The following is a 115343-nucleotide window of genomic DNA, read 5'->3' on the forward strand; positions in this document are numbered from 1 at the left end:
GCCGATGGTGCTGTGGTGGCTCAGACGCCCTGCTGTGGCTGGCCGACCGGGTCACGGGCTGGGGCCGGGTATATGTCGTGGAGTCCCTGTGCAAGATGGGCAGTTCGAGGGCCCGGCCCTGGCTGCTCCGGCGGGCATGTGATGGCGACTGTCTCAACCGCTACTTTGCGGGAGAGGTCGCCACCGCCGCACATCTGCACGAGGCGATCACTGCAGTAGATCCGGACAGCGAGTTGGTCGATCACACCGGCCTGCTGTTGACCATCATGGCTGACAGCGCTGGCATGGGCATGACACTCGATCACTATCCGCCCGCTCCCGTCGTCATCGCGGCCCATGCTGAACACGCGGGTCGCTTGGAGCCGACGGTGGGGCGCTTCGTCATGGCCGCGCAACTGGCTGGGTATCTGCGCCAGCCAACGGTGCGGCTGTCGTGGTCCAACGGTCGACGGGAACAGGTCCTGGACAACTACCTTTCCCTACTTGATCGGGAGGACTGGTGTGCGGTCGCCCGCGCTGGGCTGGCCGCCGGTGACCAGCGGATCACCTGGCTCGCCGAGGCGCTGGCACCGGAACTCGGGCTGCGAGCATTCACCGAAGGCAGCACAGGCTAAATAGCGTCCCGGAGACCGACAGGGGCCACTCAGGGCGTGATAGCGAGAGCGCCCGAGGTGAGTCCATCGCTGATGTCACGGGCCAGGGCGTTCCCCGCTGCAGCGACCCGACCGAGTCCGGTACGGAACTCGGCAAGCCGCTGGAAGGCCTCCCCGTACGCTCGCTGCTGCTCCAGCGGCACCACGGGGATGGCGAGTCGTCGGATGTCGATGCGCAGCGCTCCGCTGCCGCTGCTGGAGGCCCGGCCGGCGACCCTGACGTTGTCGGTGCGGGAGAGGACCCCGGCGACGAACCACGGGTCGAACAGATTCTTGTCCACGCGCAGCAGTTGCACACCCGGCGCGAGTTCGGCACCGACCTGCTCCGGGGTAGCCACCTGAGCGACGATCTCACGACCGATGACCGGGATGAGGATGTCGCTGTCCTCCACCCGTGGACCGGCATCCTCGGTCGCGGCGTGGGTGGCCGTACCGGTCGCCGGCCGGCCGGCCAGGACATCGCTGGAAGTGAGAACGGGACGGTCGGTGCCCGTGCTACTAGCCCGGCTTCGGGTCACCGCCCGGTGCACGGCGACGCTGCCCGCCCGGATCAGGTCGGCGACTTCGGCGTGGGATGCGGCGCGGAGGGCTTCGGCTGTTGACTCCCGCACCGGCGGGAGGCTGCGGCGGACGTCGTCGATGAGCCGGCCGAAGTCGTCGATCGTGGCGAGGATAAGGGCCGGGTCAAGGGAGTCCTCGGCGGCGTGCGGCAGGTAGCGCTGCGGTGTCAGGTCCACCTGGTCGTTGAGCACGTCGATGGCGTCCACGGCGCGATGCACCCCGGGTGCTTCGGTGAGGTCGCCGGACAGGTGGCTGCGCCACGCCGTGCCGATGGTTTCGGCGAGGGTGTGGTCCTTCGGCATGGCGGTGGCATCGACGACCAGCAGCTCCGGGGTGGCGGGTGCCTGTCGTTGGTCGGGTTGGCGCAGAACCCAGACGTGCAGGCCGATGCCGGTCGGTGGCATGAGGCCGACGGGCAGGGCGATGACCGCGCGCAGGGCGCCCCGGCGGACGAGTTCAGCACGGATACGCCGGCCGGCGGGACGCAGGGCGGTGGCCGGGGGCATGAGGACGACGGCGGTGCCCCCGGGAGAGAGATGGGCCAGGGCGTGCTGCACCCAGGCGAGTTCGGGTTCGGTACGCGGGGGTAGGCCGAAGGCCCAGCGCGGGTCGTAGGTGAGGCGGTCGTGTCCCCAGTCGTGGATACCGAACGGGAAGTTCGCCACGACGACGTCGGCCCGCAGGTCGGGCAGGGCGTCGGCGAGGAGGCTGTCGCCCACGTGCACGACCGGCGGAGCCGCCTCCTGCCCGGCGCGTCGGGCCCGCAGGTGCACGAACCACAGGCGCAGCAGGGTGATCAGTGCGTACTTGGGGTTGATCTCCTGGGCGTAGCAGTGCGTCAGGGTGCCCCGCTGCAGTGCCTGGTCGGCTGCCATCCGCAGGATCGAGCCGGTGCCGCTGGTGAAGTCGAACGTGCACGCGCCGGAGCCGGCGAGCGCCAGCATCACCTCAGCGACGGTGTCTGGGGTGCCGGCGAGGCCGGACATCGAGTGCGCCGACGTGACGTACTGGTGGTGCAGGTATTCGAAGGCGGTCTCCGCGTTCTGCTCGCGACCGAGTTCGTCGACGGTACGCAGCACGGCGGTGAGCTGCGGGGTCCACTGCTTCGGCAGCATCCGGCCGACCATGTCGGCCAGCCGGGCGTCGAGGGCACTCAGGCGGGTGACGAGCTGCTTCGGGGTCAACAGGCCCTCGCTGGCGGCAGGAGTCTGATCCACACCAGCGAGCAGGTAGGCGCCGGCGATGCCAAGCGCTTCGGTCATCTGCGCCGCTGGCTGGTAGCTCTCGATGTGCCGCCAGGCCCACTGCTCGGTGGCCGCCTGATGCAGCTTGCCGTGGCGACGCAGCCACTGCTCGGTCTCGTGTGCGTCGAAGAACGGGCTGGTCGGAGTGCCACCCACCGGCGTGGGGAAGTCGGTGTAACGCCGGCGCCAGTTACTCACTGCGGCTCTGCCGACGTTGGCCAGTCGCGCGATGCCACTGGCAGTCAGGGTCGCCGCTCCGAGGGCCGTGTTCCGCTCCACTGTCACACGTGAACACTAGCATGAGATCGGATGTTGTGTACTCCGTTCACAGGCGCTACTGTTTCGGCGTCCCGTTCCATCGACCTCCGAGGAGGACCTCATGCCACGCCGTGGACACAGCACGACCATCGGCAAGTTCGCCAAGCTCCACCGGGACCGTCGGGTCTCCGAGATCCGCATGTTCGGGGCACTGCTCCGAGCGGAGCAGCGGTCGACGGCCATTCAGGACCTGAACATGCTCGACGTACGTCAGGCCGAGATCACCCGCTGACTGATCCGCACCATCCACCACAACCGAAGGAGGACCATGAACACCCTTGCTCGCAGCCACGCCCACGTCGACCACGACGTTCCCGCCGGTCGGGTACCTGCACGACGGCGCGTTGCGGTACCGGCCCAGCGTCCGCGCCGTCCCGGCGGATGCGTACGCCGCAGTACGCCTTGACCCTGCCCTGGGCGCCGCCATCGCGGCGGCGTACGTGGCAGCGCCGAGCCGGGACGAGCGGGCCTATCCCTCGTACGCCAGGTTCTGCCAGGAGACCGTGCGGCAATACCACTTCCTGATAGGTCGCGTCGAGTTCGGCGGCCTGGGCGTGGCGGCGCGCATCGTCGACGAGGACCCCTACCAGAGCGTCGAGTCCATGGTCGACGATATGCGGGAGCGCCGGCTGAAGGTATGGGCCAGCGCGGCCAGCGGTAACGCGCACCCCTATCTCAGCGACGGCGAGAACGACATGTTCCGCGCGGTGCACGACGCGTTCGGGCATGCCGCCAGTGGCCGTGGTTTCGACCGCCACGGCGAGGAAGCCGCCTGGTGGAAACACAGCCGGATGTACTCACCGCTCGCGCGGCGCGCGCTCACCACGGAGACCCGTGGGCAGAACTGCGCGTTGATCTTCCACTACGGCAGCGGCCGGTTCCCGGAGCAGAAGGCGGTGCTGCTCCCCCGGGCGTTCAGCGACCCACGCTCGGTACGGATCGAGAGCGGGGAGACGACGCCGACGTTTCCTCCAGGGCTTCGATCTCCTGACGTAGCTGCTGCACACTCGGGTGTCCGGCACCGACCAACCGGGTCTGGTCACGCAGTAGGTCGTTGAGCTGGCGTAGTGCCCGCCCGTGCTCACCGAGTAAGTCATGAGCACGGGCGGTCTTCAGGCGGAAGCCGAACACCGCGGGGTGGTCGTCGCCGTGACGTTGCACATGGTGCTCGACGAGGCTCCGCCACAGACGTGCCGCAGCCCGGAACTCGCCGGCGGCGAACAGTTGGTCCGCCTGCCGCGCCACCTGCTCCGGGTCGAGCACCGATGATGGGACCGGACTCGCGACGCGGTGGGCGGGCTGCGGGGTCCCGCCGACGACCGCGGCGTACCCCTGCACAGCACCGACACCGTCGCTGACCACCCCCGGCAGCGCCGGCCGAGCCATGGCCAGCGGTGCCAACGCGGCATACACCTCGCTGGCATCGGCCGGCCGGTCCTCGCGCCGATGGGCGAGCAGCGAGTCGACGAGTTCGCCGAGGACGGCCGGAATCTCGGGACGCAGCTCAGCCGCGCGGGGCGGCGGGTCGTCCAGCTGGTGCCGCAGCGTGGTGGTGGTCGTATCGCCGTCGAACGGCACTTGAGCGGTGAGAAGGTGATACAGCGTGCCGCCCAGGCCGTACAGGTCGGTGCGGTGGTCGGTGGGCTCGCCGAGGATCTGCTCAGGGGCCATGTAGCCGACGGTGCCGAGGCTCTGCCCCGTCTCGGTGATCCGCGAGTAGCGGTCGTCGTCGCGCATGACGGCCAGGCCGAAGTCCAGCACCTTCACGGCACCTCTCGGGTCCAGCATGATGTTGCTGGGCTTGATGTCCCTGTGCACCAGGCCGATCTGTCGGGCGGCGAGCAGGACGCTGCTGATCTGTGCACCGATGGCGGCCACCCAGCCGATCGGCACCGGGTGTTGCTCGTCGACCAGGGTCGACAGCGTGATCCCGTCGATCTTCTCCAGGACGACGTACGGCCGGCCGTCGTGCTCGTCGAGGTCGTAGACGGCGGGCACGCCGGGGTGGTCGAGCCGGGCGGTCAGGAGCGCCTCCCGCCGAAACCGACGGATCAGCTCCACGTCGAGCAGCGCGGGTTGGACGAACTTCACGATGACGTCGCGCTCAAGTCGGGTGTCCCGCGCCACCCAGACCTCACCCATCCCACTGCCCGGCAGGGGATAGCGGCCCAACACATACCGATTCCTGAGACGTTTCCCCGTCAGCACGGCGCTGAGCTTAGCCATGGTGACCGCCCTTGGGACCACGGGAGTGTCGGTGAACCGACAGCACTAAGATAAACGTTGCAAACATGATTCACAAGCTGCTTCACTGTGCGTCGGCGTCAGCGGCCCACCTGACGACCCTTCTTCCGCGTCTCGCGCGGGTCAAGGCCGGCCGCAGCTGCCTTACCTGTATCGCGCCGGGAACTGGCGCCCTGGCCTGTCTCGGGCGATGAACGACGGAGGGACGCATGGCCGAGTTGGCCATCGATCGGGGGTTTCTTCCCGCCTATGCCCGGCTGCAACGCCGGGTGCAACGTGCCGTCGACGCGGCCATCCGGAAATTCGCCGAGCACGCCCATACCGGCCTGCACCTGGAGAAGCTCTCCGGAGCCCGGGACCCCAAGATTCACCTCATCCCCATCGACCAGGCATACCAAGGCGTGGTGTTCGCGCTCGGTGAGCAGAAGTACGTGCTCCTCGACGTCCTCCCCCACGACGACGCCATCGCCTTCGCGGTGAGCCGGCGGTTCACCGTCAACCAGGTCCTCGGCGTGCTGGAGATGCGTGACCAGGCCGGCATCGAAGAGTTCGCCTCGACGACGCCGTCCCGGCCGCCCACCGGCGGACTGTTCGACGGGATCTCCACCGCCGACCTCCTCCGCCTCGGCGTGGACGCCGACCTGCTGCCCCTGCTGCGCCTCATCAGCACGGACCGGCAGCTGGAAAGCCTCGGCCGACGCCTACCCGAGGTCCAACTGGACATCCTCAACGGGCTGGCCAGCGGCATGGCCGTCGAGGAGGTCTGGGCGGAGGTGGCCGACCGTATCGTGTCGGGCGTCGACACCGACGACCTCGTGGCGGCGGCCCGCCGTACCCCGGAACGGATCGCCTTCGTCTCCGGTCCGGTGGAGCTGGCCGCGATCCTCGCCCATCCCTTTGACGTGTGGCGCACCTTCCTGCACCCCACGCAACGCGATGTCGCCTACCGGGAGACCTACAACGGCCCTGCGCTGGTCACCGGCAGCGCCGGCACCGGCAAGACCGTCACCGGACTGCACCGCGCGGTCTTCCTCGCCCAGCGGCTGCCGCAGGACGGGTCCAAGGTGCTGCTGACCACGTTCACCCGTGCGCTCGCCGAGGCACTCGACAGACAGCTCTACCGACTCACGGACGACCCCACGGTGCGGGCCCGCATCGACGTGGTCAGCGTCGACAAGCTGGCGTACGAGATCGTTACTTCCGGCGGTCGGAAGGTGGCGGTCGCCGACGCCGAGGTGCTGGACCAGCTCTGGGACGTGGCGGCGAAGAACGGGCCAACGTATGTCAACCGCGCTGGTCGGGTCACGACCTTCAGCAGTGCGTTCCTTCGGCGGGAATGGGAGCAGGTGGTCCTGGCCCAGCGGCTGACCACGCTGGAGGCGTACCGCGACGCCCCCCGCAGGGGGCGCGGCGAAGGCCTGCGGGCGGCTCAACGCGAGCAGGTGTGCGCGACGATCGTCGCCGCCGAAGGTGACCTGGCGAAACGCCGCCTACGGACGCACACCCAGCTCGCCGACGACGCGGCCGTGATCGCGCGCCAGTCCCCCGCGCGATACCGACACGTCGTCGTCGACGAGGGGCAGGATCTCCACCCGGCGCAGTGGCGGCTGCTTCGCGCGCTCGTCACGCCCGGACCGAACGACATGTTCCTGCTCGCCGATTCCTACCAGCGCATCTACGACAGCCAGGTGTCACTCACCCAACTCGGCATCGAGGTGCGCGGCCGGACCCGGCGGCTCACCGTCAACTACCGCACCACCCACGAGATCCTGGATCTGTCAGTCCGGGTCCTCAACGGCGAAGCCGCCACCGGCCTGGACGATGACGGCGACAGCCTGCGCGGCTACCGGTCCATCACCCGTGGCCATCCGCCCGTCCTGGCACCGCACGGCAGCCGGGACAACGAGTTCGAAGCGCTTATCGAACGGGTCGGAACGTGGCTGGAGCAGAACGTCGAGCCCCACGCGATCGGCGTCGCCGCTCGCACCGGGCAGCTGGTCAAGACCATCAGCAGGACCCTGAGTGAAGCCCACATCCCCGTCGCCGACGACAAGCGGGGCATCGACGGCGTACGGGTCGCCACGATGCACCGGATGAAAGGACTGGAGTTCCAGTGCATCGCGATCGTCGGCCTGGACGCCGGGGTGCTACCCGCCCCCCACGCGATCACCTCGGCGGCGGAGGACCCCCACGCCCACAAACAGGACCTGCAACGTGAACGCTGCCTGCTGTTCGTGGCACTGACCCGGGCCCGCGACATGCTCTACCTGTCGCACAGCGGAACGCCCAGCCCGCTACTGCCGGCGGTCGCGCAGTGAGCACGCAACTCGCCACCGGTGCCCCGCAGCTCGGCGAGGCGGCACGGTCCGTCTGGGGCAAGACCGACCGCAAGGGCACCTCCCCCGTCGGTTGGCTACCGCTGTGGCGACACCTGGCCGACACCGCCGACGTCGCCGGCAGGCTGTGGGACCACTGGCTGAGCCCGGCCGTACGCCGACGCATCGCCGACGAGCTACCCGGGGGTGACCCGGACGCCCGGACCCTCGCGGTGTGGCTGGCCGGAGTGCACGACATCGGCAAGGCCACACCCGCCTTCGCCTGGCAGGCCTCCCACCTGGCCGAGCAGATGCGCCACCAGGGCCTCCGCTACGACCCGGAGTTGATCCGCGCCGACCGCCGGTACGCCCCGCACGCCACCGCCGGGCACATCGTGCTGGCCGACTGGCTGCAGGAGCAGGGCTGGACCGACCCGCACGCCTACGCGATCGTGGTCGGCGGCCACCACGGGGTGCCACCGACCGACGAGAACCTCCGCGACGTGCAGTTCCGTCCCCACCTACTCGGCGACCGTGCCTGGCGGCAGGTGCAACAGGAACTGCTGACCTGGATGACCGACCGGGCGGGGGCCACCGAACGACTCACCGCCTGGAGCGACGCCCCACTGTCCCAACCGGTGCAGGCCGCACTCACCGGCCTCGTCATCGTCGCCGACTGGATCGCCAGCAACGAAGACTTCTTCCCGTACACCCTCGACGACGTCGGGACCGACCGGCTGACCGTCGGCTGGGAGACGCTGGGCCTACCCGCGCCATGGCTGCCGGTCGCACCACCTGCCAGTGTGGACGACCTGTTCGGCGCACGGTTCGAGCTACCCGTCGGTGCCGTGCCGCGACCGGTGCAGCGGACCGTCGCCGACCAGGCCACCACCATGCCGACACCCGGCATGATGATCGTCGAAGCAGCGATGGGCGAAGGCAAGACGGAGGCGGCGCTGGCGGCCGTGGAGATCCTGGCCCGCCGTACCGGAGCCGCCGGCTGCTACCTGGCGCTACCCACGCGCGCCACCAGCGACGCCATGTTCGGCCGCATGCTGTCCTGGCTGCTCCGCCTGCCAGACGCACAGGTCGGCCGAGGCGACCGCGACGTTCGGCTCGCCCACGGCAAGGCAGCCCTCAACCCCGAGTACGACCAGCTGCGCACCACGGCGCTACCGACCGGCATCGCCCAGGACGCCGGAGGCGCCGACATCGGCGTACACGCCTGGCTGGCCGGACCGAAGCGGACCCTGCTGTCCAGCTTCGTCGTCGGCACGATCGACCAACTGCTGTTCGCGGCGCTGCGAGGCAGACACCTGGTGCTGCGCCACCTCGGCCTCGCCGGCAAGATCGTGGTCATCGACGAGGCACACGCCTACGACGTCTATATGAGTCGCTTCCTCGACCGCGCGTTGGAGTGGCTCGCCGCCTACGGCGTGCCGGTGGTGGTGCTCTCCGCGACGCTGCCCGCCCAACGACGCGCCGACCTGATGGCGGCCTACGACCGGGGACGGCTCGGGCCACCACCGCGACCCACCTGGCGCGATCGCGGCAAGCCCGTCGTCGACCACTACGCGGCGGTACGCAGCGACCTGCGCTATCCGCTGGTGACCGCGTCAGTAGCCGAGCGGGGCGGTACGAGCATCAGCTGCGCCGACTCCGGCCGCAGCATCGAGGTGCAGGTCAGACCCCTGGATGACGACCTACCCACCCTGGCCGGGCTGCTCCGCGACCAACTCACGACCGGCGGCTGCGCGCTCGTCGTACGGAACACGGTCGCCCGGGTCCACGACACGGCGGCGGCACTCCGGGCGGCCCTCGGACCGGAATTCCCGGTATCGGTGGCGCACTCCCGGTTCATGGCCGTCGACCGCGCGGCGAAGGACCGCTGGTTGCGCGACACGTTCGGACCGCCTGGCGCAGGCAACCGCCCCCAACGGCACATCGTGGTGGCCAGCCAGGTCGCAGAACAGTCCCTCGACATCGACTTCGACCTGCTCGTCACCGACCTCGCCCCGGTCGACCTGGTGCTTCAGCGCATCGGCCGGCTGCACCGCCACCCCCGCCCACGCCCCGGCAGGCTCACGACGCCACGCTGTTGGATCACCGGTGCCGACTGGACCTGCGAACCGCCGCAACCGGTCAGCGGCTCGCGCCGCGTCTACCAACCAGCGACCCTGCTGCGCAGCGCCGCCGTCCTCCTGCCGCACCTCGACGGCGCGCCACTGCGCCTCCCGGCGGACATTCCAACCCTCACCCAGGACGCCTACGGCGACGCGGCCGTCGGTCCGCAATCGTGGCAGCCCACGATGGTCGAGGCAGAGGCGAAGCAGCGCGACGACGTCGCCGCGAAGGAGTTGCAGGCCGACAGCTACCGGCTGGCTGAGGTCGCCGAACACGGGGTGCCGCTCATCGGGTGGCTCACCGGCGGCGTCGGCAAGGCCGACGACCACACGGCGCTGGGTCACGTCCGCGACAGCGACAGCGAGTCACTCGAGGTCCTACTGCTGGTACGGACAGCGGACGGCCTGGTCACACCGCCATGGATCGACGGCGGTGGGACACCGATACCGACCGGAAGCGTCCCCCACTGGCCACTGCCCCGGCAGATCGCCCGCTGCACCCTGCCCCTGCCACTCGCCATGACCCACGCCGACGTGATCGACGAGGTCATCGCCGACCTTGACCGACGCGTCGACGTCGCCGCCTGGCAGAGCAACCAGTGGCTCGCCGGAGAACGCGTCCTCGACCTCGACACGGACGGGCGGGCCACGGTGGCCGGCTTCGACCTGCACTACTCCCCCACTGACGGGCTCCAGGTAGCCCGCTGAGCCCACTTCGAAGGCAAAGGAGGTGACGCCGATGACCAGCTCACCATCTCCGCCCGGCTTCTCCCTGGTGGACGAGGCATGGATCCCGGTACTGGATGTCGCAGGCCAGCGCCGCGAACTGTCGCTGTCGGACCTGTTCGCGCAGGCCGCTGACGTACGCATGATCGCCTGCGAGTTGCCCTCGCAGACCTTCGCGATCCTGCGGCTGGCGCTGGCGATCCTGCACCGGGCCACCGACGGCCCACCCGGCGAGACCGCCTGGCAGTCGCTCTGGCGGGACCGACAACTACCACTGTCGGACATCGCCGACTACCTCGACGCCTTCCGCGACCGCTTCGACCTCCTGCACCCGGAGCACCCCTTCTACCAGGTCGCCACGCTGCAGGCGGAGAAGGACAACACCTACGGTCTGGAACGCCTCATCGCGGACGTCCCCAACGGCATGCCGTTCCTGACATCCCGGGCGGGCTCCGGCCTGGAGTCGATCACCCCGGCGGAGGCCGCCCGGTGGCTGGTGCACTGCCAGGCGTACGACACCTCGGGCATCAAGACCGGAGCGCTCGGCGATCCTCGGGTCAAGAAGGGCAAGGGCTACCCGATCGGCGCCAGCCTGCTCGGCTGGCTCGGTGGCATCTACGTCGAGGGCGACACCCTGCGGGAGACCCTGCTGCTCAACCTGGTGCCGATCGCCCCCGGCTGGCAGCGGGCCGCTCAGCGAGACCTGCCGGTGTGGGAACGCCACCCGCAGACGGCCGCCGAGGAAGCTGAGGTGACCCGCGGCCCCTGGGGCCTGCTCAGCCTCTACACCTGGCAGTCCCGACGGATCCGACTGTTCGGCGATGCCGACGGCATCACCGGCGCCATGATCGCCAACGGTGACCGTCTCGAATGGCAGGACCGGCACCTGCTGGAACCGATGAGCGTCTGGGGGCGCAGCGGCCCACGCGAACGCGAACAGAAACGGACCCCGATCTACCTCCCCCGCCCCCACGACCACACCCGGGCGTTGTGGCGAGGACTGCAGACCCTGCTGCCGCCCCCGCCACCGCGCGGCGGCGACGCAGCGCAGCGGCTGTCACCGATGGTCATCCAGTGGCTGGCGCGGCTGACCGTCACCGGCGTCATCAGTCACCACATGCAGGTCCGGCCCCGCGCGGTCAGCGTCGCCTACGGCTCGAAACAGTCGGTCATCGACGAGGTGTTCAGCGACGCACTGACCATGAACGTGCTGCTGCTGGTCGAACACTCCGCGCTGCGCGCGACGGTCATCGACGCCAGCGCCGACGCCGAGGCCGCAGTCCAGGTGCTGCGCCGCCTCGCCACCAATCTGGTACGCGCCGCCGGCGGGCGCGACACCGACAGCGGCGAGGCCGACCGTGCGGCAGAGCGCGCCTACGCCGTACTCGACCGCGCCTTCCGCGACTGGGGGGCGACGCTCGGCCCGGACAGTGATCCCGTAGCCGAGCGGGCCTGGTGGCAGCACCAGGTGCGGCGGACGGTGGACCGGCTCGGCCGCGAGCTGGTCGCCGCCGCCGGCCCGGCAGCCTGGGTCGGCCGGCCCGGCGTCGACCGCGCCGGCAAGTCGGTGCACTACTCAAGTTCGCAGGCCGAGGCATGGTTCCGCACCGGCCTGGCCAGGGCGCTGCCCATGGCGGCCGAACGCACGCAGCAGCGGCAGGAGGAGACGGTATGAGTGTGGTCGACCTTCAGCAGGCAGGCACCCCGAGACGTAAGCCATGGGTGCGCTCCTGCGGCGAACTGGGCAAGCACGTCTCCCGGACGGTGGGCGTCCTACAGTCGCGGCTGCTGCGCGACGCGCCCGACCCGGAGGCGGTGAGCACGCTGGCCCGACTCCGCCGCGGCATCGGCCGGGTGCCCGGCTTCGACTACACCCTGGAGCGGTACCTTCAGATTCCCCCGCACCTGTTGGGCCACAGGCCCGCCGACGATGCCGAGGCGGCCGACGCCGAGTACGCCGCCCACGACGCGGTCACCCTGTACGCGCTGCACCAACAGTCGCGCCGGGAACGCATGCACAGCCCCGGACACGGCCTCGGCCAAGCCCTCGCCGCCCTCGTTCGCGCCTCCAGGTCACCAGAGGGGGTACGGCGTCGCTTCGCCGCACTGGGCACCGCCAGCTCCTACCCCGAAAGCGTCTACCACCTCCGCAGCCTGATCGTGATGCTGCGGGAACACCAGATTCCGCTCGACTACGGCCTGCTCGCCGACGACCTGCAGACCCTGCGCCAACCCGGCGGCCGGCCTCGGGTGCAGGCCGTGTGGGGCCGGGAGTTCTTCCGCAGCAACCCGAACGATGCCACCGACACCGACGGTGTCACCCCCGATCCTGAGGAGAACGCGTCATGAGCCGCACCATCATCGACGTCTACGTGCTGCAGTCCGTACCGCCGAGCAACCTCAACCGGGACGACACCGGCTCGCCGAAGACCGCCATCTACGGCGGTGTCCGCCGTGCCCGGGTGTCCAGCCAGGCATGGAAGCGGGCCGTCCGGTTGGCCTTCCCCACCCTGGTCGACCGTTCCCAGCTCGGGGAGCGCACCAAGCGGGTGGGCGAATCCCTCGCGGCCCGACTCAAAACCCTCGACCCGAGCCTGTCCGACGAGGCGGCATCCGCCCTGGCAACCGACGCCTTCGCCGCATCCGGCCTCGCCAAGGCGGAGAAGAAGAAGGGCGACGTCAAGGACGTCGAATCCGGATATCTGCTGTTCCTCAGCCGCCGACAACTGGACAACATCGCCGCTGCCACCCTGGAAGCCCACCGCGCCGGTGAGGCCCTGGACAAGAGCCGGTTCAAGGCGCTGGCCAACGCGGACCACTCGATCGACATCGCCCTGTTCGGGCGGATGGTCGCCGACATGGCCGACATCAACGTCGACGCCGCCTGCCAGGTCGCGCACGCCATCAGCGTGCACGCCGTCGACAACGAGTTCGACTACTTCACCGCCGTCGACGACCGCAAGGCCGACGCCAGTGAGACCGGCGCGGGCATGATCGGCACGGTCGAGTTCAACTCGTCCACCCTGTACCGCTACGCCACCCTCGACGTGGACGCCCTGCACCGCACCCTGGGCGACGGGGACGCCACCCGGGCCGCCGTCGAGGCGTTCCTCACGGCCTTCGTCCGCAGCATGCCCACCGGCAAGCAGAACACCTTCGCCCACCGCACCCTGCCCGACGCGGTGCTGGTGCGGATGCGCGACTCCCAGCCGATCAACCTGGTCGGCGCGTTCGAGACGCCCATCCGGGAAACCCACACCGCCGGCCGGGTGGAACTGGCCGCCGCCGCCCTGGCGAAGCACACCGTCGCGGTCGAGAACGCCTTCGGCGAGCGACCGACCGCCAGCTGGGTCACCCAGGTCGGCGAGAAGACCGCCGTGCTGGCCGACCTCGGCAAGGCGGTCAGCCTCGGCGAACTGGTCAACGGTGTGGGAGAGCACGTCGCCCTGGCCCTCGGGCAGCCCGCATGAGCGTGCTGGTGCTCAGGCTCGCCGGACCGCTGCAGTCGTGGGGCTCGTCCAGCCGCTTCGCCCGGCGCGGCACCGAGATCGCACCCACCAAGAGCGGCGTGATCGGCTTACTCGCCGCCGCAAAGGGCATCCGCCGCACCGAACCGCTCACCGAACTGCTCGGCCTGGAGTTCGGGGTACGCCTGGACCAACCCGGACAACTCCTGCGGGACTTCCAGACCGCCCATTCCCTCGACGGACGCACCAGCGCACCACTGACCTACCGCTACTACCTGACCGACGCCGCCTTCCTCGCCGTCCTCAGCGGTGAACGGGAACTGCTCCACGGCCTGGCCAAAGCCCTGAGCCGCCCACGGTTCCCCCTCTACCTCGGGCGTCGCTCCTGCCCACCCGCCGGTCCAATCAACCTCGGCGTCCACGACCTGACCCTCGACGGCGCACTGACGACATGGCCCTGGCTCGCCGCAGACTGGTACCGCCGCAAAGCTGCCAGCACCATCCGGCTGGAGATCATCCGGGATGCGCGGCCGGACGAACCGGTCACCGAGACCGTGCCCGACGAACCGGTCAGCTTCGACCCCGCCCACCGGCAACACACCTGGCGTTCGGTGCTACGCCGACACGTGGACGTCGCCAACGACCTTGCGGAACGGGCCCACGTCACCGACCACGACCCGTTGAGCCTGCTGGGAGGCTGACCATGTATCTCACCCGGTTCCGAATCAACGTCGCCCGCCGGGGCGCGCGAAAGCTGCTCTCCTCACCCCACGCCATGCACGGCGCCGTCCGCGCGGCCTTCGCCGCACCCGAAGACCACGAGCACGCCGGCAGCCGCACCCTCTGGCGACTCGACACCCCGGCCACCGCGACCGTGCACCTCTACATCGTCAGCCCCGGCCGACCCGACCTCACCCACCTCGTCGAACAGGCCGGCTGGCCCGCCACTGAGGCCTGGGTGACCCGCGACTACGACGGACTGCTCCAGTCCCTCCGCCCCGGCCAGCAGTGGGCCTTCCGACTCACCGCCAACCCGACGCACAGCGGCCGGAAGACCGCCGACGCGAAGGAGACCCAACGCTTCGGCTACCTGCGGGAAGAGGAACAGATCGGCTGGCTGACCAGCCGCACCGACCGGCACGGCTTCGCCATCGCACCGCAACACGACGGCCTACCCAACCTACGGCTGCACCGCCGCCAGGCCCAAACCTTCAGACGGGGTATGGGAACGGTCACGCTCACCACGGTGACGTACGACGGCATTCTCCAGGTCACTGACGCCGACGCCGTCCGCCGCGCCATGACCAGCGGAATCGGGCATGCCAAGGCGTACGGCTGCGGCCTGCTCACCCTCGCCCCGGCCACCTGACCAACACCGCCCAGCCTTGCGATTCGTGTATCGCAGGCTGGCCCGGACGAGATGCACGACCCACTGCTGGTGCACCGCGAGGGGCCAGACCTGCTCGATCGCGGCCGTCATGCCCTTGAGCCGGTCGGAGCGCACCATGAACACGTCCTCCACCCTGCGGTTTCGGAGTTCGGTGGGGTAGCCGGCCCACTGCTTGGCGCCCTCACTGCCGGTGCCGGCCCACCTACCGAGCACGTCGCGTTCCCCCGTCGGGGCTGATCCCGACCACGACGAAGACGGGCCGGTTCGCGACCTGCCCCTGCCGGATCTTCATCACCAGGGCGTCGATGAACACCACTGGATGCACCCGGCCCAGAGGCCGTTACCGCCACGCTCCCACCTCGTTCAGGACGATGTCGGTGACCGCTGATCAACTCCCGAGACACGTCGGCGTCATACACATCCGCCAGATGCGTGGAGATCTCCCCGGTCGTCAACCCTTTGGCATACAGCGACAAGATCGCTCGTTGAACCCGTCCAACCGGCGGACGTGCTTCGGGACGATCTGTGGCGTGAACGAACCCGCCCGGTCCCGAGGAACCTGGATCCGCACCGGCCCGACCTCGGTCTGCACCGTCTCCGCACCGTACCCGTTGCGAACGTTGGCCCGCCAACCCGACTCCTCGTCGATGCCGATCTCCTCGAGGTGCGCATCCAACTCCGCATCAAGCGCTGCTTCCAGTACGGTACGAGTGATCCCGGCCAAGAGCCCACCCGACCCGACCCAACGAGACCCCATCGGCCCTGGCCCGCTCCAACAGGTGCTGAGCGAGCTCCGCCACCGACGGCTGCGGAAGCTGAACAACGTTCTTCTTATCTGCCATGACGTGGTCCTTCCCCGGACAGGAGCAACGTCCTGTCCAAACGGACCACAGCTAGGTCGAACACGAAATCTACGCAGTCCCGGACTCCTCGAATTCGTGGCTGAGTTCGTCGACCTGCGACACATGTGGCTCCACCCACTGTGTCTTCGCTGCCAGGACCACCCGCTGGGCGAGCCGCCACACTACTGCGTCGTACGCGTCCTTTCCGTTGTGGCCTAGTCTGAGTAGACCGTAGATGCCCTCCTGCTGGTATTGCGGGGCGATGTCCGGCGGCAGGTTGGTCGGCGAGAACATCTGCCGCCGCCGGATAGCCTCAGGCAGGTCGCGGGGATGACTTGTTACCGCCCAGTTGACCGGGATGATCGGCAATTGTCCCGGGCCTTTTTGGGCGTCGGGGCGGCGCCGCTGCTGGCGTCGCACGAACGCGTTCCATTCCCAGGTACACAAAGCGCTGCGTGCGTACTGCGGGGATATGAGCGGGACGAAGACCTGGCAGTGTCCGGCCGCGAAGGCCAGCTCAGTGGTCCACATCTGGCCGCTGTCGAGGGCCCGGTCGAGGAAGCCGGCGGTGCGTCCGGGCTGCAGGCTCAGCAGCTCTGTCACCTGGTCGGACAGGTCGACGAAGAACTGGAAGACCTTCTGAGAGGTGTCCCGAAACACTCCACTGCGGATGGACATTGTCCGGGCGTAGCTGAGGAAGAAGACTGGGGCGTGCGGATCCGTCTGGAACTCATCTTCGCTGGCGTCTACAGCCGCCGAGGGCCACGGGATGCTGAGCTGCGTTGCCGCGACAGGTGATCGCTCCGTCTGTTCCGAGGCGGCCAGGGCGTTGTGCTCCTCCACGGGGCGGTGCTCGACGGCAACGATCACGGCTCGGTCCAGCCGGTCGGCCAGCAGGGTGTACCGGGGACCCAGGCGGCGCAGCACCGTGGCGGCGATCCGCGCCACCGGAAGCGTGCCCGCGCTGAGCTCTGGCACGTGAGATTGCGCCGGATCGACCAGCAGCGCGGGGAAGTTTAGCGGCTGTCCCAGGCGGTCACTGACGTATCGGGATACCTCGGCGAGTACCCGCAGTGTCTCGTATCGATCAGTGTTGTCGAGCAACAGGTCCCGGACCCCTGGAACGAAGTCGAACTCGGTCAGCTCGGGATCGCGTGAGTCGGTCGCTCCCTGTAGGAGCAATCCGCTGACGAACACCTCGGCCAAGTGCGCAGGCGTCGAGCTGGGTAGCATCACCTGCTGGACCAGTCGCATGATCGGCAGGGTGAGCGGAACAGCGGCAAGCCAGCCTGCCAGCTGCTGCGCCGTGGGCGAGGCTAGTTGGAAAAAGCGCCGCACTGCTTCGTCCGGCTTCGGTGTAGCGGTGGGACGTGTGCCGAGGGGCGGCAGAAGCACCTGACCGCTGACGCCCTCGGTCCCACCGACAAGGGTGCCCCCGCCGAGGGCGCGGGCCGCGAGCACCGATGCGTGCCGGCCCAACCCCTGCGTCGACAGCTCCATGACCGTGACTGGCACCCGCCCTCTGTGCCCATACAACGGCAGCGGACCATACACAGTGCGCAGAGCAGTGCTGCGCCACAGTCGCCGTGGCAACACATTGATGATCTGGAGAGGATTTGTCGCCGCCCACCGCTGTACCAGGGTGTCCATGCGGCCGTCGTGCCACGCGCTACCGATTCCGTCGGTGACGACATAAATCAGGAGGCGTCCAGTTGGGTCGATGATCGTTGATGGACTGGTCAGGGGGCTAGCCGGCGCGTCGCCGGCCTGCAGTTGAAGCGGTGCAGGTTCAGCCAAGTCGGTGTTGACCGTGTAGCTGGAGATCATGCGGAATACCGCGACCTGTTGCAGCAGGGCTCGGAATTCATGCACCGTGCGGCGCCACACCAGCATGGAGTGTGATGCGTCGACGATCATCGCTAGGTTGAAGCGCGGTTCCGGGCAGGGCCGCTCTACCGGTATCCACAACCCCTCGAAGGCGATGCGGTCGGCGGTAGCAGCTTCGTCGACTGTTCGGACGTGGCGCGACGGCGTACGCCGTCGCAGTGGTCGCATGGCCCGGGCCAGTTCCAGCGAAGCAGGCAGAGCCGGCACCCTGGGCCCGCCTACCCGCAGGGCGTCGACGTCGGCGCCGTCGGCAGTCGGTGTTGCGGGGTAGAGCTCCGCGCTTCGTTCAGCAGTGTCATCCGAGCGGTCGGCCGTGTCGCCGGTGTGGGTAGGTTCGGCAAGTTTCGTACTCGGGTCGCCGTCCGGTGCTGTGGCTGTTGCGGTGGCCGGCGCGGGCGGGGTTGCGCCTTGCACGAACTGTGCCAGCCATAGTGCCTCTGCCAACTCCAGTGACGTGACCTCGGGCAACGCCCGGGTCAACGCTGTGAGTAGCGCGGTCGTCATGTCGCAAGCCCCGATCTCACCCTGGGCCGGACATGCTCAGGTCGCTGAGCACCGCGCGCACGGTCTGCATCATGGCCGCGTCGGAGTCGGTGTCGCTGCGGGAGAATCGCAAGTAGATGGCGCTGAGTATCTGGTCGGTGGCGTACACGCCGGTGCCGTTGCGGTTGGTGACGAACGCTTCGATCATTTCCCTGGCCTTAGCGGCCACGTCGGCGCCCAGGTGGGCCTCGACCATTGCCGCGATTTGGTCCGGCTCCGGCTCGGTGAGCGTCAGCCGCAGGCACCTACGCAGGAACGCGTGCGGAAATTCGCGCTCGCCGTTGCTGGTCAGTACGACGAAGGGGAATGCTCGGCAGCGCACACGCCCTGCGCTGACCGTGGCGGAAACGTCCTCGTCGGCGGTGAGCACGTTGACGCGCGGTGCGGTTTTCGTGAGCCGCCGCAGCTCAGGGATGACGTACTCGCCTTCTTCGAACACGTTGAGGAGGTCATTGGGTAGGTCGATGTCGCTTTTGTCGATCTCATCGATGAGCAGCACACGCGGACGGTCGTACGGCAACAATGCGGTGCCGAGTGGCCCGAGCGTGAGGTAACGGCCGATGCTGGCTTCGTCCGCGTCGGTGCCATTCAGGTCGGGCCGACTCACCCCGCCCGTCGGGGGGCTCGCATCAGCTGCGACAGAGTCCGTACGGGGCTGGCCTTCGCGTAGCTGGCGCAGGTTTTCCTCCCGCAGCCGGCCAATCGGATCATACTGATACAGGCCCTCGGCGAGGGTGGACCGGCTGGAGATCGGCCAAGTTAGAACTGGGCCGAGGCCGAGTTCGTGGGCCACCTCATAGGCAAGGGCGGACTTGCCCACGCCTGGCTTTCCGGTTACCAGGAGTGGGCGCCGCAGGTACAAAGCGGCGTTGACCATGTGAACGGCGTTCGGGTTGGTATGACCGGCAAGAGCCGGACGCCGGCGACCGAGCCGTCGGCCAATGGTGGGGTCGGCGCTGTTTCCGGGCACCGGCATCGGCGGGCCGCCGTCGAAACGCCGCCAGTTCGGCGGCGGTGGCAGGTCGTCGATCCCGTTGTGCGGCTCACCTGAGCCGCGAAAGACGAGCCAGCTACTCATTGCGCCGCACCTCCTGAGGTCGAGGGGCGATCAGGCTCGGTCCGTCGGGAGGCGGTCGGGTCGGGTCGTCCCACATGAGCACTAGGTCGCGTCGTACGTCGTCGTCTGCCGTCCAGCCGTGTCTGCGAAAAGCCCATACTGATTCAGGTAGCTCGTCGATTTGGCGGGCCCGGCAGACGTCGGTCAATACCCGCTGGCGGAGGTCGGCAGCACGGTCACCTCGGATCCAGAGGGCGACCGGGGTACCCGTGTCTACTACGGCTGTCACCGCCGCATCCGTCTGGCCCATCATCGGGCAGGTGATCGCCAACCACGCCCAGTCGTCGCGGTCAAGCCGGGGCCACAAGTCCGTGGAGGACGTAGTCGTCAACCACCCGACCACATCATCAGCGACATGTTCGGTAGCGATGATGCGCGAGGTGATCTTCCAGCGTTGGGTCAACCGCTGTGCTCCTTCTACTGAGCGCGTGTCGGGTCTAACCGCCACCCGGTACCGAGTGCCCAACCGGTGGGTCTCCCCGCCGTACGTCACGCTCCAGCCGTCGACTGGTTCGTTCAGGTGACTCGCCGGCAGGATGAAGTCCACACGGGCACGCCGCTCAGGCGCCAGCACGGTGCTGGCGTAGCAATCGAGGAGCTGCCCCAGCCACTGCGTTATCTCCAAGCGCGTGAGGGTGTTCTCCGGGCCGCAGTTCGCCGCCGTGTCGGGGCCTGCGGCAGACAGCCACGCCAACACGCTGAACCGGTCCTCATCGACGGGTTCCATGCGGATCTCGAGGCTGGGCCGGCCGTCTTGCGTGGCAGGGCCTGTGAGCAGTCGCTGCCGCAACGCTGCCAGCTCCGGCCTGCGACTAGCGGGCACCAAATCAAGATGCCCATCGATCCAATGCTGCAGCGCGGCTGCCGAGTCCGCAGTCGTGGCGCACCCGGCGGTCAGCTCCAGGAACCGAAACAGCGGGACGGGGCTGGTTCGCCGCTCCAGTCGTGCGACTGCGGCGCGCAGCGTGCCGGCCGTGATTGGTGGGGGTGCCGGAGCGGTGGCCTCCGCGAGCAGCGCAGCCACGTCCCGGCTGGGGGCGAGCCCAGCTAGCTCATCGAGGAGTGACATCCGTCCGGTCTCGTCAAGCAGCACCGGCTCCCGCTGGGCGACCTGGCTGCACAGGTCCCGCAGCGCGTTCGTGGCTGGCTGTCCGGGAGCGAGCAAACAGATTGCTCTCGATAGAATCGGCAGAGCACGCGGGCTGTTCAATACCGCCGTGACGATCCCGATGAGGTCCGCCCGTTGGTTCGATGCCCGGTCCGGATTGAGTCGCGACTCGGGATCCTCCACACGAAGCTCACTGTCGATCCACTCTACGAGCCGATTGCGGCTCGTAGAGTCGCTGAGCACGGCGATGTCTTCGAGTGCCAGGACGAGGTTCTCCAAGTCGGTCAGGGTCGCCCAGCCCGGCACGCTCACACAGCCCTCACCGACAACTCGTGATCGCCAACTCCCAGCGTGTAGAGCCTACAGAACACCCAGGAGTGCATAAAGGGCCGAGACGGACAGAGGCCCGAACCGATCGGGCCCACCCAGCTACCATACGGTCCGCTGCCGATCACCTACCTTGCGTATCGACAACGCGCGGCCATGCAGCCACAATGCCGATCATGGAGGGCAACCGGTGAAAGCTGTGCAACCTCGTCGAGTCTTCATCTCCTACGCGCACGAATCAACCGCGCACATCGAAGCGGTCCGGCAACTGTGGACCATCCTGCGAGCGAACGGGGTAGATGCCCGCCTGGACCTACCCGCCACGGCGCAGCGCAACGACTGGCCGCTATGGATGCTGGAGCAGTTCAAACGGGCAGACTTCGTCCTGGTTGTCGCCTCCGCGGCCTACAGCAGGCGCACCGCAGGCGAGGCCGACGCGGGCGAGGGACGCGGCGTCCAGTTCGAGGGCGGGATCCTACGGGAGCTGTACTACTCCGCTCGGCCCACCTGGACAAGACGCATCCTGCCGGTGGTGTTACCCGGCGAGAGCAAAACCGACATACCGCTCTTCCTCGGACCGACCAGCGCCACCAGCTACCAGATCAAGGAGCTGTCGACCGCGGGGATTGAGAAGTTGTTGCGGGTAATCACAGATCAACCAGCGGTAATCGAGCCGCCACTGGGCCCACTGCCGGTGTTGCCGCAAACCACGGCAACGGCCGCAACACCCACGCTGACCTCGTCCGCGGCGGACGACGCCATGACCGATCAGACCGCACCTGCCGCACCCCGCCGGCCAATCGACGAACTCTCCGCGCTCGCGAACGCGTTCGGCAAACTTCCCGAGTTCGCCACCGCACCGGGCCGATACCAAGCGATCCTGCTACTTCCACCCGATATCCGCGGGGCTATTTATGACGCACCCAACGCACACCTGCACATCATCTCCATGATCCAAGCATGTGCGCGTTTCGGTCCTGCCGGCAGAGAGGCGCTGCTCGACCTCCTACGAGCCGTGCTTCCCGCAAGCGACCCGACGGTCCAGCAGACCATCGCGCTCATCAGATCTGCGTCCTTGTTTGAGTAGTCATGAACGATCGCCGAGCTACTGTGGCTGAGGCTGGGCGGAAGGTTCGGCCGACCTCTGCGGCCGGAATCGCCCGGGTACGGTCGGCTGTCCTTACTTTGCAGGGCGGACTGGGCAGCCTCGCCGCGGCGGTCGCAAAGGCGAGCACGGCCGCCGCGAGTGTTCCACGGCAGGCGGCGACGTCGCAGGAGACCAGATCACCCGGCGATACTGAGAAGGGGCAGACATGGCCGTCGAGTTCCGACTGATCCTGGCCAATGATCCTGCCGTCGACGAAATCGCCGTTCTGACCACCGCCGACCCCCACGAGAAGCCGCAGCCAACCTCGAACCCGCGCCTGCTCAGCGCCCGGTTGCACGACCAACACGGCTACGCCGTCACTGTCCGCTCCGGCACGCACGGCTACTACGGGACCGAAACAGACGACTACTCCCGCTGGAACGGGAACCCGAGACATACATCAACATCACCTTCTCCATGCGCTACGACGACCTGCTCGACAAGGGAATCCGGAACGTGATGACAGCAGTCGCCAGGGTATTGGCCAATCGAGACGAAGACGCGGCCTTGATTCAGGACGGCAACCGCCTCCTGCTGACCCGCACCAACGGGGTGACCCGCAGACACCGCACGAGCTGGTGGAACCACTGCCACCTGAGCCACCTCATCACCGACTAATTCCTGTCGAGATCGGCTCCGAGTGCTGACTGGCGAGGGGTAGAAGCTGCGGCGACGCGACAAGCAGACGAAATCGGCTCAGCGGTCCGCTCAGAACCACACCAGCACGGCCTTCCTCCACTCAGCTCAGGCCAGGGGATGCGGCTCGTTCGTCAAAGCCGCCAACGCAGCGGCGACCTCCTGCAGACTCGCCCGGACATACGTGGTGGTCGTACCGGCATCACCTCCACTGTCGGCATGTCCGGCGTAGGCGCGGGCCACCGCGTAGCCGAAGTTCCGCTCCACCCACGTCAACGTCGTGTGCCGCAACCAGTGGGTGCTGATCTGCTGCACGTACACCCACGGCAGATGCTCACCGATACGCACCCACAGATGGTCGTACCGCCGGTAGGTGATCGGCTGCCCGTTGCGGTACCGCAGCAACTGGCCCCGCGCCGGAGCATGACGCTCCTCCGCGTGCCGCTGCAGATGTCGCATCAGCGTCGGTGAGACCGGCTGCCACCGCACCGTGTCGCCCTTCTCCCGCAACAGGATCAGACACTGATCCGGATCCAGATCCACCGGACGCAACGCCAGCGCCCCACCCCGCCGGCACGCCGTCTCGGTGTGCAACCGCAACAACAGGCTGTCCAACACCGGATCATCACCCGTACCCGCCGCGACCGCGTTGATCTCCGCCAACCGGGCATCGGCCACCGCCCGCCTGGTGCTCGCCAACCGGCGCGGCTTGGCCACCTTCACCGCCGGATTGTCCGCCGCCGCGATGAACCCGTCCGCCACCGCCCGCTTGTACAGACACCGCAACGCCGCGATCAGATGCTCCGCCGCGCTCCGCCCACCCCGCGCATTGCGACGGGCCACCACATGCGTCTTGACGTACTCCGCCAGCCACTCGATCTCTGACGGGCTCGGCTCATCCAACCGCCGCCGCCCCCAGTGCTCCTCCACCCGCTTCCAGTACGACCCGTACGCCCGCCGCGTGCCCGCGGTCACCGCCGCCGACACGACCGGCACGTACTCCGCGAACGTCGGCGCCACCGGCCGCACCGCCGCCGCCTCCACCAGATCAGCCGGCGAGATCCCCATCCGCGCCAACAGCAACCGGGCCGCGTCCAGCTCCGCCCGCCCCACCGCACCATCGGTCACGGCCGACCACCACCGAGAACAGCAGCGTGCACCGGGACGACCATCGCGTCCACAGCCGCCGGAGGATGCACCACCAACAACCCCTCCGCAGGACAGGCCGCCAACAGCACCCGATCACCCGCCGCCAACCCACACCACTGCCGCACCGCCGCCGGCAGCCGCAGATGACCCTGACCGGTCACCGTGAACACGCCCTGCCGATCCGCGCGGAGCACCACCAGACCGGCACCCTCATGGATGTGCAGCCGGGCGCCCGGCACCCACCCCAGCGCCCGAACGACCCCACTGTCGGCGATCCGACCACTGGCATCCAGCGCCGCCACCCCATAGACCATGCTGCCGGCACGAGGGGAAGGAAGATCCGGAAGCGGCAACGGCCGACGACGAAGACCCCCACCAGAACGACCACCCGGCTTACCCCGGCCCGCCAACACGACCGGCGGGACAACGGGAGCGACCACAACGTCAGCCACGCCGACCACCCCCGCCCGAAGCGGGACCGGCCGACGTCGACACAGATATCAGATTGGTGTGGTCAAGCATGCTTGACCACCAGTACGTCGTAGACAGCAGGGATGCTGCAAAAGTGTGTCCGAGGGGGGACTTGAACCCCCACGCCCTATACGGGCACTAGCACCTCAAGCTAGCGCGTCTGCCATTCCGCCACCCGGACCTGCCCGTTCAGCCTACCGCGTCGGCCCCGGCGGCTTTCACCCCGGTCAGCCGCCCTGGCGGGCCGCACGGGGCATTACTGTACACGGCCCGTATGGATCATGCACATCACCGCCCGACCCGCCGGCGGGAGCCGGATCATCGCAGCTCAGAACGCGGCTGTGGCGGGTGGGTAGCGTCCGGACCCGCTCAGACGGCAGCATTGCTGGCGTGTCCGCACCCTCACCCCTCGCCGCAGTCCAGCACCGGGCCCTCGCCCTGCGTTCCGCCGGTGACCTGTCGGAGGCCCGCCGGTTACTCACCGACGCGATCGCCTCGGCCCGTCCCGCGTACGGTGAGGACCACCCGGAGATCATGGGCACCGCGCACCTGCTCGCGAGGTTGCACCGGGAGGCCGACGAACCGGCCGCCGCCCGGCGGGTGTTGGAGGAGGCCTACGCGGCCGGCGAGCGGCGGTGGAGTCCAGCCGACCCGTTGATGCTCGCCCTGGCCTTCGATCTGGCCGGGGTCGCCGAGGAGTTGGGCAACCGGCACGAGGCCCGCCGCAACTACACCCGCGTCGCCACCGCCGGGCCCGCCGCGCTCGGCGAGCAGCATCCCGCCGTACGCACCGCCCGTCAGTATCTCGGCATCCCCGGGGGTCAACCGCAGCCGCCCTCCCCCGCGCCACCGGCCGTCCCCCCGGCGGCTCCGCCATCGGCACCTCCCGGGTACGCCCCGGCGGCGGCCCCCCACCAGGGATACCGGCCCACCCCGACGCCCCGGCCCGAGTCTGCGCCACCGTCGCCCCATCCTGTCTCCGCGCCCCCCACCCCCGCCGCCCCGGGCCCACCGGCCCCGGCTGGACCAGCACCCTCCTCGGGCCAGCCCGCCCCTGCCGGCCAGCCGGTACGCCCGACGGCACCACGGCCGGGACCCGCCCCGGACACCGAGCCCCGGGTGCCACTGCCCCGGCAGATGTACGGGGTCCAGCCCACCCACCGGCCCGGCGCACCCCGGCCCCACCCGGCCTCCCCCGCCCCCCGGCCCCACCCGGCCTCCCCCGCACCGCAGTCGGGGCCACCGGCGGCACCGCCGGGCCCGCCACCCGCCGCCCACCCGGGGCCGGACGCCATCGCGGAGGCGGCACCACCGCGACGGCATGCGTCGTCCCCCGATCCGGTCTCCGGTGGTGCGCCGCCGACGTCGCCCTGGGCACCCCCGCGCCTCCAGCAGCCGCCCCACCCGTCGTCACCGGTCCCGCCGGGAGAGCCCACCCAGCCGGCTGCTCCCCTGTCCGTACCGCACCCCGGGCCGCCGGCCACGGTGCCACCCGGTCCACCGGCCCACCACGGGCAGCCGGTCCCCATCCCCGCCGGGCCGCCCACCGACCCCGGCCAGCCGACCGGGGCACCGGCCGGGGCACCCATCCGGCACGGCCAGCCGACCGCGCTTGCACCCGTGCCCACCATCGCCGGGTCGGTACGCCCCCTCCCCGCCGCCGAGCCGCCCACCCGGGCCGAGCCGCCCAGCGGGCCATCGGCCGGCACACCGGAACAGCCGACCGGGCCCGTCGACGTCTCCATGTCCCGTCGCCCCACGGAGCAGCGGCCCGGGCCAGCCCCGACCGGGGAGCGCACCACGTCGGGCTCTGCACCCGCCCACGCACCGGTGGCGAACCCGGCCGCGGCACCCGGCTCCGCCGCGGCAGCCGACCCGGTGGCGGCAGCCAACTCGGTGGCGGCAGCCGACTCGGTGGCGACTCCGGCAGCTCCACCCGCACCGGGCGCCGCCGCGACCCCGCCCGCGCCGGGTTGGGACCGGCCGACGGTACGGGTCCAGCAGATCGGGCCTCTGCTGGCGGAACCGCACAGCGGCCCCGGCCAGGCCCCGGCGGCAACCGCAGCCGACGACACGGCACGCGGGCCTGCCTCCGCCACCCCACCCGACCCGGCACCCACCCCAGCCGTCGACCACACCACAGGTCCGGCGTCCACGGCAGGGTCCGGCTTCGCAGCCCAGCCACCGCCGACAGCGACCGTGCCCTCTCCTGCGGATTTCCCACCGGCGTCCCCACCGTCGTCGGCGCACTCCTCACCACCGGTACCACCACGGACGGCACCAGGTCCCGCGTCGCCCCCACCCGCAGCCGCACCGCCGCCGGCCATGGTCACCCCGCCGGCAGTGGTACCGCCGCCACCGCGGGCCGGGCGGGATGCCGTCCCGGCCGATGCCCCCGATTCGCGGGGCTCCGCCGGGGGCACACCCGTCCCGGCCTCGACCGCCGGGCACCCCGCAGGTCTCGGCGGACCAGACGAGGACGACGATGCCCCCGCCGACGGCCCGACGTGGGGCGACGTGGCATCGGGGCGGTCGATCACCCTACCGCTGGCTCCGATGACCGAGCAGGCTCCCCAGCCGCCACCGACGACGGCACGGACCGCCGTACAGCCACCGGACACGGGACCAACCCCCGGCGCACCGTCGGCACCGGCAACCGGGCGGGGCTTCGAACCGCCACCGCCACCGGCATCACCGCCACCGCCACCAGCGGCACCGCCATCACCGCCAGCGCCACCACCGGCACCGGCATCCCCACCGGCAGCGGACAGTGCGCAGGAACTCAGGCCACCGGCCGCCCCCGAGCCGACGCGGCAGGTGGTCCCGCAGTCCGGGCCGCAGGCACCGGCACAGCCGGGTTCACCGACCGGCTCCGGTTCGTCAGCCGGGTACGACGGTGGACGTGGCACCGGCCGGGGCGTACCGCCGGAGGTGGAGGAGACGGGTTATCCGGAGCTGACGCCGTCGTACCCGACACGGGACGGACGCCCGCGCCGGCGGGGCCGGACGGTGGCCGTGGTGGTCGGGGTGGTGGTGCTCGCCGTCGGAGGCACGATCGGGGCGGTGACCCTGAGCCGGGACGCGGACGGGCCGCAGCGGTCGACCGGCACCGCGCCCCGGGAGACGGCGGGGCCGCCCCCGGCCGACCTGAAGTTGCGCGACGACGCCGCCACCATCACGGTCACCTGGTCCGATCCGAGCAACGGGTCGGTGCCGTTCATGGTCGCGGGTGGACGCACCGGTCGGGCGCTCGGGGTGATGGCCACCGTCGACCCCGGACAGACCAGCTTCACGGTCAACGGGCTGAACGCCGAGGTGAACTACTGCTTCACGGTGCTGGCGGTCTACTCGACGGACGCGTTCGCCACCTCCGGTCAGGTCTGCACCGACCGGGTCCGACCGTCGCCGAGCGGCTGACCGGTCGACGGCGACCGGCACCGCGACGGCACGTCGCCCCGGCATCCCGGAACGCTGGGTGTCCGAATCGGAACGGTACGGGTTTCGTCGTCCCGGAGTGGCCCCTATGATGGCCCACGGTTCAGGCGCGGGCGTCCGGCACCCGGCACGCCGCCCCGGGCCACCGGACGGAGGGCAGCCCGCTGTGGCCAGCATCGACGACGCCCCGAGCGCCGACGCCGGCACGTCCCGCCGACGTTCCCGGTTACGCGGCGGGCTGGTCACGGTCGGTACGGTGACCGCGTTGGTGGCGGCGTTGGGGCTCACCCTGCTCGGCCGGGGTGCCGCCGAGGACGCGTTGGCCAGCTTCGACGCCAGCAGTTGGTTGTGGAGCAGCACCCGCGGCGAGTTGGCCCGGGTCAACGGGATCACCGCCCGGGTGGACACCCGCAAGGAGGTCCCCGGGGCCCGGCAGCATCAGGTGCAGGTCACCCAGACCGACCAGTTGCTGATCCTGCGGGACCTGGAGACCGGTCAGGTCAGCGCGCTCGACCTGGCCACCCTCCAAATCACCGCGACCACCCCCACCACGCCGGGTCTCGGGGTCAACGTGGTGCTGCACGACGACGCCGCGTTCGTGGTGGACGCGGTGCGGGGGGTGGTGCGCCAGCTCGACCCCCGTTCGCTGGTGCCGGTGGGTGAGCCGGTGCTCTTTCCGCCGGGCATCACGGCCGGCGCGTTCGACGGTCGGGGCCGGCTGTGGATCGCGGTGCCGACGGAGGGCACCGTCTCGGCGGTCACCCCCGCCGCGCTGCCGTCCGGCCCGGTGTCGGGGGCGGCCGACGGTCGGGGTCCGCAGCGGGTGGAGACCCGTCCGGTGGCCGAACCGCACCACGAGTTGGCCCTGTCCACGCTGGACGACGGGGTGGCGGTGCTGGATCGGACCACCGGCACGTTGGTGACGGTCCGGGCCGGGCAGACCCGGCGTACCGTGCTCGGGGACGCCGCGGGTGGCGCGGTGCCGGCGCGGACCAGCGGCCCGGTGGTGCCGGTGACGATCGGCGGTGACCGGCGGGTGCTCGCGGTCGGTGACGGCCGGGTGGTCACCCGGTTCGTCGTGCCGGGCAGCGGCGACCGGGTCGGGCCGGCCGTCGCCTGGGCGGGCCGGTTCTACTGCGCCGACGGGGTCACCGGCGCGGTCTACGCCTTCGACGGCGACGGGCGGCTGGTGGAGACCATCCGCCCCGGCCGGGCCGCCGGCCCGTGGGAGCTGGAGGTGCGGGAGAACCACCTGTTCATCAACGCCCCCGGTGCGGCCACCGCCCGGGTGGTCGACGACGCGCACCGGGTGCGCACCGTCGACAAGTACGCCAACGACGTGCTGGGCGGGGACCCGCCGCCGGACCCGCCCCCGCCGCCTCCGCCGCCGAAACCCCGGGTGGGCAAGCCCGGTGCGCCCCGGCAGGTCACCGCCACCGCCGGTGACGCGCGGGCCCGGGTCGCCTGGCGACCGGCCGCCGCGAACGGTGCGGCCGTCCTGCGGTACGTGGTGGAGGGCGCCGGCCAACGTCACGAGGTGGGGGCGAACCAGCGGGCCGTGGAGATCACCGAACTGACCAACGGCGCGACGTACACGTTCTCGGTGCACGCGGTGAACGCGAAGGGCGACGGCCCCGCCCGGCGCAGCAACCCGGTGACCCCGACGTCGGCGGTGCCCGCCCCGCCGGCCGAGGTCACCGCGCAGGCCCGCGCCGACGGGACCGTGCTGGTGCGGTGGCCGGCCGCCGACGGGCAGGGCAACCGCATCGCCCGGTACGTGGTCACCGCGACCTCGGCTGGCGCGAGCGCCCCGGTCGGCGAGTCGCGCCGTACGGAGCTGGTGGTGCCGGCCGGCGAGTTGACGTACGGCACGCAGTACGCGTTCACGGTGACCTCGGTCAACGACCGGGGTGCCGCCTCGGCGGCCTCCCCGATCAGTGCCACTGTGGTGCCGTTCGCCGCTCCGGGGCAGCCGGTGGACCTGCGGGCGGCCACGGTGGCCGACCGGCCGGGCACGATCGCGGTGCGGTGGTCCCCGGCGGCGGCGAACGGCCGGCCGGTGAGCCGCTACCAGGTCGACGTGGGCGGGCGGACCAGCGAGGTGACCGACACCGCCACGACGGTCAGCGGGCTGGACGACGGGCAGAACGTGATGGTCCGGGTGAAGGCGGTCAACGAGGCCGGCCCGGGGCCGGAGGCCACCGCGACCGCGCGGACGGTGGCGGCGCCCCGGGTGACGGTGACCGGGTCCTCGGCGGAGGCGACGTCGGTGACGGTGACGTTCACCGTGGACGCCGGTGGTGGGGAGCCGACCTGCACCGCAGCCACCGGGGGGAAGAGCGCCACGGGCAGCTGCGCCAGCCTGCGGGTGACCGGCCTGACCCCGGGTACGGCGTACACGGTGACGGTCACGGCCAGCAACGCCGCCGGCCGGGGCACGGCTACCCGGGCGCAGGGCACCGACCCGCTCTACGGGGTGGCGACCTGCGTCAATGGGCCGGACGGCGACCAACGCACCTACTGCGACCGCGATGTGGACGGTCGCAACGGCAACGAGGTCTTCTCGGTGCCCCGGCAGGACAACGACGAACAGGTCGGTTGGGCGAAGCCGGGCACCCGGCTGCGGGCGTACTGTCGGCGGCAGGGCGAGAACGTCGACTCCTGGATCTACAACGACCAGAAGCAGTCCACCTGGTGGGTCCGGGTCGACTACCAGGGCCGCAACTACATCCCCTGGGCCTGGCTCAACCTGGCCGGCGGTGACGACATCGCCGTGCTGCCCACCTGTTGACCAGCGTCGCCGCAGCCGAGGAGCATCCCGCCGTCGTGAACGACACCCCCGCACCGCTCAGCCAGCCGGAGGTCCAGGGTTTCGCCGCCCTGGCCGCCCGGCTGGCGGAGAACGTCAACGCGGTCGTGCTGGGCAAGCCGGAGGTGGTGCGGTTGGCGTTGACCGCACTGTTCGCCCAGGGGCACGTGCTGCTGGAGGACGTGCCGGGGGTGGGCAAGACCACCCTGGCGCGGGCGGTGGCGGCGACGGTGCAGGGCCAGTGGCGGCGCATCCAGTTCACCCCGGACCTGCTGCCCTCGGATGTCTCCGGGGTGACGATCTTCAACCAGGCCACCCGGGGGTTCGAGTTCCATCCGGGGCCGGTGTTCGCCAACATCGTCATCGCCGACGAGATCAACCGGGCCTCCCCCAAGACCCAGTCGGCGCTGCTGGAGGTGATGGAGGAGCGGACGGTCACGGTGGACGGGGTCCGGCACCCGGTGCCGCAGCCGTTCCTGGTGGTCGCCACCCAGAACCCGGTGGAGATGGACGGCACGTACCGGCTGCCCGAGGCCCAGCTGGACCGGTTCCTGGTGAAGCTGTCGGTGGGGTACCCCGACGAGGCGGTGGAGGTGGAGGTGCTGCGCGGGGCGACGGTCCGCTCCCCCGACTCGCTGCAACCGGTCACCGACACGGCGACCGTCGGGGAGATGGTCCGGATGGCCCGCCGGGTGCACATCGCCGAACCCCTCTACGGGTACGCCGTCCGGCTGGCCACGGCGACCCGCCAGCACCCGCAGGTACGGGTGGGGGTCAGCCCCCGGGGGGTGATCGCGTTGACCCGGGCGGCATGCGCGTACGCGCTGATCGACGGCCGGGGGTGGATCATGCCGGAGGACCTGAAGGCGCTCGTCGAGCCGGTCTTCGCCCACCGGCTGCTGCTCACCGCCGACGCGCAGGTGCGCGGGGTGACCGCCGCCGACGTGCTGCGTCAGGCGGTGGCGTCGGTGCCGGTGCCGCTGCCGTCGGGCCAGTCGACCCCGACGCACGGCTGAGCGGGCCGGGCGTGGGGCTCACCGCCCGGGGTACCGGGCTGCTCGTCGCCGCGACCGCGTTGCTCGGCGCGGGGTTGCGGTTCGCGTACCCGGAGCTGGCCGTGCTGGGGGCGGCGGGCGCGGTGGCGGTCGGGCAGGCGGTGCTGGTGGCGGCCCGCACCCCCCGGCTGGTGGTGTCCCGCACCGCCGACCCGGACCGGGTGGCGGTGGGTGAGCCGGCGCGGATGGCCCTGACCGTCCGCAACGCCGGGCGGCTGCGGGTGGGCAGCCTGCTGGCCGAGGACCGGTGCGCGGGCCGGCCGGTGCCGGTGCCGGTGGTGCGGCTGCGTCCCGGCCGGGACACCGGCCTCGGGTACGACGTGCCGACCCGTCGACGCGGGGTGCTGCCGGTGGGGCCGCTGCGGGTGACCCGCCGCGACCCGCTGGGCCTGTCCGCCGCGACCCGCGCGTACGGGCCGACGGCGGTGGTCCGGGTGCATCCCCGGGTGCACCCGTTGACGGCGGTGCCGACCGGGGCGGGGCGCAGCCTGGACGGCCGGGTGGACGGGGTGCCACACGGGTCGATCACCTTCGACTCGCTGCGGGAGTACGTGGTCGGCGACGAGTTGCGCCGGGTGCACTGGCGGACCAGCGCCCGGGTGGGTGAGCTGATGGTGCGGGAGAACGTGGACACGTCGCTGCCCCGGATCGTGGTGCTGTTGGACAACCGGTCGGCCGCCCACCCGGACCGGGTCGGCGGGGTGGCCGGGTCGTTCGAGGCGGCCTGCGAGGCGGCGGCGTCGCTGGTGGTGGCCGCGTTCCGCCAGGACCTGCCGGTGGTGCTGCTGCTGGTGGACCCGGCCGACGACCGGACGGCTGACCCGCCGCTGGACCGGCTGGCCGCGGTGACCCTGACCGACCCCTCGGGCCGGGGGCCCGACGGCGCGACGACGGGTGACCGCGACGGTGCGGCGTTGGACGCCACCCTGACCCGGCTGCGCGCCGACCGGCCGGGCGACACGCTGGTCTTCCTCACCGGCCCCGGGGGCCGCGACGACGTCGGCCGGGTGGGCGCGCTGCGCGGGGCGTACCCGTCGGTGCTGGTGGGGGTGTTGGGGGCGGCCGGGCCGACGCCGACGGCGGCCGGGCCGGTGGTGCTCGACGCGGTCGACGGCGCGGCGTTCGCCGCCGCGTGGGACGCGACCGGCCGATGGTGACGGTGACCGAGCGGCCCGACGCCGCCCGACCGGACCGGGCGCGGGCGGGTGGCCCGGCCGGCGGTGGGCCGGGCCGGGCCGTCGCCCGGGTGCTGCGGGCGGCCGTGGTGCCGGTGACGCTCGTCGCCGCCATCGGCCTGGCCGGCGTGGCACTCGACCGGGTGTACGCCGGTGACCTGCTGACCCGGCTGGTGAGCGGCGCGGCCCTGGCGGCGGTGCTGGTCAGCGTGGCCGCCCGCCGGTTGCCGTCCTGGCAGGTGGCGCCGCTGTCGGTGGCCGCCATGCTCGGCGCGACGGCCTGGTCGGTGCGGCTCGCCGCCGCACACGCCGACCTGCCGGGCGGATTCCTCGACGTGACCGCCGACGCCGCCGCCAACGCGGTGCCCCGGCTGCTCACCGCGATGATCCCGGTCGAACCGGCCCCGGACACGGTGCTGGTGCCGGTGGTCGCCGCCTGGTTGGCCGGGCTGGCCGGTGCCGAGGTGGCGCTGCGGGCCGGTCGGGTGCTGCTCGGTTTCCTCCCGGCCACCGCGCTGTACGCCGGGGCCGTCTACGTCGTCGGCCCGAACGCGGAACCGGCGGTCGGGTCGTCGGTGGTCTTCGCCGGGCTGGTCGCGCTCGCCCTGGCCGCCGGCCGCACGCCGGGAGGCGACCCGGCCGCCGGGCTGCCGCCGGCCGTACGCGGCCCGGTGCGGGCCCGGGCGACGGTGGTCGCCGCCGCCGGGGTGGCGGTGGTGGTCGGGTCCGCCGCGCTGCTCGGGCCGGCCCTCGCCGGCCGGATCGACGACCGGCCGGTCGACCCGCGCCGCTACGTGCCACCGCCCCGGGTGGAGTCGTTGGACGAGAACCCGCTGATCCGGATCTCCGGCTGGGCGTTGGAGCCGCAGCAGAAGCTGCTGGACGTGTCGACCCGGGCCCCGGGCGAGGGGCCGACCACGATCCGGCTGGCCGTGCTCAGCGACTACGACGGGGTGACCTGGCGGGTCGGGGCGACCTACCGCACCGCCGGTCGGGTCCTGCCCGGCGGTGACCCGCAGGCGGCGGACACCGTCCGGCAGGAGATCACCGTGGCCGGGTTGACCGGCCGGCTGCTGCCCGCGGTGGCCACCCCCCGCACTGTCGACGGGGCCCGGGTGGCGTACGACCCGCAGAGCGGCACGTTGATCCGGCCGGAGGGGCTGACCCCGGGGTTGAGGTACACGGTCACCTCGGCGCGGGGACGGCTGGACGTGAACCTGCTCGCCACCGCCGACGTACCGGCCGGGGCGCAGGTGGCCCGGGTGCTGCGGGTGCCCGACGGGACGCCGGAACGGTTGCGCCGGCTCGCCACCCACCTGGCCGAGGAGAACGGCGCCCCGTACGCGCGGGCGGCGGCGGTGGAGCAGTTCCTCGCCGAGCACTACCGGCTGGTGGCGGACGCGCCGAGCGGGCACGCGTACCCGAACCTGGAGTTCTTCCTGTTCGGGCCGCGCGGTGGCGGCGGCCAGCGGGGCACCTCCGAGCAGTTCGCCGCCGCCTTCGCGGTGCTGGGCCGGTTGACCGGCCTGCCGACCCGGGTGGTGGTGGGGTTCACCGCCCGGGGTGACGGACCGGTGCGGGCCGCCGACGCGTACGCCTGGCCGGAGGTGCTCTTCGCCGGGGTGGGGTGGGTGCCGTTCGACCCCCGGCCCCGCCCGGACACCGCGCCCCGGCCGGTGGAGGACGACTTCCGGCCGGCCCCGCCGAGCCCGCCGCCGTCGGAGGTGCCCGAGCCGACCGCGACCCCACCGGCCACCCCACCGGCGGCGACCGCGCCGGGCCGGAGCACCGGGGAGCGCGGCGGGCCGACGCCGCTGCTGGTGGGGTTCGGCACCGGTGGGTTGCTGCTGGCGGGGCTGGTCCTCGCCGGGCTGGTCGGGTGCCGCCGGGCGCAGACCCGGGCCCGGTTGGGCCGGGGCGACCCGGGGACCCGGGTGGGCGGCGCGTGGCGGCACACCACCGACGCGCTGCGACTGTCGGGACGGCCGGTCGGCGGGGACCTCTCCGCCACCGAGGTCGCCGACCGGGCCCGCCGCGCCCTCGCCGAGGACACCGGCCGGGCCGAGGGTTCCCGCCCCGCCGGGGGTGCCGGCACCGGTGACCCCGGTGCGGACCCGGTGGGGTTGGCGGAACTCGCCGGGCTGCTCAACCAGGCGGCCTTCGCGCCGGGCACGCTGACCGACGCCCAGGCCGACCGGGCCCGGGACGTCGCCGTGGGGTACGCGGCGGCGCTGCGGGCGGCCCGGCCCCGCTGGCGGCGGTTGCTGTGGTCGGCACATCCCGGTCCCCTGCGCTGGCCCCGCTGACCGGTTCCCTGCCCCGGGAGACCGGGGCACGGTGAGGCCCGCCGGACCGGACGGTGGCGGGACGGGACCACCTCGACCGTGGGCCGGACCCTGGCGACGCGGAACCGGACCCCGGCAGCCCGGACCGGATCGTGGTGGGCCGGGGCCGGCTACGCCGGTGGTGGGCCGGGGCCGGCTACGCCGGTGGTGGGCCGGCGGCCCGCAGCCGGCGGACCAGTTTGCGCAGGCCCGCCTGCCAGCCGTCCGGGTCCTCGGCGCGGCGCAGCGCGTACCCGGCGACCTCGGGGTGGGGCAGGATGAGGAAGCGTTCCTCGGCGAGCCCGGCGACCGCCGCGTCGGCGACCTGGTCGGGGGTGAGCACCGGGCCGGAGGCGGCGATCACCCGGGCGGCCAGGTGGCCGGTGGCCAGCCCGTCGGCGAGCATCGGGGTGTCCACCCCCTGCGGGCACAGGGCGCTGACCCGGATGCCCTGGTCCCGGTAGGTGACCGCCAGCCACTCGGCCAGCCCGACCGCCGCGTGTTTGGTGGCCGTGTACGGGGCGTCGCCGACCGCCGTGAGCACCCCGGCTGCCGAGCAGGTGTGCAGCAGGTGGCCGCCGCCCCGGGCCAGCATGCCGGGCAGCACGGCGCGGGCGGCGTACACGTGGGCGAGCACGTTGACCCGCCAGGCGCGGTCCCAGTCGTCGTCGGGGGCGTCGATGCCGGCGCCGGTGGCCACGCCCGCGTTGGCGCAGAACAGGTCGATCCGGCCGTACCGTCGCTCGGTGTCGGCGACCAGGTCGCGGACCTGGCCCTCGTCGGCGGCGTCGACGGCGACCCCCCGGGCGACCGGGCCGACCGCCTCGGCGACGGCGGCGGTCGCGCGGGCGTCGAGATCGGCCAGGACGACGGCGGCGGCCCCTTCGGCGGCGAAGCGACGGGCCAGCGCCGCGCCGATGCCCCCCGCTCCCCCGGTGATCACCACCACCCGGTCGGTCAGGTTCATCTCAGCCCCGTTCCGTCGGCCGTCCGGCGTCCACCGCCGACGGCGGGCCCAGCCGGCTGATCAGCTCACCCAGGGCGGCGGCCCCACCGGCGGTCACCTCCGGGGTGGGCAGCAGGGCCAGCACCGGCACGTCCACGCCCGCGTCGGCGTAGCGGCGGACCTGGTCGCGGCAGTGCTCGGGCGAGCCGTGCAGGATCAGCGCGTCGACCACCTCGTCGGGCACGGCCGCGGCGGCGGCCCGCCGGTCACCTGCCGCCCAGGCCGCCCAGACCGGGCCGAGCACGTCCTCCCGCCCCAGCCAACGGTGGAACTCCGCGTACGCGGGGACGGTGAGGTAGCTGGTGATCAGCCGCCGGCCGAGGGTACGGGCGTAGCCGGCGTCCTCGGTGGGGCAGACGAAGATCCGGGCGACCACCTCGAAGCCGGGGCCGCGCCCGGTCAGCTCGGCGAGGGCCTGCGCGACGTCGTCGGCGGCCAGCCAGTTGAGGATCACCCCGTCGGCCTCGGCGGCGGCCAGCCGCAGCATCCCCGGGCGCAGGGCGGCCAGCAGCAGCGGCGGTGGGCTGGCCGGCGGGCGTTCCAGGGTGAACCGGCGCACCCGGAACGTGTCGAACGCCCCGTCGACCGTCTCGCCCCGCAGCGCCGGCCGGAGGAACCGCAGCAGGTCGCGGGTGCGCCGGAACGGCTCGGTGTACGGCACGCCGTTCCAGTCCCCCACCACCACCGGGGAGGACGCGCCGATGCCGAGGGCGAACCGGCCCGGGGCGGCCTCGGCCAGCGCCGCCGCGCTCATCGCTAGCAGGCCCGGCCCCCGGGTGAAGGCGGGGGTGATCGCGGTGCCCAGCCGCAGTCCGGGTTGCCAGGCGGCGGCCAGCGCCAGCGGGGTGAACGCGTCGGTGCCGTTGACCTCCGACGACCACAGGTCGGTGAAACCGGCCTCTGCCAGGGCCGCGTAGCCGGCCGCGTGCTCGGCGAGCGGGACACCGGTCAGCGGCACGGTGAAGCCCCATCGGTTCGTCATCCGGTCGATCGTGCCCGCTCGCCCCGGCCGGAACAAGGCCGGCACCGGGGTGGATTCGGCGATGCCCGCCGCCGCAGCCGCCCGGGATGTTACGAACCCCTGGTGGGCCGGGCCGACGGCGACTGCCGACGATCATGACGGGCGGCGAGGAGGCCGCTCCGCTGCGGCGTACCGGATCGGCCCAGCGGGCCACGTTCCTGGAACTCTTCTTCGACCTGGTGTACGTCTTCGCGCTCACCCGGATCTCGTTCCGCGCCTTCGAGGACCTGGCCCTGGAGCCCGGCGGCACCACCGGCTGGTCCCCGGTCACCGGGGGCGTCAAGACGCTGCTGCTGCTGCTGCTCGCGCTCTGGGCGGTCTGGCAGGGCACCGCGTGGACGACCAGCCGGTACGACCCGCACCACGGCTGGCTCCAGTTCGTGGTGATCACCGCCCTGATCGGCAGCATGGTGATGGGGGTGGCGATCCCCCACGCGTTCACCTCCACCGGGCTGGCGTTCGCGGTGGCGTACGTGGTGACGCAGGTGTCCCGCCCGGGTCTGCTGCTGCTGGCCCTCGGCAGCCACGAGTACCGGCGGCTCAAGCTGCGCATGCTCGTCACCTTCGGCGCGACCGGGGTGCTCTGGCTGACCGGGGCGTTCCTGTCGCCCACCCCCCGGGGGCTGCTCTGGGCGCTGGCACTGGTCGTGGAGTACCTGGCCGCCCGGTTCGGGTGGCCGGTGCCGGGGCTGGGCCGGTCGAGGGCGAGCCGCTGGGACGTCGCCGGGGAACACCTGGCCGAGCGGTACCAGCAGTTCTTCCTGGTCGCGTTGGGCGAGACGATCCTGGTGGGCGGGCTGGCGTACAGCACGGGTCCGTTCGACCCGGCCCGGACCGGCGCGTTCGCGGTGGCGTTGGTGACCTCGGTGCTGCTGTGGCGGATCTACGTGCAGCGGGCCGGGCAGGTGCTCGCCGAGGCGGTGGTGCGGTCCCGGCACCCGTCGGACACCGGCCGCTCGGCGGCGGACACCCACCTGGCGATGGTGGTGGGGCTGGTCGGTACGGCGATCGGGTACGAGCTGACCATCGAGCACCCGTTCACCTCCCCGGAGGCGGCGTGGGTGGTGCTGGTGGTGGGCGGCCCGGTGCTCTTCCTGCTCGCCCGCGCCCGCTTCGAGTACGAGGTCTTCGGCCGGGTGTCGCCGTCGCGGTGGCTCGCGGCGGTGCTGCTGGTCGTGCTCTTCCCGCTGCTGCTGCACGTGGTGCCGCTGGTCTCCGCCACGGTGGCCGCGCTGGTGCTCGGCGGGGTCGCGGCGGCCGACGCCCGCCGGGCCCGGGGCCGCCCCCCCGGAACCCCCCGCCCCACCCCTGTAACCACCCCACCCCACCCGCCCCGCCGGGTGGGCCTGACCCCGGTGATCAAGAAGTTTGCGTCACGTTGATGATCAGAACTGACGCGAACCTCTTGATCACCGGGGCACAGTCGCGGGGGCACAGCAGCGGGAGCCAGCAGCGCGGGGCACAGCAGCGCGGGGGTGGGTCAGGTGGGGGCGGTGAGGAACAGGTGGGGCCAGGGTTGCGCCGTGACGATCCGCCGCTCGGCGGCGGTGAGCGGGGCCCGGCCGGTGGTCTTGCGGACCAGGGTGAGACGGTCCCAGCCGAGCCCGTCCGGCACCGGTCGTCCCCCGGTGACCAGGTCGGCGATCACCCGCGCGGCGGCGGGGGTGAGCCACGGCTCGCGGTGCAGCGCCACCGCCAGGTCCAGCCCGTGCACGCCGACCTCCACCACGCGGGTCACCAGGAACTCGTGCACCGTCATCGGGTCACCGTGGCGGGTGCGGACGACCCGGTCGGCGGGCTGCGCCCGCACCGCCGCGTCGGTGGCCCGCCAGGCGGCGGTGAAGGCCGCGGCGGTCGTCACCGCTTCCGTGGACCCGGTCGGGGCGGCGGGATCGCGGGCCGCCCGCCGGGCGCTGGCGATCCGGTCGGCGTCGACCTGGGGGGTGAACTTCGCCGGGCCGAAGTAGCCGGCGGCGTCCACCTCGGCGCGCGGCGGCGCGGGCGCGGCGAGCATGTCGACCAGGCGTCCGGCACCCGCGCGGACGTGGGCGACGAGGTCCCGGACCGCCCAGGGCGGGCACGGGGTGGGCCGGTCCGGGTCCGCGTCGGTCAGCGTGGCCAGGACCACGACCAGCCGGGCACATTCGACTCGGAATGCCGTACCGGCCAGCGACGTCATGGTCGGGAGGTCCTCAACCCTTCCAGCGGGGCACCAGGCGGTGCACGGACAGCAGCACCAGCGCCGCCACCACCCCCATGGTGCCGGCGATCCCGGCGGCGCTGCCGGCGTACCCGATGAACAGGGTGCGGCGGGTCAGCTCGTCCACCGGCGTCTGCTGCTGGTCGAGCAGGCCGGACAGGGCGATGCCGCAGCCGAGGACGGCGAGCAGACCGCCGATGCCGAGCACGCTGGCGGCCACCTTGTGGGCGTCGTCGGGAGCGACCTGCGCCTGCTCGTGCTGGAAGATCAGCAGGAGCAGCCCGGCCAACGCCGCCCAGGCCCCGACCACCAGGAACGCGGCGATCGCGTCGCTGGGCCGGTGCCAGCCGGCGGAGAGGGTGGCGACCCCGGCGACGGCCGCGTACGCGGTGCCGAGGAACGCCCCGAGGACGCGCACCTTGGCCGGCAGCACCAGGATCAGCGCCAGCGCCACCGAGGCGGCGATGGTGGTGTGTCCACTGGGCAGGCTGTTGCCGACCGCGTCGCGTTGCGGGTCGATGCCGAGCGCGGGTCGGTCGATGACGTACTTGAGCACCTGGGTGGTGACGTTCGCCCCGGCGATCAGCAGGGTGGCCGAGATGGCGAGCGCCTTGCGGCCCCGGATCAGGGCGATGAAGAAGATCACCACCATGGCCGCCAGCAGGGAGACCACCGACATGGCGTTGAGGATCCGGTTGACCAGCCCGTCGATGCGGTCCTGGCCGATCCGGTTGCCGGTCAACGCGACCGTGTCGAGCCACTGCCCGGTGCCGGTGTGCACGGCGAACCGCCACACCAGCAGGAAGGCCGCCGTCTGGGCCAACGCCAGCACGACCAACCAGACCGCGGTCCAACCCCTTGCCGTCGCTCGCACCCGCACACCGTAGCGGCATGACCGGCACGTCGCGCGGGGGCCCACCGGCTCGACCCGGATACCTTGACACCCGGACCACGGGAGGTGACGGTGACCGGCACACCGCAGCACGGACGATCGACCCGGCAGCCGCCGTCCGGGGACCCGCCGGCACCGCCGCCGCACGGGCCGTCCCCGCAGCCACCGGCCGGGAACCCGCCGGCCGGACGGTCCGCCGCCGCGCCCACGGCGACCGGCCAGCCGACCGCCGCACCACCGCCGGCCGGGGACCCGGCGGCACCGCACGGGCCGGCACCGCACGGGCCGGCACCCCACGGGCCGGCACCCCACGGGCCGGCACCGCACGGGCCGGCACCGCACGGGCCGGCACCGCAGCCGCCGGAGCAGGGAGATTCGTTGGCCGGTCTGCTCGGTGGGCGCGGTGGCGCGGTCGACGCGACCCTGCCGCCGGTCGCGTTCACCATCGGCTGGCTGGCCACCGGGCGGTCCGTCGTCGGCGGGGTCGCCGTGGCCGTGCTGGCCGGTACGGCGGTGGCGTTGTGGCGGTGGCGGCGCGGGGACCGTCCCCGGGCGGTGCTGATCGGGTTGCTGGCGGTCTGCCTGGCCGCGGTGGTGGCGTTGCGCACCGGCCGGGCCGCCGACTTCTTCGCGGTGCAGGTCTTCTCCAACCTCGCCAGCGCGCTGGTCTGGATGGTGAGCATCGTGGTACGCCGGCCGCTGCTCGGGGTGGTCGTCGGGGCGGCGCTGCGCCAGCGCGGGCGGTGGCGGCGCGACCCGGCGCTGCTGCGGGCGTACGGGCGGGGCAGTTGGGTGTGGGCGGCGACGTACGTCGTGCGGGTGGCGGTGTTCCTGCCGCTGTGGCTGGGCGGGCAGGTGCTCGCGTTGACCGTGGCCCGGGTCGCGCTGACCTGGCCGCTGGTGGCGGCGGCGCTGACGGTGAGCTGGGTGGTGATCCGCCGGTCGCTACCGACCGGTCATCCGGGGCTGCGACACCCGGTGGACCCCGCTGAGGCGCGGCCGGAGGGCTGAGGCGCGGCCGGGCCACGGCCGATGGCCGGGGGCTGAGGTGTGGTCAGGGGTGGAGACGTTAATGGAGAGGCCGCCACGGGGGGAGCGGCCTCTCCGATCAACACGGTACTCCGTCAGGTGGCGTCGCGTTATCCCGCGCGCCCTCTTTTTTCACAGCCCTTTCCCGCCGGAGCGGGAAAGGGGATGGTGGGGTGGGCCGGCCGTTCCGCTGCGTCGGCCGGACGGTCGACCCACCCCCGGCCTGACCGTGGGAATCAGGCCGCCCGCCGACCGGGCGTCCGCTCCCCCGGGCCCGGTCGGCCTCCGGGTGGGCGGCGCCGCGCCACCCACCCGGCAGGGTCAACTCAGCCGTTCGGGAAGAGCATCCCGTAGTCCGCGTACGCCATGGCGATGTCGGACTGGGCCCAGAACCGGTGGTAGTTGAACGTCGGCTCGGGGCCGCCCTTGAGGTACGCGTCGACCTTCGGCCAGTCCGGGTCGTTCTTGTAGAACGACCGGATGTCCAGGAAGCTCTTGCCGGCGGCGATGGTGTCGCCGTTGGGCATCTTCCCGGTCCAGCCCGGCGGCACGTAGAGGCCCTGGCCGTCGGCGGCGTTGTAGACGTCGTCGAAGCGCTTGTAGTCGCCGCGCGTCTCCGTCGTCGACACACCCTTGCTGTCGCTGGCCGCCGAGAGCGCGTCCAGCAGACCCTTCGCGGTGGTCTTGGCCTGCGTGTTGCCGGACTTGGCCGCGTACGCGATCAGGGTCCGGGCGAGGGAGCCGGTGACGCCGACGTCCTGACCCGTGGAGCTGACCTCGACGTGCAGGCCGGTGTTGGACGCCGGGCTGCTCGGGTTCCAGTTGGCGGGCTGGCCCGTCCACTTCAGCTCGGACGGAACCGCCCAGTTGGTGCCCAGCTTGGTGTTGGCGATCGCCCACGGCACCCACTTGTCGAGCAGCGCCTTGGCCTTGGTGTTGCCGGTCTCCAGGTACAGCTCGGCGATGCGCTGCATCGACCAGACCTGCATGCCGAACCACTGGTTCGACGGCGGGTCGTTGTAGACCGGGTCGACGTCGTAGAACATGCCGTAGAAGGTGGCGGTGCCGGCCGGCGGCTGGGCGTAACTACCGTCCCAGCTGTTGGTGGCGCCACCAGCGATGCCGCCCTCGGCGGACTGGAGCCAGGTGTAGAACTCCAGCTGCCGGTCGAAGCTCTTCTGCCAGTCCGCGACCGCGGTCGGGGACTTCGGCTTGAGCTCGCTGATGTTGGTCATCGCCCAGGCCGCGAACGGGTTCTGGTAGCCGAAGTGGTTGTGGCTGGAACCGATCCGCCAGGACCAGCCCGCGCTGGCGTCGTACGCGCCACCCCAGGCGTAGTACCAGGACAGCAGGTAGTGCGCCGAGTCCTTGCCGGTGCCGGCGGCGCAGGTGCTGGCCCCGACGCAGTTGCCGATCTTCTTGAAGTACTTGTCGAACATCGCGTACCGCAGGTAGTCGCCCATCTTGGCGGCCTTGGCCACGGTGGCCGCGACGTCGGCCTGCTTGCCCTGCGCCTTGGCCCAGGTCAGCGCCCAGTACGCGGCCTGCACGGCGCGGGCGTCGGCGTCCGGGGCGTTGGTGTACTTCCACTGCTTGGCCGGGGCACCCGAGTCCTTGACGAACAGGTCGAGGTAGCCGTACTGGCCGCCGTGCTTGAAGGTGTCGCAGGAGGGCTGCGGGATGGTCTCCCACACCGACTCCTGGGTGCCCCGCTGGAAGGTGTTGATGTAGGCCGGCTTGGTGGTGCCGTCACCGCAGCGGCCGAAGCCGTAGGTGTTGTCGACGTCCATCAGCCAGTGCATGCCGTAGATGTCGCCGGTGCCGTAGGTGGACTGCAGCTCCGAGCGCAGCGGGTCCTGGCCGACCGGGACGCTGGCGTTCAGCGCCGACGGGTACTGGCTGGGCAGGTTGTACTCGGAGGCGTACTGCGGGGTGCCGGCGACACCCGCGGTGGGCTGGTCGGCGTGCGACGGGATGATGTACTTCTCCATCACCGTCCAGGCGTTGTTGAACGGGGCCCAGTTCTGGGTGACCCGGCCGTAGTAGGCCTCCAGCCACAGCCAGTAGCTGAACGCCTCGGAGGTGGTCTCGTGGCCGTGGTCGGGCGCCTCGACGATCAGCGTCTCGATCGAGTGGTACGGCACGCCCTCGGGGCTGAAGTAGCCCGAGTTCTTGATCTTGCCGTACTGGTCGAGGAACTTCGCCACGTAGGCGTTGTCCCCGCCGGGGGTGTCGTTGTCGATCTCGGTGGCGGTGACCACCACCGAGGAGACCCCGGTGCCGGCCGCGGTGATGGTGGCGGTGCCACCGGCGGTGTCGGTGTCCTCCGCCGCGGCGACCGTGACGGTGGCCCCGGTGTTCCAGTTGCTCGGGGTCAGCGTGACGCTGGCCGGCGAGACCGTGATGTCGGTGTCACCGGCACGGGTGATGGCGACCGGCACGTTGCCCGAGGGCGCGGCGCTGAGCTTGAGGTTGAAGGTGGTGCTGCCACCCTCGTTGACGCTCACCGTGGACGGCGTGGCGACCAGCGCCGGGCCGGTGGCCGGGTTGACGGTGAACGACTTCTCCGCCACGCCGATGCCGTTGGCGTTGTCGTACGCCTTGGCCTGGACCGTGTAGCTGCCGGACGGCAGCGAGGTCAGCGTGTACGCGTACGGCGCGGAGGTGTCGGTGTTGACCAGCATGCCGTTGCGGTAGAACTCGACCTTGCTGATCGTCCCGTCCGGGTCGCTGGCGGTGGCGGTCAGCGGCACGTCGGCCGGCGCGGTGAACGGGCCGGCGGGCACACCGAGGGAGACCGTCGGCGGCTGGTTGGCCGGGGTGCCGTTGCACGGGGTGCCGTTGAGGGTGAACGACGTCGGCTTCGGGTTGCTGCCCGAGTAGGAGCCGTTGAACCCGATGGTGGTGGAGGCCCCGGTCCCGATGTTGCCGTTGTAGGACTCGTTGGTGGCGGTGACCTCGCTGCCGCTCTGGCTCCACTTCGCCGACCAGCCCTGGGTGACCCGCTGGCTGCTGTTCGGGAAGGTCCACTTGAGCGACCAGCTGCTGAGCGCGTCACCCATGTTCTTGATGGTGACGTTCGCGGTGAAGCCGCTGCCCCAGTCGTTGGTGGCGTAGACCACGTCGCAGGCCGGCGCGGCCTGGGCCGCGCTGGCCGGCAGGCCCACCCCGCCGATGGCGAGTGCGGTGGCGGCGAGCATCGCCGTGCGGCGACGTCTTGCCATGAGTCTCATGTGCGCGGTGTCTCCTCGGACCGGGCCGGGGCTGCGGGCCCCGGCGGAGGCACCTCCACGCGCGGATACAGGGGTGCGCGGGGGGACGGAGGCGCCGGAATGGTGGTCGGTCCGGCCGATGGGCCGGGGCAGGGACGGGGTACGGCCGAGCAGGCCGGCCGTGCCGTTCCTTCGGGTGCCGTCCGGGAGACCCGGATGCCCTCGGCGACCCATCACTCGCGCGTGTTTGGCTCCGCTGCGTTGATTCGACAGTGTGCCATGGAAGCGCTCCCACGACAACTACCAGTATCGAAACGCAGGTCGATGTTTCGATCTCGTTTAGGGGCTTTCACAAAGCCGTGACGGGCGTTACAGTCGCAGCATCGCCGATGGGAGCGCTTCCATCGACGGAGATGCAACAAGTGAAGGTCAGAACCGTGGTCGCCCGACCACGGGGTTCAGCCCGAAAGGCTGACGACGGGCCAGCCCGGACACCGTCGCCAGCCATCATCCCACCATCACGGAGGGAGGTGGAACCAGAGCCACTCGCGTGGCCCGGCTCCCGCGCGACACGCACGGCCGGACGCCAATTCGAGCGTGCGTGTGTGCAACACAGGTGGGGACGGGGGTTGCCCTCCCCCGTCCCCACACTAAACCCCCGTACTCGACGGGAAAAGAGGCCGACGGGTCAGGCGTGCGCGCCGCCCGGCCGGCCTCGATCGCTATCTGCCCCTCGGCAGTTGGGCCGACCGTCCCCACGACGGCGCCCGTCACACTCCCGATTCCCCATCCCGGCCGCCCACGCGCGGCCCTCTAGGCTGGCGGCCCGCCCCGAGGCGGCCGGGCCGTCGCACGCCCGCGCTGGGAGCGCTCCCGGCCGTCGGGGTGGCCCGCACCCTGAGGAGAAACATCCATGTCGATACTCACCCGGCGACGCCTGCTGCGCCGCGCCGCGCTCTCCGCCACCGCCACCGCCGGCGCCGGGCTCACCGCCGCCACCGGTGCCGGTGGCCTGGTCGCGGCCACCGGCACCCTGGCCGCCGGCTGCGACACGCCGAAGGGTGGCGATCCGGCGCCCGACCCCGCCACGGAGCGGCTGCGGTTCCCCCACGACTTCGGCTGGGGTGCCGCCACCTCGGCCTACCAGATCGAGGGCGCCGCCAAGGAGGACGGCCGGGGCGAGTCGGTCTGGGACACCTTCAGTCACACCCCCGGACGCACCCACAACGGCGACACCGGTGACGTGGCCGCCGACCACTACCACCGCTGGGCCGACGACCTGGACCTGATGCGCGACCTCGGGCTGCGCAGCTACCGGTTCTCCGTCTCCTGGCCCCGGATCCAGGCCGACGGCACCGGCAAGCCCAACCAGCGCGGGCTCGACTTCTACAAGCGGCTCGTCGACGGGCTGCACGAACGCGGCATTGCCCCGATGGTCACCCTCTTCCACTGGGACCTGCCGCAGGCGTTGCAGGACGAGGGCGGCTGGGAGAACCGGGACACCGCCCACCGGTTCGCCGACTACGCCGACGCGGTCTTCCGGGGCATCGGCGACCAGGTGCCGGTCTGGTTGACCATCAACGAGCCCAAGACCGTGGTGCAGAACGGCTACCTCTGGGGCCACCACGCCCCCGGCCGACAGGACGCCGACGCCGCCTACCTGGTCGCCCACCACCTCCAGCTCGCCCACGGCCTCGCCGTCCGCGCGCTGCGCGCCACCGGCTACGACACCCGCATCGGCCCGGCGCTCAACCTGCACCCGTGCTACCCCGCCGACGACAGCCCCGCCGCGGCCTCCGCCGCCAAGCTGCACGACGGGTACGAGAACCGCCTCTACCTGGACTCCATCCTCACCGGGGCCTACCCGGCCGACGTGCTGGCCGACCTCGGCCCGGACAGCCGGATGGTCCGGGGCATCCACGACGGCGACCTGGGAATCATCTCCAGCCCGGTGGACCTGCTCGCGGTGCAGTACTACACCCCGCTCTACCTGACCGGCAACGGCAACACCGTCACCCGCTGGCCCACCAGCGAGGCGGACTGGCAGCAGATCTACCCGCAGGGCATGTACGACACCCTGACCCGGGTCACCCGCGACTACGGCCCGATTCCGATCACCGTCACCGAGAACGGACTGCCCTGCCCCGACACCCTCGGCCCGGACGGCACCGTCGACGACGCCGGCCGGATCGCCTTCCTGCGCGACCACTTCACCGCCGCCCACCGGGCCATCGCCGACGGCGTACCGCTGGAGAGCTACCACGTCTGGTCGCTGCTGGACAACTTCGAATGGGCCGAGGGGTACGACCAGCGCTGGGGGCTGGTCTATGTGGACTACCCGACCCAGCGGCGCGTCCTGAAGCGCAGCGCCCACTGGTACCGCCAGGTCATCCGGGACAACGGCCTGTAGGGACGTCGACCGGGAACCCGGCGACGGGGGCACCACCGGCACGGCCGGACCGCGTGGGGGCGGTCCGGCCCGGCACCCGACCGACCGTCAGCGGGGCAGTGCCTGCTGGAGTTCCGCGCGCAGCGCCGGGGTCAGCATCTCGCCGGCCTGCTTGGCCAGCCGGGCCATCTCGTAGCCCACCACGCCGATGTCCGCGTCCGCGCCGGCCAGGGTGGCCAGGATCGAGCCGTCGCGGATCTGCATGACCAGGAAGTAGCCCCGCCCCATCTCGACCACCGTCTGCTTGACGATGTCGCCGTCGAACATCTGGGCGGCACCCGCGGTGATGCTCATCAACCCCGAGGTGACCGCGGCCAACTTGTCCGCGTGGTCCCGGGGCAACTGCGCCGAGATCGCGACCAGCAGACCGTCCGAGGAGACCACCACCGCGTGCGCCACGCCCGGCACCCGCTCCGCGAACGCGTTGACCAACCAGTTCAGGTCACGCGCCTCCTGACTCAGCGTCATCACTGTCGTCCTCCTTCGCTGCGCACACCCGGCGGCAAGATTAACTCGGTGGTCTCCTCGGCCTCGGCACGGCGCACGCCGCTGTAGAGCCGGGACAGCATCCCGCCCACCGCCTCCGGGTCCAGGTCCTCGCGTACCCGGGCCGCCGGCCGGGCCGGCTCCGTCACCGAGGTCAGCTGGGCCATCGGCACCCGCACCGGCAGCCCCCGGTCGTTGGTGCCGCCGGTGACCGGGACGAGCGGCGGCGCCGGCGTGCTCTCCCCCAGCGACACCGGCGACGACGGGGCCGGACCCTGCCGGGACCACCAGCCGCCACCGGTGTCGGCCGGGGGCGCAGCGACCGGCGCCAGCACGTCCGCGGCGCGGACCGGCAACGGGGCCGGCGCGTCGGGCCGCTGCTGCGGCACCCCCGGCCACTGCTGCGGTGGCCGGCCGGCCACCGGCAGGTCGACCGGGTGGACCGCACCGGGCTGGCGCGACGCCCCGACGGGACGGGGCGCGGCGGTGACCGCGGTGGTGAGGGCCCGCTGCCCGACCGGCATGTCCAGCTCCACGGCGGGCGCCGGCGCGAGCAGGCTCGCCGGCAACGCGATCCGCGCCACCAGCCCCTGCCCCGGGGCGGCCAGCTGCACCCCGACGCCGTGCCGTGCGGCCAGGTGGCTGACCACGAAGTGACCCATCCGCTCGATGGCCGCCACGTCCGCCGCCGGTGGTGCCGCCAACACCGCGTTGGCCTGCGCCAACGCCGCCGGGCTCATGCCGAGACCGGCGTCGGCGACCTCCACCACCGCACCGCCGCCCTCGGCCCACGCGCTCACCCGGACCGCGGTGTCCGGCCGGGAGAAGGCAGTCGCGTTCTCCAGCAGCTCCGCCATCAGGTGGACCAGCTCACCGACGGCGTGCCCGACCACGTAGAGGTCGGCCACCGACTCGTGGCGGACCCGCTGGTACTGCTCGATCTCGGCGCTCGCCGCGAGCAGCACCGCACCCAACCGCACCGGCCGGTTCCACCGGCGGGTGGACTCGGTGCCGGCGAGCACCAGCAGGCTCTCGTCGTTACGGCGCATCCGGGCGGCCAGATGGTCCAGTTTGAACAGGTTCTCCAGCTGGTCCGGGTCGGCCTCCTCCCGTTCCAGGTCGTCGAGCAGCTCCAGTTGCCGCTCCACCAGCACCTGGCTGCGCCGGGCCAGGTTCACGAACATCGCATTGACGGTACGGCGGGTCTCCGCCTGCTCCACGGCGACGCTGACCGCGCTGCGGTGCACCGCCACAAACGCCTCGGCCAGCTCGCCGATCTCGTCCAGGGACCGCACCACGGCGGGCGGCACGTCGATCCTCGGCACCCCGCCGTCGACGGCCCGCAGCCGGTCCAGGGCGTGCGGGAGTTCGACCTGGGCGATCCGTAGTGCCTGGTCACGCAGCCGCTGCATCGAGTTCGCGATCGACCGACCGATCAGCACGGCCAGCAGCACCGCCAGGGCGAGCACCACCACGATGCCACCGAGCACCAGCAGGGTGGTGCGCAACTGGGCGCCGCTGACCTCGTCGGCCCGGACCACCGCGTCGTCGAGGACCCGGGTCTCCAGCTGCCGCAGCAGCGCCTGCCGCTGCTCGCTGACCGTCCACCACTGGTTCGCGGGCAACACCGCGGGCAGGGCGGTGCCGCCGGTGGTGATGCTCTTCTCCTCCAACCGGGTGGCGTCGACGAACGCCCCCTGCCGGGAGGTCCGGTCGTACGCCTGGATCTGGCCGGTGGTCGCGGCGACCCGGAACGCGCCCAACGCGGCCAACTGCTGGGCCCGCAGGTCGGTCAGGTTCACCTGGTCCTCCAGGCCGTACCGGCCGGCCCGGCCGGCGGCGTACAGCTGGGCCCGGATCCGCGACGACAGCTCCTTGACCCGGGCCAGCTGCACGTAACGCAGCACCGCGTCGGTCAACTCCGGACGCTCCGGCCCGGGGTTGGGCTCGGCGAGCAGGCCGAGCAGCGCCTCCACCGCCCGGTGGTAGTTGCCCAGGATGGTGTCGCTGCTCAGCACCGCCGGCGGCACCGCCGCCCGGATGTAGACCACCTGGTCGTACGCCTCCAACGCCTCGGCGTAGGCGACCTGCCAGGCGGCGTCGGAGTCGGCCAGCGGGCCGGCCGCCTCGCGCAACGCACCGATGGCCGTGTCGGTGGCGGAGTGCAACGGCCGCAGGGCGAGCTGCGCGGCGTCCCGGTCGGCGGCGTTGCCCGCGCGGCGCAGGGCCGCCAGTTCACCGGCGGTGCGGTCCCGTTCCTGCTGGAGCCGGTCCACCACGGTGGTGATCTGCTGGCCGATGCCGACCTGCCGGGCGAAGTCGTTCAGCGCGGTGGTCCGCCCGACCAGCCCCGCCGTCTGCACCCCGGCCAGCACCAGGAAGGCCACCGACGGGATGACCAGGACGGTGGCGAGCTTGGTCCGCATCCGCCAGTCCCGCAGCCGCAGCGGCGAACGCCGCCGGTGCGGCACGACCCGCTCGTCGAACCGGTTCCGACCCGGCGACTCCGCGCTCGGTGTCGGGTCGGGACCTGCGTCCACGTCTCGCCTCCTCGGTCCCCGTCCCCACGACGGGTGGCCCGGTCCATCCAACCAGGCCAGACACCGGTGTCAACGGGTCGACGGGGCATCCGACCGGGCGGACGTGCCGGACCCGACGGTCGAGGTCGGCGAGGGGTCCTCCTCCGTACGGCCGGTGCCGGCGAGCCGGTCCGCGTCGGGCACCCGACCCAGCGCGACCAGCGCGGCCCCGGTTGCCCCGATCTCCCGCTCGGCGCGGTGCCGGACCGGTCGCGGGGCGAGCGCGGCGGCGAACGCCGTACGCCACCACGCGGAGGCGGTCACCGCTCCCCCGCCGAGCACCACCTCGACGGGTGCGTCGACACCGGACTCCAGCACGGCGAGGTCGTCGGCGACCATCCGGCACAGCCCGGTCATCAGCCCGGCGAGAATGTCCACCCCGGTGCTGGAGAAGCTGAGTCCGTGCAGCTCACCGGAGCCGGCCGGGGCCAGACCGGGCGGCCGGTCCCCACCCAGCCGGGGGTTCGCGGCGAGCACGCCGTCCGGCGCCACCCGGGCCAGCGCCGCGTCGAGTTCGGCCCCCTCGGGCAGCCGCAGTTCCCGGTTCGCCCAGGCGAACAGGTTCCCGCCGGACGAGTAGGCCGCACCGGTCACCACGTGCTCGTGGTCCACCCGATAGCGCCACAGCGACGCGGGCAGGGGCGGCAACGCCGTCCCTGCCGGGACCCGCTGGACCAGCCGTACCGCGGCGGAGGTGCCGACGGTGACCGCCGCCCGGCGGGGGTCCACGCAGCCCGAGCCGACGTTGGAGGCGGCCCCGTCACCGACCGGCGCGGCCCAGTCCGCCGCGGCGAGTTGCGGCCACCGCCGGGCGTGCCCGGCCCGCAGCCGACCGTGCCAGCCCATCGGGGCCAACTCGGGAAGCTCACCCGGGCGGACCCCGGCCAACGCGACGGCCTCGTCGTCCCAGTCGAGGCGGCGCAGGTCGAGCAGGCCGGTGCCGGACGCCATCGACACCGACATCGGCGCGTCGACGAGCAACTGGCCGAGGACGTACTCGACCAGGCCGGCGAACCGGGTCACGCCGGTCGTGCGTTCCCGCAGCCAGGGCAGCCGCACCGACCAGTAACAGCGATGCCACCACGCCCCGGTACGACGGTGGAAGTCCTGCGGATCGGCCGGACCGCTCGCGCCGGGGGCGGCTGCGGGCCGGGTGTCCAGCCAGGTCAGGACCGGGCCGAGCGGGTCACCGGCCCGGTCCAGGGGCAGCACCGAGTGCCACTGCGCGCAGACCGCAACCAGGCCCACGTCGCGCAGGTGGCCGGCGGCGGCCAACTCGTCCAGACACTCGGTCAGGCCGGCCAGGTAGGCGGCGGCGTCCAGGGTGCCGGCGCCGTCCCCGGTGACCGACAGGTGCACCTTGCGGCGGGCCAACGCTTCCGGCAGCGGGTCGGCGTCGGCGTCGAGCACCAGTCCCCGTACCGAGGAGGTGCCCAGGTCGAGGGCGAGAATGTTCATCGCGGATCACGCTACCCGCAGCTGCGGGTGGGAACGCCCTTCCCCGTCGTCCCCGCACCGCCTAGGGTGGGGGCATGCTCGCGCACCTGACCTGCTGGTGGCCCGCCGACCCGGCGGCCATCCCCCGCGCGTAGCTCTCACGCGGCCGCCCCGACGAGGCGGCCGACGGTTATCTCCCCGGCACCGGGGCCGCCCGACGACGAGGCGGCCCGGCCGACGAGGAGAACCCGATGAACCACCCGTACGACCTGCTCGCCGTCCTCGCCGACGGCGGGGACCCCGGCCCGTTCGCGCTGGTCCGCCGCGACGGCGTCGACCACGTCGACCTGTTCACCGGCCCGGTGGGCGTCGCCGACCACCTCGCCGAACTGCCGCTGCCCGAGGGCGGTCCGGGCCCCCGGACGCTGGCGCTGGTGCCCTACCGGCAGATCGCCGAACGGGGCTTCGCGTGTGTGGACGACGGCGTCCCGCTGGAGTACCTGACCGTCGAGTCGCACGTCGCGTTGCCGCTGGCCGACCTGCTCGCCGCCCTGCCGACCGGACCGGTGGTCACCCGCGACGCCGCCTTCGACGTCGACGACGACGAGTACGCCCGGATCGTCGACCGGGTGCTGGCCGAGGAGATCGGCCGGGGCGAGGGGGCGAACTTCGTCATCCACCGCACTCTGCACGCCACCGTACGCGGCACCCCGTTGGGTGCCGCGCTGGTGGCGCTGGGCCGGCTGCTACGCGACGAGCGGGGCGCGTACTGGACGTTCCTGGTGCACACCGGCACCCGGACCCTGGTCGGCGCGAGCCCGGAACGGCACGTCAGCGTCGACGACGGCCTGGTCATGATGAACCCGATCAGCGGCACCTTCCGGCACACCGGGACGGCCGCCGACCGGGACGCGCTGCTGCGGTTCCTGCACGACCCGAAGGAGGTCGAGGAGCTGTACATGGTCCTCGACGAGGAACTGAAGATGATGGCCGGGGTGGCCGAGCACGGCGGGCAGGTGGTCGGGCCGTACCTCAAGGAGATGTCGCACCTGGCGCACACCGAGTACCTGCTGGCCGGTCGGGGCACCCGCGACGTCCGGGAGGTGCTGCGCGAGACGATGTTCGCCCCGACGGTGACCGGCAGCCCGATGCAGAACGCCTGCCGGGTGATCGCCCGGCACGAACCTACCGGCCGGCGGTACTACTCCGGGGTGCTGGCGCTGCTGGGCCGCGACGCCGAGGGCCGGCAGACGTTGGACGCGCCGATCCTGATCCGGACCGCCGAGATCTCCCCCGCCGGGCGGCTGCGGGTGCCGGTCGGGGCGACCCTGGTGCGGCACTCCACCGCCGCCGGTGAGGTCGCCGAGACGCACGCCAAGGCCGCCGGGGTGCTCGCCGCGTTGGGGCTGGGCCCGCAGGCGGCGACGGTCGGTGCGTACCCGCCGGTGCGGTGGGCCGACGATCCGCAGGTACGGGCGGTGCTCGCCGCCCGCAACGACCCGCTGGCCCGGTTCTGGCTCGACCAGCGGGCCCCCGGCGCGGTGGTGCTGCCCGGGGCGGCGGGCCGGCGGGCGCTGGTGGTCGACGGGGAGGACACCTTCACCGGAATGCTCGCCCACCAGTTGCGGGCGCTGGGCCTGACGGTGGACGTGCGGCCCTGGCACACCCCCGGCCGCACCGACGGATACGACCTGGTGGTGGTCGGCCCCGGACCGGGTGACCCGGGCGCGGTCGACGACCCGAAGATGGCGGCCCTGCGCGGGCTGCTGACCCGGCGGCTGGACGCGGACCGGCCCACCCTGGCGGTGTGCCTGGGTCACCAGCTGCTCAGCGGGCTGCTCGGATTGACGCTGCACCGCCGGGCCGCGCCCTACCAGGGCCTGCAACGGCAGGTGTCGCTGTTCGGGGTGCCACGTCGGGTGGGTTTCTACTCGACGTTCACCGCCCGGGCGGCCACCGACCGGATCGGCTCGCCGTACGGCCCGGTGGAGCTGGCCCGGGACCCGGCCGACGGGTCGGTGCACGCGCTGCGTGGGACGACCTTCGCCGGGGTGCAGTTCCATCCGGAGTCGGTGCTCAGCCGGGACGGCCTGGCGGTCCTGGCCGAGCTGCTGGGTCAACTCCTGGCCCGGCCGGCGCTGGCGGCGCACGGCGACCCGGTGGGCGGGTAGTGCGGCGGTGGGCGGTGGATCGGACGGTGCTGGCGACCCGTCCGATCCACCGCCCACCCGCCGGCACTGCCCCACCCGCCGGTCCGGTCCGGCGGGTCGACCTGGTCCGCCGGCTCGGTCTGGTCCGCCGGGGCTCAGCCGGCCAGGCCGCGCTTGACGGCGGCGCCGATGCGGACCGCCCGCTTGGCGGTCAGCGCGGTGGCCGCGAGCGCCACGTGGTCTGGGGCGATCTCCCCGTTGTTGCTGGTGTGCGACGCGCCGTACGGGTTGCCGGCGACGAACTGACTCGGGTCGGTGTAGCCGGGGGTGACCACCACACCACCCCAGTGGTAGAAGATCGTGAACAGCGACAGCAGGGTCGACTCCTGCCCGCCGTGCGAGGTGGCGGTGGAGGTGAAGCCGCTGTAGACCTTGTCGGCCAGCGCACCGTTGGCCCAGAGCGGGCCGGTGGTGTCGATGAACTGCTTGAGCTGGGCGGCGATCATGCCGTACCGGGTGGGGCTACCGAAGATCACCACGTCGGCCCAGGCCAGATCGTCGATCTCGGCCTCCATCACGTCCTGGGTCTCCAGCCGGTGCGCCTGCCAGCCCGCGTTCGAGCGGATCGCCTCGTCGGGCGCCAACTCCCGCACCTTGCGCAGGCGCACCTCGGCTCCCGCCTCACCGGCGGCCTCACAGGCCGCCTGCGCCATCTGGTAGGTGATGCCGGTCGCGCTGTAGTAGATGACCGCTACCTTGACCTGGCCGTCCATTCCTGTGTCCTCCTCGGTTCGGGTCAGCTCCCGCGACTACCCGGTGGTTGCCGGGTCAAACGTTCCCGCGTGGCATGATCCGGACATGCAGCTGCGCGCCGCCACCGCCGGGGACTGGCCCGCGATCTGGTCCTTCCTGCGCGAGATCGTCGCCGCAGGGCAGACGTACACCTGGCCGCGTGACGTGAGTGCGGACGACGCCCGCCGACGGTGGTTGGTCGTCCCACCCGGTCGGACGGTGGTCGCGGTGGACGACGACGGGACGGTCCTGGGGACGGCGAAGCTGGTCGCCAACCAGGAAGGGCCGGGCGACCACGTGGCCAACGCCAGCTTCATGGTCGCGCCGACGGCGGCGGGTCGCGGCGTCGGCCGGGCCCTCGGGGTGTACGTGCTGGAGCTGGCCCGGCGCGACGGCTACCGGGCGATGCAGTTCAACGCGGTCGTGGCCAGCAACACCCGGGCGGTGGCGCTGTGGCAGTCGCTGGGATTCGCCGTGGTCGGCCGGGTCCCGGAGGGTTTCCGCCATCCCGACCTCGGCCTGGTCGACCTGCTGGTGATGCACCGCCGGCTCGACTAGACCGGCCGGCGACACCGGGAGTTTCGGCCGCAGCTCAAGATTTCCGCAAGTTCCGCCCGGGAACGCTCCCACGCACGGACGGGAACGCGATCCTGGGGGCACGGACGCCGGGGTGGGGGCCACCCTCGGGGTTCGGGGGGACCTGCACGGGGGATCGCGCTCCGCCGGTTCGGCAACCGGCGTAGCGCGATCAGGGGTCTCCACCCACATGACCACCGCGCTGCGCGCCCCGCGGTGGCGGTCCGGTCCGGGTGTGCCGGCCGACGTCGGGGGTCGCTCCTATGCTGGCCGCATGGTGGAGCTGACCGGCGGCGAGGCGCTGACGTTGCGGATGACCGCGCTGGGCCTGCGGGAGCACCCGGGTGGCCGGCCGGTGGACGTGGCCGGGGTGGTGGAGTGGTTCGGTGCCATGCAGGCCCAGGACGCGGCGAGCGGCCTGTGGTCGCTGGGCCTGCGGCTGCCCGGTCACACCGAGGCCGACGTACGCGCCGCCCTGGAACGACGCGAGGCGCTGCGCACCTGGCCGATGCGGGGCACCGTGCACCTGGTCCCCTGCCGCGACGCCCGCTGGATGCTGGAGCTGACCGGGGTACGCGCCCTGGCCGGGGCACCGGCCCGCCGGGCCACGATCGGGCTGACCGAGGCAGACGCCGACCGGGCCGCCGACGTGCTCGGCGCGGCGCTGGCCGGCGGCGGCCGGTTGACCCGCGCCCAGTGCCTGGCCACACTCGCCGCCGCCGGCATCGACACCACCGGCCAGCGCGCCTACCACCTGCTCTGGTACGCCAGCCAACGGGGTGTCACCTGCATCGCCCCGCACGTGGGCACCGAGCAGACCTTCGCGCTACTCGACGAGTGGGCCCCCGACCCGCACCGGCCCGAGCGCGACGAGGCGCTGGGCATCCTGGCCCGGCGCTACTTCCGCAGTCACGGGCCGACGACCCGGCGGGACTTCACCGGCTGGACGGGGCTGACCGCCGCCGACGCGAAGCGCGCCATCGCGGTCGCCACCGACGCCGGGCAGTTGGCCGTGGTGCACGTCGACGGCGTGGAGTCGCACCTCGACCCGGCGTTGCTCGACGCGCCCCGCCTGCCGGTGGACGACGTCCACGTGCTCCCCGGCTTCGACGAGTATCTGCTGGGCTTCAAGGACCGCACCCTGATGGTGGACCCGGCGCACGTGCCGGCGGTGATCCCCGGCGGCAACGGCGTCTTCCAGTCCACGGTGGTGCGCGGCGGCCGGGTGGTCGGCACCTGGAAGCGCCGCCTCGCCCGGACCAGGGTCACCGTGACGGTGCAGCCGCTGGTCCCGCTGGACACGGAGATCAGGCAGCGGGTCGGGGTGGCGTTGGAAGGCTACGCCCGCTTCCTCGACCTGCCGTTGCACCTCTCCTGGTAGCCCGCCGCATCCCGCAGCCCCTCGTGCCGGAACTCCCGGCCGCCGCCCGCGCCGCACAGCCCCCACAGGCCGCACAGTCCGCCTGGGCCGGGCAGCCCCATAGGCCGCGCAGCCCTCCTGGGCCGGGTAGTCACCACGGGCCGGGCAGCCGCCACGGGCCCGGTAGCCACCACGGACTGGGTAGTTCCTGCGCGCCGCAGTGATGCGCACACATACCGAACACCTTGCCCCGGTGACAACTCAGCGTAATTCTCGGCAGTATTACTGCCAGTAATCGGCCGCCTCGGCTGCCGAGAAGCCAGAAACCCCACCCTCATGTGCCCTGAACTGGTAATTCACCGAAACACCTCGCCGACCGCCGCCACACCCACCCGCCCCCTTTGCTCTGCTGCCATCCACGCGACAGTTGCGGAAAGTGAGCGTCGCATCGGTGGCAGCAGAGCAAAGGGGCCGAAGGTGGTGGGGCGAGGCGGACGTTTGGGTTACTGTCCGTGCTGGGCGGGTGGCGGCGAGCCCCGAGGTTGGGCTCGGACGGCGCAGGCCGTCACCGGCCTCGTGGGCAGCCGCACCGGGCCGCTGCGTCTGCGGTCCCAGCGGGGCTGCGGTCCCAGCGGGGCCTGCAGCCCCAGCGGGGTGGGCCGCCGCCGCTGGGGCCGGACGTCCGGGCCGGGAGGGGATCAGTTGCCGAGCGTGCCGGCCGACCGGCCCTCGTGCAGGGTGAGATTCCGCCCGTTCGACGGGTCGAACAGGTGGATCTTCTCCAGGTTGAACCAGACCCGCCGGTCCTCGCCCTCCTGCACCGGCGACTCGGCCGACAGCCGGGTCACCAGGTTGCCCCCGCCGCCGCTGAAGTCGGCCCCGGCGTCGGCGGCCAACTCCTCCAGCTCGGCGGCGCTGGCCCGCTGCCCCTCGACGGTGAAGTAGACGTACTTGTCGGAGCCCATCGACTCGACGATGTCGGCGGGGGCGGTGAACTCCATGCCCCGGGCCCGCGCCTCGTCGTCGATCAGTTCGGCGTCCTCGAAGTGCTCGGGGCGGATGCCGAGGATCAGCTCCCTGGGCGCGTCGGCCCCCTCCAGCTCGCGGCGGATCCGGTCGCCGATCGGCACGTCACCCAGGGCGGTCCGCAGCTTCCCGTCCTCCACGGCGGCGTGCAGGAAGTTCATCGACGGGGAGCCGATGAAACCGGCGACGAAGAGGTTGCGGGGGTGGTCGTACAGCTCCTGGGGCGGGCCGACCTGCTGGATCGCGCCACCCCGCATGATGACCACGCGGTCGCCGAGGGTCATCGCCTCGGTCTGGTCGTGGGTCACGTAGACGGTGGTGGTGCCGAGCTTCTTCTGCAACCGGGACACCACGGTACGCATCTGCACCCGCAGCTTGGCATCCAGGTTGGACAGTGGCTCGTCCATCAGGAACGCCTTGGGCTGCCGGACGATCGCCCGGCCCATCGCCACCCGCTGGCGCTGCCCACCGGAGAGGTTCGCCGGCTTGCGGTCGAGCAGCGAGGTCAGCTCCAGCACTTTCGCCGCCTCGTCCACCTTCTGGTCGATGGTCGCCTTGTCCAGCTTGGCCAGCCGCAGCGGGAACGCCATGTTCTCCCGGACGGTCATGTTCGGGTAGAGCGCGTACGACTGGAACACCATTGCGATGTCCCGGTCCCGGGGCGCCTTGTCGTTGACCCGTTGCCCGCCGATGCGCAGCTCACCGGAGCTGATGTCCTCCAGCCCGGCGATCATGTTGAGGGTGGTGGACTTCCCGCAGCCGGACGGCCCGACCAGGATGACGAACTCGCCGTCGGCGATCTCCAGGTCGACGTCCTGCACCGCGACGGTGCCGTCGGGGAAGCTCTTGCTCACCTTGTCCAGCACGATGTCAGCCATTTTGTCACCTATCCCTTGACTGCGCCGGAGGTCAGACCGGAGACGATGCGGCGCTGGAAGAAGAGCACGAACAGGATGATCGGAATGGTGATCACCACGGCGGCGGCGCAGATCGCCCCGGTGGGGTCCTCGAACTGCGACTCGCCGGTGAAGAACGACAGCGCCACCGGCACCGTACGGGCCCGCTCGGTCGAGGTGAGCGTGATGGCGAACAGGAAGTCGTTCCAGCAGAAGATGAAGACCAGGATCGCCGTGGTGAACAGGCCCGGGGCGGCCAGCGGGGCGATGACCCGCCGGAACGCCTGCGCCTGGGTCGCGCCGTCCATCTTCGCGGCCTTCTCCAGGTCCCACGGGATCTGCTTGAAGAACGCCGACAGCGTGTAGATCGCCAGCGGCAGCGCGAAGGTGATGTACGGCAGGATCAGCCCCGGCCAGGTGTCGAAGAGGCCGAGTTGCCGTTCGATCTCGAACAGCGGCGACACCAGCGACACCTGCGGGAACATCGCGATCAGCAGGGACACCCCGACCAGCAGGCGCTTGCCGGGGAAGTCCAGCCGGCTGATCGCGTACGCGGCCATCGCGCCGAGGACCACCGCGATGAGCGTGGCGATCAGGGCGATGCCGATCGAGTTGGCCAGGGCGCGGACGAACTGGTCGGTGTCGAAGATGCTCCGGTAGTTGTCCAGCGTCCACTCCCGGGGCCAGAACTTGCCGTCGGTGAGGGTGGCCGGGGTCTTGAACGACAGGGAGGCGATCCAGAGCACCGGGACCAGGGCGAACACGACGACGATGACGTCGATCAGGCCCCAGCGCAGCTTCGCGCGGGTGGTGGTGTCGGCCATGTCAGCGCCTCTCCCCGTCGTCGCTGCCCGGGGCAGCGGTGCCGAACAGCTTCACGAAGACGAACGCGATGATCGCCACCGTGATGAAGATCAGCACGGACATCGTGGAGCCGATGCCGAGGTTGAGCCCCCGGATCAGGTTGTTGTAGGCGAGCATCGACACCGACGAGGTCTCGTTGCCGCCGTTGGTGAGCACGAAGATGTTGTCGAAGACCCGGAACGCGTCGAGGGTGCGGAACAGCAGGGCGACCAGGATCGCCGGCTTCATCACCGGCAGCATCACCTTGGTGAACCGCTGCCAGGCCGTCGCCCCGTCGGTGGAGGCCGCCTTGAGCAGGTCCTCCGGCACCAGCGCCAGCCCGGCCATCAGCAGCAGGGCCATGAACGGGGTGGTCTTCCAGATCTCCGCCAGCATGATGATCGCCAGCGAACTGGCCCGCTCGGTCAGTGGCGCGCTGCCGTCGAACAGGTTGGCCAGGTAGCCGGTGCCGGGCGTCCAGGCGTACCGCCAGGAGAACGCGGCGACGACCGTGACGATGCCGTAGGGGATGAGCGCGGCGGTCCGGACGATGCCCCGGCCGACCAGGGTGCGGTGCATGACCAGGGCCAGCCCCATGCCGAGCACCAGCTCCACCGCGACGGTGACCACCGTGATCAGCATGGTCACCCCGAACGCGGTCCACCAGAACTCGTTGCTGAGCACGGTGACGTAGTTCTCCAGCCCGATGAACTCGCGCTGGTCGGGGAAGCGCAGGTCGAAGCGCTGCAACGACAACCAGACCGAATAGATGATCGGGTACGCGGTGACCAGCACCATGACCAGCGCGGCCGGGGCGCACAGCAGCCAGCCCAGTTTCCGCTCGGCCTTCTTGTTCTCGCTCAGCGGGGCTCGCCGACTCACGGCAGGACCCCCTTGGACTGGAGCGCGTCGGAAATCGCGTCGCGCAGCTCCTTGGCGGTCTGCTCCGGCCTGATCGCCGACGGCGGCGACAGGATCGCCGACATCACCGTGGAGATGCTCTGGTACGCGGGGGTCAGCGGACGGACCGCCGGCTCCTTCAGCTCCTCCAGGATGGTCTCCTTCATCGGGTACGCCTCGTCCATCTCCGGGTCGTCGTAGACCGCCTCGATGGTCGGTGGCACCCCGTCGTTGATCGCGGAGAACTTCTGGTTCTTGGCGTCCCGGAGGCACTTCGCCGCCTCGAAGGACTCCGTCGGGTGCTTGGAGTAGGCGCTGACCGCCATGTTGACCCCGCCGATGGTGACCTTGCTGGGGGTGTTCGCGTCGATGCCGGGCACCCGGGCCCACTTGACCTTCTTGGCCAGCTCCGGGTCGGCCTCCTGCAACGCCGGGTAGACGAACGGCCAGTTGACCTGGAAGGCGCCCTTGCCGGACTGGAAGTCCAGCCGGACCGGATCCTCGGTGGAGTTGCTGAACGACGGTGACGTCACGCCCGACGTGGCGAAGCGCTGGAGCTGGTCGAGGGCCTTGACGGTGCCTTCGTCCATCACGGCCTGCTTGCCGTCGTCGCTGAGGATCTTGCCCCCGGCACTCTCGGCGAGCGTGTTGTAGAGCACCACCAGGCCCTCGTACTGCGCGCCCATGGTGAGCACCTGGTACGGCTTGCCCTGCCCCTTGAGGTCCTTGGCGACGGTGATCATGTCGTCCCAGGTCTTGGGTGCCTGCGGGACGAGGTCGCTGCGGTACCAGAGCAGTTGCACGTTGGTGTTCTTGGGCGCCCCGTAGAGCTTGCCCTCGTAGCGGGCGGTGTCCAGCGGGCCCGCCAGGGTGCCCTGTTCGACCTCGGACTTGTCCTGACCGGTCCACTCCCGGATCCACTTCGCGCTGGCGAACTCCTGGGTCCAGGTCACGTCGAGGCCGAGCACGTCCATCCCGCTGTCCTCGGCGGCCAACCGGCGGACCAACTGCACCCGCTGGTCGTCGGCCTGCCGGGGCAGCACCCGGTAGGCGATCTTGTAGCGCCCCTCGGCCCGGGTGTTGCAGTCGTCGACCACCTTCTGCAGGTTCTGCTCGGGCGGGTAGTACAGGTTGATCGTGGGCGTACCCCCGCCACCGTCGTCGGTGCCGCACGCGGCCAGCGGCGCGACCAGCGCCAGCGCGGCGGCGGCCGCCCCGGCCCGGAGCGCCGGCCGACGCCGGTGTCGGGCCGTTCCGGGGTCCGTCATCACCCTCCCCCTCTCTTCGGCGAAACCGGGGAGGTCAACCCGTGCCCCGGTGCACGGCAAGCCGTTACCGGGCCGGTGAAGTGCGGAAACGCGCCGCCCCGGGGTGTTGCGTGCGCCTACACTGCCCGACCTGCGAAGTCGTGAAACCTGTCGGTAACCGGAGTCGGGACGGGTGAGGCCGGGCCCATCGCGCAGGCCGTCACCGGTGTCCGGGTCGTGCCCGTGCGGGCGGTTTCAGCGCCGGGCCCTGGCCCAGGTCAGGAAACGTTCGGTCATCCGGGCCGGCGGGTGCCCGGGGTGCAGTTGGGCGAGCTGGTTGGTCGCCTCGTGCATCAGGGTGCCGAGGTAGACCAGCAGCCCGGTGCGGTCCCTGCGGTACTCGGTGAGCAGGGCGAGCTTGGCCGGCTGGCAGGGCCACTCCCGGCCACAGTTGCGGCACCGCCACAGCGGGCGCATCGCGACGTGCGGGACCGGCGGTCGGACCACCATCACCGCCACCTCCTCGAATCGTGGGCGCGGTGGCCCCCGGCCGTCGTGGCCGGAGGCCGACCGCATCGACCTGGGATTGGAATGGGCCGCTCCCGCACGGGGGGTGTCGGGAGCGGCCCCGGGCAGGGCCCGCTGCCGCCCTCCCCGGCTGCCAGCGGGCCCGCCACCGGTGACAGTGTGCTGACCGGACCAATACTGTCGATACACGCTCACGTCATCTGCGCAGCTCAGCAGGGTGGGTGAGCGACCACGAGCGACCCGCCGGTCCACGGTGGGCAGGAACCGGGGGTGTGATGGGGACGGCTACCGACTACGTGTTGGAGGAGTTACGCCTGTTCCGGGCGTCACTCGCACTCAGCCAGGAGGATTTCGGTAAGGGCATCGGCTACTCGGGGTCGCACGTCAGCTCGGTGGAGACCGGCGGCCGGGCGCCCACGAAGGAGTTCATGAAGGCCGTCGACGGCCACCACGACACCGGCGGGCGCTTCCTGCGGATGCTGGACCGGTTGGGCCGGCTCGACGCCGAGCCCGCCTGGCTGCGGGAGTGGATCGAGTTCGAACGGGAGGCGACCACGCTGCGCTGGTTCGAGCTGGCGTACGTGCCGGGCCTGTTGCAGACCGAACGGTACGCCCGCGCGACGCTGGCCGGCGGCCGGTTCGCCCCGGAGGACGTCGACCGGATCGTGGCGTCCCGGCTCGAACGGCAGGCGATCCTGCGGCGGGAACGCCCACCGCAGCTCATCTGCGTGATCGACGAGACGGTGCTGCGCCGGCCGGTGCTCGACCAGCCGGGGCTGATGATCGAGCAGTGCGAGCACCTGGCCCGGTTGACCGCCGAGGAGCACGTCCAGGTGCACATCGTGCCGACCGACGCCGGCATGTACCTGGGGCTGGCCGGGCAGTTCATCATCGCCGAGATGCCCGACGGCGAGCGGGTCGCCCATGCGGACAACCAGCTCACCGCGCAGATCGTCGATACGCCGACCGATGTCGCTACGCTGGCCAGAACGTGGGAGATCGTGCGGAACGAGACGCTCCCCCGCCGGCAGTCAAACGAGCTGATCGAGGAAGTGGCGAAGTCATGGACATGATGACCCCGCAGTGGCGGAAGTCGACCAGGTCCGGCGGCAACGGCGGATCGTGCGTCGAGGTCGCCGACAACCTGCCCGACCGGGTGCTGGTGCGCGACACCAAGGACCGCGAGGGCGGCACCCTGCACTTCGACCGTACGGCCTGGACCGCGTTCGTCGGCTACGCCAAGCGGCACTGACCAGGTCGGTCGACCAGGCTCCCCCGCACCGCCGGGAGCCTGGTCGACCCGGCCCGGCCGCCCCGCGCCGGTCAGCCTGACCAGCCCCGATCCCGGCCCGCCCTGACCCGGCCGCGGCCGGCCCCCATCCGACCCGCCCTCGCTGCCCTGGCCCGGCCGGCCGCAGCGTGCCGAGCGCAAGATCGACTCATGTGGGGCGCAACAGCGGTATCGAGGTGCGGCGGACACCGCAACATCGACCCCAAGGAGTCGATCAACCGCGCCGCCCCCGTCCCGACCGGCATCGCGCGGCCCGTCGGCTTGTCGACGACTGTCCGGATGGCGGGCGCGGTGGGCTGTCCCGGGGCATGCCGCGTGCACTAGCGTTGACGCACTCACTCCACCAGGCCGCGCGTCGCCGTCGTAGTCGATACGCCTCCGGCCGACATCAGCCTGCCCGTTCGGTGGGTTCTCCCGCGAACTCCCACTGCGCGCCCCCGGCCCGGGCAGGATCGTCCTCAACGAGGAGGTGCCCCGTGGTACAGGACACCCGCGCTCTCGCCCTGACGTTCGAGGTGAGCGGCCTGCCACCGGTGAAAACCGAGGCGCTGTCCATCTTCGCTGCCGGCCATCGGCAGGCGACGAGGGTCCGCGCCCTACTCGAGGCGGCCTGCGCCGCGGCCCAGCAGACCGGCTGGACTCCGTTGGCCGGGCCGATCGAGGTCGACCTGATCCTGCGGTGCCCACCCGGGCACCGCACCTCCGACGCCAGCACCCTGCTGGGCGGGGTGTGCGCGGTGCTCCAGGACAAGAAGCGGGTGGCCAACATCGGGCTGGCCCATCTCGGGGTCCTGGTCGACGTCGCCCTCTACGTCGACGACCGGCAGATCCGCCGGCTGTCGTACCGGGAGGAACCGGCGGAGGACTTCTCGTACCAGGTCCGGGTGGCCGACGCGTCAGCCGTGGTTTGACCGACGTCCGCGGTGGGGTACCGCGGACGCCGACGAAGGGAGCGCCGATGTCGGAGCCACATGTCACGCTCGACCCGAGAGGGCTCGATCCGGTGCAGCAGAAGCTGCGCGGCCCACTGGAGGATCAGCTGACCTCGGCCCTCCAGGCCGCCACCGACCGGGTCCGGGCCGGCTACGCGGGCGAGCCGGTCGAGCAGGTCTGCCAGCAGCTGCTCGACGAGACCCGGTCCGGGCTGCACCCGGACATCGCCGCCGGTTTCCGGCCCGACATGGACGAGTTCTGCCGGGTGGCGGTGGCGATCGTCCGGGACGAGATCGCCTGACCCCGGCGCACCGCGTGCCAGCTCAACCCCGACCAAGGCCCTGCACCAGCCAGGGCTCACCCGACCATGCCTCCACCGGCCAGGGCCCGACACCGGTCAAGCCCACCAGCCAGGGCCCGACACCGGCCGAGCCCTCACCGGACGGGGATCAGTAGCGGCCGAGGTTCTGGGCCGGGCAGATCACGATGCGCGGGGCATGCTTCGGGTCCAGCCAGCGCAGCACGGTCACCAGGTCGGCGTGCGACATGCTGACGCACCCGGCGGTCGGGCCGCCGCCGGCCTTGCTGAACTCGTGCAGGAAGATGCCGCTGCCGGCGTTGGGCACGGGCTTGGGCACGGTCGGCGGCATGTTGTAGGTGATGACCGCGAAGTGGGTGTACGCCGGCACCTCCCGCCACAACGCCTCGCTGTATCCGCCGGGGTTCGTGCTGCTGTGCTGGAACGTGTTGTAGGCCGCCGAGTTCGGGTTCTCGTTCCACCAGTCGTCGGTGACCACCCGGTGGTAGGGGAAGCGCACGCCCGGGTTGGCGGCGATGCCGTACATGGTGGGGCCGAAGGAGTAGACCCCGGTCGGGGTGGTCGCCGCCCCCTCGGTGTGGTTGTCGCTGAACCCCTTCGCGCCCAGCCGGGCGGCCAGCGGGGCCGAGACCGCCACCCAGCGCCCACCCGCCTGGTGGAACGTCTCCATCGTGGCGTACGTGGTGGAGTAGCTGCTGCCGGTGACGATGACGACCTGGCGGGTCCCGGCGGACAGGGTGGTCAGCCGGGAGGCCCGGTTCGGTGGCGGGAGCGGCCGCCCGCGACCCGTCGCCAGTGCCGAGCCGGGTGTGGTTTCCATCCCGAGATGATCGCACCACGAACGACACCAGGTGTCCCGAGGATCGCCGGGTGCTGGTCCGGTGGGTCAGGGCCGGGTCCGCAACTCCCCGGCCCTGACCGCCAGCCGTCCGACCCGGCAGCGGTGGTCGCCGGTGCGAGCACGACGGGCGGGGCAGGCCGCCCATGTCGGGCCCGACACTCGGGCCAGGCCGCCTGCACTCAGCTCCACGGTGCCCCGGGCGTCGGACTTCGGCGCGTCCCGGCCACCCCGAATGGCGCCGGACGCGGGCCCAGGTTAGGCACCCGTCGCCGGGCCGGGCAAGCAGGTAGGTGGGGGCTGCGGGGCTGATTCCCGCCGGGGCGGAATTGCGGCATCCCGGCGTGACACGGTCAGCCGGGTCGACGCTGTTGGCGCTCAGAAGTGGGCGAGCAGATCCGGGAAGGCGGCCAGCCGGATCACCCCGGTGTCGGCCGGGTCGAGGTCGTCGTTCTCCAGCACCCAGGTGTTCTCGTTGGGGATGAACACCGCCCGCATCCCGGCCGCCCGCGCCGGCAGGATGTCCGACTTCGGGGAGTTGCCGATCATCCACGCGTCGGCCGGCGCGAAGCCGTGTTCCCGGGCCAGCCACCGGTAGGTCCCGGCGTCCTTCTCGGCCACGACGTGCGCTGCGGTGAAGTGGTGCAGCAGGCCGCACGCGTCCAGCTTGCGTTGCTGCTCCTCCCGGTCCCCCTTGGTCAGCAGCAGCAGGTCGTAGCGGGTGGCCAGGGCGTCGAGGGTGTCGGCGACCCCGGGCATCAACTCGACCTGGTGGTTGACCAGCGCGGTGGCCAACCCGTCGATGTCCGCGCGTTCCCGGGCGGTGGCCGGCCGTTCCCGCAGCCGCTCCAGGCACTCGCCGAGGCTGCGCAGGAAGACCTTGCTGCCGTAGCCGTGGGCCACCGCGTTGGCCCGCTCGATGTCGTCGAGCACGGTACGGATCTGGGCCCGGTCGAGGCTCGGGTGGTCGAGCCAGTCCAGGAAGTCGTCGATCACCCGCTCGAACAGGACGTTGTTCTCCCACAGCGTGTCGTCGGCGTCGAAGATCAACGTCGTCGCGCGCCCACCCGGGACCGTCCCGGCCACCGCAGCGCCCCCGCCCGACGTCGACCCGGTCGCACCCGTGTCCACCCTGGTCCCCTCCCCGATCGGTCGGCCGCCCGGCCCGGGGGCGGTCCCGGACACGTTAGCGGCCCGGCCCGCCCGGCACATCCGGGTTGTCCCGGCGCAGGGTCAGAATCAGGTCGGCCACCAGCGCCGTCCACCCGGTCTGGTGCCAGGCCCCGAGCCCGGCGCCGTTGTCGCCGTGGAAATACTCGGGGAAGGCGATCAGGTCCCGCCAGTCGGGATGGGTCTGGAACAGCTGACACGCCCCGTAGATCGGCCGGCGGCCCCAGTCGTCCCGGGTGAACAGTGAGATCAACCGGACGGACAGGTCGTCGGCGATCTCGTCCAGGGTGCACTTGCGCCCCGACCTGGTCGGGTACTCCACCTGCAGGTCGTCGCCGAAGAACGCCGCGTAGTCACGCAACGCGCTGATCAGCAGGAAGTTCGTCGGCATCCAGATCGGGCCGCGCCAGTTGGAGTTGCCGCCGAACAACCCGCTCGTCGACTCGGCCGGCTCGTAGCCGACGCAGAACTCCTGCCCGCCCAGGTCGACCGCGAACGGCTTGTCCAGGTGCGCCCGGCTCAGCGTCCGCAGACCGTAGTCGGAGAGGAACTCGTCGGGGTCGAGCATCCGGGCCAGCAGCCGGACCACCTGCTCCGGGCCGACCATGGACAGCAGCCGCTGCTGACGCCCGTCCGGGCCGAGCCGACGGGCCCCGATCACGTCGGCGTACTCGGGGCGTTGGGTGAGGAACCAGCGCAGCCGGGCACCCAGCTCGGGCAGGCGGTGCAGGGTACGGGCGCTGAGCCGGGTGGTGGCCGCCAACGGCAGCAACCCGACCACCGAGCGGACCTTCAGCGGCACCTGACTGCCGTCGGCGAGGCGCAGCACGTCGTAGAAGAACGCGTCCTCGGCGTCCCACAGCCCCTGCGAGTAACCGGCGGCGGCGATGTACGCGAAGTGTTCGAAGAACTTCGTCGCGGTGTCCACGTACGCCCGGTCGTGCTCGGCCAGCACGATGGCCATGTCCAGCAGGTTGAGGGCGTACATCGCCATCCAGCCGGTGCCGTCGGACTGTTCGAGGACCCCGGCCACCGGCAGCGCCGCCGAGCGGTCGAACGGGCCGACGTTGTCCAGCCCGAGGAAACCGCCCTCGAACAGGTTGTTGCCGCCGGTGTCCTTGCGGTTGACCCACCAGGTGAAGTTGAGCAGCAGCTTGTGCATCACCCGGGCGAGGAACTCGTGGTCGCGCCCGCCGTCGATCTCGAACACCTTCAGCGCCGCCCAGGCGTGCACCGGCGGGTTCACGTCGCCGAACGCCCACTCGTACGCCGGGATCTGGCCGTTGGGGTGCAGGTACCACTCGCGGAGCAGGAGCAGCACCTGCGCCTTGGCGAAGCCCGGGTCGACCCGGGCGATGGTGACGCAGTGGAAGGCCAGATCCCAGGCGGCGTACCAGGGATATTCCCACGGGTCCGGCATGGAGATCACGTCGAAGCTGGTCATGTGCCACCAGGCGCTGTTGCGCCCGTGGCGGCGGCCGGCCGGCGGCGTCGAGCCCGGGTCGCCGTCGAGCCACCGTTTGACGTCGAAGTGGTAGAACTGCTTGCCCCACATCAGCCCGGCGATCGCCTGCCGGGCCACCAGTGCCTCGTCGGCGCTGGCCGCAGCCGGGATCACCCCGGCGAAGAAGCGGTTCGCCTCGGCCCGCCGGGCCCACACCACCGCGTCGAAGCCCGCGCCCAACTCCGCCGGGGGCGGCGCGACGGCCCCGGGCGGCGGGGCGGTCCGGGTCAGCCGCAACCGGATCTGCCGTTGCCCGCCGGCCGGCACCTCCAGCACGTAGTGCAGGGCACCCTTGGTGCCCTCCCGGTCCGGGTTGACGGTGGCCGCGCCGGCCACCACGTGGTCGTTGATCCCGTCCTTCGGGTACGGCGAGCGACCGGCCAGCCCCCACAGCCGCTCGGCGTTGGTGTCGTTGTCGCAGAGCAGCGGGACCGGCTCGCCGTCGCCCTCCAGCAGGATCTGCCCCAGCACCCAGTGCTCGCCGACCAGCCGGCCCCCCTCGCCGGTCAGCCGGGGCACCCGGTCCGCGCCGGGCGGACCCCAGGCCCAGGTGTTGCGGAACCACAGCGTCGGCAGCACGTGCAGGGTGGCCGCCTCGTCGGCCCGGTTGGCGACGGTGACCAGGATGCACATGTCCGTCGGGGACGCCTTGGCGTAGTCGACGGTGACCGCCCAGTACCTGTCGTCGTCGAAGATGCCGGTGTCGACCAGCTCGTACTCGTTCTCGTCCCGGCCGCGCAGGGCGTTCACGGCGACCAGCTCGTCGTACGGGAAGGCGGCCTGCGGGTAGTGGTAGCGCCAGCGCATCCACGAGTGGGTGGGGGTGCTGTCGAGGTACCACCAGTATTCCTTGGCGTCCTCGCCGTGGTTGCCGCCGTCGCCGCCGAGGCCGAACATCCGCTCCTTGAGGATCGGGTCGACGCCGTTCCACAGCGCCAGCGCGAAGCAGAACGTCTGCCGGTCGTCGCAGACGCCCGCCATGCCGTCCTCGTTCCACCGGTAGGCTCTGGACCGCGCGTGGTCGTGGGGGAAGTAGTCCCACGCCGTGCCGTGTTCGCTGTAGTCCTCCCGTACCGTCCCCCACGCCCGCTCGGACAGATAGGGACCCCATGCTCGCCAGTCCTGCTCCCCGGCGTCAGCCTGGGCGAGCCGGAGCCGCTCGGCGTCGGGGGACGGGGCGTCGGAGGGCGATCTGTCGGTGAGCACCTGCACATTTTCGACGCCGCCGGGGTACTTGACCACAGCGGCCATTGTCGTCGTGGCGTGTTACACCTCGCCGCCACAGGAGGAAAGAAGTTGATCGAGTTCGGTTTCGGGCCGGGGGTCTGCGGTGAACTGGCCACCGGGGCGACCCGGGAATGGCTGGTCACCGACGGTCTCGGCGGTTACGCCACGGGCACGGTGAGCGGGTTGCGGACCCGCCGCTACCACGGTCTGCTGGTGGTCGCCGGGGAGACGCCGGCCGCCCGCCGGGTGGGACTGGTCAGCCTGGACCCGGCGGTGGTCCTGCCGTCCGGGGCCCGGGTGCGGCTCGGCGCGCACGAGTGGAACTCCGGCGTGGTCGACCCGCGCGGCTACGAGTTCCTGGAACGGTTCGACCTGGTCGACGGGCTGCCGCGCTGGCGGTGGCGGATCGGCGAGGTGGTGATCGAGCGGGAACTGGCCATGACGTACGGCCGGCCCGCCGTGGCGGTGGTGCACCGGCTGGTGGCCGGCGGCCCGGTCCGGCTGGACCTGTCGGCCGCCTGCACCTGGCGCGACGCGCACGGCGAGCGGCGGGCCGACGGTCCGACGCCCCGGGTGGAGCCGGCCGACGGCGGCGCGGTGGTCGAGGGCGCATACCGGCTGACCGGCCCGGACTGGACGCCCGAGGGGCAGTGGTGGCTGGGCGTGCACCACCGCGAGGAGGCCGCCCGGGGGCTGCACCCCGACGAGGACCTGTGGTGCGCCGGGCGGTTCTCCGGCGCGCTGGACCGCCCCGGGGACACCGTGTCGGTGCTGGCCTGGGCCGGCGACCTGGCCGAGGAGCCGCCCCCGGCGACGCAGGTGGTGGCGGCGGCCCGGCAACGGCACCGGGCGGTCGTGGCGGCGGCGAAACCGGCCGACGCGGTGGACGCCACCCTGGCGCTGGCCGCCGACGCGTTCGTGGTGCGCACCGCCACCGGCCCGGACGTGGTCGCCGGCTACCCGTGGTTCGGGGCCTGGTCGCGGGACACCATGACCTCCTACGAGGGGTTGTTCCTGTGCACCGGGCGGGCCGACGAGGGGCGGGAGCTGCTGCGGGGGTACGCGGCGACGCTGTCGGAGGGGATGCTGGCGAACACCGCCGACACGGGTCGGGTGGAGTACAACACGGTCGACGCGACGCTGTGGTTCCTGCACGCGGTGAGCCGGCACGTCACCGTCACCGGCGACACCGACCTGGGTGACGAGCTGCTGCCGGCGCTGCACGGGGTGGTGCAGGCACACCTGGCCGGCACCCGGTACGGCATCGCGGTCGACCCGGCCGACGGGCTGATCACCCAGGGTGGCACCCCGGGCACCGCGCTGACCTGGATGGACGCCCGGGTGTACGGGGTGCCGGTGACCCCGCGTACCGGCAAGCCGGTCGAGGTCAACGCGTTGTGGATCAACGGGCTGGCCGGGTTGGCGGAGCTGACCGAGCTGGCCGGGCAGGACCCGGCCGAGCTGTGGCGGCTGCACCACCGGGCCCGGGACGCGTTCGGTAAGCGGTTCCCCACCCCGGCGGGCTGGCTGCACGACGTGGTGGACGCGCCCGCCCCGGCGTACCCGCTGGGTGGGGCGGCGCACCACGACGACGACCTGCTGCGCCCCAACCAGCTGCTCGCCTGGTCGCTGCCGTACGCCCCGCTGGAGCCGGACCCGGTGGCGCTGCGTCGGGTGGCCGCCGGGCTGTTCACCCTGCTGGGCCCGCGCAGCCTCGCCCCCGACTCGCCGGAGTTCGCGCCCCGGCACCGGGGTGGCCCGGCGGAGCGGGACGGCGCGTACCACCAGGGGACGGTCTGGCCGTGGCTGGTCGGGCCGTTCGTCGAGGCGTACCGCAAGGCCGGGCTGCCCACCGACGACCTGCTGGTCGGGCTGGTCGGACACCTGGGGGAATTCGGCCTGGGCTCGGTCAGCGAGACGGCGGACGCCACCGCCCCGCACGCCGCCACCGGCTGCCCGTTCCAGGCGTGGTCGGTGGCCGAGCTGCTGCGGGTCAGGCGGGTTCGATAGGCAGGCGTTACACACCGGCAACGGCGGCGTCTCCGCTGGTTATCCACCGGTGGGCAGGATGGGCCCCAACCCCGGGCCGCAGCGAGGACACCCTTCTGGTGTCCCACCGGCGTGCGCCCAGGACACCACCCGAAGGGGGCCGCATGTCACCTGACGCCGACGTGATCGACATCCACCCCGCCCGGCACCAGCGGGTGCTGATGCTGTCCTGGGAGTACCCGCCGGTGCTGGTCGGCGGCCTCGGCCGGCACGTACACGCGCTGGCCACCGCCCTGGCCGCCGCCGGGCACGAGGTCACCGTGGTCACCCGGCACGCCGAGGGGGCGCCGCTTCAGGAGTACGCCGAGGGGGTCCGCGTCCTGCGCGCCCCCGAGGACCCGGTGACCTTCCCGCTGGCCACCGGGTCCCTGCTGGCCTGGACGATGGCGTTCAACCACACCCTGACCCGGACCGCCCTGCGGGCCACCGACTCCGCCGACTACGACGTGATCCACGCCCACGACTGGCTGGTCGGGCACACCGCCGTAACCCTGGCCGAGCACCTCGACCTGCCGCTGGTCACCACCATCCACGCCACCGAGGCCGGCCGCCACCAGGGCTGGCTGCCCGGGGAACTCAACCGCACCATCCACGGTGTCGAACACTGGATCAGCAACGCCTCGACCCGGGTGATCGCCTGCTCCGGTTACATGCGCGCCCAGGTGAGCCGGCTGTTCGACGTCCCGGCGGGGCGGGTCGACGTGGTGCCCAACGGGGTCGACGACCGGGCCTGGCGGGCCCGGCCCCGGGCGGTCGCCTCGGCCCGCGCCCGGTTCGCCGGGGACGGCCCGCTGGTCGGCTACGCCGGTCGGCTGGTCTACGAGAAGGGCGTACAGCACCTGGTGGACGCCGTGCCGCACCTGCGGGAGCGGCACCCGGGGCTGCGGGTGGTGATCGCCGGGGACGGCCCGTACAAGGACGAGCTGGTCGACCAGGTACGCCGGCTGCACGTCGGCGACAGCGTCCGGTTCGCCGGGTTCCTCGACGCCGGACAGCTCCCGGCGGTGCTCGCCGCCACCGACGCGACGGTCGTGCCGAGCCTCTACGAGCCGTTCGGCATGATCGCCCTGGAGGCGGCGGCGGCCGGCGCCCCGCTGGCCGTGGCGAGCACCGGCGGGCTGGCCGAGATCGTCGAGCCGGGCGTCACCGGGGTGACCTTCCCGCACAGCGACCCGGGCGCGCTCGCCGGTGCGGTCGACCGGCTCGTCGGCGACGAGGTCTTCGCCCGCCGGGTGGCCCGCCGGGCCCGCACCATGGTCGGCGAGCGGTACGGCTGGGTAGCCATCGCCGCACGTACCGTGAGCAGCTACTCCACCGCCCGTCGCGAACACGGCGGCTTCCAGGCCCGACGCGCCGCGACCCTGCTGACCGGCGGTCGCCAGCGGATCGCCATCCCCGAGGGCAACCTGCTGGCGTTCGACGGTGCCGCCTGCTGAGGAAACCGGGACCCGACGACCGATAGGTCCGCCCCGATCCATTGGCTACGGTGTACCTCGGCCGATGGTGAGGAGAACGGTGCAGCAGGTAGTGATCGCCGGCCGGTACCGCCTGTTGAACTTGGTGGGCCGGGGTGGCATGGGCCGGGTCTGGCTGGCCCGCGACGAGGTGTTGCATCGCGAGGTGGCGGTCAAGGAGGTGGTGCCCCCCGCCTGGTTGGCTGACGACGAACGCGGCGAGGTGCGGCTGCGGACCCTGCGTGAGGCGCGCACCGCCGCCCGGCTCAACCATCCCAACGTGGTCCGGGTCTACGACGTGGTGCAGATCGAGGAACGCCCGTGGATCGTGATGGAGTACGTCCTGTCGCGGTCGTTGCAGGCGGTGCTGGACACCACCGGCCCGGTCGACCCGGTGCGCGCCGCCGAGATCGGGCTGGCGCTGCTGGCCGCGCTGCGGGCCGCGCACTCCGCCGGGGTGCTGCACCGCGACGTGAAGCCGCAGAACGTCCTGGTCGCCGACGACGGACGGGTGATGCTCACCGACTTCGGGCTGGCCACCTTCGACGGTGGGGACGGGCTGATGACCCGCCCCGGGATGGTGCTCGGCTCGCCGCAGTTCGTCGCCCCGGAACGCGCCGCCGACGGCGTGTCCAGCGTGGAGGCGGACATGTGGTCGCTCGGGGCCACCCTGCACGCCGCGGTGGAGGGCCGCTCCCCGTACGCCCGGAGCACCGCGATGGCCACCCTGGCCGCCCTGGCGAGTTCCCCGCCGGACCCGGCGCCGCACGCCGGACCGCTGCGCCCGGTCCTCGACGGGCTGCTGCTGCGCGACCCCCGGCAGCGGATCGGCCACGACGAGACGAACCGCCGCCTGGAGGCGGTGACCCGACCGACGCCCGCCGCCGAGCCGCCGACGGTGATACTGCCGGTCGCCCGTCCGGTGGGCGTGGCCCGGCCGCCCCGGCCGGGCGGGGACGGCGAGCCGACGCAGCAGCCGACGGACCGCGCGGCGAGGAGCCGCGCGGAACTCGACGCCGAACGGGAGTGGGGGCCACCAGGTCGCCGGGTCGCCGGTGACTCGGGGGAACGCCCCACCACGTCCTCCTCCCCGACGACGGCCGGCACCACCGGCTCGACGTCGTCGGGCCCGGAGCCCGGCCGTCCCGGGCCGGGTGTCGGGGCACCGGACGGCAGCGTGCCGACGTCCGGCCCGGCCACCGCCGCGCCGGGATCGGGCGGACCTGCCCCCGCCGGCGCCGGGGCGGAACCCGGCGTCCCGGGGGGACACGGTCCCGGGGCGGACCCGGGACGCGGTGGCGCGGGTGGACGAGGCCCGGGGCGGTCCGGCGCGGGGGCGGGATCACGGCGGGCGACCGGGACGGGTGGGGTGGTCGGGATGTTCACCCGGCTGCCCGGCGGCACCCGGGGCTGGCTACTGGCCGGGGCGACCCTGGCGGTGGGGGCCACGGTGGGCATCGGCACCACGTTCGCGATCGACAACGACGAGCAGCGGGCCGCGCCGCGCAGCACCGACGTGCCCGTCACCGGCGTGCCCTCCACCCGCCCGTACGGCCCGCCGGGTGCCGACCGGGGCCGGCCGAACCCACCGCCCGGCGCACCGGGCCTCGCCCCGCCGCCCCTGCCCTGCCTGCGGCCCGATCCGGTCGGCACGAAGGTCACCGGCCGACCGGCGACCGTGGACGGCGGGTTCCGTCCCCCGGCCGGCTGGACCTGGTACGACGGTGCCGGCTTCCGGATCGCCGTCCCGGTCGGCTGGCTGCGCACCCAGGAGGGGCAGGTGGCCTGCTTCCGCGACCCGGGCAGCCGCCGGACGCTCAGCGTGGAACCGCTGGCCGGTGGTGGCGGCGGCGCGCTGGACCGGTTGCGGGCCGAGGAACGCACGCAGCTCGACTTCAACGCCCTGCCCGGGTACGACAAGATCAGGCTGGACACTCTCGACGATGACGGCGCCCAGTGGGAGTGCCGTTGGGACACCCCGTTCGGCGGCCGGGAGCACGCGGTCCGGATGATCCCGGGTCGGAACCTGTCCGGGTTCATCCTCAGCTGGTCCGCCGCCGACGAGGACTGGAGCAACTCGAACAGCCAGCTGCGGGTGGTGCGGGAGAGCTTCCAGGGTCGGTCGACCGAGGTGACCTCGCCCACCTGACCGGCCCCGCCGCTGCGCCCGCCCCCATCGTCACGGTCACCGTCGCTGCGACCGCCGTCACTGCGGCCGCCATCGCTGCGGTCGAGAAACCGCAGCTCGGTGGCTACCCTGGTGAGGGGGCAGTCGAGGGGGAAAGTCGTGCAGCAGCAGCTGGTCGCGGGGCGCTACCGCCTGCTCGAACTGGCCGGCACCGGCGGGATGGGCCGGGTCTGGTTGGCCCGCGACGAGATGCTGCACCGGGATGTCGCCGTCAAGGAGGTCGTCCCGCCCCACTGGCTCGCCGAGTCCGAACGCTCGGAACTACGGCTACGGACGCTGCGCGAGGCGCGTACCGCGGCCCGGCTCAACCACCCGAACGTGGTCCGGATCTATGACGTGGTGCACGACGGGGACAACCCCTGGATCGTGATGGAGTACGTCCCGTCCCGGTCGGTGCAGCAACTGCTCGGCATCGAAGGACCGCTGGACCCGCACCGGGTGGCGGGGATCGGGCTGGCGGTGCTGGCCGCGCTGCGGGCCGCACACACCGCCGGGGTGCTGCACCGCGACGTCAAACCGCACAACGTGCTAGTCGCCGACGACGGGCGGGTGGTGCTCACCGACTTCGGGCTGGCCACCTTCGACGGTGGGGACGGGCTGATGACCGGCCCGGGGTTGGTGCTCGGGTCGCCGCAGTTCGTCGCTCCCGAGCGGGCCCGCGACGGGGTCTCCGACCCGCGTACCGACCTGTGGTCGTTGGGCGCCACGCTCTACGCGGCGGTGGAGGGGCAGTCCCCGTACGCCCGCGCCAGTGCGATGGCGACGTTGAGCGCCCTGGCCACCGAGCCGCCCGACCCGGTGCGTCGGGCCGGGCCGCTGCGTCCGGTGCTGGAAGGTCTGCTGCGCCGGGAGCCGGGCGAACGGCCCACCGCCGCCGAGACGGAGTCGTTGCTGCTCGCCGCGCTCGCCGCACCGCCGACCGGCAGTCCCTCCCCCGCCGGGCCACCTCCGCCCGGCGCGGCTGTCCACCGGCCGGAGATCCCGACCGATCCGGCAACCGTCGACGCGCCCCCGCCCTCCGGGTCGGCCGGGCCGGGTCCCGGGATCGGTCCACCGGGACCGGGTCCCGCCGGGCCGAGTCCGGCCAGGCCGGATCCAGCCGGGCCGGGTCTGGCCGGGCCGGGTCTGGCCGGGCCGGATCCAGCCGGGATCGGTCCACCGGGACCGGGCCCGGCCGCGCCGGATCCAGCCGGGATCGGTCCACTGGGACCGGGCCCGGCCGCGCCGGGTCCAGCCGGGATCGGTCCGGCCGGGATCGGTCCGGCCGGGCGGAGTCCGGTCGACGGGCGTACCCCGGCGGTGCCGGTGGCGGACGCACGTCGCCGCCGACGGATCGCCCTGGTCACGGTGGCCGTCGCGGGCGCCCTGCTGGCCGGGGTCGGGACGACGCTCGCCCTGCACGACGGCGGCACCACCCCGTCCTCACCGGGCGGCGGCGCCGGCAACCCGGTGGCCCGGCCGGCGGCCTTCCCGTGCGCCGCGCCCGCGCCGACGGACGCCACCCCGGTCCGGTCCGCGCCACCGCCGGCGGGTGAGCGGTTCGGCCTGGTCCCGGGCTGGACCTGGTACGAGGACCCGACCGGATTCCGGATCGCCGCGCCGGCCGGGTGGCTGCACTACACCGAGGGCACGGTGACCTGCCTGCGGGAGCCGGGCGGCCCCCGGGTGCTCAGCGTGGCCCCCGGTGACGCCCCGGCCGACCCGGTCGCCCACTGGCAGGCCGAGGAACGCCGGCTCACCGATGACGGCCGGCTCACCGGTTACCGTCGGGTGGAGATCGTCCCGTTGGACATGTTCCGGGGTGGCGCACTGTGGGAGTGCGAGTGGACCGGTGCCACCGGTGGCCGGCTGCACACCGCCCGGCTGCTGGTACGGGTCACCCGGGACCGGGCGTACACCGTCTCATGGCTGACAGACCAGTTCGACTGGCAGGTCAACGCGACATACTTCCTGATGATCAGGCAGAGTTTCCGCCCCGCCGACTGACACCGTCCCCTGTGGATTGTCCGGGTGATTGCCCCGTCGGTGACGGCTCTGACACAGTGGCGTAGCGTTGTCGATCAAGAACCCGGGGAGGGGCGAGGCGAGATGATGGGACCGTCCCACGCACTGTCGGGCGCGGCGGTGTGGCTGACCGGGTCGTGGGCGCTGGACTACTTCGCCGACTACCACCAGTCCCCGCTGGCGCTGGCCGTCGGCACGGCGGTCTGTGCCGGTGGCGCGCTCTTTCCCGACCTCGACCTCTCCGGCAAGGTCACCCGTAACCAGGGCGGCGCGACGGTGGCCCGCACCTTCGGCGTCTTCTCGCTCTTCGTCGCCGAGGTGATGGAGAAGATCTCCCTCGGCGTCTACTACGCCACCAAGCTCAGCCGCGACCCGCGCCGCAACAACGGCCACCGTACGCTGACCCACACCATCCCGTTCACCGTGCTGGTCGGCTGGGGCACCACCGCGCTCTGCGCCGCGTACGGCAAGTGGGCGGTGGTGAGCATCCTGTTCTTCATGATCGGGTTGGCGCTGCGCGGGCTCTTCGACGAGTGGGCCGAACGGGCCGGCTGGGTGATCGTCACGCTCGTCTCGGCCGCCGCCGCCTGGTTCACCTTCGCCACCCTGCCCGGCGACCGCGGCTACCCGATGATCGGGTTGGCGGTCGGAGTGGGCTGTTTCGTGCACATCCTCGGCGACATGATCACCAAGGCGGGGGTGCCGATCCTCTGGCCGATCCCGATCAAGCGCCGCATGTGGACGATGATCGGGCTGCCGAACAGCATCGCCCTGCGCACCGGCAGCAAAGCCGAGGTGGTCGTGTTGCGCACCGCGCTGACGGTGCTCTCCGTACTCGCGGCGGTCGGCCTGGTAGCCCCCTCGGTCCTGCAACGATTCAACATAGAGGTCTAACCCCTCCCGCTCGCCCCCGCCCCCGCCCCGCCTCCTCCCCGCCCCGGCCTTTCCCCGGTGATCAAGAGGTTTGCGTCAACATGGAGATCATTCTTGACGCAAATCTCTTGATCACCGGGGGAAAGGCGGGCGGGGAGGGGCGGAGTCGGCCTGGTTGGCCGTGGGTGGGGGCCGGGTTCGTGGGTGAGGGGACGGTCGGGGGCGCTGGCCGAGCGGTCGGCGGTCACCTGTCGCGTTCCGCAGGCGGCAGCATCCCCGCCGCCTGCCTGAACGCTGATCAGACGCCGACCCGCTGCGGTGGCACGGTGAGGCCGTAGAGCGCCATCAGCTCCGGGGTGTCGACCCGGTTGCCGTCGGCGACCGAGTCGCAGGCGATGTCGACGATCTGGTCCTTGTGCGCCAACAGGTAAGGTCGGGCTCCGACATCGGCGCTGGCCAGGGTGGCGATGCCGGCCCAGTGCCGACGGCCGAACAGCATCGGGTAACCGCGCAACCCGTCGTAGGTGGCGCAGGCGAGCACGTCCGGGTAGGGCAGCGCGGCCACCCGGCGGACCGCCTCCGGGGTGAGGCCGGGCATGTCGACCGGGACCACCACCACCGCCTCGACCCGCCTGTCGGCCAGCGCGGCCAGGCCAGCCCGGATCGACGAGCCGACGCCGGTGCCCCAGGCCCGGTTGACCACCACGGTGGCAGGGCTCAGGTCAGCCGCCGCCCGTACCTCGTCGGCCGCCGCGCCCAACACGACCACCAACTGCCCGCACCCGGCCTCGGTCATCGTGTCGATCATGCAGCTGACCAGCGGCCGGCCTCCCTGGAGCAGTAATGCCTCGGGGCCGCCGAGCCGGCGTCCCCCGCCCGCCGCGATGATCATTCCTGCGATACGCACACCGGGTGCAACGAGCCCTCACCCGATCCGTGTCGGCACGAAACGGATATTTCACGCGTAATACCCACCCGCCCCCTGCCCTAACCCTCCTCCCGTCCCCCACCTGCCCTCGGTGATCAAGAGGTTTACGTCAGGAAACTCGATCCGGCTGACGCAAACCTCTTGATCACCGGGGACGGGAGGGGATGGGCGGGGGACCCGGGGATGGGCGGGGGTGGGGACGGGAGGAGGGGTGGGGTGGGGGTGGGGGTGGGTTAGGCGTGGGCGTAGCAGTCGACGGTGGAGAGGTCGAGGGGGAAGCGGACGGGGGTGTCGCCGAAGAGCAGGGTCGAGGCGCGTGCTCCGGCCCGGCGGATCGCCTCGGTCACCGGATCGGCCAGCTCGGCCGGGCAGTGCACGATCACCTCGTCGTGCTGAAAGAAGACCAACTCGCCACCGATACCGGCCAGCTCGCCCCGGAGCGTGGCGAGCATCGTCGAGGCCCACTCGGCGGCGGTGGCCTGGATGACGAAATTCCGGGTGAACCGGCCCCGGGACCGGGCGGCCCGCGCCCGGGGTGAACGGGGGTCCGACCCGGCGTCCGGGTCCACCAGGGCATCGTCACCGGTGTCGAAGCCGGCTGTCCCCGGTGGGCAGGTCCGCCCCAGCCAGGACCGGACCAGACCGCCCGCCTCGCCGGTGCGGGCTGCCGCCTCCAGGTAACCGAAGGCGGTCGGGTAGCTGCGCTTGAGCACCGCCAGGGCGGGCAGCGCCGAGCCACCGGTCTGCCCGTACATCGCGCCGAGCAGGGCCAGCTTGGCCCGGGCCCGGTCACCACCGAAGGAGTCCTGCGCCAACGCCGCATAGAGGTCACCGGCCGCACCGGCGGTGGCCAGCCGGGCGTCGCCGGAGACCGCGGCGAGCACCCGGGGCTCCAACTGGCCGGCGTCGGCCACCACCAACTGCCACCCCGGATCGGCCACCACCGCCTGCCGGATCACCTTGGGGATCTGCAACGCGCCGCCGCCCCGGGTCGCCCACCGGCCGGAGACCACCCCGGCGGGGACGTACTCCGGGCGGAACCGGCCGTCGCGGACCCAGGCGTCCCGCCAGGCCCAGCCGTGCGCCGTCCAGATCCGGAACAGCTCCTTGTATTCGAGCACCAACGGTACGGCCGGATGGTCGACGCCGCGCAGCACCCAGGCCCGGGTGTTGGGCAGCTGCACGCCGACGCGGGCGAAGGCGCGCATCAGCTCCGCCGGGGAGTCGATGTGCAGCTGCCGCACCCCGAGCGCCTCGGCGATCCGGGCGGCCAGTTCGGCCAGCCGCCGGGGCGGCCCGCCCATCGGGGACGCCTCGCCCAGCAGCTCGGCGAGGATCTCACCGTGCACGTCGACCCGCCACGGCAGCCCCGCCGCGGCCATCTCGACCGCGACGAGCGCACCGGCCGACTCGGCGGCGACCAGCAGCCGGAACCGGCCGGGATGCGCGGTGGCGGCGATCCGGGTGAGCTGGTCGGCGTACACCCGGGTCAGGGTGTCGATGCCGGGGCCCGGCGGGCCGGGGACGGCCTCGAAGAGCGCGGCCTGGCCGTGACCGGGCGGCGCGGGCGGCCGGGCCGGCGGGTCGGGTGGGACCACGGCCCCGATGAGCCGGGCGTACGCGGCGGCCGGTGAACGCGGCTCGCCCCACCGCCCGGCGTGCCCCAGCAGCAGCGCCTCGGTCAGCTCGACGTCGTGGCACCGCTCGACCCGCACCCCGGCACCCAGCAGGATGGGGTAGACCGCCGTGCCGGAGCCCCACACCCAGCGGGGACGCTCGGCGGCCTCCCGGGCGGCGACCGCGCGGGTCAGGTCGTCGACCAGCTCGACCGCGCCGGACGGGCGGCCGGCGGCGTCCAGCGGCCGGAGCGCGCCACCGCCCCGCTCGCCCGCCACCACCGCCACCACCGCCACGGCCCGATTCTGCCCCGCCCCTGTGACACCCCGCCGCTTCCGCCGGTCGCCGGGTCCGTCCCACCTGTCCGGCCGTCACCTACCGACACCTGCGGATCGCCCACTGCGGTACTGAGGGGCAGGGGGCGTGCCGGCACCCGGACAGCTGCCGCAGCACAGTGGCGGGGCCGGGTGCCGCCGCGGCCCAGCGGCCCAGCGGCCCGAGAACCGCGGTCCGGGGCCCGGGGCCCGAGAACCGGGGCCCGGGAACCGAAGTCCCGGGCACTGACCGCGCATGAGGGCTGGCGGCAGGGCGGAGCGCCAGCCGGCCCGGCGGCGGGATGGAGCGGGTCGCCTCGCCGCCGGGACGGAGGGGGCTACTTGACCGCGCCGGAGGTCAGACCGGACTGGATCTGCCGCTGGAAGATCGCGTACACGATGATCATCGGGAGGATGGCGATGGTCAGGGCGGCGAACAGGCCGGACCAGTCGGCCTCGTAGCCGGCATTGACCGAGATGTCGGCGATGCCCTGGGTGAGCACCCACTTGTCCTTGGCGTTGGAGAGCAGCACCAGGGGCAACTGGTACTGCGCCCACTGCCCGATGATGTTGAAGATCGCCACGCTGATCAGGCCCGGCTTCGCCATCGGCAGCATCACCTGGAAGAACAGTCGGGTGTGCGAACAGCCGTCGATCATGCCGGCCTCGGCCACCGAGTTCGGCAGCGTCCGGAAGAACGCGGCCAGGAAGAAGATGGTGAACGGCAGCGAGTAGGCGATGTAGACCAGGATCACGCCGGTGTGGGTGTCCAGCAGGCCCAGGTTGCGGACCACGAAGAACAGCGGCACCAGCGCCAGGAAGACCGGGAAGGCCAACCCGGAGACGAACAGGTAGTAGATCGCCCGGTTGCCCCGGAACTTGTACCGGGCCAGCACGTACGCGGCCATCGAACCGAACAGCATGGTGCCGAAGGTGCTGCACGACACCACGAAGACGCTGTTGAGGAAGTACCGGCCGACGTGCGCCTTGGTCCAGGCCCGGCCGAAGTTCTCCCAGCGCAGCTCCGCCGGCAGCGTCCACGGGCTGCTGAAGATCTCGCCGGTGTTCTTGAACGCGGCCAGGAACGTCCAGAGGATCGGCACGATGACGATCACCGCCCAGACGGCGAGCGCCAGCTGACCGAGCCCGCTGAACAGTCGTACCTCGTGGTGCTCGCCCCGGCCCTTGCGGGTGCGGGCGGCGGGCCGGCCGGGCGGGGTGTCCGCCGCGGCCGGCGGCAGCGTCGTCTGTGCGGCCATGTCAGTACTCCACGCTTTCCCGCTTGGTCAACCGCAGCGTCAGCGCCGCGAACGTGAGGGTGAGGAAGAACAGCGCCACACCCATCGCCGAGGCGTAGCCGTACTTCGAGTAGACGAAGGCGTTGCGGTAGATCTCCACCGCCAGCACCGTCGTCGCGCCGTCCGGGCCGCCGCTGTCCACCGAGAGCACCGCGACGATGGCGAACGCGTCGAACGCGGCGATGCCGAGATAGACCCAGGCCACCTGGAGGGTGTCCCAGAGCAGCGGCAGGGTGACCCGGAAGAACAGCATCACCTTGCTCGCCCCGTCCATCTCGGCCGCCTCGTAGATCTCCCCCGGGATCGAGGCCATCCCGGCCGAGAAGAGCACCACGTAGAAGCCGACGGCCTGCCAGACCAGCACCGCGATGATCGACCACAGGGCCAGGTTCGGCCGGACCAGGAACAGCACCGGGTCCAGCCCGATCTTCATCAGCACGCCGTTGATCAGGCCGGACTCGTTGGGCCGGTACACCATCTGGAACAGCACCGCGATGATGGCCACCGCCAGGACCTGGGGGAAGAAGAACACCACCCGGTAGAACTTCGACCCCCGGACCCCCTGCCGCTGGCCACCCACGCTGCGTCCGCCCACGTTGAGCAGGAAGGCGAAGAACAACGCGATGGCGATCGTGATCAGCGGCAGGGCAAGCAGCAGTACGCCGTGGTGCTGGACCGCCTGCCAGAAGCGCCCGTCGTCGAGCAGCCGCCGGTAGTTGTCGAAGCCCACCCACTGCGGGGCGGACAGCCCCCGCCAGTTGGTCATCGAGATCTGGAACGCCTGCGCGTACGGTGCGATGACGAAGACCACGTACAGCGTGACCGGGGCGAAGAGGAACCCGATCACGAACGGATACTTGCCGTGCCGCATGATCCCGCTACTCCGATCGGTCAGCGCGTGAACTTGGCGACGGAGCTGTCCTTCTTGATGGCGTCGGCCCGCTTCTGGATCCGCTCCACGAAGGCGTCCGCCTTGATCCGGCCGAACATCAGCTCGTTGGTGGCGGTGCGCGCCTCCGTGTCGAGCTCCTTGTACCAGCCGTCGAAGTACAGGTTGAACACGTCCTTGCCGGCGGCGGCGAGGGCGGCCTGCGAGCTGGCCACGCCGGGCGGGAAGGCGAAGCCGGCGCTGCCGGCGGTGACCACGGTCGGGGCCTTGACCACCTCGGTGAAGCCCTTCGCCCCGGCGACCGAGAGCATCTGGCGCATGTACTCCAGACCACCGCGCGGGTTCTTGCTCTTGGCCGAGACGAAGTAGCCCTCACCGGCGGTGGCCCGTACGGCGGTGGCGGGCAGCTTGTCCGAGCCGGTGAGGCTGGGCACCGGCATCAGCTGGTAGTCGAAGCCGGCCGGGGTGTCCTTCTTCTGCTCGCCCTCCAGCCAGTCGCCGCTGGGGTAGAGGGCCAGCTTGTACTGGTTCTGCCGCAGCTGCACGTCGGTGTGCTTGAGCCCCTCGAAGCTCTTGTCGACGTACTTCGCGCCGATCTCCTCCCATGCCTGGGCGGCCTGCTTGACCGCGTCCTGCTGCCAGGCGCCGTCCTCCAGGTTGTCGATGTTCTTGAGTACGTCGGTGCCGCCGATCTTCGCGGCGTGGGTCAGGATGACGTTCCACTGGTAGTAGGCGGCGTTCGCCCCGGCGTAGCCGTACGGGGTGATGCCCTTGGACTTGATGCCGTCGAGCAGGGCGGTGAACTCCGACCAGGTCTTCGCGGGCGCCCAGCCGTTGTCCTTGAACAGCTTGCCCGAGTACCAGATGCCGAAGACGGTGGAGACGTAGTACAGGACGTACGGCTTGCCGTTGAACGAGCCGGCCTCGACGGTGCCGGGGACGACGGTGTCGCGGACCTTCTTGCTCGGGTCGTCGACCGACGGGGCGTCCCACAGCTCGGTGAGGTCCATCAACTGCCCGTCGGCGACCAGCGAGCCGAAGTCGATCAGCTTCTCGCCGGAGTTGTTGACGAACTCCGGCGGGTTGCCCGAGGCGAACCGGGGCTGGAGCACGGTGGAGACCGCCTGGGTGGACTGGTGCTTGATCTCCGCCTTGGGGAACGCCTTCTTGTAGAGCGGCTCGTGCACGTCGGTGGCGTACTTCTCGCCGTAGCCACCGTTGAAGATGACCACCTCCAGCGGGGCGTCCTCGGCGGCGCCGAGCGGGTTGGTCGCGCTCTTGGTGCCCTCCTCGGCCTTGGTGGTGTCCTCGTCGGAGCCGCTGGTGGCGCAGGCACCGAGCAGGCCGACCACCGGGGTGGCGAGCAGGCCCGCCGCGGCGGTCCGGCCCAGCAGGCTGCGGCGGCTCATCGGGGTCGGGGTCTCGGGGGTGTTCGACATCGTCGTCTCTCCTTGGGTGTCCGGGTCAGGCGGTGCGCCGGAGACGCCCGGCGTACCGCGACTCGAGGGCGAGGTTGTGCGCGTCCCCACCGGGGACGTTGGCGGAGAGGTAGATAGGGGGTACCTCTCCGGCCTGGTGGAACCGTCGGACGACCTCCGCGGTCACCAGTTGCGCCAGCAGCGCGGAGGTGACCGAGGAGACCGCACAGACCGCGCCGCCGCCCTCCAGCGGCAGCAGTGCGTCGCCGTACGGTGCGCCGTTGTCCAGCACGACGTCGGCGAGTTCGGCGAGTCGGCGACCGGACGGGTGGCGGGGCGCGACCCGTGCGGTGTGGGCGACCGAGGTGACCGCGATCAGCGGGTGGCCGTGCCCGGTGACCAGCGTCGCCAGCTCGACGACCGAGCCGTTGATGCCGGACTGGGAGGCGATCAGGAAGACGTCGGCCGGCTGCGGCCGGGCCAGCGGGTAGAGCTGGTGGGCCACGGCCGGGTCGCGTTCCAGCTTGGGGTCGGTGAGCACGTCGCGCGGGGCGTCGCCGTGCAGCACCAGGTCGTGCAGGCCGATCCGGTTGGTGGGGACCAGGCCGCCGGCCCGGGCCACCAGTTCGGCGGCGAACGCCTCGGAGTGGCCGGCGCCGAACGCCTGGAGCACGCCGCCGGCCCGCAGGCTGGTGGCGATCAGGTCGGCGGCCCGGCCGATCGCCTCGGCCTGGGTGTCGAGCAGCCGGTCGAGGACGGGCCGGACGGCTCGCGCGTACCCCTGGGCACTGATCATGACGTGGTCCCCTTCGCGGCCTTGTGCCCGTCGACGGCCTGGGCGGTACGCCGGAAGGCCGCGTGGGCGCGGTCGTGGGTGCGCTGCGCCACGGCGATGTAGAGCAGGTCGAGCACGACGAGTTGGGGGTGCCGGGCGGACAGCGCGTCCGGCCGGAAGGTGGTGGCCTGGCTGGCGGTGAGCAGGACGATGTCGGCCAGTTCGGCGAGCGGGGAGCGGGGGAACCCGGTCAACGCGACGGTGGTGGCGCCCCGGCTGCCCGCCTCGGCGAGCATCTCGATGGTCTCCCGGGTCTGCCCGGTGTGCGAGATGCCCAGGGCGACGTCGCCGACGCCGAGCAGCGCGGCGCTGGCGAGCCCCTCGTGCACGTCGCTCCAGGCCCACGCCGCCACCCCGATGCGGTGCAGGCTGAACTGCATCTCCTCGCCGACCAGGGCGCTGCCGCTGGCGCCGAAGATGTTGACCCGGGCGGCTCCGGCGATGGCGACGGCGGCCCGTTCGACCTCGGCGAGGTCGAGCAGGGTGGCGGTGTCGTGCATGGCGCGGGTGTCGGCGGCCATGATCTGGTCGAGCACCCGGGCCAGCGGGTCGCCGGGCTGGATCTCCCGGCCGATGTCGACGGTCCAGCCGGCCGAGCGGGCCCGGCCGGTCTCGGAGGCGATGCCCAGGCGCAGGTCGGCGTAGCCGTCGAAGCCCATGGCCCGGCAGAAGCGGGTGATCGTCGCCGGTGAGGTGCCGCTGCGTTCGGCCAGCTCGACGATAGTGGCGCGGGCCGCTGCCTCCGGGTCGCTGAGCACCTGCTCGGCGACCCGGCGCAACGCTCCCGTCAACTCCCCCGTGCCGGCCCGGACCCTGGCCAGCACTCCGTCCGCGCTGCGCCGGTCGACCGGCTCGGCATCGACCACCGCGGTTGCCGCGGTGGTGTCCGCCTCGTGCTCGGCCATCGACGCGCCTTTCGGAAAAGAGTGTTAACTGTTAGTGGTAAAAGTTCTTACTGAAGGCCCCTTCCTGTCAAGACCATGGGCGAAGTTTTCAAACTGTTACCTGTCGCTACGGCCCGCCACCGGCGCCCGGTCTTGCCCTGCGACACCGCACCGACCAGCATGGACACCCCCACACCAGCGCACCCCCGGGAGGCCCGCGAGGATGTCCGACATCGTCGTGGTCGGCCTCGACGTCGGGGGTACGTCCACCCGGGCCACCGCCCTGACCCTCACCGGCGAACGCCTCGGCACCGGCCGGGCCGGCGGCGGCAACCCCACCAGCCACGGTGCCGAACGGGCCGCCGCCGAACTGTCGACCGCCCTGCGGGAGGCGCTGCGCGACGTCGACCCGACCCGGGTCCACGCCGGGGCGATCGGGCTGGCCGGGGCCGGCCGGTTGCGCGCCGACCCGGCCGGCCGGGCCGCCTTCGACCGGGCCTGGTCGGACGCCGGCCTGCGCTGCCCGTACACGGTGCACAGCGACGCCCTCGTCGGGTACGCCTCCGGCACCGCCGCAGCCGACGGCACGATCCTGATCGCCGGGACCGGGGCGATCGCCGCCCAGGTGTGCCGATGGCGACTGGACCGGGTCGCCGACGGGCACGGGTGGTTGCTCGGCGACGCCGGCTCCGGGTTCTGGCTGGGCCGGGAGGCGGTCCGGCGCCTGCTCGCCGACCTGGACGCGGCCCGGACGCCGGGGCCACTGGGCCGCCGGGTGCTCGCCACCCTGCTGGGGGACGACCGGGTCGCCGACCGGCCCCGAGAGACCGTGGACGCGGTGGTGCAGGCGGTCACCCGCCGGCCGGCGGTGGAGCTGGCCCGGCTCGCCCCGCTGGTGGTCGCCGCCGCCGCCGAGACCGAACCGGTCGCCGTCACGCTGATCGAGCGGGCCACCGGGCTGCTGGCCGACAGCGTCGCGCGGATCCGACCGGCCGACGCGGTGGACCCGGTGGTCCTCGGCGGCGGTCTGCTCACCGGTGACACCCCACTGGCCGTCGCCGTCACCGCGGAGCTGGCCCGGCGGTGGCCGGTCGCGCCCCTGCGTCCGGCCGGCGACGGCGCCTCCGCGGCGGCCTGGCTCGCCGCCCGCGACCTGCCGGGGGCCACCGATCCAACGGCTCTGCACCCGCTGCTCGTACCGGACCCGCCGGTCGACGGGAAGGGAGTCGCGACGGATCGTGTGCTACGGTAACCGGGTTGCAGTTTTGATTTCCGTAGACGTCTCATGGCGCCTGGTGGGTTATCTAAAACCCATCCGGGCGCTTTTCGTTTTTCGTGTCGTTTCGATGCGGGTTATCAACTCGGCGGCTAAGGGTCCGCGCAGTGCGGTCTCTCCACAGCCTGCAGAGGAGCAGACATGACTACAGGTACCGTGAAGTGGTTCAACGCCGACAAGGGCTTCGGCTTCATCAGCCCCGACGACGGCGGTGCCGACGTGTTCGCCCACTTCTCCGCGATCTCGGCGAGCGGCTTCCGCAGCCTCGACGAGAACCAGAAGGTGGAGTTCGACGTCACCCAGGGCCAGAAGGGCCCGCAGGCGGAGAACATCCGCCCGCTCTGATCCACGCTTCACGAACGGCGGCCCGACTGGTTCAGCGGGCCGCCGTTCGGCGTCTCCATCGCTCACCACGGCGACCGGGGCTGAGCGACCAGGGCCGCCCGGCCAGGCGTGAGCCGACGCAGACCCCTCCCGCTACGCGCCACGTTCCACAGCGCCGCCGCCCTGACGGTCGGGGCACGTACGACCCTGGTCCCGATGGAGCACAGCCCGACGCCCCGGCTCCCGATGACCACGGCCGGGGGCCGAGGTGCGCAGCGTTCACCCTGAAAGGCTGATGACTTTGACGACGACCTACTCGGGTCCGGCGAGGCTGATCCTGGCCGACGGCGCACGCATATCCGGCATGGCCTCCCTCAGCACCAACCAACGCGGTGGACTCAACGGCTGGGGTGGCACCTTCCGTCCGGACGAGATCACGACGGACCTTCGCAACGCCGTCGAGGGACTGCAACTGGAACTGCCCTACGACCGCGTGGGAACGGTCGCCGTCACCGGCCTACGCAAACTACTCGCCACGCAGGTGTTGATGTCGCTGGCAGGCCGCGGACCCGCACCATTCTGACCGTACGCCCGCACGGCCCCACCCCGCAGACTCGGTCACCCGTGCCTGCGGGGTGTGCCGCGGCTGCTCAGCTCTGGGTGGGGAAGCCGAGGTTCACCCCGCCGTGGCGCGGGTCCGGCCAACGGCTGGTGACCACCTTGCCCCGGGTGAAGAACCGCACCCCGTCCTCACCGTGGGCGTGCAGGTCACCGAAGAGCGACGCCTTCCAGCCGCCGAACGAGTAGTAGGCCATCGGCACCGGGATCGGCACGTTGATCCCGACCATGCCGACCTGGACCTCGTACTGGAACCGCCGGGCCGCCCCACCGTCGTTGGTGAAGATCGCCGTGCCGTTGCCGTACGGGTTGGCGTTGACCAGTGCCACCGCCGCGTCGTACGAGTCGACCCGGACGACGCCGAGCACCGGGCCGAAAATCTCGTCGGTGTAGATCGACATGTCCGGGGTGACGTGGTCGAACAGGGTCGGGCCCAGCCAGAACCCGTCCGGGTCCCCGTCCGGCACGACGTCCCGACCGTCCACCACCGGCACCGCGCCCGCCGCCACCCCGGCCTCGACGTACCCACGGACCCGCGCCAGGTGCGCGGCGGTGACCAGCGGCCCCAGGTCGCCACCGCGCCGACCGTCGCCGGTGCGCAGCCCGGCCATCCGGTCGGCGATCCGGGCGACCAGGGCGTCGGCGACCGGCCCCACCGCCACCAGCGCGGAGATCGCCATGCACCGCTGGCCCGCCGAGCCGAACCCGGCGTTGACCGCCGCGTCGGCGGCCAGGTCCAGATCGGCGTCGGGCAGCACCACCAGGTGGTTCTTGGCCCCGCCGAGGGCCTGCACCCGCTTGCCGGTCAGCGTCGCGCGCCGGTGCACGTGCCGGGCGACCGGGGTGGAGCCGACGAACGACACCGCCTGCACGTCGGGGTGGTCGAGCAGCGCGTCGACCGCCTCGGCGTCGCCGTTGACCACGGTGAGCACTCCGGCCGGCAGGCCCGCCTCGACGAACCACTCGGCCAGCAGCAGCGCCGCGCTCGGGTCCTTCTCGCTCGGCTTGAGCACCACCGCGTTGCCGCAGGCCACCGCCACCGGCACGAACCACAGCGGCACCATCACCGGGAAGTTGAACGGCGAGATCACCGCCACCACCCCCAACGGCTGCCGCAGGCTGTACGAGTCGACCTCGGTGGACACGTTCGCGCTGAAGCTCCCGCGCGACGCCGAGGCGATACCGCAGGCGTACTCGATCACCTCGAGGCCGCGCTGCACCTCGCCGGCGGCGTCGGCGAGCACCTTGCCGTGCTCGGCGGTGATCACCTCGGCGAGCCGGTCCCGGCGGGCGTGGACCAGCTCCCGGAAGGCGAACAGCACCGCCGTGCGGCGGGCCAGCGAGGCGTCCCGCCAGCTCCGGGCGACCCGCCCGGCCACCTCGACGACCATCGCCACCTCGGCCGCGTCAGCCAACGCCACCCGGCCGGTACGCCGGCCGGTGGCCGGATCGAAGACGTCGGCGTACCGCCCGGACGTCCCGTCGATCCGCCTACCGTCGACGAAATGCCCGATCCGGGGCGCGTCGCCCGCCCCCTGCTCGATGTCGGCAAAGTCGTCTTCGCTGTCGGCCGCCGCAGCCACCGGCCCGGCAGCCACCGGCCCGGCAGCCACCGGCCCGGCAGCCACCGGCCCGGCAGCCAACGGCGCTCCGGAGGGTGACGTCCCGCCCGGCGTGCTCACCGGGCCGCCTGCGCCGCGACGGCGCACCGGATCGCCTCGACCAGGATGGCCAGCCCCTCGCGGGCCTCGTCCTCGGTGAGGGTCAGCGGCGGGCCCATCCGCAGCACGTTGCCGTGCAGGCCGCCCTTGCCGACCAGCAGGCCACCGGCCCGGCACGCCTCGAAGACCCCGGCGGTCAACACCGGATCGGGCTCCAGCCCGCCGGGTCGGACGAACTCCACGGCGAGCATCAGACCCTTGCCCCGCACCTCGGCGACGCCGTCGAGGTCGGCGACCGTGGCCCGCAGCCCGTCGAGGAGGATCGCGCCCACCCGCGCCGCGTTGGCCTGCAGGTCGTGGTCGCGCAGGTAGTCCAGGACCGCGTTGCCGGCGGCGGTGCAGAGCGGGTTGCCGCCGAAGGTGGAGAAGCTGATCGCCGGCACCGACTCCATGACGTCCGCCCGGCCGACCACGCCCGCCAGGGCGAACCCGTTGCCGATGCCCTTGGCGAAGGTCAGCAGGTCCGGGGTGACCCCGTGCGCCTGGTAGCCCCAGAAGTGCTCGCCGGTGCGCCCCCAGCCCGTCTGCACCTCGTCGGAGATGAGCAGGATGCCGTGCTCGTCGAGCACCTTGCGCCAGCCGGCGAACAGCCCGTCGGGCGGGGCGACGAAACCGCCGACCCCCTGGATCGGCTCGGCGATCAGGCAGGCCACGTCGCCGCTGGTCTGGGTGGCGAGCACCTCGCGCAGGTCCTCCACGGCGGCCTCCGTCCGGTCGGCCTCGGGCAGCCGGGCGAGCAGCCCGCGCAGCCGCTCACCGGAGTGCAGAAAGGCCACCTGGAGCGGATTGTGCGCGCTGGCCGTCCAACCCCCGTTGCCGGTGATCCCCATCGTCGCGTACGACCGGCCGTGGTAACTGTTGCGGACGGCGAGGATCTGGTGCGACCGGCGGTGGTTGGTGGCGACCAGCAGCGCCGCCTCGTTCGCCTCGGTGCCCGAGTTGGTGAAGAAGACCCGGGCGTCCGGGATGCCGGCGAGCGAGGTCACCCTCTCGGCCAACTCCACCTGTTGCCGGATCAGATAGAGGGTGGAGGTGTGCACCAGACCGGTCCGCAGTTGACGCTCCACCGCCTCGCGGATCTCCGGGATGTCGTAGCCGATCATGTTGGTCAGCACACCGCCGAAGAAGTCCAGGTAGCTGCGGCCCTGGGCGTCGGTGACCCGGCGGCCGGACCCGGCGACCAACTCGATCGGCTCGGCATAGTAGAGCGGCATCCAGGACGGGAGCACGGCCCGGTGTCGGGCCAGCAGGTCGTCGGCGGTCATCGGCACACCCTTCAGCGGCGGCGGCTTGCGCGTCCTCCGCACGCTGCCACCCCGACCGGCCGGCGACAACTGGCACTGTGTAGCCCGGCGTCCGTCCCCGCCTGACACCGCGTCACCCGGCCCGGTGTCGTCGGGCCCGTGCCGGGGCCGAGGTCGCCGGCCCGCGCTCAGCCGGCGGCGGTGTCCCGGATCGCCTCGGCGAACACCTCGGAGCGGTGCTCGAAGTTACGGAACCGCCCGTAGCTGGGCGCCGCCGGGGAGAGCAGCACCACCCCGCCGGCCGGGGTCACCGACCGGGCCAGCCGGACCGCGTCCACCAGGTCGTCCACCAATTCGGTACGCACCTTCGGCAACCCGGCCAGCGCCGCCACGATCCGGGGACCACTGTCGGGAATCCCGATCACGGTCAACTCCCGCTCGGCCAGGTGCTCGGCCAGCGGCGTGTAGTCCAACCCCCGGTCGGTGCCACCGACGATCACCGTCAACGGCCGCCCGTCGTACGCGTCGATCGCGTGCATCGCCGCGTACGGGCTGGTGGCGAGGGTGTCGTCGACGAAGGTGAGGCCGGACGGGTCGGCGATCTCGGTGAGCCGGTGGGCCAGCCCGTGGAACCCGGCGACCGCCACCGCCAGGGTGTCCTTGTGGGCGACGACGTCGACCCCGAGCGCGTCGAGCACCGCGAGCGCCACGCACAGGTTGCCCGCGTTGTGCCGGCCGACCAGCGGCAGCACCCCCCGGGCGAACAACGGCCGGTCGCCGAGGTGGAACCAGTCGGTGCCGTCCGGGCCGGTGCCGACGTGCACACTGTCGGGCAGGCCGGCCCGGATCGCCGCCCGGTCGCCCAGCTCCAGTGCCAGCCGCGGGTCGTTGCCGTTGACCACCACCGTCCGGGGGCCGTACGCGATCAGGTTGAGCTTGTCGCGGTAGTACTCGGCCTCGCCGCCGTGCGCGTCCAGGTGTTCGGGGAACAGTGCGGTGACCACCGCGACCCGGGGCGAGTCGGTCAGGTCGCTGCACTGGTAGCTGGACAGCTCCAGCACGTACGACTCGGCGTCGGGCAGGTCGAGGGTGGGCACCCCGATGTTGCCGCCCAGGACGTTGGGCCGGTCCACCGCCGCGAGCAGGTGACTGATCAGGCTGGCCGTGGTCGACTTGCCCTTGCTGCCGGTGACCCCGATCGTCCGGTCGGCGTGGTCGGCCATCCACAGCGCGGTGCCCTGGGTGACGGTGACCCCCTTGGCGCGCAGCTCGACCAGCCACGGGTGGGTGTTGGGCACCCCCGGGGAGCGCACGACGACGTCGGCGGCGGCCAGCCGGGCGTACCCCTGCTCCCCGGTGACCAGCGGCGCGGCCTCGGCGAGCGGCCCCTCCCAGGCCACGGCGAGGAAGTTGGCGCTGTCGTCGACGGCGACCAGGTCCGCCGGGCCGTGCGCGGCGATGGCGGTCACGGCGGCGCGGCCCTCGCGGCCGGCCCCCCAGACGGCGACGGTACGGCCGCGCAGATCGGACAGGCGCACGAACTCTCCCTCAGGTGTCGACGGTGGTGCGGCGGCCGGTCCGGCGCAGCGGACCCGGCCGGACGGACCAGGGCCTAGTATGGCGTGTGCCCAACGAGCAGCTCCGGCGGATGGACGCCTTCACCTTCCCGTCGTACTCGTTCGACCCCGCCACCGGCGCGGCGTCGTTCGACTACGCCCTGACCGGTCCCGACGGCGAGCAGCGGTTCACCGAGGTGATCACGTTACCGGTGCCGGCCGCGCCGCCGTCGGACGAGACGGTCGCCACCCTGGGCCGGGTCCTGGAACTGCTGCACGTGGTGGCCGGGGTCAGCTACTACAAGGCCGCCGCCCCGCCGCGCCTGGTGCTGCCGACGCCGCTGGGCGGGGCCGCCACCGCGCTGGTCACCGCCGTCTACACCAAGGGTCTCGCCGAGTACGCCTACCGCAACCAGCTCCCGCACGTGCTGCAGCTGCGCCCCGAGGTGCCGGCCGGCGAGGTCCCGCCACCCCGGGTGTACGACGACTCGGACCGTCGGCCGCTGTCGGCCGTCGGCGGGGGCAAGGACTCCATCGTCAGCCTGGAGGCGCTGCGCCGGGGCGGCTTCGACCCGGTGCCGTTCTCGGTCAACCCCAACCACGTGATCGTCGCGGTGAACGAGGCGTCCGGGTTGCCGGCGCTGGCCGCCCGCCGGCGGCTCGACCCGGTGCTGTTCGACCTGAACGCGGCCGGGGCGCGCAACGGGCACATCCCGGTCACCGCGATCAACTCGCTGATCGCGGTCGCCACCGCCGTGCTGCACGGGCTCGGGCCGGTGGTGATGTCCAACGAGCGGTCCGCGTCCGACCCGAACCTGATCTGGAACGGTCACGAGATCAACCACCAGTGGTCCAAGGGGGTCGAGGCCGAGGGGCTGCTGCGGGCGGCACTGGCCGAGCACGCCGGGCTCACCGAGCCGTACTTTTCGCTGCTGCGTTCGCTGTCGGAGCTGCACATCGCCCGGCTGTTCGCCACCATCGACCGCTACGACGCGGTGGTGACCAGTTGCAACGCCGCGTTCAAGCTGCGCGACGCCAGCGCCCGCTGGTGCCGCGACTGCCCGAAGTGCCGGTTCGTCTTCCTGGCCATGGCCCCGTTCATGCCCCGGGACCGGGTGGTCGGCATCTTCGGCGGTGACCTGCTGGCCGACGAGACGCAGATCCCCGGCTACCGGGAGCTGCTCGGCGTGGACGGGCACAAGCCGTTCGAGTGCGTCGGCGAGGTCGAGGAGTCGGTGGTGGCGTTGAGCCTGCTCGCCGCCCAGGACCAGTGGCGCGACGCCCCGGTGGTCCGCACCCTGGTCGACGCGGTCCCCGCCGCCGCCTGGTCGACGGCCGCCACCTCCGACGTCTTCACCCCCGCCGGCCCCCACCACGTCCCCGCCCCCTACGCCAAAACCCTGGACACCCTGACCTGACCCCCCTCCCCCGCCCCCTCCCCGCTCCCCCTCCCCCCACCCCCATCACCCCGGTGATCAAGAGGTTCGCGTCACCAGGGCGGCAAATTCTGACGCAAACCTCTTGATCACCGTGAACCTGCCGGCCGGGCAGTCGGTGATCAAGAGGAATACGTCATCCGGACAGCGAAATCTGACGCAAACCTCTTGATCGCGGTCGACGGGCAGACCGCGTAGGCGGTGATCAAGAGGAATGCGTCACCCCGCCGACGAAATCTGACGTATTTCTCTTGATCACCGGAGACGGGCCGGGGGCGGGCGGGCACGGGGCGGGGGCGGGCACGGGGCGGGGCGGAAGGGCGGTGGGGTGGGGAGGGGCGTCAGGGGGTGCGGATGGCGTCGAGGGCCAGTAGGGCTACGTGGAGGGAGAGGCTGGTCTCGACCGAGTCGAGGTCGACGCCGAGGATTCGGCCGATCCGGGCCAGTCGCTCGTAGAAGGCCGGGCGGGACAGGTGGGCGGCAGCCGCGCCGGCCGACTTGTTGCGGCCCTGCTCCAGGTAGGCCCGCAGGGTGCCGAGCAGTTGCTCCCGGGGGTGTTGGGCGTCGTGGGCCAGTAGCGCGCCGAGTTCCCGTTCGACGAAGGTCTGTAACCGGGGCTCGTCGCGCAGCAGGTGCAGCAGACCGGCCAACCCGACGTGCGGCAGCCGGAAGACCGGCAGTTCCCGGCTGTCCCGGCGGGCGGCCTCGGCGAGCTGCCGGGCCTCGACCAGCGACCGGCGTACCTCCCGCAGGCTCCCGACCCCGGAGCCGGCGGCGACGATCACCGTCAGCCGGTGGCTGTTCCCGCCGGACGGCGGCGGGTCGGGGTGGCGGCGGCGCACGGCGGCGGCGAAGGCGGCGAGGGCGCGTTCCTCGGCGGCGGCGTCCGGCAGGGCGAGCAGGACACCCACCGCCTGGTCGTCGACCGGACTGGTCAGACCGGACAGCTTCGTCTCCCGCAGCGCCTGGCCGACCGCCTCGGCGAGATCCCGCAGCCGGGCCGGGCCGGCCTGCGGGTCCGCCGGGGCCGGTGTCGGCCAGGTGGCCGGGTACGCGGGAGGGCCGGCTCCGTCGACGGGTGGCCCGCCCTCGCCCGGTGCGGGGGTGCCCGCCGGGGCGTCGCGGCGGTGCCGGACCATGATGCCGACCAGGTGCCGGCGGTCGAGGGTCACTCCGAGCGCCCGGGCCCGCAGGGCGATCTCGTCCACCGGGCGGGAGTGGTCGAGCAGGGCGGTGAGCAGGGTACGGTGCAGTTGCCGTTCCAGTCCTTCGGCGTCGCGGCGGATCAGCCGGCCCAGCGCCAGCGTCGAGGCGGCCCGCTCCACCAGGATGGTCAGCCGGGTGGGCGGCGTGCCGACGGGCCGACCGTCGCCGAGGCCCGCCCGGGCCGGCCAGCGCAGCAGCAGCCGACCCCAGTCCTGCCCGCGCGCGCCGACGGTGGTCACCAACCAGCCGCTGTCCCCGTCGTACGCGGTCCGGCCGGTGGGACGGATCCGGCGGGAGTGCTGCTCCCAGCCGTCGAGCAGCAGGTCGGCGCTCTCCCCCGCCGGGTCGTAGGCGAGCACCTGCCGGGACAGGTTCTCCAGCACCACCGGGCAGCCGGCCAGCTCGGCGGCCTGCCGGACGACCTCGGCCGCCCCGGCACCCTCGACGGACAGCTCGGTGAACCGCTGGTGGATCTCCTCGGTGGCCCGCAGCTCGTGCAGTTGGGCGTCGACGATCTGGGCGTGCACCGCCTCGGTGATCCGGACGAACGGGGTGGCCCGCCGCAGCTCGACCAGGGGCAACCCGCGCCGCTCGGCGGCCACGGCCATCACCCGGGGCACCTCGGTCGGGTAGCGGCGGCCCAGCTCGACCACCAGACCGGAGACGCCCACCTCGGCGAGGTCGCCGATGAAGGCGCGGAGCCCGGCGTCGTCGGCCGGTAGCCCGATGCCGGTGGTGAGCACCAGTTCACCACCGCCGAGCAGGGTGGCGATGTCGGGCACCTCCGCCACGTGCACCCAGCGCACCGGCCGGTCCAGGCCGGCCTCCCCCGCCACCAGTCGCGGTGCGCCCCGACGGACCGGGTCCAGCGCCAGCACCTCACGGACGGTCGGGAACACGGGCGACACGCTACCCTCCGTGACCCCGGGTCCCGCCATCCGCCGTCCGTCGCCGCCCCGACGACGAGGGCGGCCCCGCCGGCCGGGGCGGTGACCCGTCCCGGCCGGCGGCGCGACGGTCAGTCGACGCCGAACTCCATCGCGGCCCGGTCGAGGGCCTCGTCGTCGGCCGAGGCGACGCCCCGGGAGGCGATGGCCTCCGCGCCGCCCTGCGGCATCGCCCCGATCAGCCCGGTGGAGGCGGCCTGGGCCGCGCCGACCGCCCGCTGGGGGGTCCCGCCGCCGACCAGGCCGAGGGTGGCGTACTGCTCCAGCTTGGCCCGCGAGTCGGCGATGTCCAGGTTGCGCATGGTGAGCTGCCCGATCCGGTCGGACGGGCCGAAGGCCGAGTCCTCGGTACGTTCCATCGACAGCTTGTCCGGGTGGTAGCTGAACGCCGGGCCGGTGGTGTCCAGGATCGAGTAGTCCTCGCCCCGGCGCAGCCGCAGGGTCACCTCGCCGGTGACGGCGGTGCCGACCCAGCGCTGCAACGACTCGCGCAGCATCAGTGCCTGCGGGTCGAGCCAGCGGCCCTCGTACATCAGCCGGCCGAGGCGGCGGCCCTCGTGGTGGTAGTTGGCCAGGGTGTCCTCGTTGTGGATGGCGTTGACCAGCCGCTCGTACGCGGCGTGCAGCAGCGCCATGCCGGGGGCCTCGTAGATGCCCCGGCTCTTGGCCTCGATGATCCGGTTCTCGATCTGGTCGGACATGCCCAGGCCGTGCCGGCCGCCGATGGCGTTGGCCTCCAGCACCAGGTCGACGGGGCTGCCGAACTCCTTGCCGTTGATCGTCACCGGGCGGCCCTGGTCGAAGCCGATGGTGACGTCCTCGGTGGGGATCTCCACGGACGGGTCCCAGAACCGGACCCCCATGATCGGGCTGACCGTCTCGATGCCGGTGTCGAGGTGCTCCAGGGTCTTGGCCTCGTGGGTGGCCCCCCAGATGTTGGCGTCGGTGGAGTACGCCTTCTCGGTGCTGTCCCGGTAGGGCAGGCCGCGTTCGAGCAGCCACTCCGACATCTCCTTGCGGCCACCCAGTTCGGTGACGAAGTCGGTGTCCAGCCACGGCTTGTAGATCCGCAGCTGCGGGTTGGCCAGCAGGCCGTACCGGTAGAACCGCTCGATGTCGTTGCCCTTGAAGGTCGAGCCGTCGCCCCAGATCTGCACGTCGTCGGAGATCATCGCCCGGACGAGCAGGGTCCCGGTCACGGCCCGGCCCAGCGGCGTGGTGTTGAAGTAGGCCCGGCCGCCGGAGCGGATGTGGAAGGCGCCGCAGGTCAGCGCGGCGAGGCCCTCCTCGACCAGGGCGGCGCGACAGTCGACCAGGCGGGCGACCTCGGCGCCGTAGCTGAGCGCACGTCCGGGCACCGAGTCGATGTCGGGCTCGTCGTACTGGCCGATGTCAGCGGTGTAGGCGCACGGGACGGCGCCCTTGTCGCGCATCCACGCGACCGCGACCGAGGTGTCGAGGCCGCCGGAGAAGGCGATGCCGACACGTTCGCCGATGGGCAGGGAGGTGAGAACCTTGGACACAGGAAAGATTATGCACCTGGCCGCATTCTCATGCAAATAGCCGGTGGTCGTGGTGGCTACCCGTCGACCGGGTCGTCCCGGCCCAGCTCCCAGAACGCCACCGCCGCCGCTGCGGCCACGTTCAACGAGTCCACGCCACGCCGCATCGGGATCACCACCCGCACGTCGCTGGCCGCCTGGGCCGCCCCGGTCAGCCCCGGGCCCTCCGCCCCCAGCAGCAACGCCGCCCGCGCCCGCTGCGCCGACGTCAACCGCTGCATGGGTACGGCGTCCGCCGCCAACGTCATCGCGAGCACGGTGAACCCCGCCTCCCGCACCTGGTCCAACCCCACCGGCCAGCGCTCCAGCTTCGCGTACGGCACCGCGAACACCTCCCCCATGCTGACCCGCACGCTGCGCCGGTAGAGCGGATCGGCGCAGGACGGCGAGAGCAGCACCGCGTCGATGCCGAGCGCGGCGGCCCCCCGGAAGATCGCGCCGAGGTTGGTGTGGTTGTTGATGTCCTCCAGGATCACCACCCGACGGGCGGCGGCCAGCACCTCGGCGGCGGTGGGCAGGGGCTTGCGGTGGAACGAGGCGAGCACGCCCCGGTGGACGTGGAAGCCGGTCGCCTTCTCCAGCACGTCGGGGGTGGCCGCGTAGACCGGGACGTCCCCGGTGTCCAGGTCGGCGAGCTGGTCGACCCGTTTCGCGTCCACCAGGTACGACCGGGCCGGATAGCCGGCCCGCAACGCCCGGCGCAGCACCAGCTCCCCCTCGGCGATGAACAACCCGTGCGGGGGTTCCCACCGGGTACGCAGCTCGACGTCGGTCAGCGCGCGGTAGTCGGCGATCCGGGCGTCGTCGGGGTCGGTGATCTGGTGAACGGGCACCGCCCGATTCTGCCGGGTGCCCCGGCGCGCACCTGCGGGGCGGTCCGGCGCACCGCCCGCCGGAACCCGGTCGCCTTTCCCGACCCGGTCGCCTTCCCCGACCCGGTCGCCTTTCCCGACCCGGTCGACCTCCCGCCCACGGGCAGGTTCCCGGACACCGTCGCCTTCCCGGGCACCGTCGCCTTCCCGGACGCGGGCGGGTTTCCCGGGCCGGACGGGGTTTCCCCGGACGCGGGGCGGGAAGGGGGCGGGAAAGGGACGCGACCGGAGGGACCACCACGATGAGCGCAACAGGCACCGCCGACGGCAGCTTGCCGAAGAACGCCACGGTCGCCGACCACATCGTGGCCCGCCTCGCCGAATGGGGGGTGCACCGCTACTTCGGGTACCCCGGCGACGGGATCAACGGGATGACCTCCGCGCTGCAACGAGCCGGCGGCCGGGTGGAGTTCGTCCAGGTACGCCACGAGGAGACCGCCGGTTTCGCCGCCAGCGCCCACGTGAAGTACGGCGGCGGCCCACTCGGCTGCGCCCTGGCGACCAGTGGCCCCGGCGCGATCCACCTGCTCAACGGCCTCTACGACGCCAAGCTCGACCACCAGCCGGTGGTGGCCCTGGTCGGCAACACCGCGCTGACCGCCGAGGGCGGCGGCTACTACCAGGAGGTCGACCTGCTCGCCCTCTACAAGGACGTCGCCTCGGACTTCCTGGCCCAACTCGACGACCCGTCCCAGGTGAGGCACCTGGTGGACCGGGCCTGCCGTACGGCGCTGTCCCGCCGGACGGTGACCGCACTGGTGCTCCCGCTGGACGTGCAGGACGAGCCGGCGGTACCGGATCCACCGCACGCGCACGGCTACTACCACACCAGTTCGGTCCCGAGCAGCATGCCGACGGTGCCGCCGGAGGCGGAGCTGCGCCGCCGAGGTGCTGCGCGGCGGCGAGAAGGTGGCGATGCTGGTCGGGCAGGGCGCGCTCGGTGCCGAGCAGGAGGTACGCCTGATCGCCGACCGGCTGGGCGCGGGGGTGGCCACCGCCCTGCTCGGCTTCACCGCCGTCGACCACCGTGAGCCGTGGGTGACCGGGGCGATCGGCCTACTCGGCACCCGACCGAGCTGGCAGCTGATGCAGGACTGTGACCGGCTGCTGATCGTCGGCAGCAACATGCCGTACTCGGACTTCTATCCGCCGCAGGGGCAGGCCCGTGCGGTGCAGATCGACCTGGACGGGTCCCGGATGGGGCTGCGCTACCCGACGGAGGTCAACCTGACCGGCGACGCCGGCCCGACCCTGCGGGCGTTGCTGCGGGAGCTGGGCGACGGTCCCGCCCCGACGGCCTGGCGGGCGACCGTCGCCGACGCCACCTCGGCGTGGCGACGCGCCCAGGCGGACCTGGCCGGGCAGCCCGCCGACCCGGTGAACCCGCAGCTGTTGTTCCACACCCTCAACGACGCACTGCCCGACGACGCCATGATCGCCGTCGACTGCGGCACCGCCACCGCCTGGTACGCCCGCCACCTCCAGGTCCGCCCCGGCATGCTGGCCAGCCTCTCCGGCACCCTGCTGTCGATGGGCGGCGCCATGCCGTACGCCCTCGCGGCGAAGTTCGCCCACCCCGACCGGCCGGTGGTGGTGTTGATCGGCGACGGGGCGATGCAGATGAACGGGGTCAACGAGTTGATCACCGTGGCGAAGAACTGGCGGCACTGGGCCGACCCGCGTTTCGTGGTGCTGGTGCTCAACAACCGGGATCTGGCGTTCGTCAGTTGGGAGCAACGCTCCACCGAGGGCAGCCCGCGCTATCCGGCCAGCCAGGACGTGCCGGATGTGGCGTACCACCGGTGGGCCGAGGTGCTGGGCCTCGACGGCGAACTGGTCGACTCCCCCGACCAGGTCGCCGGCCTGTGGCGTCGGGCCCTGACCGCCGACCGTCCCGTGGTGGTGAACGCGATGGTCGACCCGGCGGAGCTGATGCTGCCCCCGCACTTCACCCTCGACCAGGCCCGCAAGACGGCGGCGGCCCTGCTGCGCGGCGACACCGACCGGGCCGGCATCGTCCGCCGGGGCATCCCCGCCACCCTGGCCACCTACCGCCCCCGCCGCAAAAACCCCTGACCACCCACCCACCCGCCAGCCCACCCACCCGCACCGCCCCGGAGCGGGGACCGGACCGGACCGCCCCGCCCAGCCTCCGCGCCGGACCGCGGTGATCAAGAGGTTTACGTCAAACAAAGCCCCATTCCTGACCTGAACCTCTTGATCACCGGGCCAAGCCGGGGTGGGGTGAGCCGGGGTTTGGGTGGTTTTGAGTGGGGGTGGGGTTCGGGGGGTGGTGGGGTCGTATTGGGTGGTTAGGGTGCGAAGGATGGGGCGTGGGGTGGTTGTCGCGATGGTGGGGACGGACGGGTCAGGAAAGTCGACCCAGGCCAGAGGGCTGGTGGGGCGGCTGAACGAGGCGGGGATACCCGCGACCTACCTCGAGAATGCCGGTGGACGGCCGCTGTGGAACCGGCTGGCGCGGGCGGTGGGCCGTCGCGACGGCGTGCATCTGTTCGGACGGCGTGCCTACCCGGTGCTGGAGGCGACGGTACGGTGGGTGGCGCTGGCACGTGCGGTGGCGGTCACCCGGTTGACCGGGCGGGTCGGGGTGATGGACCGTTGGACCTGGTGCCAGTACGTGATCATGCGAGCCCGCGGCGACCGGGGTGTCGGGCTGGTCCGCGCCGCGTACGCCCTCTTTCCCCGGCCGGACCTGGTCTGTTTCCTGGCGGTCCGGCCGGAGCTGGCCCAGCGACGGGTGCTGGAGCGGGGCATCGACACCGAGGAGTTGGCCCACCTGACCGCGCTCGACGCCGGTTACCGGGCGCTACCGGAGTTCGGCAGCTTCACTCTGGTCGACGGCAACGCCGCCCCGGCGACGGTGGCCGACGCCCTGGACCGGGCGGTCGCCACGGTGACCGGCAGGCGGTAGGGGTTTTGAGGCCACTCGAACATGGATCGAGCGCGATCTTGCACCTCGGTGCCACGCACGAACCCCGGCTGCGCGACCTGGGCGTACCGGCCGACTGGCACCCGCACGACCCCGGCTCAGCCCCGACGGTTCTGCAACCAGCGCAGCAGGTCCGACGGGAAGCCCTCGTCCGGTTGCGGCGCGCTGGGGGACGGCCGGGGCGTCGGACGCTGCGGGTTGCCGACGAGTTCCCGGCTGGGGGCGGTGAAATCGCGGACCGGCTGGCCATCCACGGCGGTACGGATGGTCCGGGCGACCGCCGTGATCACCTCACCCTGCACCGCCGCGCCGACCGCGTCGCTGGGGTCGTCGGGGTTGGCGGCGATGCCGGCGACCGCCACCTGCGGGGTGAAGCCGACGAAGGTCTCGGTGGCGTTCTGCTCCGAGCTGCCGGTCTTGCCGGCCACCGGGCGACCGACGATCCGGTCCACCCCACCGGCGGTGCTGCCGTTGCACTGCCCGTACGCCGACTGCTGGCCGACCGGGCAGCGGGCCGCGTCGGTGGCGGCGCGGGCCACGTCCGGCGTCAGCACCTGCTTGCAGGCCGGCTGCCCGACCGGCACGGTCGTGCCGTCCGGGGCGGTCACCGAGACCACCGGGGTCGGCGCACAGTACGTCCCCTCGGCGGCCACCGTCGCGTAGGCGTTGGCCAGGTCGAGCGGGGTGGTGGCGGACACCCCGAGGGTGAACGCCCCCCAGTCGTCGGCGTCGTGCGCGGCGAGGTCGGCGTCGGCCGGCGCGCGGAAGGTTATCCCGAGGCGCTGGGCCATCTCCACCACCTTGGCCGGGCCGACCTGCTCTTCCAGCCAGACGAAGTAGGTGTTCACCGAGCGGCCGAAGCCGTCCCACATCATCCGGTAGCCGTCCATCCGCGCCGGGTTGGCGTTGGCCGGGCACCACCGGCCGTCACAGGACGCCTCCCCCTCGGCGGGGAACCGGGTGGTCAGCCGGCTCGGCGAGTCGAACCCGGTGGACAGGGTACGACCGTTCTCCAGCGCAGCCAGCATGGTGAACAGCTTGAACGTGGAGCCGGCCTGGTAGCCGGCGATGCTGCCGCCGCCGGATACCAGCGGGTTGACGGTCTGGCCGTCGCCCACCCCGTACTCCCGGTTGACGGCCAGGGCGAGCACCCGCCCGGTGCCGGGCTCGACGGCGGCGATCGGCAGGGCCCGGGCGTCGTCGGCGGGGTAGACCTTGCGGGCCTCGGCGACGGCGGTGGCCTGCACGTCGGGGTCGAGCGAGGTGACCACGGTGTAGCCGCCCCGGCGCAGCGACTGCTCCCGCTCCTGGGCGGTCGCACCGAAGGCGGGCTGATCCAACCACCAGCGGCGCAGGTAGTCGCAGAAGAAGCCGGCGTCGGCGCTGGCCATGGCGGTGCAGCCGTTGGGCTGGGCCGTGGGGTGCAGGGTCAGCTTCTCGGCGCGGGCCCCGTCGGCCTGGGCGGCGGTGATCGCGCCGGTGGCGACCATCGAGTCGAGGACGTACCCGCGTCGCTTCAGGGCCGCGTCCTGGTCACCGTCGATCGGGCTGTACGCGTCGGGCGACTGGACCAGGCCGGCGAGCAACGCCGACTCGGCCAGGGTCAGGTCGGCGGGCGCCTTGCCGAAGTAGCGCTGGCTGGCGGCGGCGACCCCGTACGCCCCGGAGCCGAAGTAGGCGATGTTGAGGTAGCGGTTGAGGATCTCGTCCTTGCTGAGGGTCTTCTCCAGCTCGGTGGCGTACCGGATCTCCTGGAGCTTGCGCCCGACGGTCTGCTCGGTGGCCGCCTCCCGTTGCTCGGCGGTGGCCGTGGGGTCGGTCTTGAGCACGTTGCGCACGTACTGCATGGTCAGCGTGGAGCCGCCCTGGGCGGTGCCGCCGCCGGTGACGTTGGCGACCAGGGCGCGGGCCATGCCGCGCAGGTCGGCCCCACCGTGGGAGTAGAAGCGGCGGTCCTCGGCGGCGACGATCGCCTGCCGCAGTGTCGGGGCGATCTCGGCCAGCGGCACGTCGGTGCGGTTGACGTCGTAGAACGTGGTGAGCAGCGTCTTACCGTCGTTGGCGTAGAGGTAGGAGCGCTGCGGGGTGGCCGGGGTGCGCAGCGCCGCCGGCAGGTCGTCGAACGCCCCCAGGACCGCCTTGGTGGCGATGCCGGCGAGCAGGTTGCCCGGGAGCGCGGCGACTGCGAGGACCAGACCGGCCAGCAGGCCGGCGAGCAGCACGGTGAGCAGCCGCGTCAGCGGCGTCCGGGGTGAGGACATGGACGCAAGCATTGCCACCGCACCGGGTAGCAGCCCACTCCGCCAGCGGATTGTCAGGTAACTCACCGTAATCTGCCAGCGACTTCCCCGCCCCGTCCCCCTCCCGTCCCCGCATCCCCCGTCCATCCCGTCCATCCCGTCCATCCCCTCCGTCCCGGCGGCTCGGTGATCAAGAGCTTTGCGTGCTCTCCGGCCGAATTCCTGACGCAAACTTCTTGATCACCGACCCGAGCCGACCCGAGCCGACCCCGAGGCGGGGGCGGGGAGGGAGCGGGGGCGGGGTTAGGCGGCGGGGAGGGGGCCTTGCGGGCCGGGGGTGGGGGTGGGGGTGGTGACGCTGGCGGTGGCGGCGTCGTGGGCGATGGCGGCCGGGAGGAGGCGGCCGGAGCGGTAGCCGATACCGACACCCGAGATCAGCACGAAGATCGCGCCGAAGGTCGGCAGCGAGCCGACCAGCGCGCCGCCCAGGCCGAGCAGCGGGGCGGCGATCATCAGCATCGCCCCGTCACCGATGGCGAACGCCCCGGAACGGGCCACCGCCCAGCCGGTGAGCAGCCACCCCGCGCTGTAGCAGGTGGCCCCGACCAGCACCAGCGTCCGGGCGGTGGTGCCGAAGACCGGGGTCTGCTCGGTCAGGCCGGCGAAGGGCAGCATCAGCACCGTGCCACCGATGCCCACCAGCAGGCCGGCCACCGCCGCCCGCCGGCTGCGGGTGGCCGCGAGCAGACCGGTGAGCGCGAGCAGGGCGAGCAGACCCAGCCAGATGGCGGCGACCCAGCCGAGCAGGTAGAGGGGTCGACCGTCGGCCGGGTACGGGTCGTTGCCGACCGCGCCGTCGCTGGCCATCGCCACCGCCCCGTAGAGCACCGCGTAGGCGGGCAGCAGCCAGACCGCCGCCCGGGCGAGCCGGCGCAGCGACCAGGCCCAACTGGCGTCGGTGGCCGGCGCTGACGGGCCGGGGTCACCGACGAAGGGCAGCACCCCGAAGCCGCCGCCGGTGCGCCGGGTGCCCAGCGGACCCGCCGGGTCGTGTGCGCCGGCAACCGGGGTACGGGAGAACAAACGCTGCGCGGGTTCCTTCATGGCTCACCTCGTCTGCTCCGACGGGCGGCACGCGCGGCGACACCCGTCTGCTCCGACGGGTGGCACGAGCGGCGACACCCGTCTGCTCCGACGGGTGGACCGGCACGCGCCCCCGTCCGCCCTCCCGACGGGCGGCACGGGACGCGCCACCCGGCTGCTGGCGACGGGCCGGCCGGAACGCGTCCGGCGCCCCGGTGCCTGACCACCACCCGTCCCTCAGGACCGATCGTGGCAGGCACCGGGGCGCCGGATGAGCGTTTCTCACATTTGCCGCCGGGGTGGGCGGCGGCGGGTCAGGCCCGTTCGCGCTGGTCGACCGGGTCGCTGACCAGGCTGGCCGGGGAGACCGGCTCGGGTGCCGGCAGCCCCTGCGGCACCTTGCCGCCGGTGGCCTGCGCCTCGGCGACGCGTACCTCGTCGTGGATCTGCTGGGCGGCGATGGCCGCCGCCTGCGCCGCCTCGGCGGCCTCCCGCTCTACCTCGCCGGCGCTGTGCTTCGCCTCCGGGGCCGGCTCGTCGCCGACCATCCGGCTGAGCCCGCCCAGCGCGCCGCCCATGCCCTCCAGGGCCTTGGTCAGCTCGGTCGGGATGATCCAGACCTTGTTGGCCGTGCCGTTGGCGATCTGCGGCAGCGCCTGCAGGTATTGGTAGGCCAGCACCTTCTGGCTCGGGTTGGCGGTGTGGATCGCGTCGAAGACCGTCCGGATCGCCTTGGCCTGACCCTCGGCCTGGAGGATCCGGGCCTGCCGGTCACCGTCGGCGCGCAGCACCGCGGACTGCTTGTCACCCTCGGCGGTGAGGATCTGCGACTGCTTGTGGCCCTCGGCGGTGAGGATCGCCGCCCGGCGGTCCCGCTCGGCACGCATCTGCTTCTCCATCGAGTCGCGGATGCTGGCCGGCGGCTCGATCGCCTTGATCTCCACCCGGGTCACCTTGATGCCCCACCGGCCGGTGGTCTCGTCGAGCACGCCGGAGAGGTGCCGGTTGATCTCCTCGCGGCTGGTCAGCGCCCGCTCCAGGTCCAGCGAGCCGATCACGTTACGCAGCGTCGTGACGGTCAACTGCTCGATCGCCTGGATGAAGTTGGCGATCTCGTAGGTGGCCCGGACCGCGTCGACCACCTTGTAGTAGAGGACGGTGTCGATCGACACCACCAGGTTGTCCGAGGTGATCACCGGCTGCGGCGGGAAGCTCACCACCTGCTCGCGCATGTCGACCTTGGTACGCACCGCGTCGACGAACGGGACCAGCAGGTTCAGGCCCGGGTTCAGGGTGCGCTTGTACTTGCCGAGCCGCTCCACCACGTCCTGACGCTGCTGCGGCACGATGCGTACCGCCTTCGCCAGCGTCACCACCATGATCAACGCTACGGCCACCAACAGGACCGCTAGAAATTCCATACCGTCACCTTTTCGCTTCCGGCAGCTCGCCGGGGGAGGAAATGTCGTCCTGCCACACCAGGGCGGTGGCGCCCCGGACCTTTATCACCTGCACCCGCGCACCGGGCTCGAAAGTCTGCGTCGCGTCGTACGGACGCGCCGTCCACAACTCGCCGTCGATCTTCACCATGCCCTGGTCGGCACCGACCTGCTCGATCACCAGTGCGGTGGCGCCCTCCAGCGCCGCCACCCCGAACGGCTGCTCGCCGCTGTCCACCGACGGCCGCATGTGCCGGCGGATCGTCGGCCGGGCGAGCGCCACCGTCAACGCCGACACCACGGCGAAAACCACCGCCTGCACGGCGACGGGCGCACCCAGCGCGGCGGCCCCGGCAGCGGCGAACGCGCCCACCGCGAACATGATCAAAAACAGCGTCGTCGTGAAGATCTCGGCGACGGCCAACAGCACACCCAGCACGATCCACACCACGGCGTCCACCCCCCGATCGTGACACGTCCACGCGAATCCACCCACTCCTGGTGATCAGTAAGCTCAGTTCAGGCCCGTTCCGACCGCCGCCAAGGAGCCGATCGTGACCCTGCTCGCCGAGACCGTCCGCCGGATCGACACCCTCGTGGCACAGGCCCAGGCCACCGGGCGTACGCCGTCGTTGGCGCTGGGCGTCGTACGGAACGGGACCCTGGTGCACCTGGCCGCCGCCGGCGACCACCCGCGCCCGGACCCCGACCTCCAGTACCGGGTGGGCTCGATCACCAAGACGATGACCGCGACGCTGCTGCTGGGGGAACGGGACGCCGGCCGGCTCACCCTCGACGACCCGCTGGAGCGGCACCTGCCGGGCACCGCCGTCGGCGGGCTCACCCTGCGCCAACTCCTCGGCCACGCCAGCGGCCTGCACCGCGAACCCGACGGCCCCTGGTGGGAGCGGACCGAGGGCACCGACCTGGCCACCCTGGTCGCCGGCGTGACCACGGACAAGGTCGGCTACCCCGCCTGGCGCGGCTACCACTACTCCAACCTGGCGTACGGGCTGCTCGGCGGGGTGCTGGAACGGGTCACCGGGACGCCCTGGGCGCAACTGCTGAGCACCCGGATCCTCGACCCGCTGGGCCTGCGGCGCACCACCTACCACCCCACCGCGCCGTACGCCCCGGGCTACGTGGTGCACCCGTGGCACGACACCCTGCGGGAGGAGCCGCGCACCGACACCGGGGCGATGGCCCCCGCCGGGCAACTCTGGTCGACCGTCACCGACCTCGCCCGCTGGGCGGCGTTCCTCGCCGACCCCGACCCCGAGGTGCTGGCCGCCGACACCCTCACCGAGATGTGCACCCCGGTCATCCTCAGCGACCTGGACTCCTGGCGTGGCGGCCACGGCCTGGGCCTGGAGCTGTACCGCGAGGGCGACCGGGTGTACGTGGGCCACGGCGGCTCGATGCCCGGCTACGTCGCCGCGCTGACCGTGCACCGGCCCAGCCGGACCGCCGTGGTCGGCTACGCCAACTCGTACGGGTTCCGCACCGGCCACATCGGCGGGCTGTCCCGGCAACTGCTCACCCTGGTCCTGGACGCCGAACCGACGCCGGTCACGCCCTGGCGGCCGGCCGCCGCCCCACCCCCGGCGGAACTGGCCGAGCTGACCGGCCGCTGGTGGTGGATGGGCATCGAGTACGAGGTCCGGGCCGACCCGGCCGGCGAGCTGTGGGCCGGCCGGCCCGGCGAGCCGACGCTGCGGTTCACCCGGACCGGACCGGACCGCTGGCGGGGCCGCTCCGGCGAGGAGGACAGCGAGGTCCTCGCCGTGCTCCGCGACCCGGACGGGCGGGCGGTGGGCCTGGACATCGGCACCTTCGTCTTCACCCGCACCCCCGACCAGGAGCCCTGACCGGGGCCGACGGGCCGGCGGCGGCGGGTGTCAGCCGGGTTCGGTGACGAAGTCGATCAGGCGTTCCATCGCGTTGATCAGCGGCGTCTCCACGTCGGCGAAACTGTCCACCCGGGACAGGATGCGCCGCCACATGTCGGCCGGCTCGGCCACCCCGAGGGCCGCACAGACGCCCTCCTTCCACGGCCGGCCCGGCGGCACCACCGGCCAGGCCCGGATGCCCAGCGCGGCCGGCTTGACCGCCTGCCACACGTCGACGTACGGGTGCCCGGTGACCAGCACGTGCGGGGAGTCCACCCGGGCCACGATCCGGCTCTCCTTGGAGCCGGGCACCAGGTGGTCGACGAGCACCCCCAACCGGCGGCCGGGGCCGGGGGCGAAGTCGCGTACCTCGGCGTCGAGGGCGTCGATGCCGTCCAACGGCTCCACCACCACGCCCTCGACCCGCAGGTCGTCGCCCCAGATCCGCTCCACCAGGGCGGCGTCGTGCACGCCCTCGACCCAGATCCGGCTGGCCTTGGCCACCCGCGCCCGGACGTCGGCCACGGCGATCGATCCGGAGGCGGTGCGGCGGCGGGCGGCGGGCACCACGGGGCGTACCGGCCGGCGCAGGGTCACCGGTGCCCCGTCGAGCAGGAACGCGGCGGGCAGCAGCGGGAAGACGCGCCGCCGGCCGTGCCGGTCCTCCAGCACCACCGCCCCCGACTCGAACCCCACCACCGCGCCGCAGAACCCGGAGTCGGCGTCCTCCACCACGAGATCCACCTCGGCGTCGACCTCGGGGGTGACCTTCCGTCGCCGCCAGTCGCCCGCCAGCACGTCCTCGCCGTATCGCCCCGCCATGTCGATCACGCTAACCTCCGGCGCGCTCCGGCACCTCCCGACGCGCCCGTCCGACGTGCCGCCCACCCGGACCGACGCGCCGCCCGCCGAGCCCGACGCGCCCCATCCGACCGCCGTCCGCGCGGGCCGACGTGCCAACCGCCCCGGACCGACGTGTTAACCGCCCCGGACCGACGTGCCGCCCGTGCGGGCCGCCACCTGCACCGGTGGGTGGGCCGTGGGACCCACGATCCGGCAGTCGAGACAGGGGCGGCGGGGAGCACGTACCCTTTCGGCATGTCCTCCCCCGCAACGGGCGCGGCCACCCTCGCCGCGCGCCGGTCGAGCCGTTTCGTGGCCTGGGTACGCGCCTGGCGGGCCGGCCTGGTGCCCTTCGACGAGGTGGCCGAGTCGGTCGCCGGTGACGAGGAGCACCTGGTCGCCGACGCGCCGGGCACCTGGCGGGACGTGCCGCTGCGCGACGCCCTGCCGACGTTGGCCAAGCTCTCCCCCGACGAGATCCGCCTGGTGCTGCCGGCACCGGGCGACCCGCGGGGGCTGCCCGGTCCAGGCGACTTCGCCGGGGCCGCGCTGCTGGCCGGGGAGGCCGTGGTGGCCGGTGGGCTCGGGCTGATCCCCGAGGTGCGCACCCACACCTCCGGCTCCGGGATGACCTGGGAGACGGTGCTGTGGCGGGTCTACCCGCTGCCGGCCGACGCGCCGAAGGCGTCGCTGACCGCGCCCGGAGCGGCCGAGGCGGAGGCGGAGCTGGCCACCGCGCTGGCCGAGTCCACCGCCGCGCTGACCCGCCTCGACGTGGCCCAGTGGCGGCCCGAGCTGGCCGGGGCGCTCGCCGCGCTGCGCCGCCCGGACGGTGCCACCGACCTGCCGCCCGGGTTCGACCCGCGCGCCCGGCGGCTGTTCGCCCGCGCCGCCGTCCTCGACCGGGTCCTCGCGCTGGCCGGGGAGAGCGCGCCCGGCGGAGCGATCAACAACCACGAGGCCCAGCAGCGCGACGCCGCCCTGCGCCCGCTCACCACCGCCTGTAGGCAGGCGCTGGTCGCCGCCTGCAACGCCCCGCTGCGCCCCTGACCGCACCCGCCGCGCCGTCCGCACCGCGCCGCACACCGGGCCGGGCCGCTCACACCGCGCCGCACACCGGGCCGGGCCGCCCGCGCCGCGCCGTATGCAGGGCCGAGCCGTCCGCACCGGGACGCCATGCCCGCCGGCCGGGACGCCGCCCGCACCCGGACCGGATCGCGCCGGAACGGTACGGCTCAGATCTCGTCGATCAGGTCCAGCACCGAGTCGACGATGCGCGACGGCCGGTACGGGTAGCGTTCCGTCTCCGCCCGGGTGCTGATCCCGGTGAGCACCAGGATCGTCTCCAGTCCCGCCTCCAGGCCGCACAGGATGTCGGTGTCCATCCGGTCGCCGATCATCGCGGTGCTCTCCGAGTGGGCGTTGATGGTGTTCAACGCCGAACGCATCATCATCGGGTTGGGCTTGCCGACGAAGTACGGCTCCACCCCGGTCGCCTTCGAGATCATCGCGGCGACCGACCCGGCGGCGGGCAGCGCACCCTCCACCGACGGGCCGGTGACGTCCGGGTTGGTGCAGATGAACCGGGCCCCGTCGTTGATCAGCCGGACCGCCTTGGTGATCGCCTCGAAGCTGTAGGTGCGGGTCTCCCCCAGCACCACGTAGTCCGGGGCGAAGTCGGTCAGCACGTAACCGACGGCGTGCAGCGCGGTGGTCAGCCCCGCCTCGCCGATCACGTACGCGGTGCCGCCCGGCCGCTGGTCGGCGAGGAACTGGGCGGTGGCCAGCGCCGCCGTCCAGATCGCCTCCTCGGGCACCTCGAAGCCCATCCGGGTGAGCCGGGCCTGGAGGTCGCGCGGGGTGTAGATGGAGTTGTTGGTGAGCACCAGGAAGGGCTTGCCGGAGGACCGGAGCCGGTTGACGAACTCCGGGGCGCCGGGCACCGGCTGGCCCTCGTGCACCAGCACGCCGTCCATGTCGGTGAGCCAGCTCTGCACCGGTTTGCGGTCAAGCATCTGTCGTCCCAAGGGGGTGTCGGGGAGGGTGGGTCGTCGGCATCAGGGTCGGCGGGCGGCCGGCACGCAGCACGGGGTCGGGCAGCTGTCCCACATCGGCAGCTCACCGAGGCGACGGCGGGTCGCCGGCCCGTCGGGCGTGGTGCGTTCGGCCACCAGTTCGCGCACCATCGAAACGAACCTCGGGTCGGTGCCGGGGGTGCCCGCCCGGACGAAGTCCAGACCGAGCTGCTTGGCCGTCTCCAACGCCTCGGTGTCGAGGTCCCAGACCACCTCCAGGTGGTCGGAGACGAACCCGATCGGGCTGACCACCACCCCGGTCACCCCCTGCCCGGCGAGGGCGGTCAGGTGGTCGTTGACGTCCGGCTCCAGCCACGGCACCTGGGGCGGGCCGGAACGGCTCTGCCAGACCAGGTCGTAGGGCAGGTCGGGTGCGGCGGCGGCGTGCACCAGCCGGGCGGTCTCCGCCAGCTGCGCGGTGTACCGGCCGCCGTGCGGGCCGGCGGTGGCCGCCGCCGAGGTGGGGATGGAGTGCGCGGTGAAGACCAGCCGGGTGGTGTCCCGCCGGGCCGGGTCGAGCTGGGCCAGCGCCGAGCGCACCGCGTCGGCGTGCGGCTCGACGAAGCCCGGGTGGTCCCAGAACTGCCGCAGCTTGTCGATCACCGGGGCGTCCGGGCCGACGGCGGCCCGCGCGGCGGCGATGTCCTCCTGGTACTGCCGGCACGACGAGTAGCCGCCGTACGCGCTGGTGACGAACGCCAGCGCCCGGGTGATCCCGTCGTCACGCATCTGCGCCACGGTGTCGGCGAGCATCGGGTCCCAGTTCCGGTTGCCCCAGTAGACCGGCAGGTCGACGTCGTGCGCGGCGAGGTCCGCCCGGATCGCGGCGAGCAGTTCGCGGCACTGCTGGTTGATCGGGGAGACCCCGCCGAAGTGCAGGTAGTGCTCGGCGACCTCGGCCAGCCGCTCGGGCGGCACCCCCCGCCCCCGGGTCACGTTCTCCAGGAAGGGCAGCACGTCCTCGGGCCGCTCCGGGCCACCGAAGGAGACCAGCACCAATGCGTCGTACGACATGGGGTCATTCTCCCCCGCGCCCGAAGACGGCCCGACGACGCCCCCTGGTCGCGGGCGTGCCGCAGGGGCCCCGGTTCGGGGCCCCTGCGGGCGGTTCAGGCGCCGACGGCGTGGTAGCCGCCGTCGACGTGGACGATCTCGCCGGTGGTGGCCGGGAACCAGTCCGACAGCAGGGCCAGGCAGGCGCGGGCGGCCGGCTCCTGGTCGGTGAGGCTCCAGCCCAGCGGGGCGCGCTCGGTCCACGCCTGCTCGAACTGCTCGAAGCCGGGGATGGACTTCGCGGCCATGGTGCGCAGCGGCCCGGCCGCGACCAGGTTGCTGCGGATACCCTGCTTGCCCAGGTGCACGGCGAGGTAGCGGGAGGTGGACTCCAACCCGGCCTTGGCCACGCCCATCCAGTCGTAGACCGGCCAGGCCTTGGTGGCGTCGAAGGTGAGCCCGACCACCGAGCCGCCCGGCGACATCAGCGGCAGCGCCGCCATGGCCAGCGACTTGTAGGAGTACGTGGAGACGTGCAGCGCGGTCGCCACGTCCTCCCAGGAGGCGTCGAGGAAGCCGCCACCGAGGCAGCTCTGCGGGGCGAAGCCGATCGAGTGGACCACCCCGTCGAGTCCGTCGACGTGCTCGCGCACCCGGTCGGCCAGGCCGGCGAGCTGCTCCGGGCTGGTCACGTCCAGCTCGATGATCGGTGCCGGCTGCGGTAGCCGGCGGGCGATCCGCTCGACCAGCGAGAGCCGGCCGTAGCCGGTGAGCACGACCTGGGCGCCGTTGTCCTGGGCGAGTTTCGCCACCGAGAAGGCGATCGAGGCGTCGGTGATGACGCCGGTGACCAGCAGCCGCTTACCGGCGAGCAGTCCTGACATGTGTTGGCTTCCTCCGTACGTTCTCAGTGACCCATGCCGAGGCCGCCGTCGACCGGGATGACGGCACCGGAGATGTAGCCGGCGGCGTCCGAGGCGAGCCAGGTGACCACCCCGGCGACCTCGTCCGGCGCGGCGAACCGCCCGGCCGGGATGACCTTGCGGTACTCGGTGCGGCGCTCCTCGGGCAGCTTGGCCGTCATCTCGGTGTCGATGAAGCCCGGGGCGACCACGTTCGCGGTGATGTTGCGGCTGCCCAGTTCCCGGGTGATCGAGCGGGCCACCCCCACCAGGCCGGCCTTGCTGGCGGCGTAGTTGACCTGGCCGGCGCCGCCGTAGAGGCCGATCACCGACGAGATGAAGATCATCCGGCCCCACTTGGCCCGGAGCATCTTGGACGAGGCCCGCTTGGCGCACCGGAAGGCGCCGGTCAGGTTGGTGTCGAGCACCCCGGTGAACTGCTCCTCGGACATCCGCATCAGCAGCGTGTCGTCGGTGATGCCGGCGTTGGCGACCAGCACCTCGACCGGTCCCAGCTCGGCCTCGACCGCGGCGAAGGCGGCGTCGACGGAGGCCGAGTCGGTGACGTCACACCGGACCCCGAACAGCCCCTCCGGCGCGTCGCCGCTGCGGTGGGTGACCGCCACCCGGTCGCCCTGCTTGGCGAAGGCCTGCGCGATGGCCAGTCCGATTCCCCGGTTGCCGCCGGTCACCAGCACGGTACGGGCCACTGTCCCCCCTCGTTTCCACTGATCATTCCGGTCGGAGCCTAGGCGTTACCGACAGGTAACCGCTAACGGTCCGCCACCGGCGGCCGGCCGAGTACGCGTTCGCGCAGTCCCCGTTGTACGATCATCGTCGTCCGCGAGCCGAATGCGACTCGCGTTTCCGGGCCCGCCGACCGCAGGAGGTGATCGCTGTGCGAGATAGCGATCCTCCCAGTCGTGGCCGGGCCCTCCGTCAGCCCCGCTGAGCCACGACTCAGTCGGTCGAGCTGACCCAGCTCCCGCTCCCCGCACCTCCCGTCTGCGGCCCCGGCCACAGACCGGTCGGTGGTGCCGTCCCGCGTCGGGACGCCCCGGTGGAGCAGCCCGGTCACGACTTCGCGTGTGCGCCCCGTTCAACCCTTTGCGGTCCGCCCCGCCCCCGCGGACCGCCCCGTCGCCACCGGAGCCGTTCATGAGCCGCTACGTCGCCCCGCTGAGCTTCACCCTCGCCGCCGTCTGGGTGGCCGTCGTGTTCGTGCTGGCCGGCGGCGGTCACTGACCACCACCGGCCGTCGCGCCGACCCGCACACCCCGACGGGACACCCCGGACCGGGTCACCGCACCCCGGGACGTCCGCCAACCGCCGCACCACACCCCGGACGTCCAGCCGGGCGTCACAGCATCCGGGACGTCCACAGCAGGCTCAGGCCGCCCGCGCAGAGCACCAGCAGCAACGCCACCCCCGCGTACCACTGGGTGATCTCGCGGGGCTCGGTGCGGAACCCGATCGACGAGCCCATGTCCTGGTAGACCTGCTTCAGCTCGGCCACCGAGGCCGCCTCGTAGAAGTAACCCTCGGTGGTCTCGGCGAGCTGGGCCAGCGCCAGCCGGTCCACCGGCACCCGCTGCAACTGACCACCGATGTCGACCTGCCCCGAGTCGGTGCCGAACGCGATGGTGGACACCGGCACGTTCGCCGCCTGCGCCGCCGCCGCGGCCTCCTCCACCGACCGGCCCGAGGTGCGGAACCCGTCGGAGAGCAGCACGATCCGGGCCGGCGGAATGCCGGCCGCACCGTCGGCCGGCACCGACCGGATCGCCTCCAGGCAGGTGAAGACCGCCTCACCGGTGGCGGTCGCCTCGGCCAGGGTCAGCCCGTCGATGGCCGCCGTCACCGCCGCCCGGTCCTTCGTTGGGGCCACCAGCACGTTCGCCGCCTTGGCGAAGGAGACCAACCCCAGGTTGTAGCTGGCCGGCAACTCACCGACGAACTGCTTCGCCGCCTCCTGCGCGGCCTCCAACCGGTTCGGCGACACGTCGTCGGCCTGCATGGACAGCGACACGTCGATGGCGAGCATCACGGTGGCCCGCTCCAACGGCTCCCGGGTGTCGATCGCCGGCCGGGCCATCCCGGTGGCGAGCGCCACCATCGCCAGCAGCAGCACGGTCGCCGCCGCGTGCCGCCGCCAGCCCAACCCCTTCGGCGCGAGGGTACGCAGCAGGTCCACGTTGGTGAACCGCATCGCGTACGCCCGGCGGTGGCGCTGCCGCCAGACGTAGGCCGCGGCCAGGGCCAGCACCGGCACCAGCGTCAACAGCCACCACGGTTGCATGAAACGGATCATCGCGTCGTCCCCCGGGTGCGGGCGTGCCGCTGGGCGGCCACGAATCGCACCATGTCCAGCAGCCAGTCTCGGTCGGTACGCAACACCAGGTGCCCGGCACCGGCGGCACGCAGCTCGGTGGCGATCGC

86 protein-coding genes, 1 tRNA gene and 5 pseudogenes (2 of these 92 cut by a window edge) are annotated in these 115343 nt (G+C 72.4%); 41 read left to right on the top strand and 51 right to left on the bottom strand.

The features are described 5' to 3' along the window. On the top strand, positions 1-614 hold the 3' portion of the coding sequence (locus AB0C22_RS23825) for a hypothetical protein (protein ID WP_357537084.1). 502 nt of this gene lie to the left of the window's left edge; only the last 614 of its 1116 coding nucleotides appear in the window; the start codon falls outside the window, past its left edge; it ends in the stop codon at positions 612-614. A gap of 29 nt (positions 615-643) precedes the next feature. Here AB0C22_RS23825 and AB0C22_RS23830 read toward each other — a convergent pair whose 3' ends face one another. Continuing rightward, complete coding sequence (locus AB0C22_RS23830) at positions 644-2656, bottom strand: N-6 DNA methylase (protein ID WP_357537086.1); 2013 nt, start codon at positions 2654-2656, stop codon at positions 644-646. Positions 2657-2837: 181 nt separating this feature from the next. On the opposite strand from AB0C22_RS23830, the gene AB0C22_RS23835 reads away from it, so the two are divergent. Next, complete coding sequence (locus AB0C22_RS23835; RefSeq protein ID WP_357537088.1) at positions 2838-3008, top strand: hypothetical protein; 171 nt, start codon at positions 2838-2840, stop codon at positions 3006-3008. A 683-nt stretch (positions 3009-3691) separates the two neighbouring features. On the opposite strand, the gene AB0C22_RS23840 is transcribed toward AB0C22_RS23835, so the two are convergent. Further along, complete coding sequence (locus tag AB0C22_RS23840) at positions 3692-4918, bottom strand: protein kinase (RefSeq protein WP_357537090.1); 1227 nt, start codon at positions 4916-4918, stop codon at positions 3692-3694. Positions 4919-5229: 311 nt separating this feature from the next. Here AB0C22_RS23840 and AB0C22_RS23845 point away from each other — a divergent pair, with 311 nt between their 5' ends. From AB0C22_RS23845 to cas6e, 7 genes are read left to right on the top strand one after another with little or no spacing between them, the layout of a single operon-like run. Next, entirely contained in the window at positions 5230-7338 is a 2109-nt protein-coding gene (locus AB0C22_RS23845) for a UvrD-helicase domain-containing protein (RefSeq protein WP_357537091.1), read from the top strand. Further along, on the top strand, positions 7335-10166 hold the full coding sequence (cas3, locus tag AB0C22_RS23850) for a CRISPR-associated helicase Cas3' (protein WP_357537093.1): 2832 nt from the start codon (positions 7335-7337) through the stop codon (positions 10164-10166). Before AB0C22_RS23845 ends, cas3 begins: the two co-directional genes overlap by 4 nt. A 31-nt stretch (positions 10167-10197) precedes the next feature. Further along, on the top strand, positions 10198-11859 hold the full coding sequence (casA, locus tag AB0C22_RS23855) for a type I-E CRISPR-associated protein Cse1/CasA (protein WP_357537095.1): 1662 nt from the start codon (positions 10198-10200) through the stop codon (positions 11857-11859). Continuing rightward, the gene (casB, locus tag AB0C22_RS23860; protein WP_357537097.1) at positions 11856-12533 is read left to right on the top strand and encodes a type I-E CRISPR-associated protein Cse2/CasB; all 678 of its coding nucleotides are present in this window, start codon (positions 11856-11858) and stop codon (positions 12531-12533) included. The genes casA and casB overlap by 4 nt, the downstream gene beginning before the upstream one ends. After that, positions 12530-13654, top strand: a complete 1125-nt coding sequence (gene cas7e, locus AB0C22_RS23865) for a type I-E CRISPR-associated protein Cas7/Cse4/CasC (RefSeq protein WP_357537099.1) — start codon at positions 12530-12532, stop codon at positions 13652-13654. The genes casB and cas7e overlap by 4 nt, the downstream gene beginning before the upstream one ends. Continuing rightward, positions 13651-14352, top strand: a complete 702-nt coding sequence (gene cas5e / locus AB0C22_RS23870; RefSeq protein WP_357537101.1) for a type I-E CRISPR-associated protein Cas5/CasD — start codon at positions 13651-13653, stop codon at positions 14350-14352. The genes cas7e and cas5e overlap by 4 nt, the downstream gene beginning before the upstream one ends. Positions 14353-14354: 2 nt before the next feature. Then, entirely contained in the window at positions 14355-15020 is a 666-nt protein-coding gene (gene cas6e, locus AB0C22_RS23875) for a type I-E CRISPR-associated protein Cas6/Cse3/CasE (protein ID WP_357537103.1), read from the top strand. Positions 15021-15089: 69 nt separating this feature from the next. Here cas6e and AB0C22_RS23880 read toward each other — a convergent pair. The 5 genes and pseudogenes from AB0C22_RS23880 to AB0C22_RS23900 all read right to left on the bottom strand — a co-directional run. Further along, positions 15090-15254, bottom strand: a pseudogene (locus AB0C22_RS23880) (transposase); the annotation flags it as partial. Beyond that, positions 15244-16008, bottom strand: a pseudogene (locus AB0C22_RS23885) (transposase). The pseudogenes AB0C22_RS23880 and AB0C22_RS23885, both read right to left, overlap by 11 nt. Continuing rightward, a complete protein-coding gene (locus tag AB0C22_RS23890) occupies positions 15953-18274 on the bottom strand; it encodes a TIR-like protein FxsC (RefSeq protein WP_357537105.1) in 2322 nt (773 codons plus the stop codon). Before AB0C22_RS23890 ends, AB0C22_RS23885 begins: the two are co-directional and overlap by 56 nt. Before the next feature lie 16 nt (positions 18275-18290). Beyond that, positions 18291-19391: a MoxR family ATPase gene (locus AB0C22_RS23895; protein WP_357537107.1), complete on the bottom strand. Its 1101-nt coding sequence runs from the start codon at positions 19389-19391 to the stop codon at positions 18291-18293. Further along, a complete protein-coding gene (locus AB0C22_RS23900) occupies positions 19384-20817 on the bottom strand; it encodes a hypothetical protein (RefSeq protein WP_357537109.1) in 1434 nt (477 codons plus the stop codon). The genes AB0C22_RS23895 and AB0C22_RS23900 overlap by 8 nt, the downstream gene beginning before the upstream one ends. A 238-nt stretch (positions 20818-21055) precedes the next feature. On the opposite strand from AB0C22_RS23900, the gene AB0C22_RS23905 reads away from it, so the two are divergent. Continuing rightward, positions 21056-21952, top strand: a complete 897-nt coding sequence (locus tag AB0C22_RS23905; RefSeq protein WP_357537111.1) for an SEFIR domain-containing protein — start codon at positions 21056-21058, stop codon at positions 21950-21952. Between the two features lie 357 nt (positions 21953-22309). Continuing rightward, positions 22310-22630 (top strand): annotated as a pseudogene (locus tag AB0C22_RS23910) (SitI3 family protein); the annotation flags it as partial. A 126-nt stretch (positions 22631-22756) separates the two neighbouring features. Here the strand turns inward: AB0C22_RS23910 and AB0C22_RS23915 are convergent. The 3 genes from AB0C22_RS23915 to AB0C22_RS23925 form a co-directional block, all read right to left on the bottom strand. Further along, positions 22757-23776: a site-specific integrase gene (locus tag AB0C22_RS23915; protein WP_357537113.1), complete on the bottom strand. Its 1020-nt coding sequence runs from the start codon at positions 23774-23776 to the stop codon at positions 22757-22759. After that, complete coding sequence (locus AB0C22_RS23920) at positions 23773-24099, bottom strand: AbrB/MazE/SpoVT family DNA-binding domain-containing protein (RefSeq protein WP_357537115.1); 327 nt, start codon at positions 24097-24099, stop codon at positions 23773-23775. Before AB0C22_RS23920 ends, AB0C22_RS23915 begins: the two co-directional genes overlap by 4 nt. Before the next feature lie 266 nt (positions 24100-24365). Further along, a tRNA-Leu gene (locus AB0C22_RS23925) sits at positions 24366-24449 on the bottom strand. 209 nt (positions 24450-24658) lie between these two features. On the opposite strand from AB0C22_RS23925, the pseudogene AB0C22_RS23930 reads away from it, so the two are divergent. From AB0C22_RS23930 to AB0C22_RS23955, 6 genes and pseudogenes are all read left to right on the top strand, one after another. Continuing rightward, positions 24659-24880: pseudogene (locus AB0C22_RS23930) on the top strand (tetratricopeptide repeat protein); the annotation flags it as partial. Between the two features lie 2319 nt (positions 24881-27199). Beyond that, a complete protein-coding gene (locus AB0C22_RS23935; RefSeq protein WP_357537201.1) occupies positions 27200-27685 on the top strand; it encodes a fibronectin type III domain-containing protein in 486 nt (161 codons plus the stop codon). Positions 27686-27869: 184 nt separating this feature from the next. Next, the gene (locus AB0C22_RS23940; protein WP_357537117.1) at positions 27870-30494 is read left to right on the top strand and encodes a fibronectin type III domain-containing protein; all 2625 of its coding nucleotides are present in this window, start codon (positions 27870-27872) and stop codon (positions 30492-30494) included. A gap of 35 nt (positions 30495-30529) precedes the next feature. Continuing rightward, positions 30530-31528, top strand: coding sequence for a MoxR family ATPase (locus tag AB0C22_RS23945; protein ID WP_357537119.1), 999 nt, complete (start codon positions 30530-30532; stop codon positions 31526-31528). Between the two features lie 11 nt (positions 31529-31539). Continuing rightward, positions 31540-32724, top strand: coding sequence for a DUF58 domain-containing protein (locus AB0C22_RS23950; protein ID WP_357537120.1), 1185 nt, complete (start codon positions 31540-31542; stop codon positions 32722-32724). An 89-nt stretch (positions 32725-32813) separates the two neighbouring features. Continuing rightward, a complete protein-coding gene (locus AB0C22_RS23955; RefSeq protein WP_357537193.1) occupies positions 32814-35048 on the top strand; it encodes a transglutaminaseTgpA domain-containing protein in 2235 nt (744 codons plus the stop codon). Between the two features lie 175 nt (positions 35049-35223). Here the strand turns inward: AB0C22_RS23955 and AB0C22_RS23960 are convergent, their stop codons facing one another. Continuing rightward, positions 35224-36033, bottom strand: coding sequence for an SDR family oxidoreductase (locus AB0C22_RS23960; RefSeq protein WP_219463587.1), 810 nt, complete (start codon positions 36031-36033; stop codon positions 35224-35226). Between the two features lies 1 nt (position 36034). Next, the gene (locus AB0C22_RS23965; protein WP_357537122.1) at positions 36035-37054 is read right to left on the bottom strand and encodes an LLM class F420-dependent oxidoreductase; all 1020 of its coding nucleotides are present in this window, start codon (positions 37052-37054) and stop codon (positions 36035-36037) included. 86 nt (positions 37055-37140) lie between these two features. Between AB0C22_RS23965 and AB0C22_RS23970 the strand changes: the two genes are divergently transcribed. After that, positions 37141-38475: a low temperature requirement protein A gene (locus AB0C22_RS23970; protein ID WP_357537124.1), complete on the top strand. Its 1335-nt coding sequence runs from the start codon at positions 37141-37143 to the stop codon at positions 38473-38475. Between the two features lie 98 nt (positions 38476-38573). On the opposite strand, the gene AB0C22_RS23975 is transcribed toward AB0C22_RS23970, so the two are convergent. Both AB0C22_RS23975 and AB0C22_RS23980 read right to left on the bottom strand, forming a co-directional pair. Then, on the bottom strand, positions 38574-39272 hold the full coding sequence (locus AB0C22_RS23975; protein ID WP_357537126.1) for a maleylpyruvate isomerase N-terminal domain-containing protein: 699 nt from the start codon (positions 39270-39272) through the stop codon (positions 38574-38576). A gap of 13 nt (positions 39273-39285) precedes the next feature. After that, positions 39286-40173 carry a phosphatase PAP2 family protein gene (locus AB0C22_RS23980; RefSeq protein WP_219463591.1) on the bottom strand — a complete coding sequence of 296 codons (888 nt, stop codon included), beginning with the start codon at positions 40171-40173 and terminating at the stop codon, positions 39286-39288. Between the two features lie 399 nt (positions 40174-40572). On the opposite strand from AB0C22_RS23980, the gene AB0C22_RS23985 reads away from it, so the two are divergent. Further along, positions 40573-41196 (top strand): DUF3159 domain-containing protein, encoded by a 624-nt coding sequence (locus tag AB0C22_RS23985; protein WP_219470176.1) that lies wholly within the window; start codon positions 40573-40575, stop codon positions 41194-41196. Between the two features lie 344 nt (positions 41197-41540). On the opposite strand, the gene AB0C22_RS23990 is transcribed toward AB0C22_RS23985, so the two are convergent. Further along, positions 41541-44438, bottom strand: a complete 2898-nt coding sequence (locus tag AB0C22_RS23990; protein ID WP_219470179.1) for a glycoside hydrolase family 48 protein — start codon at positions 44436-44438, stop codon at positions 41541-41543. A 901-nt stretch (positions 44439-45339) separates the two neighbouring features. Between AB0C22_RS23990 and AB0C22_RS23995 the strand changes: the two genes are divergently transcribed. Continuing rightward, positions 45340-46836, top strand: a complete 1497-nt coding sequence (locus AB0C22_RS23995; RefSeq protein WP_357537128.1) for a GH1 family beta-glucosidase — start codon at positions 45340-45342, stop codon at positions 46834-46836. A gap of 87 nt (positions 46837-46923) precedes the next feature. On the opposite strand, the gene AB0C22_RS24000 is transcribed toward AB0C22_RS23995, so the two are convergent. From AB0C22_RS24000 to AB0C22_RS24010, 3 genes are all read right to left on the bottom strand, one after another. Then, positions 46924-47337 carry a roadblock/LC7 domain-containing protein gene (locus AB0C22_RS24000; RefSeq protein ID WP_208569834.1) on the bottom strand — a complete coding sequence of 138 codons (414 nt, stop codon included), beginning with the start codon at positions 47335-47337 and terminating at the stop codon, positions 46924-46926. A 5-nt stretch (positions 47338-47342) separates the two neighbouring features. Further along, positions 47343-49901, bottom strand: a complete 2559-nt coding sequence (locus AB0C22_RS24005; protein ID WP_357537130.1) for a nitrate- and nitrite sensing domain-containing protein — start codon at positions 49899-49901, stop codon at positions 47343-47345. Positions 49902-49970: 69 nt separating this feature from the next. Next, on the bottom strand, positions 49971-51398 hold the full coding sequence (locus AB0C22_RS24010; RefSeq protein ID WP_357537132.1) for an FGGY family carbohydrate kinase: 1428 nt from the start codon (positions 51396-51398) through the stop codon (positions 49971-49973). A 230-nt stretch (positions 51399-51628) separates the two neighbouring features. Between AB0C22_RS24010 and AB0C22_RS24015 the strand changes: the two genes are divergently transcribed. Further along, positions 51629-53548 carry a chorismate-binding protein gene (locus AB0C22_RS24015; protein WP_357537134.1) on the top strand — a complete coding sequence of 640 codons (1920 nt, stop codon included), beginning with the start codon at positions 51629-51631 and terminating at the stop codon, positions 53546-53548. A 134-nt stretch (positions 53549-53682) separates the two neighbouring features. Here the strand turns inward: AB0C22_RS24015 and wrbA are convergent, their stop codons facing one another. Further along, on the bottom strand, positions 53683-54300 hold the full coding sequence (gene wrbA, locus AB0C22_RS24020; protein WP_208569787.1) for an NAD(P)H:quinone oxidoreductase: 618 nt from the start codon (positions 54298-54300) through the stop codon (positions 53683-53685). Between the two features lie 85 nt (positions 54301-54385). On the opposite strand from wrbA, the gene AB0C22_RS24025 reads away from it, so the two are divergent. Together AB0C22_RS24025 and AB0C22_RS24030 are read left to right on the top strand one after the other, a co-directional pair. Beyond that, positions 54386-54877, top strand: a complete 492-nt coding sequence (locus AB0C22_RS24025; RefSeq protein ID WP_219463596.1) for a GNAT family N-acetyltransferase — start codon at positions 54386-54388, stop codon at positions 54875-54877. Positions 54878-55169: 292 nt separating this feature from the next. Beyond that, positions 55170-56276 carry a winged helix DNA-binding domain-containing protein gene (locus AB0C22_RS24030; protein WP_357537136.1) on the top strand — a complete coding sequence of 369 codons (1107 nt, stop codon included), beginning with the start codon at positions 55170-55172 and terminating at the stop codon, positions 56274-56276. Positions 56277-56953: 677 nt separating this feature from the next. On the opposite strand, the gene ugpC is transcribed toward AB0C22_RS24030, so the two are convergent. From ugpC to AB0C22_RS24055, 5 genes are all read right to left on the bottom strand, one after another. Beyond that, entirely contained in the window at positions 56954-58159 is a 1206-nt protein-coding gene (gene ugpC / locus AB0C22_RS24035) for a sn-glycerol-3-phosphate ABC transporter ATP-binding protein UgpC (protein ID WP_219463600.1), read from the bottom strand. 8 nt (positions 58160-58167) lie between these two features. Beyond that, positions 58168-59001 (bottom strand): carbohydrate ABC transporter permease, encoded by an 834-nt coding sequence (locus tag AB0C22_RS24040; protein ID WP_357537138.1) that lies wholly within the window; start codon positions 58999-59001, stop codon positions 58168-58170. Position 59002: 1 nt separating this feature from the next. Next, on the bottom strand, positions 59003-59902 hold the full coding sequence (locus AB0C22_RS24045; RefSeq protein WP_067308257.1) for a sugar ABC transporter permease: 900 nt from the start codon (positions 59900-59902) through the stop codon (positions 59003-59005). Next, positions 59899-61188, bottom strand: coding sequence for an ABC transporter substrate-binding protein (locus AB0C22_RS24050; RefSeq protein WP_357537140.1), 1290 nt, complete (start codon positions 61186-61188; stop codon positions 59899-59901). Before AB0C22_RS24050 ends, AB0C22_RS24045 begins: the two co-directional genes overlap by 4 nt. A gap of 234 nt (positions 61189-61422) precedes the next feature. Continuing rightward, positions 61423-61677, bottom strand: coding sequence for a flavin reductase (locus AB0C22_RS24055; RefSeq protein ID WP_357537142.1), 255 nt, complete (start codon positions 61675-61677; stop codon positions 61423-61425). A 293-nt stretch (positions 61678-61970) separates the two neighbouring features. On the opposite strand from AB0C22_RS24055, the gene AB0C22_RS24060 reads away from it, so the two are divergent. The 4 genes from AB0C22_RS24060 to AB0C22_RS24075 all read left to right on the top strand — a co-directional run bounded on the left by AB0C22_RS24060 (position 61971) and on the right by AB0C22_RS24075 (position 64220). After that, positions 61971-62768, top strand: coding sequence for a helix-turn-helix transcriptional regulator (locus AB0C22_RS24060; RefSeq protein ID WP_357537144.1), 798 nt, complete (start codon positions 61971-61973; stop codon positions 62766-62768). Continuing rightward, positions 62765-62947: a DUF397 domain-containing protein gene (locus tag AB0C22_RS24065; RefSeq protein WP_204926244.1), complete on the top strand. Its 183-nt coding sequence runs from the start codon at positions 62765-62767 to the stop codon at positions 62945-62947. The genes AB0C22_RS24060 and AB0C22_RS24065 overlap by 4 nt, the downstream gene beginning before the upstream one ends. Positions 62948-63462: 515 nt before the next feature. Next, positions 63463-63897 carry a hypothetical protein gene (locus AB0C22_RS24070; RefSeq protein WP_357537145.1) on the top strand — a complete coding sequence of 145 codons (435 nt, stop codon included), beginning with the start codon at positions 63463-63465 and terminating at the stop codon, positions 63895-63897. 47 nt (positions 63898-63944) lie between these two features. Further along, positions 63945-64220: a hypothetical protein gene (locus tag AB0C22_RS24075; protein WP_208569779.1), complete on the top strand. Its 276-nt coding sequence runs from the start codon at positions 63945-63947 to the stop codon at positions 64218-64220. 148 nt (positions 64221-64368) lie between these two features. On the opposite strand, the gene AB0C22_RS24080 is transcribed toward AB0C22_RS24075, so the two are convergent. The 3 genes from AB0C22_RS24080 to AB0C22_RS24090 form a co-directional block, all read right to left on the bottom strand. Continuing rightward, positions 64369-65058 carry a L,D-transpeptidase family protein gene (locus AB0C22_RS24080; protein WP_357537147.1) on the bottom strand — a complete coding sequence of 230 codons (690 nt, stop codon included), beginning with the start codon at positions 65056-65058 and terminating at the stop codon, positions 64369-64371. A gap of 396 nt (positions 65059-65454) precedes the next feature. Next, positions 65455-66126 carry an HAD family hydrolase gene (locus tag AB0C22_RS24085; protein ID WP_255598388.1) on the bottom strand — a complete coding sequence of 224 codons (672 nt, stop codon included), beginning with the start codon at positions 66124-66126 and terminating at the stop codon, positions 65455-65457. Between the two features lie 136 nt (positions 66127-66262). Beyond that, complete coding sequence (locus AB0C22_RS24090; RefSeq protein WP_219463618.1) at positions 66263-69001, bottom strand: glucosidase; 2739 nt, start codon at positions 68999-69001, stop codon at positions 66263-66265. Positions 69002-69046: 45 nt separating this feature from the next. Between AB0C22_RS24090 and AB0C22_RS24095 the strand changes: the two genes are divergently transcribed. The 5 genes from AB0C22_RS24095 to AB0C22_RS24115 all read left to right on the top strand — a co-directional run bounded on the left by AB0C22_RS24095 (position 69047) and on the right by AB0C22_RS24115 (position 77566). Further along, entirely contained in the window at positions 69047-70987 is a 1941-nt protein-coding gene (locus AB0C22_RS24095; protein ID WP_357537149.1) for an amylo-alpha-1,6-glucosidase, read from the top strand. Positions 70988-71130: 143 nt separating this feature from the next. After that, positions 71131-72462, top strand: coding sequence for a glycosyltransferase family 4 protein (locus AB0C22_RS24100; RefSeq protein ID WP_219463620.1), 1332 nt, complete (start codon positions 71131-71133; stop codon positions 72460-72462). A 79-nt stretch (positions 72463-72541) separates the two neighbouring features. Continuing rightward, positions 72542-74629 (top strand): protein kinase, encoded by a 2088-nt coding sequence (locus tag AB0C22_RS24105; protein ID WP_357537151.1) that lies wholly within the window; start codon positions 72542-72544, stop codon positions 74627-74629. A 138-nt stretch (positions 74630-74767) separates the two neighbouring features. Beyond that, positions 74768-76654 carry a serine/threonine-protein kinase gene (locus AB0C22_RS24110; protein WP_357537153.1) on the top strand — a complete coding sequence of 629 codons (1887 nt, stop codon included), beginning with the start codon at positions 74768-74770 and terminating at the stop codon, positions 76652-76654. Between the two features lie 102 nt (positions 76655-76756). Beyond that, positions 76757-77566 (top strand): metal-dependent hydrolase, encoded by an 810-nt coding sequence (locus AB0C22_RS24115; protein ID WP_219463626.1) that lies wholly within the window; start codon positions 76757-76759, stop codon positions 77564-77566. Between the two features lie 277 nt (positions 77567-77843). On the opposite strand, the gene AB0C22_RS24120 is transcribed toward AB0C22_RS24115, so the two are convergent. The 7 genes from AB0C22_RS24120 to AB0C22_RS24150 form a co-directional block, all read right to left on the bottom strand. Then, positions 77844-78437, bottom strand: coding sequence for an NTP transferase domain-containing protein (locus AB0C22_RS24120; RefSeq protein ID WP_219470184.1), 594 nt, complete (start codon positions 78435-78437; stop codon positions 77844-77846). 269 nt (positions 78438-78706) lie between these two features. Next, positions 78707-80386, bottom strand: coding sequence for a bifunctional 3'-5' exonuclease/DNA polymerase (locus AB0C22_RS24125; RefSeq protein WP_357537155.1), 1680 nt, complete (start codon positions 80384-80386; stop codon positions 78707-78709). A gap of 356 nt (positions 80387-80742) precedes the next feature. Beyond that, positions 80743-81663, bottom strand: coding sequence for a carbohydrate ABC transporter permease (locus tag AB0C22_RS24130; protein WP_219463627.1), 921 nt, complete (start codon positions 81661-81663; stop codon positions 80743-80745). 1 nt (position 81664) lies between these two features. After that, complete coding sequence (locus AB0C22_RS24135; RefSeq protein ID WP_208570895.1) at positions 81665-82573, bottom strand: sugar ABC transporter permease; 909 nt, start codon at positions 82571-82573, stop codon at positions 81665-81667. Positions 82574-82593: 20 nt separating this feature from the next. Further along, positions 82594-84030, bottom strand: a complete 1437-nt coding sequence (gene ngcE / locus AB0C22_RS24140; RefSeq protein ID WP_219463629.1) for an N-acetylglucosamine/diacetylchitobiose ABC transporter substrate-binding protein — start codon at positions 84028-84030, stop codon at positions 82594-82596. Between the two features lie 25 nt (positions 84031-84055). Next, positions 84056-84805 (bottom strand): SIS domain-containing protein, encoded by a 750-nt coding sequence (locus AB0C22_RS24145; RefSeq protein ID WP_208570897.1) that lies wholly within the window; start codon positions 84803-84805, stop codon positions 84056-84058. Further along, positions 84802-85749, bottom strand: coding sequence for a MurR/RpiR family transcriptional regulator (locus tag AB0C22_RS24150; RefSeq protein ID WP_208570898.1), 948 nt, complete (start codon positions 85747-85749; stop codon positions 84802-84804). The genes AB0C22_RS24145 and AB0C22_RS24150 overlap by 4 nt, the downstream gene beginning before the upstream one ends. Before the next feature lie 202 nt (positions 85750-85951). Between AB0C22_RS24150 and AB0C22_RS24155 the strand changes: the two genes are divergently transcribed. The 3 genes from AB0C22_RS24155 to AB0C22_RS24165 all read left to right on the top strand — a co-directional run bounded on the left by AB0C22_RS24155 (position 85952) and on the right by AB0C22_RS24165 (position 87911). After that, positions 85952-86980 carry a BadF/BadG/BcrA/BcrD ATPase family protein gene (locus tag AB0C22_RS24155; protein WP_357537157.1) on the top strand — a complete coding sequence of 343 codons (1029 nt, stop codon included), beginning with the start codon at positions 85952-85954 and terminating at the stop codon, positions 86978-86980. A gap of 165 nt (positions 86981-87145) precedes the next feature. Next, positions 87146-87349, top strand: a complete 204-nt coding sequence (locus AB0C22_RS24160) for a cold-shock protein (protein WP_043326981.1) — start codon at positions 87146-87148, stop codon at positions 87347-87349. A 274-nt stretch (positions 87350-87623) separates the two neighbouring features. Beyond that, entirely contained in the window at positions 87624-87911 is a 288-nt protein-coding gene (locus AB0C22_RS24165; protein WP_208570907.1) for a hypothetical protein, read from the top strand. A gap of 67 nt (positions 87912-87978) precedes the next feature. On the opposite strand, the gene AB0C22_RS24170 is transcribed toward AB0C22_RS24165, so the two are convergent. From AB0C22_RS24170 to murD, 3 genes are all read right to left on the bottom strand, one after another. After that, a complete protein-coding gene (locus AB0C22_RS24170; protein WP_357537196.1) occupies positions 87979-89460 on the bottom strand; it encodes a CoA-acylating methylmalonate-semialdehyde dehydrogenase in 1482 nt (493 codons plus the stop codon). A 164-nt stretch (positions 89461-89624) separates the two neighbouring features. Beyond that, the gene (locus AB0C22_RS24175; protein WP_208570900.1) at positions 89625-90932 is read right to left on the bottom strand and encodes an aspartate aminotransferase family protein; all 1308 of its coding nucleotides are present in this window, start codon (positions 90930-90932) and stop codon (positions 89625-89627) included. Positions 90933-91099: 167 nt separating this feature from the next. Beyond that, positions 91100-92449, bottom strand: coding sequence for a UDP-N-acetylmuramoyl-L-alanine--D-glutamate ligase (gene murD, locus AB0C22_RS24180; RefSeq protein WP_357537159.1), 1350 nt, complete (start codon positions 92447-92449; stop codon positions 91100-91102). 86 nt (positions 92450-92535) lie between these two features. Between murD and AB0C22_RS24185 the strand changes: the two genes are divergently transcribed. Beyond that, a complete protein-coding gene (locus tag AB0C22_RS24185; protein WP_219463632.1) occupies positions 92536-93885 on the top strand; it encodes a hypothetical protein in 1350 nt (449 codons plus the stop codon). A 359-nt stretch (positions 93886-94244) separates the two neighbouring features. Here AB0C22_RS24185 and AB0C22_RS24190 read toward each other — a convergent pair whose 3' ends face one another. The 3 genes from AB0C22_RS24190 to AB0C22_RS24200 form a co-directional block, all read right to left on the bottom strand. Next, positions 94245-96047 (bottom strand): PucR family transcriptional regulator ligand-binding domain-containing protein, encoded by a 1803-nt coding sequence (locus AB0C22_RS24190; protein ID WP_357537161.1) that lies wholly within the window; start codon positions 96045-96047, stop codon positions 94245-94247. Between the two features lie 80 nt (positions 96048-96127). Next, a complete protein-coding gene (gene argG, locus AB0C22_RS24195) occupies positions 96128-97579 on the bottom strand; it encodes an argininosuccinate synthase (RefSeq protein ID WP_357013707.1) in 1452 nt (483 codons plus the stop codon). A gap of 56 nt (positions 97580-97635) precedes the next feature. After that, entirely contained in the window at positions 97636-98451 is an 816-nt protein-coding gene (locus tag AB0C22_RS24200; RefSeq protein ID WP_357537163.1) for an RNA methyltransferase, read from the bottom strand. 281 nt (positions 98452-98732) lie between these two features. On the opposite strand from AB0C22_RS24200, the pseudogene AB0C22_RS24205 reads away from it, so the two are divergent. Beyond that, positions 98733-100566 (top strand): annotated as a pseudogene (locus AB0C22_RS24205) (thiamine pyrophosphate-requiring protein). A 262-nt stretch (positions 100567-100828) separates the two neighbouring features. Next, positions 100829-101422, top strand: coding sequence for a thymidylate kinase (locus tag AB0C22_RS24210; protein WP_357537164.1), 594 nt, complete (start codon positions 100829-100831; stop codon positions 101420-101422). 116 nt (positions 101423-101538) lie between these two features. On the opposite strand, the gene AB0C22_RS24215 is transcribed toward AB0C22_RS24210, so the two are convergent. From AB0C22_RS24215 to AB0C22_RS24230, 4 genes are all read right to left on the bottom strand, one after another. Further along, positions 101539-103767 (bottom strand): transglycosylase domain-containing protein, encoded by a 2229-nt coding sequence (locus tag AB0C22_RS24215; protein ID WP_357537166.1) that lies wholly within the window; start codon positions 103765-103767, stop codon positions 101539-101541. A gap of 216 nt (positions 103768-103983) precedes the next feature. Next, positions 103984-104784, bottom strand: a complete 801-nt coding sequence (locus AB0C22_RS24220) for a hypothetical protein (protein WP_357537168.1) — start codon at positions 104782-104784, stop codon at positions 103984-103986. Positions 104785-105077: 293 nt separating this feature from the next. Further along, on the bottom strand, positions 105078-106184 hold the full coding sequence (locus AB0C22_RS24225; protein ID WP_219463643.1) for an SPFH domain-containing protein: 1107 nt from the start codon (positions 106182-106184) through the stop codon (positions 105078-105080). 4 nt (positions 106185-106188) lie between these two features. Beyond that, complete coding sequence (locus AB0C22_RS24230) at positions 106189-106662, bottom strand: NfeD family protein (RefSeq protein ID WP_219463646.1); 474 nt, start codon at positions 106660-106662, stop codon at positions 106189-106191. 94 nt (positions 106663-106756) lie between these two features. Here AB0C22_RS24230 and AB0C22_RS24235 point away from each other — a divergent pair, with 94 nt between their 5' ends. Further along, entirely contained in the window at positions 106757-108070 is a 1314-nt protein-coding gene (locus tag AB0C22_RS24235; RefSeq protein ID WP_219463649.1) for a serine hydrolase domain-containing protein, read from the top strand. A gap of 30 nt (positions 108071-108100) precedes the next feature. Here the strand turns inward: AB0C22_RS24235 and AB0C22_RS24240 are convergent, their stop codons facing one another. Then, a complete protein-coding gene (locus tag AB0C22_RS24240) occupies positions 108101-108913 on the bottom strand; it encodes a DUF3097 domain-containing protein (protein WP_219463650.1) in 813 nt (270 codons plus the stop codon). A 276-nt stretch (positions 108914-109189) separates the two neighbouring features. Between AB0C22_RS24240 and AB0C22_RS24245 the strand changes: the two genes are divergently transcribed. Beyond that, entirely contained in the window at positions 109190-109984 is a 795-nt protein-coding gene (locus tag AB0C22_RS24245) for a hypothetical protein (RefSeq protein ID WP_357537171.1), read from the top strand. A gap of 185 nt (positions 109985-110169) precedes the next feature. Here the strand turns inward: AB0C22_RS24245 and AB0C22_RS24250 are convergent, their stop codons facing one another. From AB0C22_RS24250 to AB0C22_RS24265, 4 genes are all read right to left on the bottom strand, one after another. Continuing rightward, complete coding sequence (locus AB0C22_RS24250) at positions 110170-110949, bottom strand: HAD-IIA family hydrolase (RefSeq protein WP_088645665.1); 780 nt, start codon at positions 110947-110949, stop codon at positions 110170-110172. A 42-nt stretch (positions 110950-110991) separates the two neighbouring features. Then, positions 110992-112023 (bottom strand): ferrochelatase, encoded by a 1032-nt coding sequence (locus AB0C22_RS24255; protein WP_219463652.1) that lies wholly within the window; start codon positions 112021-112023, stop codon positions 110992-110994. Positions 112024-112118: 95 nt separating this feature from the next. Next, entirely contained in the window at positions 112119-112886 is a 768-nt protein-coding gene (fabI, locus tag AB0C22_RS24260; protein WP_208570881.1) for an enoyl-ACP reductase FabI, read from the bottom strand. Between the two features lie 23 nt (positions 112887-112909). Continuing rightward, on the bottom strand, positions 112910-113614 hold the full coding sequence (locus AB0C22_RS24265; protein WP_357537173.1) for a beta-ketoacyl-ACP reductase: 705 nt from the start codon (positions 113612-113614) through the stop codon (positions 112910-112912). A 376-nt stretch (positions 113615-113990) separates the two neighbouring features. On the opposite strand from AB0C22_RS24265, the gene AB0C22_RS24270 reads away from it, so the two are divergent. Next, positions 113991-114149, top strand: a complete 159-nt coding sequence (locus tag AB0C22_RS24270; protein ID WP_208570893.1) for a hypothetical protein — start codon at positions 113991-113993, stop codon at positions 114147-114149. A 115-nt stretch (positions 114150-114264) separates the two neighbouring features. Here AB0C22_RS24270 and AB0C22_RS24275 read toward each other — a convergent pair whose 3' ends face one another. After that, complete coding sequence (locus AB0C22_RS24275) at positions 114265-115215, bottom strand: VWA domain-containing protein (protein WP_357537175.1); 951 nt, start codon at positions 115213-115215, stop codon at positions 114265-114267. Continuing rightward, positions 115212-115343: the final stretch of a DUF58 domain-containing protein gene (locus tag AB0C22_RS24280; RefSeq protein WP_357537198.1), read on the bottom strand. The gene runs 879 nt beyond the window's last position; the window shows 132 of its 1011 coding nt (coding positions 880-1011); its start codon lies off the right edge, out of view; its stop codon occupies positions 115212-115214. The genes AB0C22_RS24275 and AB0C22_RS24280 overlap by 4 nt, the downstream gene beginning before the upstream one ends.

The organism is Micromonospora sp. NPDC048894 (assembly GCF_040649765.1).
Classification (GTDB): Bacteria; Actinomycetota; Actinomycetes; order Mycobacteriales; family Micromonosporaceae; genus Micromonospora; species Micromonospora antibiotica.

Excerpts from the sequence above, each read along its gene's own strand:
- AB0C22_RS24120 (WP_219470184.1), bottom strand. The coding sequence starts at position 78,437 with ATGATCATCGCGGCGGGCGGGGGACGCCGGCTCGGCGGCCCCGAGGCA.
- AB0C22_RS24060 (WP_357537144.1), top strand. The coding sequence starts at position 61,971 with ATGGGGACGGCTACCGACTACGTGTTGGAGGAGTTACGCCTGTTCCGG.
- AB0C22_RS24050 (WP_357537140.1), bottom strand. The coding sequence starts at position 61,188 with ATGACGGACCCCGGAACGGCCCGACACCGGCGTCGGCCGGCGCTCCGG.
- AB0C22_RS24075 (WP_208569779.1), top strand. The coding sequence starts at position 63,945 with ATGTCGGAGCCACATGTCACGCTCGACCCGAGAGGGCTCGATCCGGTG.
- AB0C22_RS24190 (WP_357537161.1), bottom strand. The coding sequence starts at position 96,047 with ATGGCGGGACCCGGGGTCACGGAGGGTAGCGTGTCGCCCGTGTTCCCG.
- AB0C22_RS24150 (WP_208570898.1), bottom strand. The coding sequence starts at position 85,749 with ATGGCCGAGCACGAGGCGGACACCACCGCGGCAACCGCGGTGGTCGAT.
- cas7e (WP_357537099.1), top strand. The coding sequence starts at position 12,530 with ATGAGCCGCACCATCATCGACGTCTACGTGCTGCAGTCCGTACCGCCG.
- AB0C22_RS23835 (WP_357537088.1), top strand. The coding sequence starts at position 2,838 with ATGCCACGCCGTGGACACAGCACGACCATCGGCAAGTTCGCCAAGCTC.
- AB0C22_RS24225 (WP_219463643.1), bottom strand. The coding sequence starts at position 106,184 with ATGGAATTTCTAGCGGTCCTGTTGGTGGCCGTAGCGTTGATCATGGTG.
- ngcE (WP_219463629.1), bottom strand. The coding sequence starts at position 84,030 with ATGTCGAACACCCCCGAGACCCCGACCCCGATGAGCCGCCGCAGCCTG.
- AB0C22_RS24015 (WP_357537134.1), top strand. The coding sequence starts at position 51,629 with ATGAACCACCCGTACGACCTGCTCGCCGTCCTCGCCGACGGCGGGGAC.
- AB0C22_RS23845 (WP_357537091.1), top strand. The coding sequence starts at position 5,230 with ATGGCCGAGTTGGCCATCGATCGGGGGTTTCTTCCCGCCTATGCCCGG.
- AB0C22_RS23975 (WP_357537126.1), bottom strand. The coding sequence starts at position 39,272 with ATGACGTCGCTGGCCGGTACGGCATTCCGAGTCGAATGTGCCCGGCTG.
- AB0C22_RS24130 (WP_219463627.1), bottom strand. The coding sequence starts at position 81,663 with ATGGCCGCACAGACGACGCTGCCGCCGGCCGCGGCGGACACCCCGCCC.
- AB0C22_RS24030 (WP_357537136.1), top strand. The coding sequence starts at position 55,170 with ATGGTGGAGCTGACCGGCGGCGAGGCGCTGACGTTGCGGATGACCGCG.
- AB0C22_RS24135 (WP_208570895.1), bottom strand. The coding sequence starts at position 82,573 with ATGCGGCACGGCAAGTATCCGTTCGTGATCGGGTTCCTCTTCGCCCCG.
- AB0C22_RS24175 (WP_208570900.1), bottom strand. The coding sequence starts at position 90,932 with ATGACCGCCGACGACCTGCTGGCCCGACACCGGGCCGTGCTCCCGTCC.
- fabI (WP_208570881.1), bottom strand. The coding sequence starts at position 112,886 with ATGTCAGGACTGCTCGCCGGTAAGCGGCTGCTGGTCACCGGCGTCATC.
- AB0C22_RS24220 (WP_357537168.1), bottom strand. The coding sequence starts at position 104,784 with ATGAAGGAACCCGCGCAGCGTTTGTTCTCCCGTACCCCGGTTGCCGGC.
- AB0C22_RS24080 (WP_357537147.1), bottom strand. The coding sequence starts at position 65,058 with ATGGAAACCACACCCGGCTCGGCACTGGCGACGGGTCGCGGGCGGCCG.
- AB0C22_RS24065 (WP_204926244.1), top strand. The coding sequence starts at position 62,765 with ATGATGACCCCGCAGTGGCGGAAGTCGACCAGGTCCGGCGGCAACGGC.
- AB0C22_RS24040 (WP_357537138.1), bottom strand. The coding sequence starts at position 59,001 with ATGGCCGACACCACCACCCGCGCGAAGCTGCGCTGGGGCCTGATCGAC.
- AB0C22_RS24255 (WP_219463652.1), bottom strand. The coding sequence starts at position 112,023 with ATGTCGTACGACGCATTGGTGCTGGTCTCCTTCGGTGGCCCGGAGCGG.
- AB0C22_RS23890 (WP_357537105.1), bottom strand. The coding sequence starts at position 18,274 with ATGACGACCGCGCTACTCACAGCGTTGACCCGGGCGTTGCCCGAGGTC.
- wrbA (WP_208569787.1), bottom strand. The coding sequence starts at position 54,300 with ATGGACGGCCAGGTCAAGGTAGCGGTCATCTACTACAGCGCGACCGGC.
- AB0C22_RS24145 (WP_208570897.1), bottom strand. The coding sequence starts at position 84,805 with ATGATCAGTGCCCAGGGGTACGCGCGAGCCGTCCGGCCCGTCCTCGAC.
- AB0C22_RS24240 (WP_219463650.1), bottom strand. The coding sequence starts at position 108,913 with ATGGCGGGGCGATACGGCGAGGACGTGCTGGCGGGCGACTGGCGGCGA.
- AB0C22_RS24115 (WP_219463626.1), top strand. The coding sequence starts at position 76,757 with ATGATGGGACCGTCCCACGCACTGTCGGGCGCGGCGGTGTGGCTGACC.
- AB0C22_RS24250 (WP_088645665.1), bottom strand. The coding sequence starts at position 110,949 with ATGCTTGACCGCAAACCGGTGCAGAGCTGGCTCACCGACATGGACGGC.
- AB0C22_RS23970 (WP_357537124.1), top strand. The coding sequence starts at position 37,141 with ATGTTACGAACCCCTGGTGGGCCGGGCCGACGGCGACTGCCGACGATC.
- casB (WP_357537097.1), top strand. The coding sequence starts at position 11,856 with ATGAGTGTGGTCGACCTTCAGCAGGCAGGCACCCCGAGACGTAAGCCA.
- AB0C22_RS23995 (WP_357537128.1), top strand. The coding sequence starts at position 45,340 with ATGTCGATACTCACCCGGCGACGCCTGCTGCGCCGCGCCGCGCTCTCC.
- AB0C22_RS24090 (WP_219463618.1), bottom strand. The coding sequence starts at position 69,001 with ATGGCCGCTGTGGTCAAGTACCCCGGCGGCGTCGAAAATGTGCAGGTG.
- casA (WP_357537095.1), top strand. The coding sequence starts at position 10,198 with ATGACCAGCTCACCATCTCCGCCCGGCTTCTCCCTGGTGGACGAGGCA.
- AB0C22_RS24025 (WP_219463596.1), top strand. The coding sequence starts at position 54,386 with ATGCAGCTGCGCGCCGCCACCGCCGGGGACTGGCCCGCGATCTGGTCC.
- AB0C22_RS23990 (WP_219470179.1), bottom strand. The coding sequence starts at position 44,438 with ATGGCAAGACGTCGCCGCACGGCGATGCTCGCCGCCACCGCACTCGCC.
- AB0C22_RS23840 (WP_357537090.1), bottom strand. The coding sequence starts at position 4,918 with ATGGGTGAGGTCTGGGTGGCGCGGGACACCCGACTTGAGCGCGACGTC.
- cas6e (WP_357537103.1), top strand. The coding sequence starts at position 14,355 with ATGTATCTCACCCGGTTCCGAATCAACGTCGCCCGCCGGGGCGCGCGA.
- AB0C22_RS24155 (WP_357537157.1), top strand. The coding sequence starts at position 85,952 with ATGTCCGACATCGTCGTGGTCGGCCTCGACGTCGGGGGTACGTCCACC.
- AB0C22_RS23960 (WP_219463587.1), bottom strand. The coding sequence starts at position 36,033 with ATGAACCTGACCGACCGGGTGGTGGTGATCACCGGGGGAGCGGGGGGC.
- AB0C22_RS24160 (WP_043326981.1), top strand. The coding sequence starts at position 87,146 with ATGACTACAGGTACCGTGAAGTGGTTCAACGCCGACAAGGGCTTCGGC.
- AB0C22_RS23965 (WP_357537122.1), bottom strand. The coding sequence starts at position 37,054 with ATGACGAACCGATGGGGCTTCACCGTGCCGCTGACCGGTGTCCCGCTC.
- AB0C22_RS24010 (WP_357537132.1), bottom strand. The coding sequence starts at position 51,398 with ATGAACATTCTCGCCCTCGACCTGGGCACCTCCTCGGTACGGGGACTG.
- AB0C22_RS24165 (WP_208570907.1), top strand. The coding sequence starts at position 87,624 with ATGACTTTGACGACGACCTACTCGGGTCCGGCGAGGCTGATCCTGGCC.
- ugpC (WP_219463600.1), bottom strand. The coding sequence starts at position 58,159 with ATGGCTGACATCGTGCTGGACAAGGTGAGCAAGAGCTTCCCCGACGGC.
- AB0C22_RS24100 (WP_219463620.1), top strand. The coding sequence starts at position 71,131 with ATGTCACCTGACGCCGACGTGATCGACATCCACCCCGCCCGGCACCAG.
- AB0C22_RS24055 (WP_357537142.1), bottom strand. The coding sequence starts at position 61,677 with ATGGTGGTCCGACCGCCGGTCCCGCACGTCGCGATGCGCCCGCTGTGG.
- AB0C22_RS24245 (WP_357537171.1), top strand. The coding sequence starts at position 109,190 with ATGTCCTCCCCCGCAACGGGCGCGGCCACCCTCGCCGCGCGCCGGTCG.
- AB0C22_RS24275 (WP_357537175.1), bottom strand. The coding sequence starts at position 115,215 with ATGATCCGTTTCATGCAACCGTGGTGGCTGTTGACGCTGGTGCCGGTG.
- AB0C22_RS23895 (WP_357537107.1), bottom strand. The coding sequence starts at position 19,391 with ATGAGTAGCTGGCTCGTCTTTCGCGGCTCAGGTGAGCCGCACAACGGG.
- cas5e (WP_357537101.1), top strand. The coding sequence starts at position 13,651 with ATGAGCGTGCTGGTGCTCAGGCTCGCCGGACCGCTGCAGTCGTGGGGC.